Below are 114122 nucleotides of genomic sequence, written 5' to 3'. Positions count from 1 at the left end.
CTGGACGCTTCCACGACATGGCTGGCCGACGCGATCGAGGCGTACCCGGTCACGCTACCGGGCCTGGTCTCCTCCCGGCTTCTCGACGGCTGCGGCCACTGGATCCAGCAGGAACGCCCCGTCGAGGTCAACCGGATCCTGACCGACTGGCTCGCCGCACTGCCCGCCACCGCGTCCTGACGGCGCACGCGCCCCGACATCTCGGCCGGCCCGGCTCCAACGGGCCGGCCGACCGTGTTTCCGCTCGGGCCGCCACGCGGCGCCCGAAAGGGGGCCGGCCGCTTCTCAGTGATCCCATCCGCGCCAGGACGCGAGTAGCCGGTGGCGGGCGTCATCGGCGAGATCGGGGGCTCGCCCGGTTTCACCGCCGCCGAGCGCGGCTCTCTTTCGGCGGCCGACCGCGGCCATCACCGATCCCGCTCGCGCCCGGGGAAAGCCCCCTGTCGTGACAGGCCGGGGAAAGCTTCCTGTCGTGGCAGGTCGAGGGCGGGGAAGACGTAGGAGGTGAGCAAGGACGAGGACGGCAGGACGCGGCTGGACCGTCTTGCGTTGCTGGCGGACGCCGAGGCGGCGCTGGCCAGCACGCTGGACCTGCTGGACGGGCTGCGGCGGGCGTGCCGCGTGCTGACCGGGCGGCTGGGCGACTGGTGCGTGGTCGACCTGCTCGACGAGTGCGGCCGGCTGGAGCGGGCCGTCGTCGTCCACCGCACGCCCGAGGCGCTGGTTCCGGGCGGCTACGAGGGGCCGCTTCCGCCGGTGCCGGACGACGCGGGCGGGCCGCTGCCCCGGGTGCTGCGCGGGGCGGGCCCACTGCTGCTCGCCGACATCTCCCCGCCGAACCGGGCGGTGAACCCGCTGCACGCCCGGCAGCTGGAACTGTTCGAGCAGCTCGACGCGCGCAGCGCCGTCATCACCCCGCTACGGGCCCGACGGGAGGTCCTCGGCGCACTGACCGTGGCCCGCACCGACCCCCACCACCCCTTCACCGACGCCGACCTCCCACTCATCGAGGGCCTGGTCCGCGGCCTGGCCGTGCAAGTGGACAACGCACGCCTGTACCAGCAGACCCAGCGCATCGCCGAGCGGTTCCAACGTGCCCTGCTGCCCGAACTGCCCCACGTCCCGAACCTTCAGATCGCCGCCCGCTACGCCTCCGCACAGACCGTCGCACAAGTCGGTGGCGACTGGTACGACGCCTTCGTCCTGCCGCGGGGAAACACCGCCCTGGTCATCGGCGACGTCACCGGCCACGACCTGCAGGCGGCCATCGACATGAGCGCCCTGCGCAACATGCTGCGCGGAATCGCCGTCGACCGCCGAGAACCCCCCGGCGAAGTCCTGCGCCGCCTGGACATCGCCAGCCACACACTCCAGCACGACGCGACCGCCACCTGCATCTACGCCCTCGTCAAACACCCCCCGCACCACAACGGCCCCTGGCCCCTGCACCACTCCTGCGCCGGACACCTGCCACCCCTGCTCACCACCGCCGAAGGCGACACCCGCTACCTCGAAACCGGCGCGGGACTACTGATCGGCCTCGACCCCCAGCACCAGCGCCCCACCGCCATCGACCACCTGCCCCCGCACTCCACCCTGCTCCTGTACACCGACGGCCTGATCGAACGCCGCTCCGAATCCCTCGAGCGCGGATTCGCCCGACTGCGCCAGCACGCCGCCGCACTGTCCCGCGAACCCCTGGAAACCTTCTGCGACGAACTGCTCGGCGGACTGGCCGCCGACAGCACCGACGACGCCGCCCTGCTCGCCCTGCGCCCCTCCCCGGCCCCCGCCTGACCGGGACAGCGCCCAGGCCCGGACCGGAGCGGAGCGGCATCGGGTTCGAGCGAGCCGTCCAGTGACCGGGGTGGGGCATCCGGACGACCGCGGTTTCTCCGTCCAGCACCCCGGCACGCCCGGCGCGCAACAGCAGCTGGTCGACAAAGGCGACCGTCTTGTCGGCGAGCGTCGTGCGACGGCTCGTTTACGTGCGAAATGTGACAGCGTGTACGGGGTCACAGCAGATGGGCCCCACCAGCACCGGATGTCGAGGAGAAGCACGATGTCGAAGCCTCCGCTCACCCCCGATGCGATCGGCATGGTCAAAAAGGCCAATCCGGCGGTCATCACCACGCTCCGGCCGGATGGCCAGCCCGTCTCCACCGCCACCTGGTACCTGTGGGAGGACGACGGCCGCGTCCTGGTCAACATGGACGAGGGCCGCAAGCGCCTGGAGCATCTGCGCAACGATCCACGGGTCACCCTCACCGTGCTGGACGAAGCCAACTGGTACAACCACATCAGCCTTGTCGGCCGGGCCACCGAGATCCGGAACGACCCGGACCTCGCCGGTATCGACCGGCTCAGCCGGCAGTACCTCGGCAAGCCCTACGGCCAACGGGACCGGCCGCGGGTCAGCGCCTGGATCGAGGTCGAGCGCTGGCATGGCTGGGGCGCGTACAAGGACAGCAGCCAGGCAGGCTGACCGGCCTCCGGGCCGCCCTCAGATATGCGGCTTCCTGGGCGTGCCTCCGCCCGGGCTCGCGGCCGCCACGGTGTCGACGCAGCAGCTCACGAAGTCGCGCACGACCGGGTCGGCGTCGTCGGCAGGTGCCCAGACCACGCCGACCGAACTGGGGCTCACCCCCTCGGTCGGCCGGTAGACGACGGTCGGACGGGCGTAGAACCGGGCGGCGGACGCCGGGGCGAGGGCGACGCCGTAGCCGTTGGCGATGGCGCCGAGCCAGTCGTCCGGCTGATCGACGACGGCTCCGATCCGCACGGGGCGGCCTTCCCGTTCGTCCGCGGCCAGCCAGTAGTCCCGCCACGCGCCCGTCCGGGCCGGTGCGGCCACGAACGGCTCGTCCCACAGATCACGGAACGGAATGGTGGTACGGGCGGCCAAGGGATGGTTCGCGGGCAGGGCCACCCAGCGTGGTTCGCTGAAGAGCTCCACGATCCGCCAGGCCTGCTGGCCGGGGAAGGGCAGCCGCAGCAGGCCGACGTCGACGCTGCCGGCCGCCAGTCCACCGGTCGGGTCGGACCACGGCGCCTGACGCATCTCGGCCCGCCGGCCCGGCTGCCGACGCCCGAACTCCGCGACGATCCCGGGGGTGGCCTCGTTGGCGCTGCCGGCCAGGAACCCGACGTGGAGCACTCGCGCGGCGCGGTCGGCCGCGCGACGGGTGTCGCGGAGTGCGCGCTCCCAGCCCTCAAGCACATCCGGCACGTGCGCCGCCAGGGCGCGGCCCGCCTCGGTGAGGGCCATGCCGGTGCGCGACCGGGTGAACAGCCGCACCCCGAGTCCGTTCTCCAGCCTTCGCACCTGTTTGGTCAGAGCGGGCTGCGACACGTACAGCCGCCCGGCGGCGCGAGTGAGCGTCCCTTCCTCCGCCACGGCCTGAAAGTACCGCAGCAACCGGATGTCCACATCCATGCCATCAGGTTATACACACAGATATTGGACGCGCCGACCGATCCACGGCGAGGGTTGAGACATGGAAACCGCCTTCGTCGTCGTCGCTGTCGTCACCATCCTGGCCAACGCCGCCGTCGCCGTCGCGGTCCTCGCTCGGGCGGAGTTCGTCCGCGTCAACTCCGACGAGGTCGGTGTCCCACCGACCTGGATCCCGGCGCTTGCCGCGCTGAAGGCCGCGGGGGCGGGCGGACTGCTGCTGGGGCTGCTGGGAGTGCCGTTCGTCGGCGTGGCTGCCGCGGGCGGGCTCGTCCTCTTCTACGTCGGTGCCCTGGCCGCCCACGTCAGGGCGGCCGTGTACCACAACATCGTCTTTCCCGGGACCTGCCTCGCCCTCGCCGCCGCCTCACTCGTCCTGGCCCTTGCCGCCTGATAACTGCCGGCGTCGCCCGGATCGTGGCTCCGGATCCGTGTCAGCTCTCCCGTTCGATCCAGTCGCTGCCGCCCAGCGGGTAGTCGTAGCCGGGGCGACCGACGTCGGTGCTGGTGCGGAACGGTGTGCCGTTGTTGTCGATGTGCACGGTGCCGTGGCGGCTGCCGCTGGACCAGTCCAGGGTGAGGTCCCAGCGGACGTCGTGCGCCCTGGTGTGGGCGGTGACGTAGAAGACCTCCGGGTCGGACTCGCTGACCTTGTACGGGAAGTCGCGCTGGCCGGCCTTGACGGTCACCGTGGGACTGCCCTTGTCCAGGTCGATGTCGAAGGACTTGGTGTCGACGCCGCCACCGCAGCCGACGCCCATCGAGTAGTCGTTCCAGGCGAGCGGCACGCCCTTGGTGACGACGCGCAGGTGCAGCGCCTCCAGGACGACGGTGTCCTGGCCGGTGCCCTGGACGGTGAGGGCGACCCGCTGTTCGCCCGAGGAGACCGCACCGTACGCGGCGGCCCAGCGCGGGGCGTCCTGCTCGTTCGCGGGCGGGCCGACCTGCTCGGGTTCGCTGTCGACGAGGAAGTGCTGGCTGCACGGACTGTCGTAGACGTAGGGGCGGGTGCCGACGGTGAGCGGGACGGCGCGGGTGGGGCCCGTGGGCTGGGCCGCGCCTTGCTTGCCGCCGTCCTGCGAGGCGCCGGAGCCGACCCTGCCGGGCCCGGTGGCGGAGGCGGAGGACGATGCGGAGGGTGTGCGGCTCTGCCCGGTCGTGGCCGGGGAAGGGGCCTGCTCCTTCGCGTCGGCCGTGCCACCGATCGTGGAGGCGCCGGCTGCCTGCCGGTTCGGCGCGTCGCTCCTGTCTCCGTCCGATGACGCATGCACGACGAGCACCACGGCCACCGCGGCGGCGGCGGCCACCGCGGCGGAGGCGAGGAGCGCGGCACGACGCCGTGGCAGGGCGCGCCCAGGCGTCACGTCGACTACAACCGGCTCACTTGGCTCACGGGGCTCACGCGGTTCACCGTCCTCGCGCGGTTCGTACGAGGCCGCGGTGCGGGACGAGTCCGTTCCGGGGGCCGGGGCGACGGCTGAGCCCGACGGCGCTGCCGAGCCCGGCTCCGTCAGGGAAGCCGCGCTCACCCGCGCCGCCGAATCCGCCGCCGAGCCGGTGTCCACGGGGTGCGGCGAAGCGGCGGCGGGAGCGGGCCCGGCCGAATCGGCCCCCTCGGACGCATCCCCGGCCGGAGGCGAACCCGCGGTGGTGCCGCCCGCCCCCGCCCGTGTCGCCCGCTCTCGTTCCGCCACGGTCTGGTCCGCTCTGCGTCCCCGTGCCGCGTCGGCCAGGATCCAGCGCCGGTGCAGTTCCACGAGTTCCTGCGGCGTCGCCCGGCACACCCGTGCTAGGCGCTCCACCGGCGCGTACTCGTTGGGCACCGCGGTCCCGTTGCAGTAGCGGTGCAGCGTGGACGTGCTCATGTGCAGCCGTTTGGCCAGCGCCCCGTAGCTCAGTCCCGAGCGGTCCTTGAGCTCCCGCAGCAGTGTCGCGAACTCGTCCGTCCTCCCGGATCCCTCTGCCCCTGCCACCCGTTCCTCCGTCTCCCCGTGTCCCATTCGCGCGTTCCAAGGACACCGTATTCCCCCTGGTCAAAGCATGTTTCGGTGTTCCAGCGTCCCTAACTCCCCATCGTGCCTGGCGGTTGGGACGGATCACCCCACAAGCTCCAGCCATCCAAGCAGCACACCCACCCGAACAGCGAAGGGGCACACAGCCACATGTCCGCCAACCGAACCTCCCGTACCCGTCTCGCCCGCGCCGCCGCCACCGTCGTTCTCTCCGCGCTCTCCCTGACCGCGTGCAACGACGGAGCGGGCGTCAACGACGAGGGCTCGGTGGGCTCGTCCACGGCCGCGCCGCCTTCCGAAAGCGTCCCGGCGTCCGAGGCGCCCGCAGACGGTTCGCCCGCGTCGTCCTCGTCCTCCTCCGCCGCGCAGCCCGTGCCCGCCGGTTCGAAGCCGGCGGCGAACGCTCCCGCCACGAACGCCCCCGCCACGAAGGCTCCGGTCTCCTCCGGCAAGCCGGTCACCTGTGAGGGCTCCAACACCAAGACCGTCGCGGCTCCGCTGAACCGCCCCGTGAACCACATGCTGCTGACCGTCACCAACACCGGCAGCAAGCCCTGTTACCTCCACACCTACCCGGCGCTGCGTTTCGGCGAGGCCCAGGCCGTGCCGCCCGTCCTGAAGGACTCCAAGCCGCAGGCCGTCGTCACGCTCAGCCCGGGGGAGTCCGGCTACGCCGCCGTGAACCTGTCCGCCGCCGACGGCAGCGGCTCGCACGGCCGCACCGAGAAGTCGCTGACCGTCTACTTCCACGGCCCGTCCGGCAACGAGAGCGTGGGCGCCGGCGCCCACCCGTCGCTGCCCGCGACCGGCGTCTACATCGACGACTCGCTCAACGTCACGTACTGGCAGCAGTCGATGGACGATGCCCTCACCTGGTGACGCTCAGAAAACAGTCCAGCGAAGCGCCCCTGCCATCAGGGGCGCTTCGCCATGTCCTCGCAGTGGCGGCGCGGTTGGTCCCCTTCGGCGGCGTACTGGGCCACACAGGCGGCGATGGGGCGTGGGGTGATCCGGGCCGCGCAGAGGCAGCGGCCGCAGCCTGCGAGACTGGCGGTATGGAGATCGGCCGCAGGAACAATGTCACCGTCACCGGCAACCCGCAGGGGCGGACGGTGGTGGGAGATCCGCGGCGAACTCGACCATGCCAGCGCAGGCGAGCTGTGTGAACTGCTCACCACGATCGCTCTCCAACCCGGCCAGCGCCTCGTCCTGGACCTGGCCGGCATGGAATTCTGCGACTCCAGCGGCCTCACCGCCCTCATAGCCGTCCGAAACCATGCCCAGGCCGCCCACGCGGACACCGCACTCGCCGCGGTCCCGGCCAACACTCTGCGCATTCTGCGCGTCGTGGGTCTCGACCAGCTTTTCCCGCTCTGCCCCGACAGTGACTCCGCCACCCGTTCCTGACCCGGTGGGGTCTCACGCGAGGGAGGTCGGGATCGGTGCGAGACTGGGCACGGAAGGGGTGATCTCCGTGTCGGACCCACCGCACACGTCCGCCGGTACCGACACTGCCGTCGATGAGAATCGGCTGGAAGAGCTGATCATCGAGGCGCAGACGGCCCTGCCCGTCGAACTGCCCGCCCTGGCGAACCGGTGCGCCTCGGCCCTCGGCCTGGACACCGCTCTGATCCACCTCGTCGACCTGCAACAACGGCTGCTCATCCCACTCGACGAGACCTTGGAGCCGCTGCCGGTGGCCGACTCTCCGGCCGGCTGGGCGTACCGCACCGTCTCCCCGCGGGTGGCCCACGCCGACGACGGCGTGATCATCTGGATGCCTCTGGTCGACGGTGCGGAGCGGCTGGGCGTGCTGGCGGTGCGGGCGGCCACGCTCGACGGGGCGTGTATGCGCCGCAGCCGGATACTGGCCCATCTGTTCGCCATGCTGATCACCTCCAAGCGCGCCTACAGCGACTGGCTCGCCGCCCGTACCCGCACCGCGACCATGCAGTTGCCCACCGAGATGCTGCGGGCCTTGCTGCCACCCCGCACCATCGGCAGCAGCAGGTGCGTCTCCACCGCGGTCCTGGAACCGGCCTACGACGTCGCAGGCGACGCCTTCGACCACTCGGTGGTCAAGGACGTGCTGCACACCCTGATCCTCGACTCCATGGGGCACGATCTGACCTCCGGCCTGACCGCGTCGGTCGCCATTGCGGCGGCGCGGAACGCCCGCCGCGGCGGTTGCGACCTGGCCGACGTCGTCGGCTCCGTCGACGAGGCGCTCGCCCGGTGGCTTCCCGACCAGTTCTGCACCGGCGTGCTGTGCCGGCTCGACGCGCAGACCGGGGTGCTGCGCTGGGTCAATTGCGGTCATCCGCCGCCGCTGCTGATCCGTGCCGAGCGGGTGCTCGACGGGGCGCTGGACAGCTCCCCGCAGCCGCCGATCGGCCTGGCCGGGCAACTCGCCCCGGCAGCCCGGCAGGTCCACGAGACGAAACTGGAACCGGGCGACAGCGTGCTCCTCTACACCGACGGTGTCGTCGAGGCCCGCGACATGGACGGTGCGGAGTTCGGCCTCGACCGGTTCACCGACTTCATCATCCGCTCCTCCGCCGCCGGCCAGCGCCCGGCCGAGGTGCTACGGCTGCTCATCCACGCCATCCTCGACCACCAGCGCAACCGACTGCGGGACGACGCGACGATCCTGCTCTTCGAATGGCGCCCGCAGCACCGGTGACGGACCCTGTGCCGAGCCTTGCTCCACTCCATCTTCGACGGCACGCGCTCAACCCTCACTCGGCTTCCGCTTGGCGCCGGTCGGGACAGAGACGTTGCCGATGGTTGCGCATCAGGGCCACAGCATGTGCTTGGTCCACCCGTCGCGGGACGGCACGTAGATGAGCCGTGTATGACGACGCTCTTTGTCGCCCTGCCAGAACTCCACCGACTCCGGGCGCACCGAGTACAGCGTCCAGCCTGGTGCCACGAGGTCCGGCTCGCTCTCGACCCGCGTGAGCGACGCCTCCACCTGCGCATCCCGCTCGGCAAGGTCCGCGAGCGGTTGCGATTGCCGACCGAGCAGGGTTTCCGCCCGAGCCCCCGCGCCGCGGGCGAGGAAGTCCGCGGCGCACAGTTCAGGGCTCTGTCGTACGACCGGTCCGCGCACTCGGACCTGACGGGCGAGCGGCGCCCAGTAGAATGTCAGCGCCGCGTAGGGGCGGGCGGCGAGGTCGCGGCCCTTGGGGCTGCCCGTGTCCGATGCGAACTGCCAGCCTTCGGGGCTCACATCCTTGAGAATGAGTACGCGGGCGGCCGGATCACCGTTGGCATCCGCCGTTGCCAGCGTCATGGCATGCGGCTCCCGCACCCCGGCGCTCAACGCCTCGAGCAACCACTCGGTGAACAACTCGACCGGCGTGTCCGGTGCCTTCGACGGGTCGAACCCGGGAAGCTCGTTGGCGAAGACCTCGATGCCCCGCAGTGCCCTACGCAGGTCGGCCGCACCGGTCACGTTCCGCTCTTCAATCGTGATCGCTCAAGTCGAACTGAACCTATCAACCTGCGCAATTCGCACGTTGGTTGATGCCGATCACGCCAATGCGGCCCCAGGGGCGCCCGATGAGGTGGCCGCTATCGATGAGGGCGCCCGCGTGAACGAGAACGGGCGTACCTTCCCGCCCCGCGCTGCAACGCGAGCACACTCGGAGACCCTCGAAGGATCACCGGGAAGGTACGCCCTCCGCGCTTTCCTCTCGGCACCGATCCACGAGTTGGTGGTAGCAGCCGAGGCAGACCGGCAGCGGAGCGGAGGTCTCGCGAGGCGTGGAACAGGACGCACACGTGGTGTGCGTGCGGGCTCAGGCCGTGACGGGCTCCGAGGACGGCTCGGTCTCATGCCCGGCGGTGGGCCGGGAGGCTATGAGCCGGTCGAGGCCGAACGCGCCGGAACCGGTGAAGACCAGCAGCAGGAAGGACCAGCAGAACATCACCGACAGCTCCCCGCCGTTCTGGATCGGCCACAGGGCGGACGGCTGGTGCACATCGAAGTACGCGTACGCCATCGACCCGGACGCCAGGAACGCGGCACCGCGGGTGCCGAGTCCGAGCAGCACCAGGGCGCCGGCGACGAGTTCGATCAGGGCGGCGTACCAGAACGGCCAGGCACCGGTCGGGACGGTGCCGCCCTTGGTGCCGGCCGCGCCACCGAGGACGCCGAAGAGCGAGGCGGCTCCGTGGCAGGTGAAGAGCAGGCCTAAGACGATGCGGAACAGTCCGACGACGTATGGCTTGGCAAGGTTGAGGCGGGCGGTCATGTGGGGGGGCTCCTACGGTTTGGTTCCGGTCCGCGCACGGACCGTTCTAGAGGGGCGGAAACGGATGACGACACGTTAGGCCGACTTGATTAATGCTTGCAAGTTCAACATTTGGCCAACGCTTCGACTCCGCGACAGAGTCCGAATTCCGCCGCCTTCGCCGCGGAGGTAACGGGCGTCACCTCCCGTATCACACTCGAGGAGGAGATGGGAGCGGTATCGGCCTCGACGTCCGCCTGACCGGATTGTCTTCGTGCTTGACGCGCCGCCATGACCCGAATCCGCCGGGCGGCACCCGCTCGGCCCGTCGGGCGGCAGTCCTCTCCAAATGCCGCCTCCAGGGGTGCCTTCGTGCGAGGGATACAGGGAGCGGCGTCCGGGGAAACGGTGGCCGGTGTGCTGAAAATGGTCGCGATCTTCGCACTGTTCGCAGCCTCCCAGCCCGGGTCCGATCACGCGGCCGCTGATCATGGCTGTCGGCTTCAACCTCGGCCGCAGTGACCTGAAGTGGCTCTACGCCGGCCTCGATCGCGACTACCCCTTGCTCAACGAGTTGCGCCGCCACGGCCGTGACGTCATCGTGCCCGGCTTCGAGGAGCGCAGCGCCTCCCTCCTGGACACGCGAAGAGGTGTGCTTCGTGCCCTCGGTCAGTGCCGTCTCCGTCCGCGATATCGACGCGCAGAAGGATCTGTACGCGGACATCGACGCACTCGACCCGTCGGACAGCGATGTCGACGACTTCATCTGCTCCTCCGACACGACCGCTCATACGGCCGTCACGGAGGAACTCGGCAGCTGGCTGATCGACCGCCTGCCCGACTGACATCCCGTACGTCCAGCACACGCGCACTCTCGGGCGGGCCGCCGACGGCGGCCCGCCCGAGTTCATCCCGGCATCGAGGCTGGCGAGCGCCGGGTGCCGGCTTCCCTCTTTTCGGCTGATGCTCCGTCAGATACTCCCGGTCGCGGACCGCCGCCGGGTCCGTTCCAGCACGTCAGCAGGGTTCGAGGCAAGGATGCCTCCCCAGCGGCCCGGTCGAGCCGGTGTGCCGCGGCCGGAAAAGGTTTGAGACCAGGCCATTGACAACCGGTGTGTCCTGCGCCACTTTGTTCGCCTCTTCCCTCGTCGATGAGGAGTCGCGGATGTCTGCGCAAGAAGAAGTCCAGCCAGAGATAGAGCTGGACGAGGATGCTGCCCGTCTCGCGGAGATGGGCTACAAGCAGGAACTTCATCGCGGTATGTCCGCGTTTTCGAACTTCGCCGTGTCGTTCTCGATCATTTCGATCCTGGCGGGCTGCATCACGTCGTACGGGATCGCGCTGAAGTCGGGTGGTCCGTCGACCATCGTGCTCGGCTGGGCGGTGGTCGGTGTCTTCGTGACGTGTGTGGCGCTGGCCATGGCCGAGGTGTGTTCGCGCTACCCCACCGCGGGTGGTCTCTACTTCTGGGCCGGTGAGCTTGCCAGGAACAACAAGCGTGCCTGGGCCTGGTTCGTGGGCTGGTTCAACTTCATGGGCGAGGTCGCCGTGACCGCCGCGATCGACTTCGGGTGCGCCACGACCTGGATGGCGTTCATGAACCTCGTCTGGGGCACCGAGGTCACTGCCGGCGGTACTTTCCTGCTGTTCCTCGCGATCATTCTTGTGCACGCGCTTCTCAACACGTTCGGCGTGAAGCTCGTCGCGTTCCTGTCGAACGTCTCCGCCTGGTGGCACGTGGTGGGCGTCCTGGTCATCGTCGCCGTGCTGTGGGCGCTGCCCGAGCACCACCAGTCCGCCGGGTGGACGCTGACGGGCTGGCACAACGCCACCGGCTGGACCTCCGGCATCTACGTCTTCCTCATGGGCCTGCTGATGGCGCAGTACACCTACACCGGGTACGACGCTTCGGCCCATGTGGCGGAGGAGACCAGGGGAGCGGCCCGCAGCGCGCCGCGCGGGATAGTGATGAGCGTGGTGATCTCGGTCATCGGCGGTTTCATCCTGCTCTACTCCATCACCGCGTCGATCCAGGACAAGAGTTCCGCGGGGCTGGACAAGCTGGCCGCGTCGAGTACCGGCCTGCCGCCGGCGCAGGTCTTCCTGGACTCGCTGAACAGTCCGGGCACGGCGAAGTTCCTGCTGTTCATCGTGTGTGCCGCGCAGTTCTTCTGCGGGATGGCCTCGGTGACCGCCAACTCCCGGATGAGCTACGCCTTCTCGCGCGACAACGCCCTTCCCGGGTCGAGGATCTGGGCCAAGGTCAACCCGCGCACCGGGACGCCCACGAACTCGATCTGGTTCTGCGTGACACTCTCGGCGATCCTGACGGTGCCGGCGCTGTTCAACACCACGGCATACCTGGCGGTGACCTCGATCGCGGTGATCGGCCTTTACATCGCCTATGTCACGCCGGTGCTGCTGCGCCGTCTGCGCGGCAACGAGTTCGTTCCGGGACCGTGGCACCTGGGCAAGTGGAGCAGCCTGGTCGGCTGGGTCGCGATCGTGTGGGTCGTCGTCATCTGCGTGCTGTTCGTGCTGCCGCCGACCCGGCCGGTCAACGTGGACAGCTTCAACTATGCGCCGATCGCGGTGGCCGTGGTCGGTCTGTTCGCGCTGGTGTCGTGGTACGCGGGCGGCCGCAAGCACTTCATGACCAGTCGTGACAACCTGGAGAAGCTGTGAGGTCGTGACGCCCGCGGCCCCCGTTGGGCACGCGATGGGCCCCGATCTGGGAGAGACCTTGCTGCGGCCGGTGCGTTCGCATCACGCTTTCGAGTCGTGCGTGGAGCAGCCGGCGACCGCGGTCAGGCTGCGGCGGGTATCCGCGCGGTTCGGCGCTGCCGACCGCGCGGACCCCGGCCGAGCGCCGGGGAGTGTCGCACGCGGCTCTCCGGGAGATGATCGCCGCACCGGGGCCGCGGAGCGCGCGATGACCCGGTCGACCTGGTCGTGCCGGGACTGTGGGCCCGCGAACTCGCCATCCGGCAGCGTGAATCAGCCGTAGCGCACCCCGTATCCCTGGCTTTCCCATCGAATTACCAGGGAAGTGCCTCGCGCATGCCGCAGGCACGTGGGGCCGATCCACGCCGAGGGTGTAGCGCCGGCAACGGATTGGTTGCGGCCCGGGCTTCGAGGGGTCCTTGCCCCCGTACTCGGGGCAGTATGAGTGCGCATGAGCCGAGACCGCTACGTCGATTTCCTGCGCGCGTGGGCGATTGTGCTGGTGGTGTTCGGCCATTGGCTGATCACCGCCTTGGCCCGGGGGCGGGACGGAGCGGAGATCACCGCACCGGAGTTGCTGGCGGTTCTCCCCTGGACCCAGTGGCTGACCCTGTTGTTCCAGATCATGCCGCTGTTCTTCCTGGCAGGCGGCTACTCCGCGGGCGGCTCGTGGGCGCGCGCCCGTGAGGTGGGTGGTACGGCCGCAGGATGGGTGCGGCGGCGGGCCGTGCGGCTGCTGCTTCCGACCGGTGTCTACAGCGCTCTCGTGCTGACCGCCGTCGGGATCTCCTCGGCGCTCGAAGTGGCCCCCGGCACTCTCGCCCTGGTGGGGTGGGCGATGGCGATGCAGTTCTGGTTCCTCCCCGTCTACCTGCTCCTCAGCGCTCTGACGCCAGTGCTGCACACAGCACACCGACGATGGGGATTCCGCGTTCCGGCGGCCTTGAGCGCGGCCGCCCTGGTGGCCGACACGCTCATGCTGACCGCGCACGTCCCGTACGTCGGAATGCTCAACTACGTACTCGTGTGGGGAGTCGCCTACCAGCTCGGCTTCTGCTGGCGGGACGGCCTGCTGACCGGGCGTCGGCGGGTGCCCGCCGCGATGGCGGCGGGCGGCGGACTGGCCTTCGCGGGTCTGGTCGCCCTCGGACCGTTCCCGGTCAGCCTGATTCTGGTCACCGGGCAGATCCCCAGCAACACCGATCCGCCGTCGGCAGCGATGCTGGCATGGGCGGTGGCCCAGGTGGGCCTGTGCCTGCTTGTCGCACCCATGGCACGGCGGTTGGCGGCCCGCGAGGGGGTGTGGCGCGTGGTGCGCCGTGTGGGTGGTGCGAGCATGACCCTGTACCTGTGGCACATGTTGCCGGTGCTGATCGTCGCGGCGGCGTTCTACCTCACCGGGCTGGCCCCCGAGCCCGCACTCGGCTCCCTGGCCTGGTGGGCGCTGCGCGTGCCGTGGCTGCTGGCACTGGGCATCGTGCTCGCCGGCGTCGCGGTCGCGCTACGGCCGTTGCAAAGCGGATTGGCGACGCTGTACGAGCGGGCCTGTGCCGATGCCGACCTGCGGCGCCCCTGGCCGCTGTGGCTCGGTCTGCCCCTGGCCGTGGCCGCCCTGTCCCGCTTCGCCGTGCAGGGCTTCGCACCCGATGGCCGGTTTCCCACACTGCCCGCACTGGGGCTGACGCTGGGCGCGCTGCTGGTGATCTTCCCCGGACGAGACACACCGCGCCGCACGCAGGATGCCGGCCTGGACACCTTGCCAGGCATCGGAGCACCGCTGTCACGCGCGCCGCGCGTCCGCCTGGAGAGGGGCGAAGAACGCCTGCACGACAGCCGGAGTCCCCTCCACCGGCGTCGTCTGCTCGGCGATCCGCCCGGCGGCGTCGGAGCTGAAGGGCCGTAGTCCGTCGGCCGGCACAAGCCACCAACGCTGCGTCAGAAGGCTGACGGCGTCGTGAACGAAATCGGGTGAGGCGTCATGACCGATGTCCGAGACGTCCGGTGCTGGAGCAGGATTCTGTGCCTGTGGGGGCGGTGGCGGTGCGCCGAGCTCCGGTGGCTACTCTCGTCCTTCCGCCGATCCGGACCGCAGGGGAGCAGACTGTGCGCAACGCCGCCGTGACGTCCGAGGGAGACCAGATCCGCTGGGTCGAGCTGCCGGGGCAGGAACCGTCACGCGTCTACGTCCATGGTCTGGGTGCCACGTCGCCGGCCTACTTCACGGAGGTCGCGGTGCACCCCCTGCTGGCCGGCCGCCGTTCACTGCTGATCGACTTGCTCGGGCACGGCATCAGCGACCGGCCGACGGGCTTCGACTACACCCTGGAATCGCACGCCGATGCCCTCGCGGCGGCCCTGACCTCCGCGGGCGTTGCCGGCGCCGAGTTGATCGCGCACAGCATGGGCGGCTCGGTGGCCATCGTCCTGGCAGCCCGGCACCCCCAGCTGGTCTCCCGCCTGGTCCTGGTCGACGCCAACCTCGACCCGATCCCGCCCAGCCCCACCTCCGCAGGCAGCAGCGGCATCGCCGCGTATTCCGAGCGGGAGTTCCTGGCGGGCGGCTGGGAGGACGTCCGCGACCGGGCCGGTTCCCACTGGTGGTCCACGATGCGCCTGGCCGGCCGGGAGGCCCTGCATCGCAGCGCGGTCCACCTCACCCGCGGCTCCGTCCCCACCATGCGTGAGCTTCTGCTGGACCTGAAGATTCCCCGCACCTACCTGCTGCCCGAGGCCGACGGCCCGCTGCCGGGTGCCGGTGCGCTCACCGAAGCCGGGGTGGCCGTGGTCCCGGTCCCGGACTGCGGGCACAACATCATGCTGGACAACCCGGAAGGCTTCGCCCGCGCCACTGCCTCGGCGCTGGCGGACTGACACCAGCAACAGGCAGGCCACCCGCGAGGGCAGAGTGTGAGGCGACCGTGGGTGAGTACGCCCACGCCGAACCTGAGCCCTGCGCCGACTGCTGGGTACGGGTCTCTGCCCGGCCCGGCCGGGACTCGCGCCGGGCTGCTGTTGTGGCACCCATCGGGCGGGTGCGACGATGCAGGCCCCGGCGAGCGGAGGGACACCGACGTGAGGCACGAAGACCAACCGCCGGCCGCCGCCGCGCTGTTCGACGCGCTGGGCCCCGCCTACGAGAAGGCGTTCGCTCATGCACCCGCGCACCTGTCCGCGTTGGAGTGGCTGATCGAGCGGCTGCCACCCGCCGCGCGAACACTGGACGTGGGCAGCGGCACCGGGCGCCCCACTGCGGCCGCGCTCATCGCGGCAGGGCACTCGGTGCTGGGCGTCGACGTCTCTCCCGTCATGGTCGAACTCGCCGCCCGGCAGGTCCCCGAGGCCGAGTTCCGCTGCGGCGACATCCGTGAGCTCCCGATCGAGGCGGACTCGTTCGACGGCGTGTGCGTGTTCTTCTCACTGCTGCAGATGACCCGCGCCGAGCAGTCGGCTCTGACACTGCGGCTGGCCCAGGCCCTGAGGCCCGGCGGGCATCTGGTGCTGGCCACCGTGCCCGCGGACGTGGAGGACGTCGAGGTGCTCTTCATGGGCCGGCCGGTCCGCGCGACGAGCTTCGCGGAGGAGGACGTCATCGGCATGGTGGAGGCGGCCGGCCTGACGGTCCTGTCCCGGCACAGCACGGCCTTCACACCGGACCACCCCGGCGCCGGGCCCGAGCCTCACCTCTTCCTGTATTGCCGCCGCGACGAGACCGGGCGCTGACGCGCAGGCGAATTCCACCAGAACGTAATCGCCGTCGACCTGCTGGATGCGGTCCACGGCAGGCCGGGCGACCGCATCAGCCTGCCGTTTCCGCGAGGCCTGGGCGGATGACTCGCTGGATGCTGGTCCCTTGCGCGGACGCGGGCCGCGCCTCCCACCTTGCCTCCGGACCGTCGCTGACCTGCGCAAACACACCCCACTGAAGCAGACGGGGCATCACGTCTGCCCGGAACCCTCCACCCCAAACGCAATATGACGCAGATCACATCGCCGTGGCTTTCTTGCGCATGCCCGCACTTGATACAAATTGCCCCGCGTTCCTGTCCATCGACGGTCGCCCCCTCCCTTCTTCACCCCCACCTTGCCGCTTCCGTATGCCCTGGGAACGCCCGTGTCCTCCCCCGCGCCCGCGCACTCGCGTGGTTCCTCCCGGCCCCTCGTCGCTCTCTTCACGGCGGGCTATCTCGCGCCTTATCTGCTGCCCACCGTCGTCGGCCGCCTCGGCGACCGGCTCGGTCTCGGACCCGCGCAGGCAGGGCTTGTCGGCAGTGCCCTGCTGCTGAGTTCGGCCGCGGCGGGCTTCACGCTCGCGGCCCGCGTAGAGCGGTTCGGGCCGCGGCGCCTGGCCCGGACCGGGCTGCTGCTCGCGGCGCTCGGCTACGGCTGCGCGGCCCTGTCGGACAGTGTGCCGGTGGTGGTCGCCGGGGCGATGGCGGGCGGTTTCGGCTCGGGCACGGCCACCACGGTCGCCGCGTCGGGCATCGCGGCCCAGCGCGACCCGCACCGCACCTCGACCTGCGGACTGCTGAGCGTCTCAGCGCTCGCCGGCACCGTCTACCTGACAATCCCTCACCTCGGCACTGGACATGGGCTGCCGTTCGCCGCGCTCGCCCTGACCGCGCTGCTGGTGTGGCCGGCGACGGGCCGGCTCGCCGGCGCCGTGGCGCCCGGCCACACGGCGGCGCCGCGCGGCACGCTGCCCTATCGCCGCGCGGGGCTGGTCCTGGCGGGCTCGATGCTGTTCTGGTCCATGGCGCAGAACTCACTGTGGGGCGTGAGCAGCCGTATCGGCCTGCACCAGACTGGACTGAGCGAGGTCACCGTCGGCGCGGTCTTCGCCGCAGCTCTGGGCGCCGGGCTGCTGGGCGTCATCGGCGCGAGCGCGCTCGGCGCGCGGCTCGGGCGGGCAGTGCCGATCGGGGCGGGCACCGCACTGATCGCCTGCTGCATCGCGGTCAGCGCCTCGGCCGACGACCTGCCGTCGTTCGCGACCGGCGAGATCGCCTGGAACACCGTCTACCCGATCGTCCTGTCCTACCTCATCGGGCTGGCGGCCTCACTCGATGCGCGCGGCCGCTGGGCAGTGCTGGCCGGATCCGCGTCCTCGCTCGGCACCGCGTGCGGTCCGCTCGCCGGAAGCCTGCTGTCGGCGAGCGCCGGCTACCCGGCGATGGGCCTGGTCCTGGGCGCCGGACTGCTCCTGCTGGCGCTGCCCCTGACGGCCGTCGCCCTGCACGCCGGCGGCCGGCCACTCGTCCCCGGTACGGTCCGGCGCCGGGGTGGCGCCCCGGCCGCGGTGGTCGCGGCCGCCACGGGCACCGCATCCGGCACGGTGCCCCAAGTCGGCGCCCTGGAACAGCCGGTCGTCGAGATCGAGGTACCGCTCACCGGCCCCACGCTCGACCGGCAGGCATTCGACACTGCGGGCCCGCACGGACTCACCCCCACACAGGCGGCCCCGACCACCCACTGACCCCCGAACTTGCCCGGGAGCTGGTGCAGCAGCTGGTGCCCGACAAGTTGTGGGAGCTACGCCCCCGAGGAGGAGCGGACCGGATTCCGGCGGTAGCGGGCAGTCAGGACGGCTGGACTTGGTCGAAGAGGGCGAGGGCTTCGGCGGGGTCCGGGCTCACGAGGCGCTCCAGGCCGGCCGCCGTGATCTTCGCCCACCTGCCGGCCCGTGCCCACATCTGCTCCTCGAAGGCGCGGACGGCCTCGTCCAGATCTCCTGGGCCGGTGGCGATGGACTCGGCGAGTTCGGCGCCTTCCAGCATCGCCAGGTTCGCGCCCGCCCCCAACGGGGGCATCAGATGGGCGGCGTCGCCCAGTAGCGTCACCCCGGGGACGTGGTTCCAGGTGTGGGACACGGGCAGAACGTAGAGGGGGCGGTGGACGAAAGCGGTGCCGTGGCGGAGGAGGTCGAGGACGGGAGCGGCCCAGCCGTGGAACAGAGCCAGCAGACTCGATCGCACGGCCTCTACGTCAGCCAGGTCCAGGTGTGAGTGCCAGTCCAGCGGCGCGCGGAACTGGGCGTACACCTTGGCGTGGCCGCCGCTGTTGCGCTGGGCGACGAGAGTCCGGTTCACGCCGTACACAGCCACGCACCCGTCGCCGATCAGCCGGGCGAGGTCAGGGTGGCGGGTGTCGACGTCGTCGAGGGACGTCTCGACCAAGGTGACGCCGGTGTAGTGCGGGGTCACCGGCGAGACTGCCGGGCGGATCCGGGACCAGGCGCCGTCGGCGCCGACCACGAGGTCGAACGTCTCCTGTCGCCCGTCCGTGAACTGGACCAGTGCGCCGTCCGGGGTCCCCGGTACCATCTGTGTCACGCCCCGACCCCACTGGACGTCGAGAGGGCCGAGCAGCAGGTCACGCAGTTGCCCGCGGTCGATCTCGGGATTGGCTCGGTCCTCCGGACGGGGTCGCCAGTCGCGCAGGACGGTCCCGTCCGCGTCCAGGATGCGCATGGCCTGCCCCTCGGGGCGAGACAGCGCCTGGAACTCCGCCAGCAGCCCCGCCTTGTCCAGCGCGAGTTGGCCCAGCCCTTCGTGCAGGTCCAGCGTGCCGCCCGGGGGGCGGGCGTCGGGGGCGGGATCGCGTTCGAAGACGGCGACGGGGTAGCCGTGGCGGTGCAGGACACGGGCGAAGGTAAGGCCGGCAGGGCCGCTCCCGACCACGGCGATACGATGTCTCATGGCGATACACTGTATTTCTTCAATACGATGCATCGCAACGGAACGGTGTGACCATGACTGTGTGGGACCGGCCGGAGCCGCCGACTCGCCCTGTGCCGCTCGACCGGGAGCGGATCGTCGCCGCCGCCATCGCGCTGGCCGACGAGGGCGGGCTGGAAGCGGTGTCGTTGCGCAAGGTCGCCGCCCGGCTGAACGCCGGCCCGATGCGGCTGTACGGATACATCTCCACCAAGCAGGAGCTGTTCGACCTCATGGTGGACGAGGTCCAGGCCGAGATCGTCCCCGAGGAACAGCCCGGTGACTGGCGGGAGGCGCTGCGCATCCTCGCCCACCGCACCAGGCAGACAGCGCTCCGCCACGAATGGCTGGCCGACCTGCTCGGCGGCCGCCCGACCCTGGGCCCGAACGGCCTCGCCGTGACCGAGGCCACGCTGGCCGCCCTCGACGGCCACGCCGACATCGACACCGTCATGCGCGCCGTGGAGACTGTCAGCGCCTACTTCACCGGCGCGATCAGGCGCGAGATCGCGAACCTGAGGGCCGAACGCGCCACGGGCCTGTCCAAGCGTGACTGGCAGCGCGCTTCCGGCCCGCATGTGACGAGAATGTTGGCCACGGGCCGCTTCCCGGCGCTGGCAAAAGCCGTGTACGACGGCACGGACGTGGACGCCGAGACATCCTTCGCGACCGGCCTGGACTGGGTCCTCGACGCCGTGGCCGCCAAACTCACCCGCCCACCGGCGTGACGATACCCGTGATCACGCTCTGTGTCTCCACGAGCGGAAGGTATGTGCCGGGCATCAGCAAGAACTATCCCGAGGAGCCGTCGACGGTGGGGGCGAGGCTTGGGACGGCGCAGGTAGATGGGCTGGGGTGCGGAGGGTGGTGGTGCTCGGTCAGGACGGTGAGCAGGTGGGTGAGTTCATCCTGCTGGACGGGGGTGAGGGGGGCGAGGAGTTCACGCTGGGCGTCGGAGATGAGCGTGTCGAGGCGCTCGAGGCGGCGGCGGCCAGTGGGGGTGAGGGTAATGACGTTGCGGCGGCGGTCGGAGGGGTCGGGTTCGCGGCGGATGCATTCGGCGGCGGCAAGCTCGTTGAGGACGGCGACCATGTCGCTGCGGTAGATGCCGGTGCGGCGGCTGAGTCCGGCCTGGCTGGCGGCACCGGCCTCGGCGAGCGCGACCAGCACGGCGAAGTGCCACTTGCGAGCGCCCTCGGTGGCCAAGCGCTCGCTGACGAGCCGGTCGGCGACGACCGAGGCCCCGGCGAGCAGGCGGCTGGGGATGGCGCGCAGCCGGGCCGGGGTGGGTTCGGGGGTTGGGCTCACGGAGGATCCTCCACCTCTTGTGTTAGTGACACTAACAGTCTAGCTTCGTTAGTGTCACGAACGTTTGGGCTGCGAACGAATTCCCTTGGAGCGAAGACCGTGATCAAGCCGTTCCACATCGACATTCCCCAGGCCGACCTCGACGACTTGACCGACCGCCTCGCCCGCACCCGTTGGCCCAACGAGGTCGCCGACGCCGGGTGGGACTACGGCTTCCCGCTGGGGCGGCTCAAGGAGCTTGCCGAGTACTGGCGCACCGGCTACGACTGGCGTGCGCATGAGGCCAGGCTCAACGAGCTTCCGCACTTCACCACCGAGATCGACGGCCAGAACGTCCACTTCGTCCATGTCCGGTCTGCGAACCCGGACGCGCTCGCGCTGGTCCTCACGCACGGCTGGCCCGGTTCGTTTCTGGAGTTCCTCGACGTGATCGAGCCGCTGTCGCGCGACTTCCACCTGGTGATTCCGTCCATCCCGGGTTACGGCTTCTCCGGGCCGACCCACGAACGCGGTTGGGACGCCACCCGGGTCGCGCGGGCCTGGGCCGAGCTGATGCACCGTCTCGGGTACGAGCGCTACGGCGCGCAGGGCGGCGACTTCGGCGCGGGCATCTCCATGGCGCTCGGCGCGGTGGCGCCCGAGCACGTCGTCGGGGTGCACGTCAACTACCTGCCGACCCGGCCGGTTCCGGATGCCGGCATCGAACTGTCCGAAACGGATGAAGCCCGGCTGGACAAGGTCCGGCAGCTGATGGCGAATCGCCCGCCGTACCAGGCTCTGCAGGCCCTCACCCCGCAGACCATCGGCTACGCGCTGACCGACTCGCCGGTCGGCCAACTGGTGTGGATCGCCGAGCGCTTCGCACAGTGGACCGACCCCGAGACGCCGGTCAGCGACGAGCGGATGCTCACCGACATCTCGCTGTACTGGCTGACCGCCACGGCGGCCTCCTCGGCCCGGTTCCACCACGATGCCCCGCGAGGGGTCCAGCAGCCGTGCCCGGTGCCGATGGGTGTGGCGGTGTTCGCGCACGACATCACGCAGTCGGTGCGACCACTGGCAGAGCGGCTGTACGACATCAGGCACTGGTCGGAGTTCGAACGCGGCGGCCACTTCGCCGCGATGGAGGTGCCGGAGCTGCTGGCCGAGGACGTCCGGGACTTCTTCCTTGCCCGCATCAAGTACGACGACCGGGTCGCCGCCCGCTGAGAGGTACTGCGGGTCGCGAACCACCGGGCACCCTGGAGCTGCGCGGCCAACAGTCCGTTCGCCGCACCGTTGGCACCGACACATTCTCTGCGAGCCCTTAGGGCCTCTCGTCTGGATCATGCCGGGCTCGCTGATCCGGCCTGATCCAAACGAAAGACCCTAGCGGCTGCGCGTGGGCGGCTTACCGGTGGCCGGGAGTGGTCCGGCCATCTTGAGCGTGCGGAGCACAGGCGCGGTCTCCAGGGTGCGGAGCGCCTGCAGGGTGTCCAGGCGTTCGGTGAGGTATCGGTGCAGTGCCGCCGGGTCGGAGCACAGGGCATGGGCGGTGAGATGTACCGGTGCAAGCATCAACCGCGCCGTGGGGGAGGGGCGCCGGACGACCGAACCCCGACCAAACCGCTGACCGGGCACCGGTCACCTGCGACGACCCCGCTCCCGGACCCCGCCCGTCCCCGGCCCAGGCACCGTCAGTTCACCTGCTCCCATCAGCCACCGCGACCAGTACCGGACGACGCACCGGCAACACCGTGCTCATACTGCCCTGTTGACGCGTGTCAATGACGATCATAGGCTCCCACGCCGTCGGCTCCGGCGCGCACGAGGAACCCAGATTCCGCTTGCGCGCGGCCGCCCTTCGTCGACCCGTCGGCGGCGGGACCGGGGCCGCTGCCCGACCGCGCCACCTGCACCGCCCCGTAACCGACAACTCCGGGAGGAGCAAGTGAAAAGACGCCGTACGGCCCCCTGGGCCGCTTCAGCCGCCCTCACCACCCTCGCACTGACCGGCACACTCGCCACACCCGCCATCGCGGCACCCGACACGACACCCGCGTCCGCCACCGCAGCAAAAGACCGGCCGCAGGCCGCAGCCGACGACCCCGTGACCCACGAGGAGAACGACCGCGTCCCGCAGGGCGCGCTCTGGACACAGCACTACTTCCCCTCCTCGGACGGCAGCGGAGTCGAACTGCACGCCGACGTGCTGCGACCGGCAGGCCTGCCGGCGAACGCGAAGACACCGGTGATCCTGTCGGTGGGCCCGTACTTCTCCCACGCGGGAGAGACCGCCCCCGCGGGCTGGGACAAGGTCGGACCCTCGGCACGCTTCCAGGACTTCGTCGAAGGCGCCCGGCTCATGGAACGCGGATACACCTTCGTGATGGTCGACCTGCGTGGCTTCGGCGGCAGCACCGGCTGCCTGGACTTCCTCGGCCCCGGCGAGCAGGCGGACATCAAGGCAGCCGTCGAATGGGCGGCGAGCCGGCCATGGTCGACCGGCAAGGTCGGCATGTACGGCAAGTCCTACGACGCCAACACCGGCCTGGCGGCCAACACCCTCAAGCTCAAGCCACTGCGGGCGATCGTCTCCCAAGAACCGACGTGGAACAGGTACAACTACCTGTACAGCAACGGGGTTCCGCGTTCCAACGTGACCAGCACCCCGCGGAGTTACTACTCGATCGCGACGATGGCGCCGCTGGCCGACGACAGCGACCACTACAAGGCGAACGCCGGATACGAGAAGAACCACCCCGAGTGCGAGAGCGACAACCTCACCAACACCCAGAACCCCGACCCGAAGTCCTCGTTCTGGCGAGCCCGCGACTTCGCCTCCCGCGCCGCCGGATCCCAGACACCGCTGTTCGTCACCTCGGGCTTCATCGAGGACAACACCAAACCCGAGGAGATGCAGAAGTACCTGGCCAACCACCAGGGCCCGCAACGTGGTTGGCTCGGCCAGTGGGAGCACGTACGCGGCAACGAATCCAACACCAAGGGCCAGCTCAAGATGGGACGGGCAGGCTGGTTCGACGAGGTCATGCGGTTCTACGACCAGTACCTCCGTGGCATCAAGCCATCGGTGACCGACCCCGCGTTCTCCCTTGAGGACAGCCTCGGCCAGTGGCGCGCCCAGCCGACCTGGCCGATGACCAACGACGCGTACAAGGTACGGCTGGCACCCGGACAGTACGTCGACGACGGCGGCAAGACACAGAAGACCGTCCTGCCGACAACACCGCAGCAGCAGTCGCAGGGCTGGGACATCGAGTCCGGCGCGGAGGCCGGCTCACTGACAACCGACCAGCCGACCGCGTTCAGCGCTGATACACCCGCCAACAGCTACTGGACCTGGTCCACGCCCGCCGCCGAGCAGGTGCGGATCACGGGCAGCCCGCAGATCACGCTGAAGACGAGCGGCCAGGGCAACGTCTGGGCACGCCTGTGGGACGTCGCCCCGGACGGCAAGGCGACCATGTTCAACGAGAACGTCGCCCTGCTGCAAACCGGCGGATCAACGTCCTTCGCTCTGAAGGCCACGGACTGGACCTTCCAGCAAGGGCACCAACTGGGCGTCCAGCTCGGAACCATCACCTCGAACGGCTGGCAGAGCGTCCCCTCGGGCAAGACGGTCACCGTCTCCGACGCCCGGCTCTCCCTCGAGGTACAGGATCCCCGGTTCGACGCATCGACCCAGGGCGACCGCTCACCGTACCTGGACACCTACCTGAAGGCGAACACCACCACACTGACCGACATCGGAACCCCCACCTTCCCACTGAGCATCTCGAAGAACCGATGACCCGGTGTCTGCCCGGCACCCGCTCCCATGCGGGCGCCGGGCAGCACGGCATATCGCGTGACGACACACGCACACCCGGAGCAGGCTTGCGGCGGACTCAGCTGCCGGTACTCCCGCACGAGCCGCCCTCTTCACACGCGCTGTCCCTCGCCCGACAATGGCCCTCCAGTGCAACCTTGGGGGGATTCATGCCGGATCGGGGTGCTGGCTTCGTACCGCCCGCGATGCGGAACGTCGCGCGGGACTGCGAACTGGGCAGGCGTCGCGGGCTCGTGCACACCGAGCCCATACGCCTCGTCTGGGCTGTCGTGGTGCCCATGGTGCTGTTCGGTGTGATCATGCTGTCGTACGGCACCTCGCTCGCCGTCGAGGACCAGCGGACCAGCGGTGCCTGGTACAACGCGTCGGGGATCCTCGCCCTGGGAGTGGTACCGCTCGTCCTGGCCGGACGGCTCGTCGCACGGGCCTGGACCCAGCCTCAGATCTGGGTCGCCCACTACGAGCGCGGGCTCGTACGGTGGGTCACCGGGAGGGCGCCCGAGGTCTACGAGTGGGACGAGATCGCGGGCATCACGCGGCAGGAGACCAAGGTGACCAACGGGCTCACCGGCGCCACCTGGCGCACACTCACCGTGATCCCCGAGGAGGGCGCCCCGATCGTGGTGAGCGACTCCTACAAGGGTCTCGCCCGGTTCGCCGACGACCTCGACGCCGCGTTCAGCCGGGTGCGGCTGTCCCGGGACGCGGCCCGCCTGGAGGCGGGCGAGCGGATCGACTTCTTACTCGTCCATCTCGACCCCGCGGGGATCGGACACCTCGACCGGCGCCTGGACTGGCCGGAGGTGGAGCGGGTCGAGGTGAAGGAGGGCCTCCTGGCAATCCACCAACTCGGCCTCACGAAGCCCTGGTTGTCCATCCCCTCGTCCGCCGTCCGCAATGTGCGGGTCTTCCTGTCCCTCGCCGAGGCGCTGCGGCGACAGCACCGCCCGAACCCCACGAGATAGCTCGACGGCTCACGCCGGCCTGCGGGGGCCTGACCAGGCGCAGCCGCTTCCTGCCGGAGCATGATCATCCCGCTGGGTCGTGCGTGCCCTCAGGCCTCGACTGTGACCGCAGTGACGAATCCGTCGGCATCGATACGGACGGCCGGCCAATAGCCGGACGAGAAATGCCGACCGCACGAGTCGTCGAGATGCAGGACGAGGTCACCGCCCGGGTGGACCTCGACCGTCTCCAGCATGAGGTCCTCCGCCGCCTCGTCCAGCTCTGCCGGCTCCGGGGGCCCTTCGCTGAACTTCGCGACGACGGCATCGGACGCGCGGCGGCGCCAGCCGGATTCATCCGCGAAGAAAGCGGCCAGGCGGGAAACGAGGTCCACCGCTTCCGCGGGGTCCGCGGTCCGGAGCATGAGCTCCGGCTCTCCGCCCGTCGCGTACCAGTCGTGGATCAGCACCTCACCGTCGCTGAGCGTCGTGGTCGCCCGGGTGAACACGCCCCACTCCGAAGGGATCTGTGCGGGGTCCTGAGACATGGGCCGATCGTAACAACGGACCAGGGCCAAAAAGGGGCCCGGCCGGCGGGGCCCGGCTTGCGTTCCTGTCGCAGTCGGCAGACCTGGTCCTCCACTGCTGCCGGGGTCCGGTGCGGTGTCGTGCGGCCTGGGCCCCCGACGCCGTGCCGTGGCGCATCGGACCCTCGGGTCAGTCGCCTCGGTAGAGGGCGGTGAGCAGTTCGACCGCCGCCTGGGTCGCCGGATGCGGGTCGTCCCGCCACCAGGTGAGACGTACGGCGATGGGCTCGGCATCGCGGACCGGACGGTAGACGATGCCGGGCCGGGTGTACTGGCGCGCGGTGGACTCCGCCGTCATGCCGACGCCGCGGCCGCTGGAGATCACGGTCAGCCAGTCGTCGATGTCGCCGGTCTCCTCCGTGGCCGGGCGGGAGCCGGGCGGCCACAGCTCGGGGGTGGTGGTGCCGGTCCGCCGGTCGATCAGCAGCGTGCGCTCGCTGAGGTCGGCGAGGCGCAGTGACCGGTGTGCGGCCAGTGGGTCCTGGGCGGACAGGGCACACAGGCGCCGTTCCAGGCCGACGATGGCCCCGTCGAAGCGGCGGTCGTCCAGGGGATTGCGTACGACGGAGAGGTCGCAGGCGCCCTCCGCCAGGCCGGCGGTCGCGGAGTTGACGCGGATCAGCCGCAGCTCCGTGTCGGGGTGCGTCCGTGCCCAGCGACGCTGGAAGGCGGGCGTGTGGCGGCCGACCGCCGACCAGGCGTAGCCGATCCGCAGAGTGCTGTGGCCCGATGTGGCCTCCCGCACCAGGTCCTCCACCCCACCGAGTACCCGCCGGGCCCGGGCGACCACCCGCAGCCCGGCCGCGGTCGGGGCCACCTCGCGCGAGGTGCGCCGCAGCAGCCTCACCCCCAGGGCGCGTTCGAGAGAGGCCAGTGTCCTGGAGACCGCCGCCTGCGAGACACCCAGGACCACGGCGGCATCGGTGAAGGTGCCCTCCTCCACGATGGCCACGAGACAGCGCAACTGGCGCAGCTCCACATCCATGACTCAACTGTATGGATCCCGCTGCGGACGCATTTTGCGCATGCACCGCCGAGCCGCACCATCAGGTCATGCGTAACGCACCCGTCGCGGCGTCCCTGCCATCCGCTTCCTCGACCGGCCCCTCGGCCCCTGCCCCGTCCGGCGATCGGCTGGCCGGGGTGGTCACGATGGCCGGCAGCGGCCTGTCGAACCAGATCGGTGCCGCGATCGGCTCCCATGCCTTCCCCGTGATCGGCCCGGTCGGCGTCGTCGCGGTCCGTCAGTACGTCGCCGCGATCGTCCTCTTCGCCGTAGGCCGACCACGCCCGCAGGATTTCACCCGGGCGCAGTGGTGGCCGGTGCTGGGGCTGGCCGTGGTGTTCGGGACCATGAACCTGTCCCTCTACACGGCCATCGACCGCATCGGCCTCGGCCTGGCGGTCACGCTGGAGTTCGTCGGTCCGCTCACCATCGCCTTGGCCGCCGCACGCCGACGCGTCGACGCCGCGTGTGCGGTGATCGCCGCGGCGGGCGTCGTCGCCTTGATGCGCCCCCAGCCTTCGGCCGACTACGTGGGAATGGGCCTGGGGCTGCTGGCCGCGTGCTGCTGGGCGTCGTACATCCTCCTCAACCGCACCGTCGGCCGGCGCATCCCGGGCGCGCAGGGCTCCGCCACGGCGACCGGGATCTCCGCGCTGATGTTCCTGCCCGTCGGCATCGTCCTCGTCCTGCACCGTCCGCCGACCGCCACGGCTGTCGGCTGTGCCGTCGCGGCCGGCGTGCTGTCCTCGGCGGTGCCCTACCTCGCCGACCTGTTCACCCTGCGCCGCGTACCCGCCCAGGCGTTCGGGCTCTTCATGAGCGTCAACCCCCTCCTGGCCGCCCTCGTCGGCTGGATCGGGCTGGGCCAGAACCTGGGCTGGACGGAATGGACGAGCATCGGTGCCATCGTGGCCGCCAACACCCTCAGCACCCTTACACGGCGCAGCTGAACGGCATGTGGCCGGGTCGACGGCTGACCGTACCCGCGGCGCCTGCCGTCTCGGAGCCGGAGGTCAGCTGGTGAAGGTGAACCAGTTGATGTTGACGAAGTCCGAACTGCTGCCCGAGAAGACCAGGTAGACGTCGTGGACTCCGGTGGCGGAGGCGACGATGTTCGCGGGAACGGTCTGCCAGTTCTGCCAGCCGCCGTTGTTGGCGAAGTCGATCTCGGCGATCTTCGTGCCGCTGATGCTGTCGAGCCGCACCTGGATGGCACCGCTGACACCTGTGTCCGCGCCCGACGCCAGCCGGGCCTTGAACTGGTTCGGGGAGGCCGCACCGAAGTCGACGGAGGAGTACTTCAGCCAGTCGCCGTTCGAGATGTAGCCCACGTCGCTGCCGCCGCCGATGTCGGAGCAGCTCTCGGTCATGGTCCCGCTCTGCGCCGAGTAGGACTCGGCCTGGATGGTGCTGTAGGCGCTGACGCTGCCCGAGCCGCCGCCGGATCCTCCACCGGAGCCGCCGGCGCCCAGGGTGATGGTCCACGAGGTGGGCGCCCCGTCCTGGATGTGCCCGTCGACGGGAGCCGAGCCGGTGGGGCCGACGTCGTCGTAGGGGAAGGCGTAGCCGATGCCGGCGTACTTGTGGACGAGCCGCGCGTAGTGGTTGGTGATCGAGTCCTGGTAGTACTGCGAAGGTGTCACGCCGTCGGGCTGGTTGTTCCCGCCCGGGACCAGGAGCGAGCTGCGGTTGAGCGCGGCGGCGAGCCGGGCGGCGATCGCCCCGCGCGCGTCCGACCCGGAGTTGTAGAGGGGACCGGACGCGCAGCCGAAGATGTCGACGGCGCTCGGCTTGGTGAACGGCACGCCGTTGGTGTTGAGACCGGAGAAGACGATGGCGTTGCCCGAGACGGTGCCGGTGTAGGAACCGATGCCGCCCTGGCCGTTGATGGTCAGCGGGGTGGAGGCGTAGTGGCTCCAGACCCGGTTCAGGTAGTCGTCCCAGTAGTTGCCGAAGTCCACCGGCGAGTGCGAGGGCGACATGACGCGCAGCACCGCACCGGAGGAGTCGGTGACCACCAGCCTGTCCCAGGGAGCTCCGTCGGAGGCGTGCTGGGTCTTCAGGCCGGAGGCGATGGAGGCGAGGGCGCCGGAGGGCAGCGGGCTGACCGACTGGGTGCCCCCGCTGCCGGTGCTGGCCATCGAGACCGGCAGCGCGACCATGTCGACGTAGGAGATGTTGGCGTAGAGATTGGCGCTGTTGAAGGTGAACTCGCAGAACGTCCAGTTGGTGGCCCAGTTGGGGTCGGAGCTGACCAGGGCGGGCTGGACCACGCCGGGCACGGCGCCCGGGTTGACGAAGAACTGGAGTTTCTGCCCGACCGAGAACCAGACACGGCCGCCGATGATGTAGTCGGTCAGGGTGACGGTCTTGGCGGCCGAACCGGAGGCGCCCAGCGCAATGGAGTAGTCGGCGACGGGGGTCACCGGGGACGACGGGTTGGGCAGCCGGTTCAGGACGCCGTTCGCTGAGACGAAGACCGGCCAGCCGCTGCTGTCGGTGCCGGATATGTAGGCGTAGACGGTGTCGTGGCCGGAGTTGTTCGCCAGTTTCACGGGGAGCGAGACTCCCGCTGCCGCCGCGGTGGAAGTCATCGGCGAGAACGGTGAGAACGGGCTGAGCGCAGCCGCACCGGTGACGGCGCCGGCCGCGGCCAGGAAGGAACGTCGGGAAACCACAGGGGCCCTCCCGGAGGGGTGATGGTCCGTCAACAATGTGACGGGATGGGGGGTGTTGTTTCGTGTGGGGTTCTGTGCGGGGGTGACGCTATTGGACTGGACCAAGTCAGTCAAGGTTGCGGAACCGTTGTCTCCGGGCAGTGATGCCCGCGCCCCCGTCAGGGCCCCGCGCTTGAAGCCCACGCGGTCCGGGGTGACCGGCACACTCGGCCGACTACCGGCTGTTCTGGCGGCTGTCCGGGCTCAGCAGGCCCCTGACGAATGGGGAATGCTGGAGTCTCTTTGGAGGATCAGCGTGCCGCCTTCTCCCACGGTCTGACACCGAGCTTTCCGGTGGTCCCGAGGTCGAGGTGTGGGGTCACCGTCACCGGCGCGGCACCATCCTTCGCCCGGACCCGCACATAGGGCACGTTGACCGGCGTACCGAACTCGGTGGTGTTGCGCCAGACCAGGCCGGCTGTGGCCGACTCGCCGGGCTCGAGGGTGACAGGCCGGGGCTGTTCGTCGGGCCCGGCGCCGGTGGTGATCTCGCCACTGCCGTCGAGGATCTCGACGCCGTCGACGGGCTTGCGGTCGTCGTCCAGCAGTTCCAGCAGGGGATAGCCCTCGACGGAGTAGGGGCGCGTTCCGCAGTTGTCGAGGTGAAGGCCCACGACGCGCAGCCCCATGGCCGCGTCGCCCTCGTCCGCGCTGACCCGGATCCCGGAGTCGGGGCACGTGCCCGGATCGGCCGGTGCCTCGCCCGCAGGAACCTTGGTCACTTCGAGTACCTGGGCGCGCGTCACCCGCGGCGCGGTGGGCGGCAGTTCCCCGGCTCGGAGCGTGCCGCGCACGGTCTTTCCGGGGCCGACGTCGCGTACGGTCTCGGTCCGGTTGGTCACTGCCCCGCCGCCACTGCTCTCGAAGGTGAAGATGACCGTGTAGGTCAGGGGCTCGGCGCTCTCATTGGTGACCTCATAGGCGGCGGAGATGCCCGAGTCCGAGCCCGTGGTGAGCCCGTCGGCGGAGACGGAGTAGCTGCCAGTGGGCGAGGGAGTGGCTGACGGGAGGGTGAGCGACGTGATCCGTACGCCGTCCTTGCCCGGATCGTCGATCCGCATGCTGCCGCCTTGAGGCGCGGCCGCGTCGGCACCGGTGTTCCCGGCACCCGCATGCTCCGTGCCGCAGGCCGTGAGTAGCAGAGCTGCCGCAGCGAGAGCCGACAGGAAAGGGGCGGTCGTGGTGAAAGCCGGGTGCAGGGAAACGGGTTTGGGCATGCGGCCATCTCATCAAGGCACGAACCACGCGTGTGCGATGGAGCTCACAGTTCCGGTCACAGGGGTGTCACAGGTGGAGCCGGAGAAACGCGGCCCCCCGACATGTCGCAGCCGTCCGGCCCAGCGCGGCACGGCGATCGACCGGTCAGGTCGCTCGTCGTGCCGCGGCGGGGAAGGCGCCGTCCGTGGGCCGCATCACGCGGAAGCCGATGCGGCCCACGACCGCGTCAACCGGTTGTCCAGGTGCCCGTGCGCGGTGCCCCCGTTCCGAGGTCCTGGGAACGACTCGCGCACACCCAAGGACCGGGTCAGCAGTACAGGTTGGCGCCCGCCGACACGCCCAGAATCTGCGTGAACTGCTGGTACGTGGTCACACGGCTCTGCACCTGGGCGGGATTCCTGCCGTCGCACTCGAGGGAACCGTTGATGGAACGGATCGTCTGGCCGAAGCCCGCGCCGTTGACCATGGCGTTGTGCGGGGTCATGCTGCCGGGGCCGGACTGGGTGTTCCAGTACCAGAGGCCCGTCTTCCACGCCACGGAGGCGTCGGTCTGCACCAGCGACGGGTTGTTGAGCAGGTCGATGCCGAGCGCATCACCCGCGGCCTTGTAGTTGAAGTTCCAGCTGAGCTGGATGGGGCCGCGCCCGTAGTAGGCCGACTGGCCGGCCGGGCAGCCGTACGGCTGGCTCCAGTCGCAGTAGTGCGGATAGTTGGCGGTGTTCTGCTCGACGACGTGAACCAGTCCGCCCGTCTCGTGGCTGACGTTGGCGAGGAAAGCGGCTGCCTCCTGCTTCTTGGTCTCGTCGCCGCCGGTGTTGGCGAAGCCGGGGTAGGCGTTGAGTGCGGCGGTCAGGCCACTGTAGGTGTAGAAGCCGTTGCGGTTCGGGAACATCTGGTTGAACTGGGCTTCGGAGACAACGAAGTTGCCGACGGGAGTGCCGCTGCCGCTGCCGCTGCCGCTGTCGCAGTTGTACGGCGTCCAGTACCAGGTGCTGATGACCGGGTCGTAGCCCGGGTTGTCGTGTTCAGCGATGTACGCCTTGCCGTCCGTGTAGCGGACGATGTCACCGGTGACGTACGCCTTGCCGGCCACCCAGCTCGGGTAGCTCGAACAGGTGGCGGCGGACGCGCTGCTGGTCGGCACCAGCACCGGTACGGCGGCGGAGAGGGCGAGCGCGGTCACGACCGCGGAGATACGACGCCTCGACACGGAATCAACTCCTTGACGGAGAACGGTCGTACCCGGCGCGGGCAGGACGGAGCGAGCCTTGTGCGCGTGCCGTCGGAACCGGATGGGGGCGCGGGGCCGACCGTGGTGGGGGGTGTGAGGCACACTCAACCGTATTGGTCTGTACCAGTCAAGGCGCAGCCCGATCGGCGGCGAAGGTATGACGGGCGGGAGGCACCGCCAAGCTCGGCGGGACGCTGCTCCCGGGGGCGGTGCGACCGCCCTGTCAACTGGCCTGCTCACCATCCGACTTGAGGCACCGCCGCCAACTGGGACACGACACCCGCCCTCCCTCACGCATGCCCGACTTCCCGCTGGTTGAGCACGCCGGCGCGGTAGGTGCCCGGGGCGGTGCCCATGGCCTGGGTGAAGATGCCGACGAAGGCGCTGGTCGAGGCCCATCCGCAGGCGTGGGCGGTGTCGGTGACGGTGGCGCCCTCGGCGAGCAGCACCATGGCGTCGAAGAGGCGGGTGCATCGGCTGCTCTGCGACGCGGCGGAGTCGGTCGCGCAGGACCGCTTCGATGTGGCGGGTCTCGGCGCGGGTGAGTTCGGGGCTCGTGAGGGCGATGAGGAGTTCGCGTACGAGTACGTCGACGGCGATGACGGCCGGTGTCCGGGTGTCGGGCAGGGGTTTCGTGTCCTGGGCGGAGAAGCCGACGGTGTGGAAGCGGCTGTGGCCGTAGAAGCGGTGCTCGTGCCAGGTGTGTGCGGGGATCCACAGGGCCCGGTCGTTCGGTGCGATCCAGGAGCCGTGCTCGGTACGGATCGCCGGCACGCCGGAGCTGACGTAGATCAGCTGGTGGTCGTCGTGGCGGTGGCGGTCGATGACGTTGGTCCCAAACACGCATCATCGAGCCGGCGTTGGAGCCGAACAGGCAGCCGTTCGACTGTTACCAGTCCCACACGTACGTGGGGTCACCGCCGGACCGCAGCCTCAGGTCGGCCAGGCAGTACTGGTCTCTCCAACTGCCGTTGGCGGAGTACACGATGTGCAACTGGCCGTTGGGGTCCTTGATGGCTTCCGGACCCTCGTTGATGAAGGGGTTGCCGACCACCCGCTCCCAACTCTCCCGCGGCTGCGAGACGATGTACCTCGCACCGGTCGGCGTGGTCGGGTTGCTCATCCGGGCGATGTAGAGGTTCTGCTCGACATTGGTGTCGCCCGCCCATCCCGACCAGACGAACCAGCGCTGCCCCGAGAAGGTGAACATGGTCCCGTCGATCGCCCACCTGTCGTCCGGCAGGGCAAGCTGCGTCTCGGCTGTGTACCCGCTGTCCGGAGAGGCGGAGCTGATGACGAACACCCGGTGGTTCGCTCCGACCGGCCGTGAAGTAGATGTAGAAGCGGCCACCGTCTGCGACCAGTTCGGGAGCCCAGACCTCACCGCGGCCACGGGTGTCCGACCAGACCTGCCGGGCGCCCATGCGAGCGCGTCCGTCGACGTGGCCTGCCGGACGGCGATGCCTGCGCCGGTCGACTGCACGGAGATATAGGTGCTTCCGACATGGATCACACTCGGGTCCGCCGCACGCAGCGGTGTCTGGCTCGCCTGGGCCGGCCCGATGGAGGTCAGTGAGATCGCGGCCACCAGGACCGCGAACAGGAGGCGCTTCACGGTGCCGCGTTGAGCAGGTCGAGGGCGCTCTGCTGGCGTGCCGCGTCCAGTTTGTCGACCGGTCCCGACCAGCGCAGTCCGTACTGGTCGAGGGCGTTCCGGTCGCTCGTGCGGGCCCGGTCCGCCTGGCGTTGCAGATAGACGGTGTACGGATGGTCCGGCAGCGCCGCGTTGAGCTTGCCCAGGCCGCGCACATGGGCACCCTTGAAGGACGGCCCGTCGCCGCCGCAGTCCCCGCTCTCGCACGGGTCTCGCAGGATGCCGTCGGCGGTGTGCAGGGAGGAGGCCGTGGTCGAGGCGTCGGCGATCTGCCGAGCGCGGGTGAGCAGCGTCCCGTCGCCCGTCGCCCGGTTCAGCTCGGTGAGCGCACCGAGCAGCACGCCCTGGTTGTACGACCACACGGCCTGGCCGTTGTTGCGGCAGGTGGACAGGTCTATGCCGTCGTTGACCAGGTTCGAGCCGTTGACCATGCCGGTGCCCTGGAACCAGGACCAGCCGGCGCGGGCCCGGTCGAGATACGTGGTGTCACCCGGGATGCGGTTGTGCAGGGCGGCGCTGAGCTGGATGTAGAGGGAGTTGGCGATGGCGTTCTTGTACGTCCTCGCCGTACTCCACCACACTCCGCCGCCGCAGGTGCCGTCCCAGTAGGCGGCCATGTGGTCGGCGTCGGCGCGGGCGGTGTTCAGGTAGCGGCTGTCACCGGTCAGGTCGTACGCGGCGATCCACGCGAGCCCCCACCAGCCGGTGTCGTCGATGTACTCGTTGCGGAACTGCCCGTTTCGTGTGTTCACATTCAGGTCGTACGTGCGGGAGATCGCGTACGAGTAACTGCCCATCCCTGACACGCGGATGTTGTCGATGACGGCAGTCAGCGCGTTCGCGGAGTTCCACCAGCCGGTGGTGTCGAACAGGCCGGTCGAGTTGTTGTAGAAGGTCATCAGGCCGGTGGCCGCAGCGGTTCGCCGGTCGCCGGCGTTCCACGTGACGCGCGCCCACGGGGTGCAGGCGATCTCGGCGCGGTCGCCGGCCTTGCCGCAGGCGCGCAGCGCGCCGACGCCGCGATTGTTCCAGTCGTCGATGTTGTACATGAGCGTGCGCCAACCCCGTTGCCCGGAAGGAACGGTGGTGTCACCGAGCTTGCTGCCCGAACTCCAAGTGCGGCCGCCGTCGAAGGAGCGGTCGAGCCAGACCTCGTCGCCCGGGTTGCCGTTGCCGATGGACGCCCAGCCCATCGCGTCGGCGTCGTCGAAGTGGAGGGCGATGGACCGCCCGTAGACGGCCGCCGTGACCGGGACGCGGTCGCCGGGGGAGAGTGCGGGGTCACGGGCGTCGCAGTATCTGTTGCAGACGGTCGCGTTGACGGCGGTGCCGGCGGCGGACGCCGACTGCGGGGCGAGGCCTGCGAGAAGCGCGAGGGCGAACGCGGCGGCCGACTGCCCGACGGTGACAAGCCTCGTTGCCCTACGGGACCTTCGTACTGGAGTCATGGGGCCTCCCCGTCAACGCGACGCCCCCTGCCCTCGCCGTGGACCTGCCGACGTCGCTTCGCAGCAGCACAGGTGACGGAGTGGCCCGGGGCATGCCGTGGATGAATAGTGAGAGCGCTCTCGGAAGGTAGTGAAGGGAAATGGGAGCGTCAATGGGTTTGTCACGTACGGGAGGACGGCTCACGTGGCGGGTGCGCTGCCGACCGCGACGGGCGCCGTACTCCTACCGACGTGGCTGCGAGCGCGCGAGGAGACCGCACCGCCGGCAGTGGCCGAGAGGGAGTCGCTGCGTCGTGCATGGGACATCCGGCAGTATGACCCTGTGCCCTCCCTCCCAAGAACCCAGGACCGCGCCGCAGGCGCCGCCGCCCCGGTACGGATCCGCCTGGCGGCGGCCTCGGCCGCGGTGCTGACCGTCGCCGCGGGGCTGGGACTCAGGGCCGTCACGGCGGGGAGCGTCGGCAAGTACGGTGGAGACGCGCTGTACACCGTGCTGCTTCTGACCCTCGTCGTTCTGGTGGCGCCCCGGGTGACGCCCCTGACGGCCGCCGCAAGCGCGTTGGCCATCAGTTGGGGGATCGAGTTCCTGCAGCTCAGTGAGGTGCTGGCCGAGCTCTCCCGGCGCAGTACCGTCGCCCGCCTCGTACTCGGCTCCACCTTCAACCCGCCCGACCTGCTCTGGTACGTGGTCGGCGCCGCCGCGGGCTGGCTCGTCCTCACCGCGGTGAGGAGGGAGGCGTAGGGCCTGCTGGTCGCCCACCGGAGCTTGTCACCGACCCCCCCACCGTCCACGGCCTGGTCTTGGACCCCGCTGACGTAGCGGTGTGCGTTGTTGCCCGGGCTCGGTTCACGATTCGTCGCGGTGCGTGAGGTGGCCGTCGGTGAGCCGCCAGTAGTGCTGGTGATCGGTCAGCTGCCACGTCTCGTCGGCGGCGATGGCCTGCGTGATCCATTCGTGCAGTTGCGGGAGGGCATGCTCCTGTAGAACAGCGCGGGTGGCAGCACGTTCAGTGGCATCGACCGGGTGGACGTCTATGTAGACGCCGACCATGTCCGGGTGGACGCCGCGGCCGTAGTTGCGCGGGTTCGGAGCGAGCCATTGTGCTCCCAGGACGATGGTCCCGCTGCCATGCCCCGTGACGAACTGCAGGTCCTTGACGCGGCTCATGTAAGGGCCGAGACACCCGTTGATGTCGGTGGTGGTCAGGGGCCAGGCGCGGTGCCGGGGGAGTCTTCGATTTCGTGCGGACATGGCAAGCAGAATGACAGAAGGTCACTGTCGGCTCCCGCGGGTTTTTGCGGCCTGCTCCAGCAGCGCCCGTGCGGAGTCCGCGCATGGCGGCGCTGATCCAGTGGTTCGACCATCGTCGGCGGCTCGATCCTTTCAGGCAGTTGAGCCTCCGTCAGATTCAAGGTGATTCATCGCGACGGGGCGTGGAGACTCGATCCGTGATCGTTCTCATCCTGTTGACAAAATGAGGCAAAGGGTAACTGCTGTGAACCGGTTCGTACTTCCCGACGAGTCCGTGCTTCGGGCCCGGGAGAAGCTTGTCCTCGACCACTTCCGTGATGAGGTCGCACAGGACTGGGACGCCACCCTGTCCACCTTTCCGCACCCCCACTACGAACTCATGGCGTCGATGCAGGTGCACGAAGGTGATGCCGAAGTGCGTGCGTACTACGACGACACGCGCGTCGCCTTCCCTGACCAACGTCACGAGCTCATTGCCTTCCGGCATAGCGTCGACGCCGTCATCGTGGAGTTCTGGCTTCTGGGCACACATCTCGGACCTCTCGGCAAGATCCCGCCGACGGGCGCCACTCATCGCACGCGCATGAACGCGTACTTCATCTTCGACGAGAACGAGAACCTCGTGACCGAGCGGATCTACTTTGATCAGCTGAGCGTTCTCAGGCAACTGGTCGCGGGCGTGGACAGGCGCAGGCCGAGCGGCCTGCTCAAGCTCATCCGGATGGTCAGGGGCGCCCTCTCCATGGCCGCCGGCAGTCCCGACCCCCGGCTCACCGACACGACAGCGCCCGACCTCGTCCGCTGACCGCGGCCAGGGTGTCTCGCGTCCGCCTCCCGCACCACCTAGGCCCCATGACCACGGCGGCCTGACACCCCTGCCGCTGCCTTGCCTCCAGGAGGAGTTGTCGTGAGCACCTTGCTGTCCGACTTCGGGGCAGACCCTCCGCCTGCGCGGGCGGCGGGGGGGGCGTTAACCTGTTCGCCTCCAACCCCGTCCCCGTCTGGTGCTGGTGGCGCCGAACGGTTGGGGGTGTGTTGTGCGGACTTGAGGGGGATTCCTTCCCGTCTTGCCGGGGGCGGGTGAGAGGCGTGGTCAGCCCTGGGCGGTGCGGGAGACGTGCTGCCAGTCGGCCCAGGTCTGAAGGCGCTGGGCGTACAGCGGCTCGACGATCTCGATCGGCTCGGTGCCGAAGAACACGCGCAGCGGCGGTGTGTCGGCATCGACGATCTGCAGCAGAGCGGCACCGGCGTCGGCAGGGTCGGCGTACCGGGCGTCGCCGAAGCGCGCCGTGATGGCCTCGCGGACCTGGTCGTAGGCGGGGTTCGGCGTGGCGCGTGTGGCGGAGGAGCCGGCCCAGTCGGTGCTGAAGCCGCCCGGCTCGACGATGGTCACCTTGATCCCGGCGCCGGCGACTTCGTGGGCCAGGGCCTCGCTGAATCCTTCGAGCGCCCACTTGGACGCGTGATAGGCGCCGAGCGACGGGAACGCGGCGACGCCGCCGACGGACGATATCTGCACGATGTGGCCGCTGCCCTGTGCGCGCATGATCGGCAGGGCAGCCTGGGTGACCCAGAACGCGCCGAAGAGGTTGGTCTCCATCTGGTCGCGCAGCTGCTGTTCGCTGACCTCCTCGACCATGCCGAACAGCCCGTAGCCGGCGTTGTTGACCACGACGTCGAGCCGGCCGAACTTCTCATGCGCGGCGGCGACCGCGGCGGCGACGGCCGCCTTGTCGGTGACGTCCAGCGTCAGCGGCAGCACAGCGTCGTCGCCGTATGCCGCGACCAGGTCGTCCAGCGCTTCCACCTTCCGGGCGGTAGCGGCGACCTTGTCGCCCCGCTTCAGTGCGGACTCGGCGAACGCACGGCCGAACCCTCGGGACGTACCAGTGATGAACCAGACCTTGCTCATGACTTCTCCTCACGGTCAGGCCTCCGGAGCCGTCCCCGGGGGTCTGCTCTCACCGTAACCCAGAAACTTAGACTCGTCTAAAAATGCACTCATCCAGAAATCGACCCTTAGGGTGGGACGCGTGAAAGAACCCATGAATCTGCGGGAGCGCAAGAAGCTGGCGACCTGGCGCGGGATCCAGTCCGCCGCGCTGCGGCTGTTCGACGAGCAGGGTTACGAGGCCACGACCATCGAGCAGATCGCCGCCGCCGCGAACGTCTCGCGCGCCACCTTCTTCAACTACTTCGTCGGCAAGGACGCGGTGCTCCTCGACCAGGACCCCGAGGAGCGGTTCGCGTGGCAGGACCTGTTGGGCGGCCGTCCGGCGGACGAGCCGCTCTGGGACTCACTGACCGCGATCCTGACGGGGTTCTGCGAGGGCTTGCGGGAGCGGATGCCGCTGCAGCGCCGCCTGAAAGCGGAGTCGCCCGCGTTCGCCCAGTCCGCGCAGAGCTTCGGCGAGCAGTTCTTCACCGACCTGAGGGAGTGGGTGGCATCCCGCGCCGCACCGTCGGACGCTCTGAGCGCGACGCTGCAGATGAACCTCGCCGTCGCCGCGACCATGACGGCGTATCAGACCTGGCCCGCGGACGAGCCCTTCGACGGATTCCTGCGACGCCTCAGCCTCTGCCTCCGTCAGGCGCGGCCGAGCGCGAGCACCGACTGAAGCATGGGATCGCGCCGACGCACCCGCTGGGCGGCGGCATCCGCAAGGCCGCAGGCACCCAGCAGCTCGCCGCCGCGGCGCTGAAGGCCGCCGCCCGGTTCTCCCCGCTCAAGAACCGGCACGTCACCTTCCTGGGGCGCCACCTGCTCGACATCCAGGCCGGCGGCCCCGGCCTGCGCCCCTTCCATGCCCCGGACACCGCCGAGGCTACGAGGGCGAGGACTGATCGGCGGCCCTGGTGAAGGGCCCGTTCAGGCGGGTTCGGCGTTGAGGGCGCGTCCGGCGGGGCTGCGGGTGTGAACCCACGCGGGCAGGGCGGTCAACGCCCCGACTGCGAGCAGTATGACGAGTACGGCGGTCAGCAGCCACGATCCCGGGGGCGTGACCTGCGTGCCGAAGAGCCAGTACAGGCCGAGCCCCGCCGGAACACCCGCCGCCACTCCGGGCACGGCGGGCAGGAGTTGCGCGACGCAGAGCGCCGAGACGATCTGGCCGGGTGTGGCGCCGAGGGTACGGGCGATGGTCAGAGCGCGCCGAGCCTGTACGGCGGTGCTCCAGCCGAGGAGCACGGTGTTCAGCGTGGACAGCGCCACCATCGCGAGCGTGACGGCGAGCAGCACCTGGCCGGTCTGGTCGCTCCGCACTTCGATGGGGCCGAACCGCTTGAAGTCGGGGGCCGCGTCGAGTTCGGTGCGCCAGGTGAGCAGCGCGGTGACCATGATGGTGGTGGCGGCCAGGGCGGCGGATGCCAGCGCCGCGCGGCCGGGCCGGCGGGCGAGCAGCCGGATGCCGAGCAGGAACGAGGTGGGCAGGTACGCCGTCACGGCGTTCAGGCGCGGGTGGTGCGTGAGCATGTGAGCGGGGTCGGCCAGGGCGTGGACGGTGCTGGTGCGGGCGGCGCGCAGGGCGGGGCCGAGCGCACCGGTCACGGCGACCATGCTGGCGAGGAGGACCGCGGCGAAGACGGTGCCGGAGTCCGGAGGGCTGACGGTGTCGAGCAGCCCGGCACTGGGATCGACCAGGCGGGGTGCGGACAGGGTCCCGGCGGTCAGTCCGAGCGCCGTGGCCAGGAAGGTCAGCAGCAGGTACTGCGCCAGCAGTAGGGCGGTGACGGTGCCGGGGCCGGCGCCGACAGCCTTGAGCAGTGCGGCACGCCGGTTGTCGCGGACGGCACGTGCGGTGGCGAGCGCGCCGAGGGTGACGATCGCGGCGACGGCGAGCAGCCAGCCGCCGATGACCAGGGCAGGCTGGGTGCCCTCGATCATGTTCGTATTTGTTCGGAGGACGTCCTGCCAGGTGTGGGTGTTGACCCAGGAGTCGCCCGTGCGGTCGGAGGAGAACACGGTCTCGAGCCATCGGAGGGACGCGACGGGGTCGGTCAGCTTCAGATGGATCACATGGACACCGGGGGTGTCGCCGGCTGCCGCGTGGGCGTCAGCTGTGGTGAGCCAGATCCTGCCGCCGTAGTCGGACGGCCCGGGCCCCTGGGCCCAGTCACTCCACGGATACACCGGGGTGGCCGCGCTGATCGCGACCCCGACGACCGGATAGCTGCGCCCGCTGATGGTGACGCGGTCGCCGGCGTGCACGCCGAGCGACTGCGCGAAGCCGCGCTCGACCACCGCGCCCCCAGGACGCACCCAGGTACCGGAGGTCACCAGCGGACGGTCCACGGCGGACGGTGAGCTGTCGCGCCCCTCGACCGAGGAGTGCGCGGTATGGCCGTGCGCCCGGACGCTGGTGTCGAACGCGAAGACCGGGTCGGCCTGCGCGGCCACACCGGGCGCGTCTGCGAGGCTCGCGGCCAGGCCGGACGGGTCCGTGGCCGTCGTAATGGCGATGATGTCGGGGCCGGCGGTGGCCGCGCGCGTCTTCGCGTACCCGGTGGCCACGGCGTTGCTGGTCGCCAGCCCGAGGGTCAGGCTGGCGGTGGCGATGGTGACGGCGAGCAGGAACATGAGGGCCTCGCCGGGACGGCGGCGCAGGTCGTGCAGGCTCAGACGCCACATCAACAGCAGGTGTCCCACGGTCAGTCCTCCCAGCTCAGCAGGGCGCCGAGCCCTGTGCTGCAGCCGGCGCCGTCCAGGCGGGTGTCGTCGGCCAACGTCCCGTCGCGCAAGGAGACGATGCGGTCCGCCGTGGCGGCGACCCGCTCGTCGTGGGTGACCATGACCAGGGTCTGGCCGGCGGCACGCAGCTCGTCGAAGAGCCGGAGGATGTCCTGGGTGGCGGCGCTGTCGAGGTTGCCGGTGGGCTCGTCCGCGAGAACCACCAGCGGGTTGTTGACCAGGGCGCGGGCGATGGCGACCCGCTGCCGCTGCCCGCCGGAGAGCTCGGAGGGCAGATGCCGGGCGCGTTCGGAGAGTCCGACCTGGTGGAGCAGTTCGGCGGCACGGATGCGGGCGGTGCGCGGAGAGGCCCCGGCGAGCAGCGCGGGCAGCTCGACGTTCTGCGCCGCGGTCAGCTCGTGCATCAGGTGGTAGGCCTGGAAGACGAATCCCACAGCGCGGCGCCGCAGCCGGGCCAGCTCCCGTTCGCCGAGGTTGTCGATGCGCCGACCGCCGAGCCACACCTCGCCCTCGGTGGGCCGGTCAAGACCACCGAGGAGCTGCAGCAGCGTCGACTTGCCGCAGCCGCTGGGCCCCGTCACGGCAAGCGTCTGCCCGGCGGGGACATCGAGGTCGACCCCGTCGACGGCCCACACCAGACTCTCGTCCTCCCCGTACACGCGCGTCAGGCCGACCGCTCGCAGTACCGATGCGGACGCGTCGCCAGGTGCGCGGTCCCACACGTCTCTCGTCATCCGATTCCTCCGCCTTCCCCACGGAGGGCGCGGGCGGACCAGGTCCGCCCGCACGCCTCCAGCCAGTGCAGATCGGCCTGAAGCCGGAGCGCGACGCCCTCCAGAAGCAGCCCGGCCTCCGAGTCCGTGTCGTGTACGAGTGAGGCGCGCTGGGCCTCGGCGAGGCTGCGCATGAGCTCCTGCCGCCGTGCGCCCACGAGCGCGAGCGGATCGGCCAGACCCGACTCGGCGGCGGCCACCAGCTTCAGGTGGAACTCCGTCACATCCGTTTTGGGCCCGGCGCTCTCGGCCATCCACGCGGCCACCCGCCCCTGCCCGGCCGCGGTCAGCGCGTACACCTTGCGCCGTGGGCCGCGCACCGGCGTGTCCTCACGCTCCTGGACGACCAGCCCGGCCTTTTCGAGCCGGGTGAGCGTCACATAGATCTGACCCGCGTTCAGCGTCTCTCCCAGCGGTCCGAGCGCCGCAGCCAACCGCCTGCGCAGGTCGTACCCGTGCGATGGCTCCTTGACCAGCAGCGCCAGCACCACGTCCTGCACGGACCACCCTCCTCTACGACGCCTCAATAGATAGCGGTTAGCCAAATGGACGTCAAACTGGCCCCGGAACCCGGTCCGTGGCCGCGGAGGCGCATCGCCTCGGCGCCGACGGCTCACCTGCGTGAGGTGCGGACGTACTGGTGGCCTCACCCAGGCCCGTGGGTCGCGCACCGCAGCGCCTGCCCCCCCGTCGACCGGGCCCGAGGAGGCCGGGTGCCCGCCCGCAACTCCACGGCGGTCGCCGTGGTGATCGCGGCTGCCACGAACCTGCGATCAGCAGCCGCACCGAGTACCGCCTCACCTCGGGCGGCACCCTGGAGGAAGACGAGGTGTGATGGCGGCAGAGGAGGCGTGGTGCGAACCAGCGACGAGATCTATTACCGGGTCCGCTGGGACCCGCGGTTCGACCCGGCCCGGTTCGTGCTGGGGATCAGCCGGCGCGGGGACGGCGTCGAGCGCATCCCGCTGTCCTCCTTCGTGCCCGGGGGCGACATCCCGTGGCACCGGGTGGTCTTCATCGAGGCGGACGGCGAGGTGGTCTGGGACCGGGCCACGGGCGTGGACCGCGTCGACGCGTCGGGCGCCGGCCGGGTGCGTGACCCGCGAGCGGACCCGAGCCGCGACACGGAGTCCCGCAGGGGCGGGCCCGTCGGCATCCTCGACGTGTCCCCGACGGCCCGCACCGCGGTGGCCTGGATCCCGCCCGCAGAACTGTGGCCGCCGATCCAGGACATCCGCCAGGACTACGATCCGCAGATCCACCGGTGGCCGCCGCACGTCAATGTGCTCTTCGGTTTCGTGCCGGAGTCCGACTTCGAGCGGGCTGCCCCACTGCTCGCCGCGGCGACGGCCGAGACGCCCGTCTTCACCGCGCGGCTGGACGGAGTGCGCACCTTCCGGCACAGGGCGTACTTCACCGTGTGGCTCGACCCGGCGGCAGCCGGCAAGGCGCCATGGGCGGACCTGTACCACGCACTGCGGCAGCGGTTCCCGCGCTGCGGTGGGCCCGCCGAGGACTTCACCCCACATCTGTCCCTGGGCCGGACCCGCGATCCGCGGCGGGTCACCGCCGACTGCGCCATCCGGCTCGACGTCATGACGGCGACAGTCTGGGAACTCGTCCTGCTCTCACGCAGGGGGGACGGGCCGATGCGGCCACGGGCCACGGTCGCCCTGCGATCGGGCGAGGTGCGCCGGCTGCCCGCGCTCGACCCCGAAGCGCCGGGCCCGGAGGACACGGCATGGCTCTCCGCGATCAACGACAGGTGAGGCCATGCCCGGTTGGGGCAGAGCGCGGTTCTGACTCCTGCCGGGGCCGGGAAATTCCGGGCAGCGATACCGCTCACTCCATGGAGCGCTGCCTCACTCAGAGTCTGTGGAAGGACAGGTCGTACTGCTCGCCGAGCACGGCACGGCCTACGGTCGCGAGAACGTGATCGGCGTTGTCGTGGAGTTCGTACAGCGTCAGGTCGCGCAGGACCCGCTCCACGGGGCTCGGGCGGATCAGGCTGCGGGCGCCGCAGGCCTGGATGACGTGATGCACCGTTTCCTGTGCCAGATGCGCGATCGTGTGCCAGGCTCTGGCGCCGGCGATTCGGGCCTCGTCGTCCCTGCCCTCGTCCCACAGGCCGGCGACGTGGCGCAGCCAGAGGTGCCCGGTCTCGACGTTGACCGCCATGCTGCCCACTCGCTGCTGCACATAGGGGTCACCGCCCTTGCCCTGTCGTTTCAGGTACGCGAGCCCGTACTCGTACGCGGCGAGGGCGCCGCCGAGGAAGCTGGCCGCGTAATGGGGCACGAACACGGTCTGCCACTGCCCCTCGAAGTAGCTGCCGGGACCTCCGACAAGATGCTCGCGCGGTATGAAGGTGTCGTGAAAGCGCACCGCGTGGCTGACCGTCGCACGCATGCCGGCGGGGTCCCACCAGGAAGCATCCACGGTCACGGTCGGGTCGGACAGGTCGCAGGCCAGCAGCAGGAGCCTCCCGCGGGCCCCCGGGGTGGTCTGGCGGGCTCCGCCGGGTGTCTCCGGATCGACGAGCAGGATCGCCCACTGTGCTCCGGTGGCACCGGTGGCGAACGCTTTGCTGCCACGGAGGACCCAGCCGTTGCGGACAGGGACCAGTGTGGTGCCGAAGCGAAGGCTCTCGCCCGGCTTCGGGGCTTGGGGCTCGCCGCTCCAGGCGGCCCATTTCTCCCCGTGTTCCACCACGCCTGCGAACCAGCGTCGCTTCTGCTCGGGGGTGGCCAGGGCGTCGATCAGGACCAGTGCGTTGGCGTGCCCTTCCCAGCAGCGGGCCAGTGACAGATCCGCCTTGGCCAGCGTCGTGGTCATCTCCCACAGGGGCAGGGTGCGGCGCTGCTGGGGGCCGTAGCCCAGGCCCCCGTATTCCCGCGGCACGGTGGCGCCCAGGAGACCGCTGGAGAACAGGTCGTCGAAATCCTCGGCGGGGAAGACGGCCTCGCGGTCGTACTCCACAGCGCGGGGGGCGAACTTGTCCGCGGCGAGCTTGGCCGCTGTCGCGAGAACAGCCTGGTCGTCTCCGGTCGCCGGGCTGCGGACGGATCCGGCGGCGCGGGGCAGGTCGTCGGTCATGTGGAGGTAGCCTCCAAGTGCCGTGTCACGTTCGGCAGGCGGGCCGTGGGCGGTCCGGACGAGGACGTCGCACGGGTCGTCATGGTGCCTCCCGCCCCGTGCGGTGTGCCCGTGCCGGTCCGCCTGATGCGGTGAGGTCGTGGACAGCGGCCTGCTCGGCCGATCCGGAGCAGATGGACCGCAGCGGCAGCGCGTCGGGCATCGGATGGCCCGTCATCAGCCTGAACTGCTCGCGGACCTCGACGAACAGGACCTGCCAGCCGTCGATGCCGACCAGCCCGCGAGCACGGGTGGCGCGCGCGAGCGCGGTCGGCGGATCGCGGTAGGCCATCTCCAACACCACCGCGTCCCTGTCGGCCGCGGCAACCGGGAACGGCTCCCGCTCCACCAGGGGCGTGGCATGCACGAGCAGGTCGTACCCCGCCGGGGAGAACCGGGACAGCGGTATGTAGGGAAGCCCGAGCCGCGAGGAGGCTTCCAGACCGTGCGCGATCCCCCGGTTGACAAGGGTCACCCTGGCTCCGGCCTCGCGCAGGGCCCAGGCGACGGCTCGTCCGGCGCCGCCGCAACCGATGACGGCGGCCGTACGGCCGCTCGGGTCGACTCCACCCAGGGCAAGGGGGCGCAGGGCACCGACGGCGTCGGTGGTGGCCGCCCGCCAGCGCCCCTGGTCGAGCCACAGCAGATTGGCCGAACCGCATCCGAGCGCCTCCGGGTCGGCGACGTCGGCCACGTGGAGGGCGCTCTCCTTGTGCGGGGCGGTCACGGTCAGCCCGTGCAGGGGGATCCCGGCCAGCGCCCCGAAGTCGAAGCCCCACTGCCAGAACCGGGAAAACCTGTCCACCTGGAAGGGCAGGTACAGCGCGGGCAGCCGCAGTTCCCGCAACGCCGCGTTGTGCAGCCGGGGCGACAGCGACCCTCCCGGCGCACGCCCGGCAATGCCGAAAAGGCCGCTGAGCGGCGGCAACGCGGGCAGGCCGTAGTCGGCCAGGAGCCGGCCCACACTCGGCATGCCGTCCTCCCCCTGCGCACCGACCCGGCCGAAGACGACGGGCGCCCCCAGCCACGGCGCCAGCACCCGGGTCCACATGCCGACCGGACCGGACGCGAACGCCGTCACGTCGGTACGCCCGAGCCCGGTGAGCAGCAGCGGCGCGGCAAACCCGTACTGTCCTTCGCCCGCAGGTGGTGCGAGGAGGTACAGCGCCGCCGGCACGGCGGACATCGCGGCGAACCGCTCCCGGAGCCTTCCTGCTGCCTCCCGCAGCCCCGCTCGACAGCGCCCCTCGGCCCTCCCCGCATGCCCGGACGCGTGCCATGAGACACGCCGCCGCCGGGCGGGGACGGCCGCCAGCAGTTCCTGCTGCACGTCGTCCATGGCCTCGAGGTCGACCAGTTCATAGTGGTCCGCCGCGCGCAGCAGCCGGGTGCGCCGTTCCACCGGGCCGGCAACCGAGCGGCCACCCTGTCGCGCAGAGCGCAGGCAGTAGGTCAGCTGCCCTCCGAAGTGCCGACGCAGCCGGGACGGATCGGGATCGCCGACCAGATCGGCCCGGACTTCCAGTTCGTCGGCGACCCCTGCGAGGCCGCGCAGCGAACCGGGGGTGAGGTCCTCCGGTTCGGCGGCCACCGCCACCAGCCGGGCCCGCCGCCCGGGGGCGGCACCGTATCCATTCGTCGCTCGCGCCACTGGCATCCCTGCCTCACCCCTGTCCCGGAGTGGTGCCGCAAGCGCCGGAGGACTCGGCGAGTTCGCACAGGCGGCCGCGCACGGAACGCTGGATGTGCTCGGCGCACCGACGGTACGCCTCCGGAGGCTGCCCCTCCGGATCCGGGATGTCATGGTTCGGATCCAGCCGGAGGGTACGCTCCTCGGCTTCGGGCGCCATGGCGATCACCCTGTCCCGATGGGCCCGGGTCATGCAGTAGATGACGGAGCTGACCCGGCACAGTTCCAGGGTGACCGAACGAGCACGGTGACGGCGGGGATTTCCCCGGCCCGGCACACGTCGCAGGCCGAGTTCGGCAAGCGCGGACCGGGCGCCAGGAGCCATCGCCCGCGCGGGCATCGGCGTCGCCAGTCCCGCGCTGGAGAACCGGAAGGCGTGTGCGATCCCCGCCTCCGCGGCTTCGGCCCATGCGATGACCTCCGCCATGGGCGAGCGGCACGTGTTCCCACCGCAGACGAACAGCACCCGGTACGCCGCGCCGGTGCCGCGGGTGCGCCACCAGAGGACGGCCGACGGGCAGGACAGGGCCGCGGCGGCGCCGACCCCGAACACCAGCGCGATCAGCTGGCTGCTCCCGGGAGGCGGGAGCCCGGCCAGCCATGCGAGCGAGAAGGAGGCGACCAGGCCGGACATCAAGCTGGCGAACGCCCAGGCCGGCACACCCCAGGTGTATTCGCGCCGGTCGAGGTAGATCATCGAAGCGAAGACGAACAGCACCTCGTAGACCACTCCTATCCCCGCTGCCCCCAACGCGGCCGGAGTACCCAGGAACGTGGTGAAACCCGCGCCCAGTTGCGGTTGCCCGGCCAGCGCTCCCGCGCCCAGGAGCACGGCCAGCCAGACCGGTGCCGCGACATGCTCCTCCACGAAGAATCGCCGGTCCGTCGCGACAATCCCGTTCTTGGCGACGCGACCCATGATTTTGAACCGGCCCAGGTAGCCGACGAGGTAAATGAGGACACTCAGAACAGCGGTCGGCGTGAGGTGATAACTGTTCACATCACCGAGAGCCACCGAAACCGCTACCACGCTGAGGAACAGTGCCAACCAGGAATGTTTCATGACCGGACGATTGCCCGCTCTGTCGATCAAGGGGGAGAGAATGAGAACTCCGCCCCGCATCATCAACAGCATGAAGAGGATCGAGACGCCGGCGAAAGTGTAATTCATCGTGGTGGCGCCGATGATGAGCGAGGTGAAGAAGCCGGCAGCCAGCGTCTCCCGCCCCGCCGTCGGAATCCGGCGCCCGCCGATCCCGCTCCGGCGCATGTGTCGCCACCGACCCGACACGCCCAGGAAGGCCATCATCGCGGCGATCTGCCCGAGGACGGATGCGGGCAGCATCTCGTAGCCACTGATCGGCTGGGGCGACAGCGGAGTCACGCCACTGGCCAGTGCCTTCACCAGCATGGCGTAGGGAATATACGATACGAAGTATCCGAAGGTTAGCCAGCCCATGTGAGTCCCATTGCTGGTCGAACGTCAAGTTGCTAACGCCGCACGTTCGGGATTGGCACGTCTGGTCTGAAATCCGACCCGAATGAATCTGCGTGCTGTTCAGGATTTTTGAGCGTGTCGGCATTCACCGAGAGATGTTGTGCACATCAATGGCTCACGAAAAGCGCGCAGGCAATCGCGTTGACTTTTCTCAAAATCGTACCGTCCACGGCTGCCTGCAGCCAGCGCAGGAGCGAAGTGCGCAGGTGCGTGGGGGAGCACTCCATGGCGGGCGCCGCGGCGCCGCAGGGCGAACACCGCAGACCTGGTGGCCGGGGATACGGACAGCGACGGGGACGGGACTTACCTCCGTACGCGTCCCGTACGGCAAAAGTGCGCAATGTGTACGGTTATTGGGTTAGGGTGTCGGTCAGGAGGTGTTTCATGTCCGAGTTGTTCGACGCGGTCGACGCCTTGGTCGCGTCCCGTTCCCCGCTGCCGCCGCCGGAGGAGCGCAAGCGGCTGCGCCAGGCACACGGCCTGACACTGGACGAAGTGGCCGCCGCGCTGAAGGTGCGCCGGGCCACGGTGTCCGGCTGGGAGTCCAGCAAGACTCGGACCGAGCCGCGGGGCCCGGAACGTGAGGCGTACGCACGGCTGTTGAAGCACCTCGCGGAGCTCTACCCGACGGCCTCTGCGGCTGAGGAGGCGGCCGCCCCGGCGCCGGAAGCGCGACCACTGTCCGCAGCCCCGCCCTCCGAGACCGCGGGCATGCCCGGCTCCGAGAACACTCGGACTCCCGCCCCCGCTGCTCCGCAGGCCGCGCCCCGTCCGGCGCGCACCGCCGGGCCGTCGTCGACGTCGCGCCGCCCGGCCGCGAAGAAGGCCGCCCCCGCCGACACCCCGGTGGGCGGCACCGATGCGAGGTTCGAGAACGGGCCGCTCGCCGTCGTCGACGTCGAAGACGGGCAGGTGCTGGCGTACTGTGTCGGCGGTCTGGTCCTGGACGTGCCCGCCAAGAGCATCCCGGCCCTGGTGGAGTGGACGCTCAAGGAGGCGCGGCTCGGTCAGCCCAAGCTGTCCGGGCCGGGCAAGGACGCCGACCCGCTGATCGTGCTCACCGAGGCGGCGCTGAAGCGCTACGGCCTGCCGGTCACCCTCACCGATGAAGAGCGGCTCGCCGGGCGGATCCCGGAGGGACACAAGGTCGTCAAGCAGTTGGTCCGCGCGGAGTGGAAGCTGACGAAGCGCGGGTTCGGGCCGTGGGCGAGGATCTACCGCCCGGCGCAGGGATCGGAGCGGGCCTGCGTGCAGCTGTGCATCCCGTCGTGGCATGCGCTCGACTCCCGTCACTGGGGCGGGGCCGCGCAGCTGGGGCCGGCGGACCTGGTCCGGGTCCTGGGTGTGTACGCGTCCCGGGTGATGACGCCGCGCGGCTCCACCGCCGTGACCGGCCTGGAGTTGATGACCGCGCTGCACCCGCCGACTCACGCCGTCCGTGACGAGGGCACCGGCGGCTTCAGGAAGTCGGAGACCAAGACGCCGGGCTCGCTGGGCGAGCAGCCGGTCGACCCGGCGCCGTGCGAGGCCCCCGACGGGCACCCGCTGCTCAAAAACCTGCCGCGCTTCCACGTCCGCGGTCCGGGCGAGAAGCTGTTCGAGGAGGCCTTCGACTGGGCGCGCCCACTCACCGACGCCGAATGCATGCACCGCAATCTGGTCGGCATCGACGTCAACATGGCCTTCGCAGCCGGAGCCAACGGCCTGGTCGTCGGCCTGGGCGAGCCGACGCACGTGAAGGCGCCGGCGTTCGATCCGAAGCTCCCGGGTAGCTGGCTGGTCGACCTGTCCCATGTCGACCTGTCCCGGGTGAGGGTCGGCAAGGACACGTGGGTGGACCTGGACGCGAGCCTGTTGCCGAGCCCGTTCACGCCGAGGGGTGAGCGGCCCGAGGGCCCGGCCTGGTACGCGACTCCCACAGTGGCGTACGCGGTGGAGCTCGGCTACGACGTCACGCCGATCGAGGCGTGGGTGCGCTACGACAACGGCCGCTACCTGGATGCCTGGTACAACCGGCTGCGTGACGCCTTCCTCGCCACGATGGCCGACCTCGGTGTGCACGCGGACATGGCACCGGCCGACTTCCTCGCGGCGATGCATGGCTGGCGCGGCCGCGATCCGCAGCTGGCGATCGTCGTGGACGCGGTCAAGGCGACGGTCAAGGGCGGCCTGGGCAAGCTGCGCGAGCGGCCCCGGGGTGAGGGCTGGCGACCCGGTGAGCCGTGGCGGGCGCTGTCCCGGCCCACGTGGCGGCCGGACATCCGCGCGGCGGTCATCTCCCGCACCCGGATCAACTTCCATCGGAAGATCGTCAAGCATGCGGTGTTCACCGGGCAGTACCCGGTCGCCGTCCTGTCCGACTGTGTCGTGTACGCGGTCGACGGCACCGGCCCGCTGGACTTCCTGCCCTACCGGGAGGGCAAGCCGCTGCCCGGCGGCTTCAAGCTCGGCATCAACCCCGGCCTGGTCAAGCACGAGGGCACCCAGACCGTCCTGTGGGGCGAAGAGGTCCGCGAGCGGTTCAACGCCCCGGAACTCAACCTCGCCCGGTACATCAAGGACGGCACCGTCACCGACGTCGACAACGGAGAGTAGGAGTAGGCGATGACCCTGTTCGGGGACGGCCTGGACACCGCGGTGCAAAAAGCCTTTACCCGCCCGACACCCAAGAGCGCGCCCGCGCAGATGCGGTACCTGGTCAGGCAGCTCAAGACCACCAAGGCCGTCGCCCAGATGCTGCGGATCTCCCAGCGCACCGTCGAGCGGTACGTGAAGGACCAGATCAAAAAGCCCCGCGCCGACCTCGCCGCACGCCTGGAACACGAGGTGAAGAAGCGCTGGCAACCGCAGATCCGGGCCAAGGCCCGGCAGAAGGCGGCCACCACCGGCGGCATCGTCATCGACACCCGCGCCCGCCTCGGCTACACCGCGCCGATCGGGTCGACGGACCAGGACCGCATCCGGCACCTGACCGTCGCCCTGCCGCCCCGCTACGCCGCCCGCCTCTTCGCCGCCCAGGAGGCCGGCGCCACCGACCAGCAGCTGAGGGAGATCGCCGCCGAAGCGCTCAAGGAGGTGTACTTCCAGGACAACGGCCGCCGCGCCGGCCAGCTGGAGGAGGTCCGCTTCACCGACATCGAGCACCTCGAGTTCGACCTGTAACAGCCGCGCCCCTGTCGCTGCAACAGCTTGGCTGCCAGGGCATGCCCGTAGTGAACGGCGAGCTACTTGCGGCCTTCCCCGCGGTTGATCGCAGGGATCCTGCGGGCCGCGGGCCGCGGACTAGGCTCGTGGTGAATCATCGCTACCGAACAGGGGGTCCGCGGGATGAGCGGGACGGTCACAGCGGTCAGCAGCAACAACGAGTACTCGTTCACCAAGCCCAACCGGGCCAGCATCGCGTTGCTCGCCGGGCTCGGGGTGGAGGGGGACGTGCACGCCGGCGTCACGGTCAAGCACCGCTCGCGTGTCGCGCAGGATCCCACCCAGCCGAACCTGCGCCAAGTCCACCTCATTCACGAGGAGCTCTTCACCGAAGTCGGCGAAGAGGGATTCAAGGTGGCGCCCGGCGAACTCGGCGAGAACATCACCACGAGCGGCATCGACTTGCTCGGCCTGCCCGTCGGGACACTGCTGCGCATCGGCGACGAGGCGATCGTGGAGGTCACCGGCCTGCGTAATCCCTGCCTGCAGATCGACAAATTCCAGGACGGCTTGCTGAAGCAGGTCGTCGGCCGCGACGAGGCCGGGAACATCGTGCGTAAGGCCGGGATCATGAGCGTCGTCCGGGCGGGCGGCGTGGTGCGTCCCGGCGACACGATCACAGTGGAGCTCCCGGACGAGCCGCATCGGCCCCTCGACCGGGTCTGACCTCCTTGTTGAGCAGGTCGTGACGTATCGATGGCCGCGGGTCTCGGCCCCGCCCAGGAGGCCGGAGGACGTCGACAGGGGCGACCACTGCTGCGACACACCGGCCGTTGCGAGAACTACGTTGAGATCCACTGAGCCATCGCCGGCCTGGTCTCCGACCGCACCGCCTTACGGGCCTGCCGCCGCCGGCCGAGCACCGAGTCGGTACACGTCCGCGCGGCGGTCTGCCGAATCACCCGCGAGCCGAACTGTCAGGCCGGCACGACCCAACCTCGATCGCGGGTCAGCCCGTCAGAGGCCGAGTTCGGAGGTGATGTTCTTCCACAGGTGTTCGGCGGCGTTCTGGTCGATGGCCCAGGCGGCCACTCCGGTCTTGCCGGGGGCCGGGGCGGGCTGCAGTTCGGCTTCCTGGCAGTCCTCGAAGTAGCGGCCTGTGAGGCCCTCGGTGAGCGGGGAGGCCGCCAGGAGTGCTGAGGTGGCGGCCCCCTGCTGGGGAGTTTTCCAGCCCGGGGGTACCTGCAGCTTGTTGCCCTGCTCGTCGGTGGCGCCGACGAAGCGCAACTGGTCGGCGCTGAGATGGCGCTGGGGGTTGGTCATGATGCCGCCGGGGTGCAGGGCGTTGGCGTTGATGCCGTCGGCCGCCCACTTGCCGGCCAGGGCTACGGTGAACAGGATCGCTGCCGACTTCGACTGGCCGTAAGCCGTCCACGGCTCGTAGGGACGACGGGTGAAGTGGATGTCGGCGAAGTCGACCGGTGCCATCAGGTGCGCGGAGGAGGCGACGGTGACGACGCGGGCACCACCGGCCGCGCGCAGCGCGCCGTGGAGTCTGAGCGTGAGCAGGGCGTGGCCCAGTACGTTGACCGCGTACTGCTTCTCCCATCCCTGTGTGGTGCGCGTCAGTTCGGGCAGGGCCATGATGCCGGCGTTGTTGACCAGGATGTGCAGCGGGCCGTTCCAGTCGCCGGCGAACGCGCGGACACTGTTCAAGTCGTCGAGGTCGAGGTGGGCGACGTATACGTTGCCGCTGCCGGCGTCCTGGCGAATGCGTTCGGCGGCGTGCGCGCCGGCTTTGGTGTCCCGCACGGCCAGGGTGACCTCGGCGCCCGTACCGGCGAGCGCCAGGGCGGTTTCCAGGCCGATGCCCGACGAACCGCCAGTGACGACCGCGCGCCGGCCGCTCAGGTCGACGCCCGCGAGGACCTCCAGGGCTGTGGACGTGGCTCCGTAGGGGATGAGGGTGGTTTCAGACACGAGAAGGGCTCCTGATGCTGGTCCGTTGAGAGTCCCGCAGGACGTGCGGGGTGAATGCGCGGAAGGCGGCCTTCCAGCCGGCGGGGTGCAACGGTGGTGGCCGGTGCGGACGCCCATGGTCTGGGGCAAGGTGTCGTTGCCCTGGGGTGCGCCAGGGGGGCGGGTTCTGCGAAGGTGTGCGGGGTTGTGCCGGGGGCCGAAAGCTCCGCGGCGGTCTCGGCGAAGCTGTTGCCGATGGGTCAGGTGACCTCGGTGGTCGGCCGTTGGAGTCGGCTGTGATCGGCATCGTCAACCAGGGTGCCGAGGGCTCCCTGGAATCGCCTGGCCGTCATGCCGCACCGCCGAGCTGATGCAGGAAGTGCGGGACGCCGACCTCGCCCCAGTGCTCGGCGATCTTGCCGTCCCGGACGACGTCGACGGTGGTGCCAGTGAGCCTGCCGCTGCGTCCTGCGGACGGCACCCCGAAGAACTCGCCGGTCTGGCGGGCGGTGAGCGCCCACCGAGTGGCGACCTTGTCGCCTTCGGCGACCTGATCGAGGACCTCGACGTGGACGTCGGTGAAGGCCGCGAAAAGGGCCTGTTCCGCCTCGAGCCAGCTCTGGCGGGTGAACTCGAACCCGGACGAGGGGTGGATGGTCAGGTCTGCGGCGATGTACTGGTCCCAGGTGCTCTCCAGGTCGCCCTTCTCGTAGTCCGTCCAGAAGTTCCTGACGACGGTCTTGGGGTCCACGGCGTATCTCCTTGGCTCCGATTTGAATCCAACCAGTTGTTTGCAATGTAGCGCGCCTCTCTCATTAAAACAACCGGATGGTTGCTTTGGGGTGGTCGTGTGCTGCCTATCAGGCCGGAGGTGCCACGTCCGTGGCCGTACGAGGCGGTGCGCGGCTCTTGCGGCAGTGGTTCCTGGACAGGTGTCTCAGTCTGTGGCGGCCGGAAGTTGCTCGGCCATGGCGGCGGTCGCGGCGACGACGGCAGCACGGTGCCGCCGCCGTCTGGTGGTCTCGTCTGCCTGCCGCGGATTGCGAATGGCGGGAGGCGTTGCCAGCCATGCCTGTGCTGCGGACAGTGCGATCATCAAAGCGTCCATCGCGGCTTCGAGGTCCGCGCCGTAGGCGTCGGCGATGGCCTGGGCCTTGGAAAGGTGGGCCTCCAGTTCCCCGGGGGAGGCTTCGGGACGTTCAAGCGTCTTCCACTGTGTGAGCCGGATCAGGTCGGGGTCCGCGATGAAGGCGTCGAAGAGCGCGCCCGCATACGCCGGCAGGTCGCCCGGGGTGAATGGCGCCACATCGGCCAGGATCTTCAGGCGTGCATCGAGCACGGCATCGAAGAGGTCGTCCTTGGAGCCGAAGTAGGCGTAGATTGCCTGCTTGTTGGCCGGAGCTGCCTTGGCGATCCGTTCGACACGGGCACCGGCGAGCCCATGAGTGACGAACTCGCCGTGAGCGGCTTCGAGTAGGCGCGCACGCGTTGCGGAGGAGTCGTAAGCCATGGTGAGAGGATAAATCCAGACGTCTGGTTCACGTCCTCCCCGTTCCGTTCGACGATCATGCGGCCGCGCGGCAGCATGACACAGTGCAGGAACCTCCCGCACCAGCGACGATGCGGGGGAGAAACGGCCGACCGTCAGGTCGGCGGGCCCACACCCTCAGGCATCGAGCACAATTGGTCCAGCTCGCGGCCGATCGCTTCCCGCAGCACATCGTGCCGTGGGCCCAGCCTGAACTGCTCGTCACTCCACCCCTCACGCGGATACAGCCACACCGGCTTGCTCACCAGCTCGGCCGACTCCCAGTCGAACCGCGGCCAGACATGGACGTGCAAGAACGGTCCGTGTTGCCAAGGATCTCCAGGTTGACCCGGCGGAAATCGGGGTCCAGCCGCCGGCAGGCCCGCTCACCCGAGTCGGTCCATGTCGGACAGAAACCCCAGCCGCATGGCCCCCTCGACCGTCGCCGACCAGGTCGCCGCCCTGCTTGCCGAGCTCCAGCCGGACATCCCCGTGGCCATCGAGTTCGCGGCATCGGTGGATCTCCTCGCAGCACTGCGTGCCCGAGAGCTCGACCTGACCGTGGCGCACCTGCCCGTGGAGGAACCGGGCCTGCGGGTGATGCCACTGGCGCGCTACGAGTTCGGCACCGTGGTCCCTGCCGACGACGAACTCGCACAGCGCACCGACATCACCGTGGACGACTTGGCGGCCCGGCGGGTACTCATGGTCACCTCCGCCGTCCAGCCGGCGACGCTGGAGCGGATGACCCGATGGCTGACCGGAGCCGGAGCCGGGGCCGTGGTCGAGCAGCTGCCCGACCCTGACCTCGTACGCCTCGCTCAACTGGTTCACCACGGTCACGGCGTGACACTGATCGGGACGACCGGCGTGGCCGCCCAGATCTTCGCCCAGCCCGGCCTGACCGTGGTGCCCATGCGTGACACCGGGCCAGGCGTCGAACTCGGGCTCGTATGGCGGACGGAATCCGGCCCGTCCGTGCTCATCCAGGAACTCACCTGCCGGCTGGCCGAGCTCATCGACAAGGGGCCGATGTACGTCTGACCACCGGCACGAGGCAAAGGCGGGGCTTCCCGCATGCGGACGAATGCCCGGTCCTGACGCATGCGAAATGGCGGACGCAGGAATTCGGTCAAGGCGGCCACGGCGTGGATCACAGGTCGTCGACGGGAATGTCCAGTCGATCGGCGACCGTGGTGAGGGCCGCTCCCAGGGGGAGCGCGATGCGGGTGAGGGCGTGCCGGTCGCCCCGGGTCGGGTCCCGGTTGACGATCAGTACCGGCTTCCCGGCCTGGGCCGCCTGGCGGACGAACCTGAGCCCGGACATCACCGTCAGTGAGGAGCCCAGGACCAGCAGCGAAGCCGCCTCACGGACCAGCTCGCGGCAGTGCTCGACCCGCCGCGGCGGAACCGCTTCGCCGAAGAACACCACGTCCGGTTTGAGGATGCCGCCGCAGATCGTGCAGGGCACCACGCGGAAATCCCCGACCTGTTCGTCGGTGAGGTCGGCGTCACCGTCCGGGTTGATGCCGGCGGCCACCGGCTCGAAGCCCAGGTTGGCCTCCTCCAGCCGCCGGGCGAGTTCGCGGCGCGGGCTGAAGGCGCCGCAGGAAAGGCAGACAACCCGGTCCAGGCTTCCGTGGAGTTCCACGACGTCCCCGCTGCCGGCGGCCTGGTGCAGGCCGTCGACGTTCTGGGTGATCACGCCCGAGAGCAGGCCATGCCGCCCGAACGCGGCCACGGCCCGGTGCCCGGCATTGGGGCGGGCGCGGCCGAAGGTGCGCCATCCAAGGTGGCTGCGCGCCCAGTAACGGCGCCGGGCCTGGGCGCCGGCGGTGAAGTCCTGGTAGGTCATCGGGGTGTGCCGGCTCAGGCTGCCGCCCTCGCCCCGGTAGTCGGGGATGCCCGACTCCGTGGAGAGGCCCGCCCCGCTGAGTATCAGCACCCCGCCGGTGCCCAGGGCATCGACGACCGGCTCCGGATCCGTGGTGCCGGGCGGTAGGTCCTCGGCAGGGGTCCAAGTCATCGTGGGGCGCATGCGCATACCCGCCAGGGTACGGAACAGGCTGCCGGTGCCCGCTTCCGCCGTCGATGGCGTCGTCGGCTCGGGTGTGCGAGCGACCGGCGCGGAACGCCTCTGGCCGTTTCGTTGAACAGCGATACCGGCCCTGCAAACGGCTCGGGCGGCACTCGCGCGGTGAGCGCGGGTGCCGCCCGGAGCGACGTCGAGGGCGAGGAAAGCGAAAGAACTTGTTTTCAGGGAAAGTGAATGGAGAAGGAAGCCCCTTCATGGCCTCGCCACGGGCAACGCTAGCACTCAGCCCGGGATCAAGTCGCGCAGATTTTCGAGGGTGATGATTTGAGAGTCCGGGTGCAGCCCCTCGGGTCGTTCGAGACCGATGTACATCACGGGCTCGTCCGGGACCGGCTCGCCGTCCCACACGTCGACGGCCGTGGTGTCGCCGGCCATCAGGTCGATCAGGTAGCGCACTGTCAGATGCTCGCGCTCCACGACGGCGCGCACCACCTTGGACACCGACAACTGATTCTCCTCGACCCGGTTGGCCGACGAGATGCCCTTCAGATACAGATGCAGCCACTTCGCGCTCCACCGGCCGTCGTCCTCGCGTCGGAACACCAGCGGCAGCGCCACTCGACCCGCCCCGCGAAGCTCCGACTTCATACGCACCGTGCGCGGCTCGAACGGACGGCCCTTCTGCTCACCATCGCGCAGCATGAAACCGAAGAACGACTCCTCGACCTCCTCGAAGCCTTCGCCGGCGTAGATGTTGACCTGCGGAACGATGTACGCGCTGCGTACCCGGTCCAGGGACAGGTTGATGAATTCCGAGGCACCGTCGGGCGCCTCGGTGACATCGCCCGAGTGCTCGCCCCCGACACCTGTCAGGGATGTGTAGGAGAGCCAGTAGTCGGCGCTGTAGTCGGCGTGGAGAAGCAACGCTGAGAGGTCGTAGTCGGTCCTTTTCTCGGTCTCCTTCCAGTACACGAAGAAGCGCAGTTGTTCGCCGTCGACCGCCGACACCGAGCCTCGCGGCAGTACGCCGAGCCCTGCCGCGGTCGCCCTGCCGCTGAGCGGGAGCGCCACGTCGAGGACGTCGGGGTCGAGCAGCAGCCGGCCCGGTGCCGGGAGCCTGCGGCGCATCTCGGCGTCGAGGGCGGCGATCAGACGATCGCGGTCGGCGGCGGTGACCGGCGGCCGGACGTCGGGGATGACCCAGCCGCGGCCCCGGCGGTTGACGAAGACCCGCGATTTGTCGGTCTCCTGCTCCCGGTTCTGGAAGTGCTCGCGGACCGAAAGCACGACCCGGCCGGAGACCTCGGGAGCGACTCGCACCGCGGCGGCCACCACCGCGTCCCGCTCCTCCTGGTCGGCGGCGATACGCAGCAGGAGGTCCAGGGCACGGAACAGCTTGCCGGGCGCGGACTTCAGCAGCTGCACCGCACCGAGCACGTCGGACTCGTCGAGCAGTTTACCGACACGGCTGTCGAAGGACCGCGCCTCCTTCTCGCCCCGCGCCACGGCGAACACATCGGCGGCGTGCGGCCAGCGCGGGTACTCGTGCGGGTGGAGACGCTCACCGAGCCGCTTGAAAGGCTCGCGGTGCGCGTGCGCATCGGCCAGCTTCGCGGGGTTCGCCGCGACCACGGCATCGAGGCCCGCGAGCAGCGCACGGCGGACCGGCCGCGAGAAACCCCGGAACCGGGTCGGCTCCTGCAGCGTCACGTCGCCGCCCGACAGTGCGCAGGCCAGCCGCAGCACATCAATGACGGTGTCCAGCAGGAGATCCGCGCCGACAGCGAGACGGGCCTCGTTGACGACCGCCCGGTTCTCCCGGACCGGGATCGACTCCGGCTGGGGGCCGAGCGCACACCGCTCGGCGAGCATCTTGAGGTCGCGCAGGTGGTCCTCCCCCAGCGGCGTCGTGCTGCCCGCCAAGGACAGGTACAGGTCCGTGAGTTCGTCGTCCAGGTCCCGCCCGAGATGCAGGACGGTCACCCGGTCGCCCGCCGAGGCGATCAGCTCGTCCTGCGCCGCGAGCATCTCCTCGTAAGTGTGCTGGTAGCGGCCGTACGTGGGGAGGCTGAGCAGGTCCAACACCCCGTGTGCCAGCTGCGTCAGCACGTTCTCACGCGACTTGTCGTCGCCGAGCACCTTCGTCACACACCGCATCCAGAACTCTTCGGTGTCCGGCACGTTCGCCGGAAAGTCGATGAAGTACGAGTTGTGCCGCACGTGGTCGCCCACCATCTCGCTCACGGTGCTCAGCGTCCGCTTGGCGGTGTGCACGACGGCAGCCTCGGAAAGCCCCGACAGCCGCTCCAGCAGCTCCGCCGAGAGCTTGAAGCCCACCGATGTCAACGCCGCGTCGAACTGCCGTGCGACGGCGGCTCCTTCCCCGGCGGAGCCCTGAGGGGAAAGGCGGTGGGTGTGCCGGATGACCAGCGATTCGAGACGGTGCGCCATTCGGGGATAATCGCAGAAGTGGGCGAACCGACGCACAGGAGTTTTCTGTACGCGCTCCGACGCGGTGTGGGTCGGCCGCTGGGAGCATGTCCGCGCGATCGACTCACCGGCGCCACTCGGGATGCGGACCGTACTCACCGATCGGCAGATACGGCCCGGTGAACTCCCACTCCGCAGCCGTCAGTTGCCCGCGCGTCACGCAAGAAGGACTACGCTCCCAGGCCACGTCCCGAGGGCGAAGTCCGGGACTCCCGCCGTCCGTCTTCGAGCCGAACCAAGCTCAGTCGAGACCGCGATGGGCGGCCCACAATGCCCCGGCACGGCTGGCAGCGCCAGCGATCAGGGCCGCCAGTTCGGGCTTGTCGGGGACAGGAAACGAGACGTATGCGCCCCGCCCCCCAGCGACTGGTCGGCCATAGGCCTTTGCGGCGAGGCGACCGTCCGGGAGAAGCCGGACGTTGAGTGTGGTCAGCGTGAACGCTTCACCGCGTCGAGTGTCCGTCCAGCGGAGTGCCTGCGGGATCGTGACATTGATCGCCAGAGCACTCACTTCCAGGTCGCTGCTCATGGACAGATGATCCCACGCGAGTCGCTGCAGTCGGTCGCCACCGGCCCGGCCCGGATGGTAGCGGCGCATCGTGATGGCCCGCAGGGAGTGCTCGCGCCGGATGGTGCTCACCCTGGCCGGGGGCCGCACCCGACAGGCCGCACTGACGGGTGTCGCCGGCGCGACGATGCGGAACACACGGCTGAGCGGGGCACACCAGAGCCTGCCCCGCCGCACCCGCTCACATCCGCGGCGCCGCAGTCGTCAACGCCGGGACCGCCGCACGCTCAGAGTCTGTGGCTCGGTGAACTCCAGCAGGCCGGCCAACCCGCTCTCCACTCCGATTCCCGACTGCTTCCGGCCACCGAACGGGACCAGCGGATCCAGCTGCATCACCTCGTTCACCCACACCGTGCCGGCCTCCAGCCGTGCGGCCACTTCCTGCCCGGCCTCCGGATCACCGGCCCACACCGACGCGCCCAGCGCGTACTCGCCGGCGTTCGCCCGCTTCACCGCATCGTCCACGTCGCGGTACTTCAGCAGCGGCAGCACCGGGCCGAACTGCTCCTCGCGCACGATCCGCGAAGACTCGGGCGGGTTGTCCACCAGCGTCGGCGCCATGAACCAGCCCCCGTCCCCGTCTTCGGGCAGCCCGCCCGCCAGGAACCGGTAACCGTGGTCTCGGCAGTCGCGCAGCAGCGAGACCACCGTCTCGTACTGCCGCTGGTTGGACACCGGTCCGAGGTCGACCTCGCCCTCGGACGGGTTGCCGACCCGCGCGTGCTCGGCCAACCGCACCAGCTCGCGCGCCAGGTCGTCGTACACGTCCTCGTGCACGTACAGCCGCTTGGCCGCCAGGCAGATCTGCCCGCTGTTGGCGAACGCCGCCCAGAACAGCTGGGGCGCCACCTCCTTCACATCCACGTCCGGCAGTACGATCGCGGCGTCGTTCCCACCGAGTTCGAGGGTGACCCGGGCCAGGCGCTGTGCCGCGCTCGCCATCACCTTGCGGCCCGTCTGCGTCGACCCGGTGAAGCTGATCTTGTCGAAGCCCGGGTGCTCGGTCACCCATGAGCCCAGGCCCCCGCTGCCGGCCACCACGTTCACCACGCCGGCCGGCAGCAGGTCCCGCCACACCTCGCCCAGCCGCAGGTTCGCCAGCGGTGTGAACGCCGACGGCTTGAGCACCACCGTGTTGCCCGCCAGCAGCGCCGGACCGAGCTTGAACGACACCTGCCCGACCGGGTAGTTCCACGGAGTGATCGCCGCCACCACCCCCAGCGGCAGGCGCCGGGTCACCGACAGCCGCTCCGCGTCGTCCTGATTCACCGTCTCCGACAGTTCCAGCCCAGCCGTCTGCCGCAGCCACAGCGCCAGCCCGGCGACCTCCGCGACGGCGACCGGCGTGGGTTTGCCCTGCTCCAGCACGACCAGGCCCGCCAGCTCCTGCGTATGTGCATCCACTGCGTCCGCCATCGACAGCAGTTACCGCCGACGCTCCGCCACCGCCAGGGCGGCCCAGGCCGGGAACGCGGCCCGCGCCGCCGCGACCGCCTCGTCCAACTGCTCACGCGTGCAGTCGGGAGCGGCCGCCACCACCCGGCCGGTCGCCGGGTTGATGACATCGAAGGTCGATCCACCGACCGCCGAACGGCCTCCGATGGTGAGCGTGAACGCCCCAAGGGCGCCGGGGTTGTGTGACATGTGAACTCCGTATTCAGGCCTTCGCGCCCGGCCGGGCGCGAAGGAAAGAGAGAAAGTAAGCGGGTCGCGGGCCCGGCGAGTACGGGGGTCAGCTCTGCGCGGTGGGGCGGAGCACGATCTCGCTCACGTCCACCCCGGCGGGCTGCGCGACGGCGTAGCCCACCGCCTCTGCGACCGCTGACGCCGACAGCCCGATCTGCTCGGTGACAGCACGCGCGGCACCCTGGGCGTCAGCGGCCCCACCGCGCTCAGCCAACATGGCGAGCCGGTCCGTGCGACGGGCCTCGACGACCATGTGATGACCGGCAGCCGCCGGATGACGGGCGGTGGCCTCACCGATACCGCTGGATGCTCCGGTGTTCAGTGCGATCTTGCTTGGTCGGCGGCGATGAGAGATGCGCTCATGGAACCATCCCCAGGATGATCAGACTTGCCGAAGGTTGTCGACGAGCCGAGTCTTCGCCCTCGGGAATCAGGCAAGAAGACCGCGCGAACATGGGTGCACCACGCCCCCTCTCCTGCGGGCGCCCCACGATCTTGTGACTGCGGACCCGCGGGAGCCGATCGCGCGGCCACAGCCAACCGTCCCCGCGCTGGTGATCGCCCCGCCCACCGGGGTGGGCGGGGCGGCCCCGCCCGCAGCCGGTCGACTACCCGCCTGGCCGTCGGTCTGGTCACAGTGCACGTGGTTGGTCCTGGCCGCCGCTCAACCGGTAACGCGCCGAAAGTGAGCCATATGCCCAGCGCGCTTGTCCCGTACGCCGCCAGAGCCACCCGAACCGCCGCCCCAGCCGGTGCCTGCTTCGCGCGCCGGCGCCCTTCCTCCCAGCACAACCAATCCGCTAGAAGAATCATCAATCGAGCACCATCGCCGCTGCTCAAACAACCACGAGACCATATCCCCACAACCAGCAGTTGTGGATATACGGTGTCGGCATGGACCTCACCGCCGTCCGGACCTTTGTCGCCGCCGCCGACTCGGGGCAGTTCCAGGTAGCCGCCGCCGAGCTGGCCGTCACCCAGCAGGCCGTCTCCAAGCGCATCGCCGTGCTGGAGCGCGACCTCGGTGTGCGGCTGTTCACCCGCACCGCGCGCGGCGCCCAGCTCACCATCGACGGACAGGCATTCCTGCCGCACGCGCGCGAGCTGCTGCGCGTGGCCGAGCGCGCGGTCGACTCCGTGCACGCCGGGCGCCGACCGCTGCGCGTCGACGTGATCGCTTCGCGCAGCGCGCAGTCAGCGCTGATGCGCGGCTTCCACCGCGCGCACCCCGAGATCGACCTCGACGTGGTGATGCTCTTCGACATCGACAAGGCCGTCGCCGCCATCCGCTCCGGTGCGATCGACGCGTCCTTCCGCGCCGTCGCCGCGCCCGGGCATCCCCTTCCCGAGGACGTCAAGTCTGTCCGGGTGCTCGACGAGAACCTCCAACTCCTTACCGGCCCCGCTCACGCGCTGGCGGGCGCCCGCTCGGTGACCGTCGCTCAGCTCACCGGGCACCGGATCTGGATGCCCGGGATCGTCCCCGGCACCGAGTGGACCGCCTACTACGACGACCTCGTCGCCGAGTTCGGCCTGACCATCGAGGCGACCGGCCCCAACTTCGGCTCCGACGCGCTCCTCGACACCATCGCCGACACCCCGGCCCTGGCCACCTTCATGGGCGCGGACTCCCGCCTCGTCTGGCCCGCCGGCCACGGCCTGCGCCGCATCCCGGTGACCGACCCGACGCCCGTCTACCCGCACTCGCTCCTCTGGCACCGCGACAACCCCCACCCAGCGCTGGCCACCCTCCGCACCCACCTCGCCGCCACAGCGGCCGTCCGCAACGTTGCCGGGACCTGGGTGCCGGGCTGGGCGATCCCGCGCTGAACGCCACCGTGGCATACGCGCGGTACGCCGTGCGTCCGGCCGGGGTGGAGCCGTCGCCGGCGAGGGCAGCGCGCTGCCCCAGCACGGCCCGGTGGAGTGCGAGCGGAGCAGTGACACGCCCCAAGTAGCCCTGGCCGCGACGAATGGTCGTGCCGCCGTGCAATGTCCGAACGGTGATCAAACTTGAACCCGCAACCGTGGGCCGGTGTATCGCCGAGCTGACCAGCCTTCTTGCCCCTGGCGATGGCCGACGATGAAGCATATTTTCGTGGTTCGCCGGAAGGGGCCGCCCGCTGTCAATTCGCCTCCGGCCCGAACCGGCGCTTGTATGCGGACGGCGTGATGCCGATCTCGCGGCGCATCAGCGTGCGCAGATTGGCGGCGGTGCCAAGCCCGCTGCGCCGCGCGACCGCCTCGAAATGGGACTCGCCTCGCTCGATCAACCGGCACGCCAGGGCAAGCCGTTCCCCCGTGAGCCACGTCAACGGCGTCGTGCCCAGTTGCGCTTGGAAGCGGCGATGCAGTGTTGCCGGACTGACCGCCGCACGCGCCGCAAGGTCGGACACACTGAGCGGTGAGTCCAACCGTTCCTGGGCCCAGGCCAGGACGGGTGCCAGGGACTGGTCCGGCAGGTCGGGCATGGGACGCTCCACGAACTGCCGCTGCCCACCGTCCCGGTGCGCCGCGAAGACCAGTCGCCGGCTCACAGCGTTGGCGACCTCCGCGCCGTAGTCGCGGCGGACCACATGCAACCCAAGATCGAGCGCGGCAGCACTCCCTGCGGCGGTGAGGATGTCACCGTCATCCACGAACAGCACGTCTGATTCGAGCCGAACAGAGGGGAAACGGAACCGGAAGGAATCCGCCCACTGCCAGTGAGCTGTGGCCCGTCGCCCGTCGAGGACTCCGGCCTCGGCGAGTGTGAAGGCGCCGCTGCAGAAGCCGACCAGGCGCGCACCGCGTGCGTGCGCCCGGCGGACGGCATCGAGCACGGCGGGACGGTGGGGCAGCTCGATGTCCGGGCGATTTGGGACGATCAAGGTGTCCGCCGCGTCGGCTGCTTCCAGATCGGCGACTCCTGTGAGCGTGAAGAATCCGTCTCGCATCGGGGTGCGGGGCTCGGGGGAGCAGAGCCTGAAGTCGTAGAGATCACGGCCGACCTCCGGTCTGCGTAGACCGAAGATTTCGGTCGCACAGCCGAGCTCGAAGGGGTTCGAGTTCTCGTCCACGATCACGACGACCCGGTGTGCGCCCGCCGTGTGAGCTGCGTGCGAGGATGCTTTCGCCATGTGCAATTCCTAGCACTCACGGCTGTCGTGCGAGACGGCTCAGGATGAGCCCATGAGTAGCGAACCCATCCTCCTCCGCAAGGCTCTGGCCTCATTCGAGGCACTGTGGAGCCCCCGCATCGTCACGCGCGTCAATGACTACGACGTCCGCATCGCCAAGGTCGAGGGCGAACATATTTGGCACGTCCACGACGACACCGACGAGTTCTTCCTGGTACTCGACGGCGAGCTGCACATCTCCTTGCGCGAGCCCGACGGGGAGCGCACGGTCCTGCTCCCACAGGGGGCGGTCTTCACCGTCCCCCGAGGGACAGAGCACAAGCCGTACGCTCCGTCCGGCGCCGCAATCCTCATGTTCGAGCCCACCGGGACACCGACCGTGGGCGATCGCCACGACGAGATCCCGGACCACGTGGACTCAACGACCGGGCACGCACTCGGTACCTGAGCCGGCAGACCTCGGGCTACCCACGCCAACAGCCCGTCACCGGGTCGGGCACGTCGGGGAGCTGAAAGGAATACCGGCCCAGCATGTTGACGTGATGCCGGACAAACAGCGAGAGGCGGGCCACGTCCTCGTCACACAGGTCGATCCGTCGGCCCGTAACTGGGTGACAAGGACCTCAAGAATGAGATCACCGAACTGCGGCGGGCGGTCTGGGCCTTCTTCGCCCGGCGGTCGGTCCCGCTCCCCCCAGCTCGGCGGACGCCCGCCAATTGATGCCAGCCGACCAGGCATTGGCCCACCTCAACACGGTTGCCGCCCGTGAAACGGTCGTCCCGTAGATGGACTGGCCGCCGGACGGCGTCCCCACAGCCCGTCTGCTGTCTGCGGAGAGAGATCCAGAGGTTCAACTTGTGGCGGCCTTGGCCCGCGTCGCCATCGACTTCCTGAGCGGCCCGCAGCGCGCCCAACTGCGGGCCTGCTCCGCGCCACGCTGCGTGCGCTACTTCGTCAAGAGCCATGGGCGGCAGGAATGGTGCGAACCTTCATGTGGAAACCGTGCCCGAGCAGCGCGCCACTACCGACGTCAACGCATGGCCGCCGATGGCGGTCCCACCCCGTCCTGACCGCCGCCCCTGATGCCCGCGCCGCAGATCATTCAGCTTGGAATAGCTGCGAAGGCGTTCGCCGAGCCGTTGTACGCCCTCGATGACTTCGGGGTCGCCCATGGTGGAGCTCGGTGGAGGAACACCCGTGCCTCCTGGTGGCGACCGCCGGTGGCCGGGGGAGTGGACATCGTCGGGTTCGGCCCGCAGGGAGTCGTCGTCTCATGCGGGCGCGGTGACGGCACGTTCGAGCCGTCCCAGCTCGTCCTGAACGACTTCGGGCTCGCGCAGAGGTGGACGGGCAGGAAGCACCTCCGCTTCCTCGCCGACGTCACGGTCGACGACACCCCGGACGTCGTTGGCTTCGGCGACGAGGGGGTCTGGACGTCGCACAACCGCGGCGACGGCCGGCTCGAGCAAGCCCAGCTGGTGTGCCGCGGGTTCGGGTGGAACGATGACGCCGGCGCCTGGTGGGTCGACCGCCACCCCCGCTTCCTCGCCGACGTCACTGGTGACGGGTGCGTCGACATCGTTGGCTTCGGAGGCCCGGACGTGTAAGTGGCCCGCAACCTCCGCGTCGTCGTGTGACGAGGCGCCGCACGTCATGGCGTTGAACGGGACGTAGCCGGATCGGCAGCGGCCGGCAACCTTCGGAAATTCTCCGCCGCCGCTCGGCGCAGCGGTCTTCACCACAGACTCCCCGCTCCCGCTGGCGAACCGTTCCGCAGACGGTGCGGGAGCGCCTGGTGGCCTCCCCTTGCACCGCTGACGGGCACGGCGTGAACACCGGTGGGTTTGAGCCCACTTGCCTTGTTACCGAATGCGGACAGAACGGAGTGAACTACGCCCGACCCGGCGTCATCTCATGGGGTGCAGCGAAACAGCCGATGCGGTCGGTCGCCCTGCGGGAGCAGGGGGAGATGCCGCGTCCCGACAGACAATGGGGGAGCTCATCATGACCACGCACCATGCCCGCCGTACCGCCCGTTCCGCCACCCTGGCCGCCGTTACCGCCGCGCTGGCACTGGGCCTGACCGCCTGCGGCGGCGCCGACGACGGTTCGAAGGCGGCGGGCGGCGACCACGCCGCTGGTACCGCGCAGAGCCGGTCCGCGTCCAACGGGGACGGCAAGGGCAGCGCGGAGCAGGCCAACAGCGGTGGTGACACCAAGGAGGGGACGCGCTCGGCGACTGCCTCGGGCGAGATGGACGAGGTCGCGAGCAAGGGCACAACGTCCGGCGCCCAGCCGTGCCGCGGAGACGAGATGCTGGTCACCGCGGTGCACCGGTTCGCCGGTCAGCAGGGCGACCACCTGCTGGTCACCGCGTCGAACGAGGGCGCCAAGCCATGCTGGGTCACCTCGTACCCGGCCGTGAAGCTCGGCGACGACATCGACGGCGCCGCACTGCCGCACTCGAAGAAGGACAACCCGGGCGGCGACAAGCACATCACGCTCCGGCCCGGAGGCAAGGCATACAGCGCGGTGAACCTCTTTGACTACGGCTCGAAGAACCACACGGCGCACTCGTTCGCCATCGCGCTGCGCGGCGCGGACGGTCACAACGGCCCCTTCTACTCCGTCGACACCAAGGGCCAGAAGCCGCAGTTCAGCTGGAACGAAGCCGACGTGCTGAACTGGAGCACCAAGAAGCCGTACGACTTCTGACGGCCCGTCGGCCGGTGACGCCTCACCGCTTCCAGCACGTCGAGCTCGCCGAAACGCCCCGTCGACGATTACGGTCGCCAGCAAGGCCGTGGCAGCGGCCGGTCTCGCCTCTGAGATCGGCGCAGCTGTAACGGCAGGCCGAGCGACAGTTCCCCGGAGTCTTCGACCGTCTGGACCAGACGCGCGCCGCCGCCGGTGATACCGACCCGGTCTGGTGCTGCCTGCCTGTGGCCCACGTCCAGCAGGTACTTGCCGACCACAACCCCCACCGCACCACCTGAGCTCGCGGCGCGACCGGCATGGAACTCGCCGCCATAGCGTGCCGTCGCGTCCTCCGCCTCGCGATGCACCGTCCCTGTCGAAACCCGGCCAAAGGCCTGTGTACCGGCTCAGCGAGCGCCCGACCCCGAGTACCACCCGATCCGCTCGGCGCCGCGGCACACGAGTTGGAAAGGTCCGCGGAATGGCGCGTCGCACGGCGGTGACGCCGACGGCCAGGACTTCGTCCTGAAGGGGAGAACGACGACGGCCTCGGGCCTCGCTGCCGGGGCGCCTGGGCGGGACTTCTGATGGACCGCATGCCACGGCCAGGCTTCCACCGACAGGAGATACAGCTCGGACACGCAGCAGGCCCGGCACATGGGTTTCTGCGGCTGATCCGGCAGATGCTCAAGGCCGGGTATTTGGAGAACTGGCGGTGGAACGCCACGCGCAGCGGTGCATCGCATGGTGGCGTGGACTCCCCGACCCTGTCGAACATCTACCTGGATCGGCTCGATCGCTCTGTTGAACAGCACCTGCTGCCGGACAGACCGACTACCTGGCCCGCCGCGCCCCACTGCTTCCTGGCGGACCGCCCCAGCCGTGCCGTCCTCAGCTGACCTCCCGCACTCTCGTAGCGGTCCGCTCGGCGAGCTCGCGGATGCCGTTCGCGGCGTTCTCCGAGAGCTCGCCGAGTATGGCGTCGGCGGCCGTGAGGAGGGCACGGGTCTCCTCGGGGCGGCCCGCGTCAGCCAGGGCGAGGGTGAGCCGGTAGTGCTCTTCGGCGATGTAGCGACCGAGGTTGACCTGCTGCCAGTAGCGCAGTGATTCGTCGCCCGGGGTGGCCAGGGCATCGCGCACGGCGGCCAGGCTGTCCGCTGCCTGCGGCAGCCGGCCCGCCTCTCGCTCCAGGCGGGCCAGGGTGTGCCGGGCCGAGGCCCGGTCCCATGCCGTCTCCTGAACGGCGGCGTACAGGCGCTGGGCGCGCAGCGCCTGGGGAAGGTCGCCGAGTTCCTCGAAGTCTCGGGCGAGCCCGCTCAGCGGAGCCGTGGCCAGGGTGCTGGGCGCCTCGGGGCGACGGAGTCTGCTCTGGTCCATGAAGATGGTGTCGAGTTCGCGGATCAGCGTCACCCGCGCGAGGTCCGTCATTCCCTGGTCCCGCGCCAGGCGGGTCCATGTGCAGACCGGCTCGTCCGACGGGTCCGTCCCGAACATCGACTCGTCGAGCGCCCGCGCCCACTGTTGCAACTCGTCCGCGCTCGCTCCCGGTTCCGGCATATCGCCCAGGCCGCACGCCGTGTCGAAGTCCGTTTCCCGGACCTCAAGCAGCAGCGGCAGATCTCCGGTCTCTCCGCGCAGCCCCACCAGCACGGCCGCGAGCCGCAGTTCGTCCGTCATCGATGACCGTGTCTCGTGCCGCAGCAGATGCCGCAGCAGCTCCAGATCGCCCTCGGCGCGGTCGAACTGCGCGGCCCGCAGGGTGATCCGGCGCCGCATCGGGTCCTCGGCGACTTCACGCCATGCCGTGCGGTCGCCCTCCCGCAGCCAGGCGAGATCGGCGCGGCCCGCCGCGAGCACTGACTCCCACAGCGGGGGACCGGCCGGGCCTATCCGGTCGTACGCGCACCCCTCATCCGCGTTGAGCAGTACGAACTCCGGCTCGGTGCGCAGCAGCGCGGCACGCAGCCTGCCCATCAGCTCGACCGGGGAGCGTTTCGGGAAGCCCAGCGCCGCACGGAGCTCGGCCCGCTCCTCGTCGATTCCGTGGTACTCACGGATCTCGTCCTCGGTCTCCGCGACGCACGCCAGGATCTTCTCCTCGCCATCGTCTGGCGACAGACGTGTGTAGCCGCGCCAGCCGGGCAGGCCGATCACGAGCTCCAGGGTCTCGTCGACACTGGAGCCGATGATCCCCGCGGCGCCCTCCGAGTCGGCGTAGAGCACCGAGCCGTCCGCGCACACGAAGTACGTACCCCCGGTATCGTCCCCGGCTACCGTCTCCAGCGGTCCGCCCGAGGCGAGGCGAACCTCCTCGACATGGCCGTGGGTGGCACGGTCAAGGTCGAAGTCGAAGGGGAAGGCGGCCAGTTCGGCCAGGCGGCGGTCCTGCCGCAGCAGCCGTAGCGCGTGATCGGTCATGTCACAGAAAGTAACACCGTCCACTGACAGCGGACTCGCGGCCTCTGTAGGAGGCCGTTCGGACAGGGGTGCGGTCATGGTCGGCGCTTCGTGCGTTCGCCCCAGCGGTGGGTCGTCCATGCCTGCCGAATCAGACTACGCACGGTGATGCGCCAGGCCCCTGGCGTACCGCTGATCTCCATTCCGGCAACATCCCGAAACGCCCCCCAACGGCATAGGAACGCGGCCAGGTGGCCGGGACAGCCGCCGGCAGCGCGATCTCGTTCAGCCGCAGCCACCGCTCCCGGTCCGCCGGATCAGGCAGACATGGGTCCGGATGGCGGCAAGCACGGCGGCGAGGTGGTCTTCACCGGCGCCCCGTGAGATCTGCTGAAGTCCGAGACCTCCGACCGGCGAGTACCTGCGCTGCTACTGCCGCGCCTGACCGGCGGGGCTTGCGCGGGATACGGCCCGCGAAGGCCCCGTCACCCGTCACCCGTCACGGCATCGTGGGACCGTGGAGAGAAACCGGCATCCGGACCTCTGGAAGGAGCACCGGCCATGGCCACCCACCAGGCCCACCCCGCCGCCCGTTCGATCAGGACCACCCCCGAAGGACTCCAGTGGGAGCCCAGCGAGCGCTGGGTGCGCGGCCGCAAGGGTGACGTCACCGTCGTCGACAGCCGGCACCCGGTGCTCGTCTGGGAACCCCACCTGCCCGTGCCGCAGTACGCCTTCCCGCGCGAGGACGTCCGCACGGACCTCCTCCGGCCGGCAAAGAACCCGCCCACCGGCAAGCACACCGGCTCCCGGGTCTTCTACGACCTCGACGCCGACGGCGAGGTGCGCGACAACGCGGCCTGGACGTTCCCCGCCGAGGACCTGGCCGGCCACATCGCCTTCGAGTGGTTCCAGCGCAGCGACACGGGCCTCGACCACTGGTACGAGGAGGACGAGGAGATCTTCATCCACCCCCGCGACCCGCACAAACGCGTGGACGCGCTGCCCAGCAGCCGGCACGTGCGGGTCGAGATCGACGGGCAGACCGTCGCTGACACCCGAGCCCCCGTCCTGCTCTTCGAGACGGCCCTGCCCACCCGCTACTACCTCCCCCTCGAGGACGTCCGCCTCGACCTGTTCGACGCCACCGACCACCACACCGGCTGCCCCTACAAGGGCACCGCCGAGTACTGGTCCTGGCGCGGCGGGGGCGAGGTGCCGCCCAACATCCTTTGGAGCTACCCCGAGCCGTTGCCCGCGGTGGCGGTGATCCAGGGGCGGCTGGCCTTCTTCAACGAGGCCGTCGACATCACTCTCGACGGCGAGCGCCTGGAGCGCCCGGCCACGCCGTTCAGCCGGATGCTGAAGGGGAGCCGCGACTGAAGCTGTCGACGTGAACGGTTCGGCCGGCTCCACCGCCGATCGCTCTGCGATCCGCCTGCCGAAGTCATCCGCCGAGCTGATCCCGCACCCGCCGGCACCAGGCCGGACCCCGGCGGCTCAGAGCTCGGTGAACTGGCGCTGTGGGAGACCGTACTGCTGCGCTATGGGGTTCCACAGGGCGGCGGCCTTCTTCTTGGCGAGGGTTGCCTGCTCGCTGGCCGCGTTGCCCTGGTCGGGGTCGTTCGCCGCGTGGCCGTCATGGCAGCCGTCGGCGCCGGCCGTCTGGTCGGCCCAGTCGGCGTAGTGGTTGTCGGCGTTGGCGGACGCCTTCCAGGCCGCGGTGAGCTGGGCCACCAGGTCGCCGTGGTTGGGTAGTTTGTCGAAGGTGAGCTCGGAGAGCTTGGTGACCAGGTCGTCGCGCTGGCTTGCGGCGGTGCGCAGGGTGGTCGCCGAACCAGCGAGGTTGCTGCACTGCTTGATGGCGGCGACGGCGTCGATAACCGACGTGCGGCTGCTGTTGCTCGACTGCAGCAGCGCGTCGAGCGACTTCGCTTGGGCCTCCGCGGTGTCCGTCCCGTACTGGCCGTTGCCCGATGCGTCGGCGGCAGGCTGCTGGTCGTTGCCGTCGAGGCTGAGCGCGGTGGTCACGACAATGCCGATCAGAGCGAGGCCGGCCACGCCGATGCCGATGAGCGCGCCCCGCGACACACGCCGGCCTCCGGCGGGGGCCGGATCGGCGTACCCGGCGTCGAAGCCGGCGCTGCCCGGGCGGCCGCCGTCGCCGCTGTAGGCAGACTGTTGCGGAGGCTGCTGCAGCGTCGGCAGGGCGGTGGTCGCTGCGCTGTCCGTGTGGCCGCCGTACCCGTATCCGACGGCGCCGAGCGCGGCCGTTGCGGCCACCGGCCGGCCGTCGAGATACGCCTCGATGTCCGCGCGCATCTCGTCGGCGGACTGGTAGCGGTAGCCAGGTTCCTTGGCCAGCGCCTTCAGGACGATCGCGTCCACCTCGGGATGGAGCTCAGGGCGAAAGACGCTCGGCGGTTGCGGAGCCTCGCGTACGTGCTGGTAGGCGACGGCGATCGGGGAGTCGCCGATGAAGGGCGGCCGAACGGTGAACAGTTCGTAGAGCAGGCAGCCGGTGGAGTACAGGTCTGAGCGGGCGTCGACGGTCTCGCCCTTCGCCTGTTCCGGCGAGAGGTACTGCGCGGTGCCGATCACCGCGGCTGTCTGTGTCATCGTCATGCCGGAGTCCCCCATCGCGCGCGCGATGCCGAAGTCCATCACCTTCACCTGGCCGGTGCGGGTGAGCATCACGTTGGCGGGCTTGATGTCCCGGTGGACGATGCCGTTGCGGTGCGAATACTCCAGCGCCTGGAGGATGCCGACGGTCATCTCCATGGCGCGCTCGGGCAGCAACTGGCGACTGCTGTGCAGCAGATCGCGCAGGGTCGAGCCTTCCACGTGTTCCATGACGATGTACGGGATCAAGACGCCGTCGACGAAGTCCTCGCCGGTGTCGTAGACCCCGCAGATCGAGGGATGATTGAGCGAGGCGGCTGACTGGGCCTCTCTGCGGAACCGGGCCTGGAACGACGGATCGAGGGCGAGGTCCGCCCGCAGCGTCTTCACCGCGACGGAGCGGTTCAGGCGGATGTCATGGGCGAAATGGACCTCGGCCATGCCACCACGACCCAGTATCGCGCCCAGTTCGTACCGCCCGCCTTGGCGACGCGGCTCTTCCATGGTCAGTCCCCTTGCCTCTCCCCGTTTCGGAGCCTCCCGGAGCCCGAACCTTCACTACTGGGTTCGGGGAGGCGATGAAGCCCTCGCCAGCCGCTCGACGTGCGGTGCTCGCAATGGCGACTGCGTGATCTTAGCCCCGGATCCACCGTTCGGCTCGCCCCGATGATCAAGCTGGTCTCCGGCGCAGGGCATGGGCAAGGCGGGTCACCCCAGAAGCAGTTGGCTTTCCGGCCCGGTGCCGCGCTGTGCCGCATCCCGTACACCTCCGTGTGATCGACTCGGGGAGCAAGCGTACGAAGGATCCGCCGATCGCGTTCGGGCGTGTGGATAACGAGAGTGGGGGCGAGAGGGTGCCTGCGTCGTGCGGCCGGTCCTACCGCCGGCGCAGCGCCGGATCGGCGAAGCCTCCAGGGCCCGACTGGTCCCGGATGCCTGTCTCTTGCTCGGCAGCTCCGTTCCACGAACCGGGCCGGCGGCGTCACACCGCGGTGGTTGGCTTCGCCAGCGCCGTGAGCGGAGGAGCGCCGGCTTTTGCGGACCGCGCGTCAGCCCAGGGACAGTTCGCTTGTCTCAGCCGTCCTCCTGCCTCACTGGCACGCAGGTGGAAGGGCCTGAACGATCTGTTGCGACCCACGCGGCGACTGAGCCTTTTCCCGTCCGCTGACGAGGGCGGAGTTCTCGCACGCTGGGCAGGGGGTTGGCAGATACGGCGACCAGCCGCTGGCACCGCCACAGCCGACTCACCGGCGCTCACAGCCGCCTTCTCCTTGTCGGGCAAGCGCTCTGTCCCCTTGGCGAACGTCTCCTGCGCCCGCGAATCCTCGCATCGAAGCGCAGCGTTGTCTCAGATGTCGCGTCCGCCACGGGATTACTGCCCGTCTTGTACCAGCGCCCCCCAGAAGGTTTCGGACTCTTCGGCAATGCCGTCGGTGGAGAATTGATGTAGGTGATGCCTCATGCTGCGAGCTCCCTGTGCTCATCGGACGGATGCCTGTCTCCATCTCAGTGATCAACCACGTAATGGGCACGTTAAGTTGACACACCTTGAGGCTGCAGGGAAATGATCAACGCCTGCAGGCTAGGCGGCACCACCTGATTCGGGAATGCGACGGGGAATCCGCCGGTGCGAATGTCTGGACAGGCGGCGACTGTTACGGCCCATCGGAAGTACCACAGCGGATATGCTCTGGGCCGGAGCGCGGGACACCCGAGTGAAGGGTGAGGGATGCAGATCAAGCCACGCCGGCATCTGCTTGATATATGGCAGGCGGTGTCACGCCATTCGATTGAGAGCGGTGAATGGGGCTGGGGTGAATGGGGAGGCCTCAGCAGTGCTGCCGGCGCCGAGCGGCTGTTGTGCCTGATGGTTCCGGCCACGGAGATTGCCGCATTCTGGCTGGACGACCCGGACATCATAGGAAGCGACGTGCGGACCGCGCTGAAGGATGTTGGCGGCCGGACGGAGATCCCGGCGAAGCCGGTGCTCATCCTCGCCGTGTTCATGGGCACCTACACCGCCGAGGACGAGAGGCCCAGCTTCGCGGGCGGACATTCCATCCAGGACCTGTTCTCCGAACGCCCCCTCACCTTCGACCTGCTGACTCGTGAGCAGCAACGGCTCGCTGAGGTGTTACGCCTGCGGTGGGAGATCACTCAGCGGAACTGGTCCGGCATCGTCCGGTTCGGCGACGTCGGGCCGCTGGAAGACAGCCTCTGGCGCACGACCGGACAGAGCATGGAGTCCGTGTACTTCTCGCTGCCGGCCGTTTCCATCCCGTTTCACGACCTGCTCCGCCGCCGCGCCACCGACGAGGACCTCACCCGTACCGTCGCGGTGAAGGAACGGCTCGCCGAGCGCAGCCGGATCAGCAGCCGGATGACGGAAGACGACACGGCGATCGTCCTGCATGCCCCGGGCGTGCGACTGGTGCTCCAGGACGCCGGCCGGTGGGACGACGTCCAGGCCGTCTATCCGAACGCGCCAGCCACGGAGCGGCCGCCGTCCTGGAGTTTCACCGAACGTGTCGTCGAATGCATGGTGGCCGACCCGCGGCTCTGCGGCCGGCCGCCGCTCCACAGCATCGAACTGGTCGGCAGTGTCTCCTCGCTGCCCAGCGACGCGACCCACCTCCTCGGCAAGGAACTCCTCGAACCCACCTCGGGCCCGGACACCTCCCTCAGCCTCGCGCCCCTGTCCGTCGAGGCCGGACTTGCCCGGGCACGCGAGGTCCTCAACCGGCAGCCCGGCACCACGATGGAACTCATCCTCAGAGTCCTGGCCGAGCTCGACAGCCTGGTGCGGGCCAGGCGCGACGCCTCCCGGGGAGAGTGAACGGTGCTCGTCTTCGCCGCTTCGGACAAGGGCGGCACCGGCCGCTCGGTCACCAGCGCCAACATCGCCTTCCGGCGTGCTCTGGCCGGGGACGACGTCTGCTACCTGGACTTCGACTTCGGGTCGCCCACTGCCGCGGCGGTCTTCGACGTACCGAGCGCCATGGATGGCGTCGGCCGGGGTGGCCTCCACTCCTACCTTCAGGGGCAGGCGCACGAGCCGGTCCGGCTCGACGTCTGGGCACACACCGAGCACCGGGCGCTGCGCCACCGCCCCGCCGGCTCCGGCAATTTCGTGCTCTTCCCCGGCGACCGCAGCGGCGGCGAGTTCGCCGTCGGCAACGACTCCATGATCCGCTGCACCGACCTCTTCCTGAGGCTCCACAGCGAGTTCGACATGGTGCTGGTTGACCTCAGCGCCGGCCGCAGCTACGCCGTCGACCTGGCGCTCGAGGTCACCGCGCGGCCCGAGCTGCACGGCGTCGGCGCCCGGTGGCTGATCCATCACCGCTGGACCCGGCAGCACGTGATCGCCGCCTCCGGGTTCGCCTTCGGCCCACGCGGCATCGTCAGCGGCGGCATCGCCCGCGGTCACGACGCCGAGGAACTACGCGGCAGCATGCGCTTCGTACGGGCCGCCGTGCCCGACCCCGGGACGCCGCCGTGGCCCTCAGCACCGTCTGCCCAGTCCGCATGGATGCGCACGTGCGACCAGGACCTCCATCGGCTCGCCGCCGACCGCGGCGTCGGCCACAGCGCGATGCTCGGCTCCGTACCGCTCGAACCTGTGCTGCAGTGGCGCGAACAGCTCATCACCGAAGAGGACGTGCTCTCCAGCAGGGTCGCCGGACCGGAGACCTTGAAAGCGTTCCAGGACCTGGCCGGGAAGCTCACCGACGACGATGCCTGGGGGATGCCGTGACCGAAACCGGAACCAGCGCCTTCTTCAGGGAGACGACCGCCGAGCCGCGCACCCAGGCGGTGCCGCTCGCCCATGTGTCACTCGAACTCGGCCACCCCTCCACGGAGGACTTCGAGGCCGGTCCGGAACGGCTGCGCGAGCACTTCGCCCGGGTCCGGCCCTGGGCCGACACGGCACGCACGGTCGCCGCCGCCGGCGGGCGCAGGCCCCGGGTGAGCACCTGTTTCCTGGTGGACGAATACTGCACCACCTCCGCCACCCCCGCCGCACTCCTTCCCGTACTGCTCGCCGAGGCCGAACGGGCCGGCCTTGTCATCGACTACCTGGCCCGCGAGTCCGGCTGCGCCCTCGCGGACGGCGTCACCGTCGCCGAAGGGGTCGAGGCACGCCTCGTCGAGTCACCGCCCCCTGGCAGTGACGGCTCGCGGCCCCCGGTCGGCGAGACCGGCTGGCTCGCCAACGGTCGCCGTTCCCCGGGTCCACGGACCGCGGCGGCGATGGCCGACGCCGTCGACTGGCAGCCGCCGGCCGAGACCACCGCCCGAAGGCACTCGGTCTTCCTCGACGCCGAGCTCTGGGACGAGCCCGGCGGCCGGCGTGTCTGGTCGTGCTCGTTCCTGGCTGCAGTCTGGCAGTTGGCCAGGCTCGGTCTGCTGCGGCATTTCGGCGAACCCGTTCTCCAGCCCGTGCCATGGACGGCCGGCGAGGACTTCCCGGACCACTGGGACGCGCTGCCGCCCGTGATCCGGCTCAACCCCTCCGCCGCGCCCTTCTCCGCCTACCGCACCTGCTCCGTTCTGCCGTCCCGCCTCCTGCCGGTCGAACATGCGGTGCGGGTCGTCCTCGACCAGGTGCACGTCGAGCCGCATGCTCTCGCCCAAGTCTCCGAGCGCGCCCTCGGCGAGGGCCTGCCGGTACCCGAGGAGATCCCCGACCGCATCTCCTACGTCTTCCACGAGGGCCCCTGACATGGCCCGGCCCGCCGACACCGGCGTGCGTACCGAGCAGAGCCCGGAGCCGGTGCTGGTCTTCGGCGAGGTGCACACATGCCTGCTGCAGCACCGCCAGGCACTGACCGGGAGCGGCGCCGCTGACCTGTTGCGGCTGAGGGCAGGCGAGCGGGTCCGGCTCTCCGAGCGACCCAACCTGTACGTCCGCTCGCCCGACGTGCCGACCGGCGTGGACTGCCATCTGCCCTCCGCCTCCGGCGCCAAGGTCCGCGCCGTCGGCACCGTCATCGCCGGCGCAACACTCACCGAGGGCCGCCTGCTCCAGGCCGGCGCCCACTGCACGGTCACCGCCGTCGGCCCCGGCCGGCGCCGCCACTGGGGCCACTACCTGGCCCGCCCCGGCGTGGTCGAGGCATTCGGCACGCTTCCCGAGCGGGACGTCGCCGACGGCTGTCTCGGCCACGGCCGCCGCCCCGGTGACCTCGACCTGGGAGCGATCGCCGACCGTACGCTCACCCGGGTGCTGCGGGACCGCGCACTCGACAAGCAACCGCCTTTCAAGTCCCAGGTCTCCCGGCTGCGTTGGGTGGCGCTACGGACCGCCGACGGCGAAGGGCCCTCCTTGGAGCAGTTCACCCTCGCCGGGAACGGACTGCGTACGGCGGAGCTACGGCTACCCGCGGGCATCCCTGCAGCCGCCGCCGCGGGGTTCTGCCATGACCTCGCTCTGCATGACTGGCTGCTCACGACCCTCATCAGGATGGTCGAGCGCAGCCGGCTCGGCTCGACCGACGGGCGGGACGCGCTGACGGCGCTGCGCCCCGCCGTCGACCACCTGATGCATTTGTGGATGCCGGCAGCGCGCGTGGACCTGTCCCTCCGGCCTCTGTGGGAGGCGTTGGAGGGCGAACCCGGATTCACCAGGCAATGGCAGATCCTGGTGCAAAGGATCAGGGACCAACTGGCCCTGCAGGCCGCCGCCCGCCTGCATCCCTGACTGCCCACCGACGGGAGCGGGCCCTGATTTCAGATGCGGACGAACGCCGCCCCCCGGACGAGAACACGACGCATGGCTGAACGGTCGAACACGCCTGGTGGCGCTGCACTTTCCGCACCGCCCGCAGATTCTGCTCAGGACGCTGAACTCCGCGATGGTCGGGCAGTCGGCCATCTGCTCACCAACCTCACCGAACAGCCGAAAGCCTGGAAACTGACCGCCTCGATCCTTGTGGGCGGCGCGGCGGTCACCCGCAGTGCGACGACCGCTGGGGACGGCCGCCCCGGCGATCGTACGGGACTTCGTCCGCGTGGAGGTCCTCCGGCTCACCGCACTGATGGAGAACCCCGGCCCAGAGATCGTCGACGGGGAGGGAGAGGTCCACGACTCGATCGCGGCGCTCACCCGTTGCGTCGCCCTGACCATCGGCGCCACCAACATCTGGGCGGACCGGGCCCGTTGGGGGAGCGAACTCGGCGCTCGGTACCTGCGCGCACAGCGCGAAGCGATCGGAACGTGGTGTGCGAATCCGGTGAGATCGGCTCCGACTCGCGCGGAATCGCCGCCAGGACCGTCACCGACCTGAGCTCCCATCGGATCGAACAGTTCAGGACGCTCTGGAAGGCTTGCCAGTAGCGTCGGCAGCGGCGCCGGCGGCCGTCCAGCCCGCAGCGCGAGGACTCAGTCCGGTCCCCCCGGCTGTGAAGGACGGTGGCCCGGCACCGAGCCCGGTGCACACTGGGGGACATGCATCACGGACAGGTGCGGCATGCGGCCGAGGGGGACCTGGCGGCTATCGCGGCTCTGGAGGCGCGCGCGTTCCCCGGCCTCAGCTATCCGTACTTCGCACTGCGCCAACTGTTCGACGTCCATGGCCACCACATGCTGGTCAGCGGCGACGGCGGCGGGGGGCTTCACGGCTACGTGCTCCTGGCCGGCGACGGCAACGGCCGGTCGTGGCTCCTCGCGCTCGCGGTCGATCGCACCCATCGGCAGCAGGGTCACGGGCGCCGCCTGCTCGACGCAGTGCTCGGTCTCGCGGACGACAGGGAACTCGGCGCGGTCTGGCTGAGCGTGGCGCCGGACAACCACCCCGCTCTGCGGCTGTACCGGACGGCGGGCTTCTGCCTCGCCGAGCGGCGCCGCGACTACCTCGGGCCGGGCCAGGACCGCCTGGTGATGGTCCGTGAGGTACCCCGCCGGACCCCTTAGCCCGTGCCTGCCGTCACCCGGCAGGCAACCGGGCCGTCACAGCCGAGCACAACGCCCTCGCCCGGGCGTCGGTGTAGTCCTGCAGTATGCCGACCGCCTCACGCCGATGCGATGCGGCGGCGGACGGATCGCCGGTCCTGTCCAGGGCAGCTGCCAGGTTCTCCAGCGCGCCTGCGACCCGCCAGTCGTCGCCGAGCTCCCGGAACTCCGTCACGGCGAAGCGGTGGAACTGCACGGCTTCCTGCGCCCGGCCCAGTGCCTGGTAGGCCAGCCCGGTCATGTCGAGCGCAGCCCCCTCCATCGCCTGGTCACCCAGGAGCCGGCCGATCGACGCGGCTCGCTGAAGCGCGGCCAGTCCGTCCTCGGCCCGGCCTGCCGCGAGGCAGATCCGCCCGAGTTCGGTCTCGCACTGGCCTTGATAGATGACGTTGCGGGTCTCGTACGCCAAGTGCAGAGCCTGGCCGATGTGCCGGTCCGCCTCGGCCAGAAGACCCGTTTCCCGGTCGATCGTCGCCTCGACCCAGAGGCATTCCGAGCGGGCTCCGGGGCTCTCACCCTCGTGCAGTTCCCGGAGCGTGGCCGCCACGCACTCGCGGGCCTCGCTGTGGGCACCCGCGTCGAGCAGCGCCTCTGCCCGCCCGATGAGTCCCCATACGATCCAAAGACGCAGACGCAGCCGTCGGGCGATGTCCAGCGCTTCCTGGTACGACCGCAGGGCTTCGTCGAGTCGCCGCCCCAGCCGCAGCGCGTGCCCCAGCATGACCAGCGCGGCGATCGTCTGCCACGCGTCGTCGACCTGACGGGCGGCTGCCAGCGCGGCGCGGCTGTGCTGGACGGCCTCCGTGACACGGTGCGCCTGCCGGTGCGCGATGCTCATGCCGACGAGAGTGACGGCCTGGCCGAGCAGGTCCTCGGACCGCCTGGCGGCCAGAAGCGCTTGGCTGGCCATCGGCAGCCAGCCCTGCACGGGATACCGGTCCAGAAAGGGCGTACGCAACAGGGCCGGCAGCTTCCACGCCACCTCATGGAGGCTGGCCTCGGCTGCCGTCCTGCTGACCGCCACCAGGTTGTCGGTCTCCACGGTGAACCAGGCCATGGCCCGTTCGTAGTCCGAGACGTCCGGAAGCCCCGGTAGGCCGGCCCGCGCAGGATGCACATGCCAGTCGTCGGCGTACTGCGCGTCGTGTACCTCGGCAGCCGCCGCCATTGCCTCCAGGTACCACTCGCACAGCCGCCGCACCGCGGCTTCGCGGCCTTCCGGCGTCTCGTCGTTCACCGCCTGCTCGAAGGCGAAGGCCCTGAGCAGGTCGTGGAATTGGAAGCGGTCGTAGGCGGACGCGGAGATCAGATGCGTGCCGGCCAGGGAGTCGAGCAGCCGCCGCGCGGTGACGGTGGAGACGCCTGCCAGGGCCGCCGCGGCATGCACCGAGAAGTCCGGCCCGGGGTGCAGGCCCAGCAGCCGGAACATGCGGGCGGCCTCGCCGCCCAAGGCCCGGTAGGACCAGGCGAACACGGTGTGCACCGCGTCGCCGTCGCCTTCCTCGTCCGCCGACAGCGCTGTCCAGAGGAAGGACTCGTCCTGCAGATCGCTGATCAGCTCGCTGAGCGGCATGTGCGGCCTGGCCGCCGCCCGCTCGGCCGCGATGCGCAGTGCCAGGGGAAGACGCGCGCACAGACGGGCGAGCTGGATCAGTTCCGGCTCAGGGTCGGGGCCGCGGTGTCCCCAGGTGCTGTCCCGTAACAACCGCACGGCCTCGTCCTCGGGGAGGACGTCGAGGTCCAGCCGGTGCGCACCGTCCCTGGCCACCAGCCCGGACAGCCGGTCACGACTGGTCACCAGCACCATGCAGGAAGCGGTCCCGGGAAGCAGCAGGCGCACTTGGCGTACGGCCGCGGCGTTGTCCAGCACGATGAGCATGCGCCGCCCGGCCAGCAGGGACCGGTAGAGCGCAGCCTTGTCCTCGGGGTCGTCAGGGATCGCACCCGGAGCGACCCCCAGCGCACGCAGGAATCGCTCAAGCGCCTGATCCGCGGTGACAGGTGGTCCCGCGTCGTAGCCCCGGAGATTGATGTGGAGCTGGCCGTCGGGGAATCGGTCCTTGACCCGGTGCGCCCAGTGCGTCGCGAGGGAGGTCTTGCCGACGCCGGCGCTGCCCGCGATCGCCGAGATCACGACGGTCTGCGATCCCTCTGCGCTGCGGGCCAGGATGTCGTCGAGGCTGTCGAGCGCAGCCTGCCTGCCGACGAATCCCCTCACGTCCGCGGGGAGTTGCCGTGGGCTCGGCCCCAGCGCGCGGTCCGCGTGGTGGAAGTGGATCCCGCCGGTGACATCGCGTGCCTGGACCACGTCCCACGCGTTCCCGGACATCTCGGAGCGCGTCGTCCCGGACCGGTCGGGACTGCGCTCGTCCCGCTCTTCGGCGCCCCCCATCGGCACGGCCTCCCGGTCGCCGGCAACTGACTACCGCCCATTCGGCGTCCTCCTCAGTCAACCAGCTGAAGCGTCCATCAGCTGACTTATGCAGAATATTTGACGGGTCGTCGATCTGGCTGCGATCCGGGCGAATCCTTAACCTGGAGCGGTGGCTGTCTCAGCGGATCCTGAGGTCGTCGTTGTCGGGCACGGAGTGGCGGGGCTGACCACCGCACTGGTGCTGTCGGAGGCGGGAAGGGCGGTGACTGTTGTTTCCGACCGGGCGTCTCAGCGTACGACCTCGGCGGTGGCCGGGGCTCTGTGGGGGCCGTACGTCTTCGATGATCCCCGGGTGCTGGACTGGAGCCTGCACAGCCTGCCGGACCTGACGGTGATCGCGGCCGATCCGCGGTCCGGTGTCCGCATCGTCCAGGGGATCGAGGCCTCGCACGAGCCGGCTGTGCCACCCGTCTGGCTGCGTTCGGTGAGCGGATTCGCCATCTGCGATCCGTCCGAACTGCCGTCCGGGTTCGGCTGGGGGTGGACCTACCGGGCGCCGGTCTTCGACATGCCCGTCTACCTTGAATACTTGATGCGCCGTCTGATCGCGTCCGGGGCCACCGTCCGACTGCTGGACGGCCCGCTGCGTGACCTGGACCAGGCGCTGGGCATCGCTCCGGTGGTGGTCAACTGCACCGGACTGGGGGCCAGGGAGCTGGTGGACGACCGCGAACTGGTCTCGAGCTGGGGCCAGTTGGCGATCACGGACAATCCCGGGATCGACGGCTTCTTCTCCGACTTCCCCGAGAGCGAGGACCCCACCTACTGGATCGCGCACCCCGACCACGTCGTCCTGGGTGGGATGGTCAGGCACGGCAGAGACGACCTGCGGCCGGACCCGGAGGCCGCCGAGCGGATCGTGGCGCGCTGTGCCGCTGTCCTGCCCGCACTCGGCCGTGTCCGGGTCAGGGAACTCCGGGTCGGACTAAGGCCGGTGCGGCCGCGTGTACGGCTGGAGCGCAGCACCCACCACGGCGCTACCGTGGTGCACAACTACGGTCACGGGGGCTCGGGCGTCACGTTGTCGTGGGGTTGCGCGCGGCAGGTTCAGTCCCTGATCGGTTGAGGAGAGGAATGCCGTGTCCCTGTCCCTGCCGTTGGACGCCGAGCGCTACCACCCGGACCCGCGAGAACCCGTGGACCGCTGGTTCCAGACGGCGAGCGCCTCCAACGTCCGCACGACGATGGCGGTCGTCGCGGACCTCGTGGGCCCGTCGTGCAGTGCCGTCGTCGATCCCTTCGCCGGCGGGGGCAGCTCGGCGACGGCGGCCCGGCTGATGAACCTGCCGTTCTTCGGGATCGAGACCGATCCTGTCCTCGCTTGCGTCAGCCTGACGAAGAGCCGGGCCACCGTCCGCCATGCCCGGATGCTCCGGCGACTGCCGCCGATCCACGACGTCAAGGACCTGCTGTCGGTGTTGGCGATGCTCCCCGCGTGCGGCAGCGCCGAAGAGGTGGCCGTCGCGTCCTGCCTGGCCGTCGTGCTGGCGCTGCGGGCCTCGCGCGGTACTCCGCTCGGGTACGAGGAGATCACCGGCGATCTCGCGCGCCACAGGCCCCCCGCTGCCACCGGTCGGCTGGTGTGCGCGGACGCGACAGCCCCGGCCGGCTGGCGCGACCTGCCGGTTCCGAAGGAGGGCGCCGTGCTGTACACCTCGCCGCAGTTCGGACGGCGGTCGCCGTTGCTGGGCGCCCCGCCGCGGTTGACCGCATCGGCTCGCGACGTTCTCGCCGCCGCCGAGGCCGCACACGGGCGGGAGGCGGCCCCGGAGGATTCGGGCTTCGCGGGAACCACCGTGGCCATGCTGCGTCAGGCGGCCTCGATGATGCGGCGTGCGACGGTGGTCGTCGAGCACGAGCCCGACGACGACGGACACGACGCGACGGAGGAGACCCTGGAACGGGCCGCCGCGGCTCTGCCAGGACGGGTTTACGACGCACGGGTCATCGCCTGCGGACAGTTCACCTGGCGCGGGCCGCTGTCCCTGATCGTCTTCGATCTGCGGTGAGGATGCGATGACGTCCTCGACAGTGAGCGGTTCGACCCGCTCCCGGCCGTGGCGATGAGGGCGGCCAAGGGGCCTTATGCCACAGGAGGGCATATGAACAAGCAGCTCATCGTCCTGGTGACCGGAACGGCCGTGGTGCCACCAGAGGCTCGCAACCTGATCACCGACCGTGGGTTTGCACTGCGGGAGGTCACAGACGACCACGTGGGCGCCGAAGACCTGCATGCGGCGCTCGATGGCGTCTCCGGGTACCTGATCGGCGGATATGAGGAGCCGGAGCCCACCCATTTCGAACGAGCCGTGACCCTGGAAGCCGTCGCGTTCGTCGGCACCGACTTCCGGAGCTACGTGCCAGGCTGGCACACGGCGTACGACCTGGGGATAGCTTTCGCGAACACACCGGGCGAGAACGCGGCCTCGGTCGCGGAGTTCACCGTCCTGCTCGCGCTCGCCCTGGCCCGCCCGTTCACCGCCGCCATTGTGAGAACCCCGCATTCCCCGGCCGACCCGATCTCCACGGCATCGCCTCCCGAGGGCCGCGAGCTGGGCGGTCGTACCCTGGGAGTGGTCGGAGCAGGCAGGATCGGGGCACGCGTCGCCACGATCGCCCAGGGACTGGGCATGAGCGTGCTGTACACGTCCCCGAGGCGCAACCAGGCGCTCGAGGCTGCCACGGGCATCGCGTACACCGACCTCGACGGCCTTCTCTCCCGGTCCGACGTGATCAGCCTGCACCGCCCGGGGCCCACTGCGGACGAACCGCCGATACTCGGCAGACGCGAGCTGGCGATCTGCAAGGACGGCGCCCTGCTGGTGAACACGGGCCATCACGATCTCATCGATCCTGTGGCGCTCGCCTGGGCCGTCGAGCACAGGAGCCTCCGGGCCGCAGTGGACGGCCTTGGACCCGGTGACGCCTGGGCCGCGCTCACCGCGCTCGGCCCGGAACGTTTCCTGTCCGTCCCCCAGATGGGCTTCCTCACCCGGGACGCGGGGCTACGCGCCGGCCTGCGCGCCGCCCGCGCAGTGTGCGACGTGCTGTCAGGGACCGGTTCGCCCGACGTCACCAACCCCGACTTCCGCGAACGGCGGGCAGCCGTGCGGCACGGCGGCGGCGAATGACGCCGGGGAGCCGAGGCGGGCGGAGCTGCCGGGCTCAGCACGGCGCGAACGGCTTGGTCTGGTAGGGGAGGGCGTCTTTCGCGCCAGCGGGACCCCGGGGAGACCTGGCGTACGTCCTGTGCAGCCACCGGTCGTGGCCGTCCCAGCGTGGCGTGAACGCGGTGCGACCGTGGACGACGCGAGCGTTGTCCAGGATCAGCAGGTCACCGGGGCGCATCCGCACCGTGTCGGTGACCTCGTCCAGCGCCTCGGACAGCGCCCGCAGGGCTCGACGGGCCGATGGGTCGCCGGGCTGCAGCAGGTCGCGGTCGAAGGCGAGCCGAGGATCACCTGGAACATTGTCGACGACCAACACGTGAGCCTGCGGGCTCGATCCGTCCGTATGACGGAAGGCCAGGTCAGTGCCGCACGTCATACGGTGCTCGCGCAGGACCTCCAGCTCGGCGGCCGCAAGCAGCGGCAGCGCGGCCCGGGCGGTCGCCACGGTTGTCCCGGCAGCGCCGTCGTGGTCCGCGCGTGAGCACGCGAGCAGCAGGAAATCCGGCCGCCACCGGTGGTAAAGCATTTCCGAGTGCAGGGACAGCGGAGTGGTCGAGCTCTGTGCCGACAGCGGATGGGCATTCGGTGACGGACAGATGTCCTGAAGCAGACTGCCCGAGTGCAGCTCGCGGTAAGCGGTGGGCACACCCATTGCCGTGCATATCGCCAAGAGCCAGCCTTCCATGGCAAGCAGCGGGCGCTCGACCGGGGCGCGCCTGTTGTCAGGCGTACTCGGCAGCGCGCCGGGTGCGCAGGGAAGATCCGTCACGTGAAGATAGCCATGGCCGTCCTGTCCCGTTCTCAGCGCCTCCAGGCGCTCCAGAAGCGGGCCTGGCAGTATGGCGGCCACCTTGGCTGCGGCGCGGACGAACGCCGCGACATCGTGACGCGGCACCACGGGCAACGCCATGGACAGGTCGTAGAATTCGTCGTGCCATTCCCCGCACGACATGTGTACGGAACGCCCTATGACCATGGCCCGTCACTCGGCTCCCCACGGCGCCAGGGAGTCGTAGAACCGGCAGCGTGCGTCGAGCGCCGCGCTGACGCCGTACTCGATGTCCGCCCTGTTCGAGGGGACTGCCGCGGCGGCGTCGATCAGCGACTCGAGGAGCTCGGTGTGCCGTGTGTCGGCTTTCATGTTCTCGGTGAAGTACGAGAGGTCGGCCGTCGGGAAACGGGACCGGACGGCGGCTTCCAGCGGGCGGAATTCGGTGAGCGACAGATACTCGTTCGCGTAACAGAAGGCTCCCACGCCTCGCCAGGCGCTCGACGTCGTGAGTTCGCGCTGCGTCTTGAGGAACGCAAGCGTTCCGTCGGTCGGAGGGCAGTCGAGTCGGTCCCTGTCAACTCCCATTGACTTGAGTAGGTTGTCGAGCAGCACGGCGTGGGCCTGGTCGGGATTCCCCTCACCGAACTCCTCCCACAGGTTCTCGGCGAGCACCGTCCTCATGCGGAAGTCATCGGCGCACGAGATCAATAAACCGATGGACCGGGGAAAAGCATACGACACGTGGCGTTCCTGAAGCCCCCAGGCGACGAGATGCTCGGGACTGGCCCTGCCGGAGGCCACCAACGCAAGGAACGGGTGGCAAAGCACTCGGTGCTGATCCACGAAGCTCCGCAGATGTTGCGATGTTGCGTACGTGGCGTCCACCTCCGCACTGTCCAATCGGCTCAGTCTTGCGCTGACGGCGTCTCCGCCCCGGGGGCGGGTGGCGGGGGAGGCGGAGCGGGGGTGTTGAAGGTCAAACCGGAGAAGTCCCGCCCTTGAACCACGTGCCCGTACTGGGTGCCGCCGCTGACCGTGTTGTGGGCGTCGCCGCCGCCGGTCCGCATAACTTTCGCCTGTTCATGCCACTGCCGCAGGCCGGCGGAGAACTCCGGATCCACCGCGGCGCGCGTCGTCAGTGCGGTGCTCAACGCCCGTGCACGCGCCGTATCCCCGGGCTCCTCCTGTAGCCGGATCAGCTCCGCCTCTCCGGTGCTGACAGCCGGAACCTGCGCGGACGCGTTTTGGCCGTGCCCGAACGGGCGGCGTACCAGCGAGGTGAGCCCCACCCACGCCTGGTGGCCGAGCGCACCGGCGGCGCCTCCTGCCAGTTCCGCGAGCAACGCCGCCGACACCGGATCCATGCCCCCACCGCCCTCGGTGCGCCCTGCCCGACCAGGAATGGACACGTTACCGGTCCGGCGATGCCTCGCGGGAGGTAAGTGCGGAATTGGCGCATAATGTGGCCGCTCACCATCCGCACCTCGTGTGGGGGCTGACGCTGGGTCTGGTGGTGCCCACCATCCACGGGACGACGGGCCGCGGGGCGCTTGAGAAAGGACCGGCAAACGCAGTGGGGGCCGTCCCGGCGGACGGCCCCCACGGATGGAACACAGGTCAGCTGACCGTCAGGGCGGTGTCATCGACGACGAAGCTCGTGTAAAGGATGGAGTCCTCCACACCCGTGAACTTCAGGGTGACCGTGGAGCCCGCGAACGAGGACAGGTCGAAGGACCTCAGCTGGTAACCGGCGGCGGCGTTGAGGTTCGAATACGTCGCCAGCGTGGTCGACCCGGCAGTCACCGTCAGCTTGTCGTACGCGGAGCCGGTGGTGGACTCCGCGGTGTCGATGTGCAGATAGAAGCTGAAGGTCGCCTTGCAGCCGGCCGGGATCGTCACCGACTGGGACAGCGTGTCGGTGTGCGTGGTCCCGTACCCGGCGAGCCAGGCCTTCCACGAACCGCTGCGCGCCGGCTGGTTCTGGTTGTTGTCGATCACGCCGCTGGTCGTGGTCCAGACGGTGTTGCCCGACTCGAAGCCCGGGTTGCCCAGCAGCTGGGCCGAGGTGCACGAGCCGCCGCCGGAGGTGCTGACCGTCCAGGTGAAGGAGGCCGAGTCGGACGAACCCTTGCTGTCGGTCGCCGTCACCTTGGTGCTGTATGCGGTCGCCGTGGTCGGGGTGCCGGAGATGACACCGGTCGAGCTGTCGATCGACAGACCGGCCGGCAGACCCGTCGCGCTGTAGGTGAGCGCTCCGCCGTTGGTGGTGGAAGCCGAGATCTGCAGGCTCACCGCCTTGCCCACGGTGGCGGACTGGTCACCGGGGTTGGTGATGGTCACGCCCGAGGACGGCGGCGTGATGTGGCTGCCGACGTTGATCCCGGCGAACGCGTTGCCCACACCGGCGTACTGGGTGGAGTTGGTGCCGTACAGCGCCGCGGCAGCGTTCAGGGCGGCGGTGCGGGCACCGGCGTAGTTGGTGCTGGACGTCATGTACGTGGTCAGCGCCTTGTACCAGATCTGCAAGGCCGCAGCCTGGCCGATGCCCGTGACGGCGACGCCGTCCGAGGTCGGGCTGTCGTAGCTGACGCCGTTGATGGTCTTGGCGCCGCTGCCCTCGGCCAGCAGGTAGAACATGTGGTTCGCCGGACCGGACGAGTAGTGCACGTCCTTGCTGCCCACTGTGGAGGACCAGTAGTCGGCGGAGGCGCCGTCCTTGCTGGGCTTGTCCATGTAGCGCAGCGGGGTGCCGTTGCCGTTGATGTTGATCTTCTCGCCGATGAGGTAGTCACCGGGGTCCGAGGGGTTGTTGGCGTAGAACTCCACGCCGGTGCCGAAGATGTCGGAGGTGGCCTCGTTCAGGCCGCCGGACTCACCCGAGTAGTTCAGCTTGGCGGTGTTGGCGGTGACGCCGTGGCTCATCTCGTGGCCGGCGACGTCCAGCGAGGTCAGCGCGTGCGTGTTTCCGGAGCCGTCGCCGTAGGTCATGCAGAAGCAGCTGTCGTCCCAGAAGGCGTTGACGTAGTTGCTGCTGTAGTGGACCCGGGAGTAGGCCGCGACACCGTTGTTCTTGATGCCGTTGCGGCCGAAGGTGTCCTTGTAGAAGTCCCACGTCGTCTGGGCGCCGTAGGCGGCGTCCGCGGCCGCGGTCGCCGTGTTGGACCCGGATCCGTTGCCCCAGACGTCGTCGGAGCTGGTCATCAGGGTGCCGGTGCCCGAGGTGCCGCCGTTGAGGGTGTACGTCTTGTGGCCGCCGCGGGTGGTGTCGTACAGCTGGTACGTCGAGCCGGACAGCGTGGTGTTCAGCGTCACCGTGCCGCTGTACTGGGTGTTGCCGGTGCCGGTCATGACGGACTCGAAGCGGTTCAGCTCGTCGCCGGTGGTCGCGTCGGTGATGACATGCAGCTTGCTGGGCGTGCCGTCGTCCTGGAAACCGCTGACCACCGTCTCCCAGGCGAGCTTCGGGCTACCGTCGCCGGCCCAGATCACCTTGCGGGCGCTGTCCGTAGCGGGCTTCTCGGCGTCGAGGGCCCTGGCCGTCTTCAGCGCCTTGGTCTCGGCGGCCGACTTGGTGATCGCCGCGGTGGTGGTGGACACCTTGAGGGAGCGCTTGTTGTTGAAGGTGGTGCTCACCGTGCCGGACGCCTCGGAGGCCGGCGGGGTGTGCACGACCAGGTCGCCGCCGAGGACGGGCAGACCGTCGTAGGTGCGCTCATAGCGGGTGTGCAGCGTACCGTCGTTGTCCTTGACGACGTCCTTGACGACCAGCTTCTCCTTCGAGCCCAGGCCGAGGGAGCGCGCCGTCTGCGCCGAGCTGTCCTCCGCGCTCTTGAACAGCGCGGTGCGCTGGGCGCCGGTGAGCTTCGCCTGCAGCGCGCCCGTTCGCAGGGAACCGTCGTGGGGGGCGGGTTTGGCGGTCGCGGGGACGGCCTGAGTGCCGAGGACGAGCAGGGCGGTGGACGTCACCAGAGCGCCTGCTGCCATCGCCCGACGGGGATTGTGTCTCACTCGTACTCCTCCTGCTGCGGCCGCGAGTCCTGCGGCCGTTGAGAGACCGGGCAGACGGGACGTGCTGTCCGGAACGAGCTGAACGGTGCGTGGGGAACCGTCACACCGCGACGGTCCGGTCGTGGCTGGAGGAAGAGTGGCAGCATTGATCGGTTCATGTCACTCGGCAAACGCCGATTCGAGGGTTATCCCTCACCGCCCCTGGTGCCGTCCAGCGGCACCCCGGGCAAGACCGGCACGCGCGAGTGCGCTCGGCCGCGCCTCACCTTCGGGGGGCGTCGCCGGCCCACACGTGGACGTAGTCGCGATCCGACGGGTCGCGCTCCTGGAAAGCGGTGTGGACGCCCGCCCGGCACCGTGGCGGCGACCGCCGGGCTCCTTCGAGGTGGCGCATGTGTCCCTTATGGTGATTTTTGATGCAAGGTCTCCGCGGGCAGGATGGAGTTGGGGCCGTGACGTTCGCGGAGTCGGCCGGTGGCGGTCGGTCCACGCCCTCCCCCGAGTCGGCCCCGAAGTCCCGGCCACGGTCCTGGGCACCGCTGCTGGCGGTGTGCACCGGGTATTTCATGGTGATCCTGGATGTGACGGTGATCAACGTCGCCGTGCCGGTGATCGGCCGGGAACTGTCGGCCTCGCTCACCGGCATCCAGTGGATCACCGATGGGTACACCCTGGTCTTCGCCGGCCTCCTGCTGACCGGTGGCGCGCTGGGCGACCGGCTGGGCAACCGCCGCGTCTTCTGCTCGGGCGTGGCGGTGTTCACCCTGTCCTCGGCCGCGTGCGCGCTGGCGCCGAACGCCCCCTTCCTGGTGGTGGCGCGGCTGGTGGAGGGGCTCGGCGCGGCGCTGATCGTGCCAGGGTCCCTGGCCCTGCTCCAGCAGGCCTACCCTGCGCCGGCCGCACGCTCGCGCGCCTTCGGGCTGTGGGGTTCGATGGCGGGCATCGCGGCCTCCGCCGGGCCGCTGCTGGGCGGGCTGCTCGCCTCCACGGTGGGCTGGCGCTGGGTGTTCCTCATCAACCTGCCCGTCGGTATGGCCTGCCTGGTGCTGACGCTGCGGCATGTGGGGCGCTCGCCCCGGCACGCCGCGCGACGCCTGGACTGGCCGGCGCAGTGCGCGGTCGTGGCGGCAGTGGCGCTGCTGACCGCGGCGCTCAACGAGGCCGGACGGCGGGGGTGGTCCGCTCCGGCCGTTCTCGCCGGGCTGGGGCTGGCCGGGCTGGCCGCCGCGGCGTTCGCGGTGCGTGAGCGGCTGGCCCGGTCTCCTGCCCTTCCGCCAACCCTGCTGCGGTCTCGTACGATGATCGGCGGAGCCGTCATCGGCCTGCTGTTCAACTTCGGCTTCTACGGCATGGTGTTCACTGCCAGCCTGGAGTTCCAGCACCAGCGCGGCTTCAGCGCCCTCGGCACCGGACTGGCCCTGTTCCCGGCGGTGGCGATGACCATGTTCGCCTCCGTCCTGTCCGGGCGGCTGACCCGCCTCACCGGCGATCGTCCGCTGGTGATCTCCGGCATGCTCGTGGCCGCTCTGGGCCTGGCCGGCTGGGCCTCATCGGGAGCCGACCCCGCCTACGCGGTGCTGGTGGCCCCGATGATGGCCGCGGGGTTCGGTACCTCCTTCGCCCTCACCGGTTCAACCGCGACCGTGATGGGCGCCGCGCCCCCGGCGTATGCAGGGGCTGCCTCCGCCCTGTTCAACACGACTCGCCAGGTCGGCAGCGCGACCGGCGTGGCGCTCGGCGGCAGCCTGCTCGCCACGGCCACCCACTACAACACCGGGCTGCGCACCAGCATGGCCATTGGTGCCCTCGCCTACCTGACCGCCGCAGGCCTGGCGTGGCTGTGCGTGCCGGCGAAGCCCAAAGGAACGTAGCGCGTCTTGAGGCCGTCGGGCAGGCGTTCTCCGACAGGCACGCGCACACGCTGAACACACCAGGCGATTCCGCGGGTGAGCTTGCTCCGCTGGAGAATCTGCTCTCTTACGCGCCCCAGAGCGTGACGTGCACCGGGGGCCGGAAGCGGGAGGGCGGGACGCCCGCGCCGGGCGCGCGCATGATGCGGGTCGCTGCGGGCGTGTGCAGGAAGTGCAGGAACGCGTCGGTGGCCGGGGAACGATGCTCGGCCCGCAGGACGGTGGCGTGCCATGTGGCGTCCGATGGCGTGGCCGGGGTCTCCAGCACGCGCAGCTCGTCACGCCGGATGCGGGGCGACACCAGATGGGCCAACGCCGGTGCCACCCCAGCGCCCTCGGCGGCGGCCGCCCAGGTCGCGGCCTGGTTGGGGAACACCCACACGTGTCCTTCGGCCACTTTGAGCCGACGCAGCAGCCGCCCGGAGTCCGCGTCCGGATCGGTCCCGGAGGAATCGACGAGCCACGACCACTGCGGCGGCGGACCGGGCGGCCGCGGCGACCTGGCGCCGATCACCACGACCAGCTGGGTGCGGAACAGTGGCTCGCTGACCAGTTCGCCTCCATGGTCGGCGCCGAGATACGGCCCGAGCGCGACGTCGGCCAGCCGGTTCTCGACCAGCACACGTATCTCGTGGCCGGCGGCCACCCCGAAGGAGGTCTCGGCCCTGTGCCCTGAGCGGTCGGCGAAAGCCTCCACGAGCGAGGGGAGCACGAACTCGGCCAGCGTGCTCGTGGCGACGACCCGCAGCTCGTCGGGCGCACCCCGTGCCGTCCGTACCGCCGCCTCGGCATCCGCGCTCAGCGCGACCATCTGCGACGCGACCGGCAGCAGCCGCGCGCCCGCGGGCGTCAGACGCATCCCGCCGCCGCCGGTGCGCCGGATGAGCGGATCGCTGTAGTGGGTGCGCAGCGCGGTCAGCGCCTGCGATACGGCGGACTCGCTCACCCCCAGGGCTCGCGCCGCGGCGCCGACCGAACCGAGCCGGGCGACCAGCACGAAGGTGCTGAGCTGTGTGACGGTCACTACCTGATTTTCCTGCATTTGCACGGATAAGTGAATGCTTATCGACCCATTGCATGTCCGGTGTGGAAGAGCGCAGCCTGAAGAGCACAGCGTTTCAGGAGGGCCCGATGCAGGTTCCAGCTGCCTTCCAGTACGAGACGGCCACCAGCATTGAGCACGCGATCGAGCTGCTCACACGCTACGGCCCCGAGGCCCGCGTGGTGGCGGGCGGACACAGCCTGCTGCCGATGATGAAGCTGCGGCTGGCTCAGCCCGAAGCCCTGATCGACATCAACGGCCTCGGCGAGCTGGCATTGATCCGGGTGGACGGGCACGACCTGGCCGTCGGAGCGATGGTCCGCCACGCGGAGCTGCTCGCCTCGCCGGTCGTCGGCGAGCACTTCCCCATCCTGCGGGACGCGGAACGGGTCATCGCAGATCCGCTCGTACGCAACCGCGGCACCGTGGGCGGCTCGCTGTGCCAGGCCGATCCGTCGGAGGACCTGTCCGCCGCGTTCTCGGCACTGCGGGCGACTCTCGTCGTACAGGGCCCCGGCGGCAGGCGCACCATCGGGATCAGGGAGTTCTTCCTCGGTCCGTACGAGACCGCGCTGAACGAAGCGGAGCTTCTGGTGGAGATCCGCGTGCCCATCCGTTCGCACGCCAGCGCCTACCGCAAGGTCGAGCGCCGGGTCGGCGACTGGGCGGTCGTCGCCGCGGGAGCGGTGCTGGAGATCTCCGACGGTGTCATCACCGAGGCCGGGATCGGGCTGACCGCGGTGGGCGCCCCACGGTTCGTGTCCGAGCAGGCCGAGAACTTCCTGCGCGGCGGACGGCCGGACGACGAGGGCTTCGCGGAGGCGGGCCGGATCGCCGCGCAGGAGTGCAGGCCGACGGCCGACCAGCGCGGCCCGGTCGACTACAAGCGGCATCTGGCCGGGGAGCTCACCACGCGGGCGCTGCGCGTCGCCGCCGCACGTGCCCAGGGGCAGGAGGCGTGACATGCGGATCACCGTGACCGTGAACGGCGAGCAGCACACGAGGGACGTGGAGCCCAGGCTGCTGCTCGTGCACTTCCTGCGCGACGAACTCGGACTCACCGGCACCCACTGGGGCTGTGACACCTCCAACTGCGGGGTGTGCGCCGTCTGGCTGGACGGGACGCCGGTCAAGTCCTGCACCGTGCTCGCGGTGATGGCCGACGGCCATGAGGTGCGGACCGTCGAGGGACTGGCGCACGGGACCGAACTCGACCCGGTGCAAAAGGGATTCATCGCCTGCCACGGGCTGCAGTGCGGCTTCTGCACACCGGGGATGATGATGACCGCCCGCTGGCTGCTCGACCACAACGCGGATCCGTCCGAGGAGGACATCCGCGAGGCCATCTCCGGACAGATGTGCCGCTGCACCGGTTACGAGAACATCGTGCGCTCCATCCGCTGGGCCGCCGAGCACGGCGGCGGGCAGGGGACCGCCGACGCGGGCACCGAGTCGGCGCCCGGCCGCGAGGAGGTGCGGGCATGACGACCACCGAGGAGCGGCCGGTCGGCTTCGGGCGCATGCCCCGCAAGGAGGACGCCCGGTTCGTCCGCGGCCACGGAACCTACGTCGACGACGTACGGCTGCCCGGAATGCTGCACGGCGCGATCCTGCGCAGCCCGCTGGCCCACGCCCGGATCGTGTCCGTCGACACCAGCGCAGCCGAGGCGCACCCGAAGGTCAAGGCCGTGATCACCGGGGAGACCCTGACCGGTCTCGGGCTGGCCTGGATGCCCACGCTCTCGTACGACACACAGGCGGTGCTCGCCACCGACAAGGTGCGCTTCCAGGGCCAGGAGGTCGCCTTCGTCGTCGCCGAGGACCGCTACGCAGCCCGGGACGCCCTCGAGTTGATCGACGTGGAGTACGACCCGTTGCCGCCGGTCGTCGATGCCCGACGAGCGCTCGAGCCGGACGCGCCGGTGATCCGCGACGACAAGGAACACCAGACTGACAACCACATCTTCGACTGGTCGGCGGGTGACAAGGAGCGAACCGACGAGGTCTTCGCGGCCGCCGACGTCGTGGTCGAGCAGGACATGCTCTACCCCCGGGTGCACCCGGCCCCGCTGGAGACCTGTGGCACGGTGGCGGACATGGACGCCATCACCGGCAAGCTGACGGTGTGGTCCACCACCCAGGCCCCGCACGCCCACCGCACGATCTACGCGATGGTGGCCGGCATCCCGGAGCACAAGATCCGGATCATCTCCCCGGACATCGGGGGCGGCTTCGGCAACAAGGTCGGCATCTACCCCGGCTACGTGTGCGCGGTCGTCGGCTCGATCGTCACCGGCAAGCCGGTGAAGTGGGTGGAGGACCGCTCGGAGAACCTGATGAGCACCTCCTTCGCCCGCGACTACCACATGCACGGCGAGATCGCGGCGACGAAGGACGGGAAGATCCTGGGCCTGCGCGTCCGTGTCATCGCCGACCACGGCGCGTTCAACGCCACCGCACAGCCGACGCAGTTCCCGGCCGGCTTCTTCGGCGTCTTCACCGGCTCGTACGACCTGGCCGCCGCGCACTGCACCGTGACCGGCGTCTACACCGACAAGGCACCCGGCGGTGTCGCCTACGCGTGCTCGTTCCGCGTCACCGAGGCCGTGTATCTGGTCGAGCGGATGGTCGACGTGCTCGCGGACAAGCTCGGCACGGACCCGGCCGAGCTGCGGATGCGCAACCTGCTGCGGCCCGGGCAGTTCCCGTACAGGACGCAGACCGGGTGGGAGTACGACTCCGGCGACTACCCTCGCGCCCTGCGGCTGGCCATGGACATCGCGCACTACGAGGACCTGCGCCGAGAGCAGGCCGGGAAGCGCGAGCGTGGCGAGCTCATGGGGATCGGAGTCAGCTTCTTCACCGAGGCCGTCGGCGCGGGCCCGCGCAGGCACATGGACATCCTCGGACTGGGCATGGCCGACGGTGCCGAGCTGCGGGTCCACCCGACCGGCAAGGCCGTCCTGCGGATCTCCGTACAGACCCAGGGGCAGGGCCACGAGACGACGTTCGCGCAGATCGTCGCCGAGGAACTGGGCATCCCGCCCGAGGACGTCGAGGTGGTGCACGGCGACACCGACCAGACCCCGTTCGGGCTCGGCACCTACGGCTCCCGCTCGACGCCGGTGTCCGGAGCGGCGGCCGCGATGGTCGCCCGCAAGGTACGCGAACGCGCGAAGATCGTCGCCTCCGCGATGCTCGAAGTGAGCCCGGACGACCTGGAATGGGAGAAGGGCCGCTGGTACGTCACGGGCGACCCCGACCAGGGACGGACCATGGCCGAGATCGCGCTCGCCGCACACTCCAACCTGGAGCTGCCCGAGGGCGTCGAGGGCCACCTGGACGCGACCTGCGTCTACAACCCGCCGAACCTCACCTTCCCCTTCGGCGCGTACATCTGCGTCGCCGACGTGGACGCCGACACCGGCCAGGTGAAGATCCGCCGGTTCATCGCCGTGGACGACTGCGGCAACCGGATCAACCCCACGATCGTCGAGGGGCAGGTGCACGGCGGACTCGCCGACGGCCTGGGCATGGCGCTCATGCAGGTGATCGCCTTCGACGAGGACGGCAACTGCCTCGGCGGGTCGTTCATGGACTATCTCCTGCCCACCTCGGTCGAGTGCCCGTCCTGGGAACTCGGCGAGACCGTCACCCCCTCCCCGCACCACCCCATCGGCGCCAAGGGCGTCGGCGAGTCCGCCACGGTGGGGTCGCCCGCCGCCGTGGTCAACGCCGTGGTCGACGCCCTGAAGCCGCTTGGCATACGCCATGTCGACATGCCGCTGACGCCGGCCGTGGTGTGGCGGGCCGCGCAGGGCCGGCCCCTGCGCACCGACATGGCGATCACCTGAGGCACCCACGATGACGAACACCGAACTGCTGACCCGCGCGGATGTGCTCCGGCAAGGCCGTACGCCGTTCGTCCTGGCCACCGTCGTCCACGCGGAGCGGCCCACGAGCGCCAAGCCCGGGGACAGCGCGCTGGTGCTGCCCGACGGCACCGTCGAGGGCTTCGTGGGCGGCAGCTGCGCCGAGACGACGGTGCAACTGCAGGGCCTGCGCGTGCTGGCGACCGGCGAGTCGCTGCTGCTGAGGATCACGCCCGGCGCGGGCACCCGCACCGAAGGCGCGCAGGAGCCCGGAGAAGGCCTGGTCACGGTGGCCAATCCCTGCCTGTCCGGCGGGACGCTCGACATCTTCCTGGAGGCCAACCTCCCCCCGGCGCTGGCGTACGTCTACGGACACGCCCCCATCGCCCGCGCCCTGCTCGACGTCGGTCGCGTGGTCGGCCTCGACGCCCGGCCGGCCTCGCCCGGGGAGCCGCTGCCGCCCGATCTGGACGTCGTCGTCATCGCCACACACGGCCGCGAGGAGGAGACCGTACTCATCGAGGCCGCACGCGCCGGGATCCCGTACATCGGCCTGGTGGCCAGTCCGAAGCGCGGCGCCGCGGTGCTCGCCGGGCTGGACTTCACCGAGGAACAGCGCGCGCGTGTCCACACGCCGGCCGGTCTGGACATCGGCGCGCGGACCCCGGGGGAGATAGCGCTGTCGGTGTACGCCGAGATCATCGCGCTGCGGCCGAAGGCGGCGCGAGTCGTGCGCCCCGGAGCCGACACCGCCGCGCCGCAGAGCGTGGCCGAGGACGTGGATCCGGTGTGCGGCATGACCGTGGCGATCACGCCCGACACCCTCTCACTGGACCGGGCCGGCAACAGGGTGTTCTTCTGCGGGCCGGGGTGCCGGCACGCCTTCGCCGACGACCCCTCCCGTTACGCGCATGCCTGACCTCGACCCCGTACCCGATGTCCCCGACCTGCGCTCGCGTCTCGACACAGTCGGCTACCTGGCCGACGACGCCCTGGCCACGGCGCTGCTGCTGGCCGTGCGCATGCGGCAGCCGATCCTGCTGGAGGGCGAGCCCGGCGTCGGCAAGACCGAGGCGGCCCGCGCGCTCGCCGCCGTGCTCGACACCCCACTGATCCGGCTGCAGTGCTACGAGGGACTCTCCTCGGCCGAGACACTCTACGAGTGGAACTACCCCCGGCAACTACTGGCCATCCGACTGGCGGAGTCCCGCGGAGAGCCCCTGCGGGACGCCGACCTGTTCACCGAGGACTACCTGCTGCCACGGCCGCTGCTCGCCGCGATCTGCCACCCGGGACCGCGGCCGGCGGTGCTGCTCATCGACGAGGTGGACCGCGCCGACGACGAGTTCGAGGCGTTCCTGCTGGAACTGCTCGCGGACGCCGCGGTCACCATCCCCGAACTCGGCACCCGGACGGCCGCGGTGCCGCCGGTGGCCGTACTGACCTCCAACCGCACCCGGGATCTGCACGACGCGCTCAAACGCCGCTGCCTCTACCACTGGATCGACTACCCGGAGACCGCACGAGTCGCCGAGATCATCCGCAGACGGGTACCGGAGTCGGCCGAGTGGCTGGCCGAGCGCGTGGCCCGCGGGGTGGCACGCCTGCGTGCCCGCCAGGAACTCACCAAGCCGCCCGGCGTCGCCGAGGCGATCGACTGGGCGGGCGCGCTGCACACGCTGGGCTTCTCCGTTCTCGACGCCTACGCCGCCGACCGCACCCTCGGGGCCGTACTCAAGTACGCCGAGGACCTGGAGGCCGTGCGCCGGACCGGACTGGCGGAACTGGTCGACGCGGAAGCCCGCTCCGATGCCTGATCTGCCTGCACTGGCCGCCTCGTTCACCGCCACCCTGCAAGAGGCGGGGATCGCGGTGGGCCCCGACCGTACCCGCAGCTTCGCTCGGGCGCTCACCCTGCTGGCACCCTCGACGAAGCGCGAACTGCGACACTGCGCGCTCGCCACCCTGGTGTCCGACCCCGAGCAGATCGAGCTGTTCGACGAGGTCTTCCGCGAGGTCTTCGGCGGCCCGGCCGGCCGCGGAGCACAGCGCGGGCAACCCGGCGACCCGCCCCGATCGCTCCCGAACACCGTTCCCGGCCGCCTCCCCGCCACCTGGAAGTACACCGCGGACGGACGAGGCCGGGATGCCGACGCACAGCCGCGGGAGGCTCCCGTACCCCTCGCCGCCAGTCCGCTCGATCGTCTCGCGGGCCGCGACTTCGCTGACCTGACCGCAGAGGAACTGGCGCAGCTCTCCGAGGTGATGCGCGCCCTCGTGCTGCGCACCCCGACCCGGCCGTCCCGCCGACGCCGCACAGCGCACCACGGTGCACGCGTCGACGTGCGCCGCACCCTTTCCGACAGCCGGCGCACCGGCGGATACCCGCTGCGGCTACGCCGCTTCGCGCCCCGCGCCCGCCCCCGCGACCTCATCGTGCTCTGCGACATCTCCGGATCGATGGAGCCCTATGCCCGCGCGATGCTGCAACTGCTCTACTGCGCCGCCCGCGCCACCCGCGCCGAGGTCTTCACCTTCGCCACCCGGCTCACACGCCTCACGCCCGTCCTCCGGCGAGGCGGGCCGGACGACGCCCTGGCACGGGCCGGACGGGCGGCTCCGGACTGGTCCGGGGGCACCCGGATAGCGGACTGCCTGGCGGAGTTCAACGAGCGGTTTGGCCGGCGCGGCATGGCGCACGGCGCCGTGGTCACCATCGTCTCCGACGGCTGGGACACCGGCGCGCCCGCCGACCTCGCCACCCACATGGCGCGGCTGTCCCGGGTCGCCTACCGCGTCATATGGGTCAACCCGCGCACGGCAAGCCCGCGCTACCGTCCGCTCGTGGCCGGCATGGCTGCGGCACTGCCCTACTGCGACGCCGTCGTCAGCGCCCACAACCTCGCGGCCCTGGACGACTTCACCGCCGCTCTGTACGCCCGGCGCCGCCGATGACCCTCGATCGTCAGGGTCGCGAGCTTGTCGCCGGCGAGGACGAACTGGTAGCGGAGGACGAGGTGGCCGCCCGGGAAGTTGCCCTTGAGGTGGTTGACGATAGCGGGGTGGCCCGCGCGGTTGCTGTCAGGGCTGCAGCAGCCGGAAGTCGACAGCGTCGAACTGGTGGCCGTTGACCTGGAGTTGCACCTGGTGGGCGCCTGGGTAGTAGACGCGGGTACTGATCGGCCGGAACGAGTGCTCGCGTGTGAGCTCGATCGACTGGCCGGGGTTCAGGGAGCGTTTGGCGAGCTTGAAGACTTTCGGGGCGGTCTTGCCGTTCGCCTTCATGTGATGGATGACGTAGTCGATGGAGAGAGTCACCGGCTGCTGGGAGATGTTCGTGATCCGGGCGGTGAAGGTGAGGGCGCCGCCGAACGGGATGTCGGTCTCTTCGGGCAACGGTCCGACAACCGTGAGGTCGTCGCGGCTGCCGTGGAAGCCGACCAGGTGCAGGGCGTTCGGCTCAATGCGTGCCGACTGCTTGCGGGTAGTGGAAGAAGCCGGTTGGGTCATACTTCCGCTTCACGTGGACCAGGCGGGGGTAGTTCGTGCCGTAGTAGGCCTGCCGCCAGTTCTTCAGTGTCGGGTCGGGAAAGTTTTGGTACGCCTGTTCGGGTGACTTGTCCGGGAAGATGTCGTCGTAGAACTGCTTGAGCCAGTGGAGATTGGCTTCGGCGACGCCGGGGAGGTCGGAGTCTGCCCACGTGGTCTCGGCGGCGAAGACGAAGAGGTCGTTTCGGTGTACGAACGCGGTCGCGTTCGGTGGTACCCGGTTGATCTCACCGCCGAGGGCGAACATTGCGAACCCGGCTCCGTCCTCGTTGCCGCTGCCAGGCCAGTCCAGCAGGTGCTTGGCTGCCGCGCTGACCTGCTGATCGGTCAGGAGTGTGCGGGAGTTCAGGATCGCCGATTTTGTGGCGAAGCGTTCGATTGGTGTGGTGGCGCTCAGCAGTACGCTCGCCTCACCGGGGGTGACCTGACGGACGGACGCGCTGTTGCGGGCGCGTTCCTCAGCCGTGCCGATCTCGAGTAGCGGGGCGAGGATGGCACGCAGTTCCTGGACAGTGCCGTAGTACTGGCCGATGGCGTTGACGTTGGCGTTCGCATGGATCTGTGTCCTGGTCATCCCGTGGGTCCCGATACCCAGACGCAGATGGAACCGCTTGTCGTTCACGGTGTCCTGGGCGATGTGCTGCACGGCGGCGATCACCGGCAGTACGGAGTCCAGACTCCAGCGAAGCTGGTAGAACCCCACGGTGCCCTCGAACTGCTCGTACCGGAAGGTGAACGAGGTGTTGACACCGAAGTTGTTGCCGGCTCCGCCGCGGCAGGCCCAGAACAGGTCGGGGTGCGAGTCCTTGCTGGCCTTGACCGCGCGTCCGTCGGCGAGCACGACGGTCGTGGCAACGAGCCGGTCGCAGGTCAGGCCGAACATCTTGTCGCTGAAGCCGATACCGCCGCCCAGCACCAGCCCCGCGACCCCGACGCTGGGGCAACGACCGGTCGGCACGAACATGCCGTGGTCCTCCAACAACGGATGCAGGTCGCCATTGGTGACCCCGGCCCCTACGGTGACGGTACCGGCGTCGTGCACGACCTTCATCGGCCCGTAGACCCGAGGGCGGGCACCGCCCGGCATCGGGGTGGAGACGATGCTCCTCATGCGGGCCATATTCAGCAGCAGGCCCGTGGTGGTCGAATACCCGGCGTAGTTGTGTCCCAGCCCGGAGCGCGGTACGGCGGGCAGCCCCGCCGCGCGAGCCCAGCGGATCGCCGCACACACGTCCCCGGTAGTCGCACAGACAACGATGCCGGCAGGCCGAATTCCGGCGTACCTGTGGTTGAACGGCAAGGCCAGCGACGGGTATACAGAGCCACCCGGCCGGTAGAGGGTGGCCCCAGGGGACAGAGCATCAGCCAACCGCTCCCAGTCCCGTCGGCCAACTCGCTCTGCTGCCTCAGCCACCGCAGCCGCACTCTCCGGTGCTTGAAGCCCCAGCGCCCCACCAACGGTGCCCAACACGCCTGCCCGCAGCACGTCCCGCCTGTCGATCACAGTGACCTACTCTCATGCAGCGGTCGCAGGCGCACCTGCGAACCCATCGACCAGTTCGTTGATCGTCGACCGGTGCCATCCCCGCCGGCTCCCCACCCGCCAAGCCCACCACACGAAAGGACGAGAGACGCACCGCCAAACAGCTCAGACACACGCCCAGAGGGCCGCCGTCCGGCCATCAGGGCCGACAAGACCGACGGTGCGCGCGCCGAGTACCTGGACGGCCCGTCCATCGCCGGCCTCGCCCGCGAGCGCGGCCATCCACAGATGCGCCAACTTCCCTTGGTCGAGCGGGCCATGGGTCGCCGGACGCTCGCCCTGCTGGGCACTCTCCACCATGTTCAGACCCGCACCGCCATACGCGGCCGTGGGGTCGGCCGTGCCCTCATGCATGAAGTGCGCAGGGTCGCCAAGGAAGAGATGGGCCTGGAACAACTGCACCTCGCCGCTCGCAGCGAGGTTGGCCTGGAGGACTTCTACGGGCGGATCGGCTGGAAGGAAGTCGGCCGGTGGCCGGGCGCCCTCCGACTCGCCGCAGGCGACGACCGCGACGAAATCCTCATCTGATCTCCTTTGGCAGTACTCGTCCCTCGCGGGCGGCCCGGAGGCGGACCTCCTTGCCGGGCCGCATCAGCGACAGCCGGGAGCCGCACACGTGGCCTGAGCCGACTGCCGGTCCGGGGCCGCCACCCTCCCGTCCGCCTCGCCAAGACCGGCTACCCCACCCCTCCGACAGCCGCACCGACTCACCCGGCATCCGCCGCAACGTCATCCAACGCGCCGACCACACTGAAGAGCGCTCCAATGGCTCCGACCCCACCGGCGGCTTTGATGCCGCCGAGTTCGCCCGGCGGCATCGACGCGGCGACGTGACCGCAGCCGTACGCCAGTGGCTCGTGGAAACCGGACGCATCCGTGCAGACGCACAGATCATCCACCTCGAAGTCCGCACCTGGCGCGCACCCTGACCTACCCGGCAGAGGCGCGCGGACGGTAGCAGGCGAGCTTGCCGCGCCCAGGACCAGCCCTGACAGAGAGGGTTGGACACATTGCGTCCTGCGTACGTCCCTGGCAAGCATGCGGCCAAAGCCGAGGCCGGATCAGCGAACCTGCTCAGTGAGTCGGCCCACGCGGCTCTGTGCTCACGGCTGGTCAGGTGCGAGATCATGCCCGGCGAGCGGCTCAGCGAGACGGAACTGCGCAGCAGTCTTGGGCTCGGCGCCTCGCCGGTACGGGAGGTGATCCGGCGACTGGAGTTCGAGCAACTCGTCGTGATCTTCCCGCGCAGCGGAACGTTCGCCACCGACATCGCGCTGAAGGACTCCCGCTCCGTCATGGAACTGAGGCTGCAGCTCGAGGGCCTGGCCGCCACCCTGGCCTGCACCCGCGGTTCCAAGGCGGAGAAGGACGACCTGGTCGCCCTCGCCGAGCGGCAGTTCGGCACCACCGACCTCCAGGAATGCATCGACCTGGAGGCGGCGTTCCACCGCAGCCTCTACCGGATGACGCGGAACGACTACCTGATCACCACCGCCGAGATCCACTTCAACCTCGCCCTGCGCCAGTGGTACTTCTGCTCCAAGGTGGTGCAGACCTCCGACTGGACCGGCGTCGACCACCGCCCGCTCGCCGCGGCCATCGCCGACGGCGACGCCGCCACCGCCGACGCGCACATCCGCGAGCACGTGCTGCACGACTCCCAGCAGGTCGTCACCATCCTTACCGACTACGGACTCTAGTGCCGCGGCAGGCAACGTTTGCCCGTGAAGGAGCGGCGTCCGGTGCGTGCTCTGGGGGTCCCCCCTGCTCGAAGAGCTTGGGGGAGTGCCAGCCGGAAGTCCTCGTACTGGATGTGCTTGGGCTTTCGGCCGGTGCGGCGAGTGGGGTCCCCCCTGCTCGAAGAGCTTGGGGGAGTGCCGGGCGTCGCGACGGGGCGAACGTTGCCTGTCGCGGCCCTAGGAAGGGACCCGCCCATGCGGGGCAGCGACGCCACCGTGCACTCCCTCTTCTCCCTCACTCGCCGGACCGCCCTGGTCACCGGCGCGGCCGGCGGCCTGGGCCTGGCCCAGGCCCTGGCACTCGGCAGGGCCGGAGCCCGGCTCATCGCCTCGGACGTCAGTCACGAGGCCGCCACCACCGCCTGCGAGAGCACGGCCTGGACTGCATCCCCCTCGCACTCGACGTCACCTCCAAGGCGAGCATCGACGCCGCCTTCGACACCCTGGAGGCCGACGGCGACAGCCCGGACATCCTCGTCAACAACGCGGGCGTCTCACTGCGCAACAGCGCCCTGGAGGCCACCCCGGAGGAGTTCGACACCACCCTCTCGCTCAAGCTCCGCGGCACCTACTTCACCGCGCAGCGCGCCGCCCGGGCCATGCGCCGGCGTGGACACGGCTGCATCATCAGCCTCGCCTCCATTGGCGGCCTGGTGGTGGACGGTGAACGTTCCTCGGTGTACGACGCCTCCAAGGCAGCCGTGGTCCACGTCACCAGGAACATGGCCTACGAGTGGGGCCCGCACGGCATCCGCGTCAACTCCATCGCCCCCGACTACATGCCCACCAACATGACCTCCGACCTGCTCCCCACCCCCGAGGCGGAGGAGCGGATCGTACGCGACCACATCCCCCTGAGCAGAGTCGGCGAGCCGAGCGACCCCAGCGGCGCGGTCGTCTTCCTGGCCGCCCAGGCGTCCTCCTACATCACCGGCCACACCCTGACCGTCGATGGCGGCTGGACCGCGGCGCTGTAGCAATCACCCCCACCCGCGACCGCCCCCAAGACCCGCCACACCCTCGGCCCGTGCAGCCGAACAACCCCCCAAGGCCGCCACAGGGCGGGGCGGGATCGCGTCGGTCACGCCCGGTGCATCGTCCTGGAGCCGGGTGGCGGCCTCGGTCAGGGCGAGGGCCACCCGCTCGCCGCACGGCAACTCGATCACCACACTCGCGTCACCAACCGCGGCATCCGCGAGCCGTCGCGTACCGGCCGTGCACCCGGCCAGATGCACTACCGCAATGCGGACAGTCCGCATCCGCCGAGCGGGCCCGCGCATGCATCGTGACCACCCCGGCCGCAGCTCGCTCCACCAAGTCGACGGGTTCCGCAGTCAGTTGGTGATCACCGAGTCCACGAGTGTCGACCAGAAATGACGGCGTTGCCGTGGGCGCGGCGAGAAATAGGAAGGCGGGTACCAGCGGGTCGCTGGCAGGATGTCCATGCTCAACACTCGACAAGGAAGGACCCGACGACCGTGGCTCGTGCCATCACTCTGATCCGCTCCGCCTCCCTGTCCGACGTCGCCGAGTACGCCTACGCGGCTACGGCGCCCGCCGACTCCCGCCTGATCTTCCTCGCCGGGGCGTGCCCCCTGAACGACGACGGCTCGACGGCGGCGATCGGGGACTACGCGGGTCAGGCGCTGAAAGCCGTCGAGAACATGCGAGCTGCTCTCGCTGCCGCTGGCGCGTCACTCCAGGACGTCATCAGTACAAGGGTTCTCGTCGCATCGGCCCGGCGGGAGGACCTGGTGTCTGCCTGGGAGGTAGTCCGGGACTCGTTCGCTGACCATGACGTCCCCAGCACCTTGATGGGCGTCACTGTCCTCGGCTATAAGGACCAACTCGTCGAGATTGAGGCCGTCGCCGCCGTGCTCGACTCTTGATGTCGCCTGCCGGTGGATCTCGCGCGCTCGCCACGAGCTGGTGGCGGTGCAGGAAGTCGGCGTGTCCCGTTTAGGGCAGGCTCAGCCGGGACCTGCGGTGGTCCGGGAAGCGATCGGCGTCTGGGTCGAGGAAGTCGATCAAGTCCATGAGCGCGACCTGAAGCCGCACGAGCCTGGGGTGCGGCCGTGTCCAGGAAGCCAGTTCGCGGATGCCGTCCGACAGCGGCTCGAACCACGAGGCGAAGTCAGCGTCGGTGTCCAGGCGCCGGCAGAACTCCGCGTAGCCTAGGCGCCGGTCGTTGCTGTTGCTGGTCACCAGCTCTCCGAGGGCCCGCTGGTTGCTCCGGAATACCCGGAAGTGGGGGTCGTCGTAGCCGTCGCTGTTGAGAACGTTACTGATGGCCGTCAGGTGTCGGACGACAGTCCGGGAGCTCTCACGGTTGCCCAGGTCCAGGAAGTGGATCTTGCGCCGCAGTAGCTCCACCTCACCGAAGTAGTCGGCCGCGACGTGCAGGGTGCTCCTGAGAGCGTAGGCGCGATCGCGCTCGTGGCCGTGTGCGTAGTAGAAGTTCAGGAACTCCCTGTCCACGATGTTGAAGAGTCGTGATTGGAAGTCATAAGCCGCCCACAGCAGTGGATCCCGGCGCTGACTCATCAGGTCCTGGTGCTCGGCGAGCTTCAGCTGCTCCGCGCCCTGTCGTTCCAGCTGCGCTGCGAGCAGCGTCTGTTTCCGGCTGAACCGGGAGCTGAGCAGGACGCTTGAAAGCGCGACCGCTCCGGAGAACGAGGCCACCACCAGCTCGGTGTTCATGGCGTGTGGACCTATCGCGTGCCGCGACTGGTTGGACAGGGCACGGCCAGGAGCGCCTCCGCTCGGGCTCCGTGGCCCGCGCGGCCGCTACGAGCGCACCGACGAGCAAGGCCTGGGCCTGCTGTTATGCGGATCGCCGCACCAGCCAAGATCAAGGCGCAGAACCTGCTGGGCCGTCAAGATCATTTGGCAAACGGTCAGGACGGCTGGGAGAAGAACGCCCTGGTGAAGGTGCTGTAGGGCGAGACGCGACGGGCCTCGGACAGAGAACCGTCCAGGGCCAACGTCCATACGTGTTCGCAGACTTGAGCGTGGGCCCGCCGCAGTACGGTCAGCGACGGCATTCCGCCCGCGTGTCCTACGGCCGCCCCGCGCACGACCATGGCAAGCCGGCGCGCCGACTCCGGTGCAGCGGCACGCCGCCCTCCACGTCCACTAGTAGCCGGCGATGCCAAGCGGCGTTGCTGATCCGCTCCATCGATGGCGGCCCAGCGATCCCGCCCGGGGCATCGGTGCTTTCTCCGGTGAGGCTGTCCGGGGCAAGGGAGGACAAGTGTGCAGGAACCCAACGCCGCGCAGCTCAGCCCCCGTCCACGACATAGCGCATGCGGACGCCGGGGCCGCAAGGCCATGTGCCAACTGCGGTCCGTCGCTGGGCGCGTAGGTGGTGAGGTTGCCGCTGACCAGCCAGGCGCCAGTGTCGGGATGGACGGGCACAATGCGGGCGGCTACGAACATCCCTTTGCTCAGTTTGCCAAGGGCACGCCGCCCCAGGTTGGAGTGGACCCGGTAGACGAGGTCATCGAGCAGGTTGTGCAGGACGGCGGCGCCTGCATCGGAGGCCTGTACCTCGAAGACTGCCTCCACCACATCGCGCCAGCCGAGCAGCATCGCCCGCTCGTCCTCCTGCAGCGGCGGCCTCCGCTGGGCCACAAACCGCTCGACAACGGTCGAGTCGTCCGCCAGCCGGTGCTGCAGAGCGAAGTGGTCGATGGTCTCGATGGCAGTCGTCTCGTCCAGGAAGCCGAACCGGTCCGCTGCCTCCTCGAGCCGGGCATCCAACCGCCGGGCAAAGCGCGGACTGTGCACGAAGGCCACCAGCTCGCTCTTGAGGTCCCCGCTGCGTGCCACCAGCTTGGCGACCTGGGGCACCAACGTGGGGGAATCGCTGTGTTCCACTACTTTTTCCTGCCTGCTCTTCCCGTGTGTTCCGCTCGCAAGCCGCCACCCTAGGGCAGCGCGCTCCGTGCCAGGACATACGTCAGAAGCCGGCCGGCCGCGGCCGCCCGTCGACGGTCCGGGCCTTCCTGGCCTGCGTCGCCGCCTTCGCCCGCGCGGTGCTGTTCTTCCACACCATCATCGCCACCTGAACAACCCACCGCGGCGCCTCACCAGGCGCCGCGGTCCCGGCGCGCCTCGCACAGCAGGCGGCTCCAGGTGCCTGGATGCACCGACGACCATGAGCAGCACGACGAGACATCGACGGGTCTGGCTATGCCCGACGTCGATCTCGGTCGGCGGCCACCAGAGTTCGCACTCCGCCCAGCAGCGACGGTAGATCGGGCCGCCCCCGGATCGTCGGGACCGGCCACAACCGCCGCGACATGCGGTGACGCCGATCCGCCACCACGGACGTTCCGCGTCACGCACTCGATGCGGTCGACGGGTCGGCCGGGAGGCACTCGACGGCTCGCGCATGCTCGGCTTCCGCGGGTGTGCTCGGCGGTGCGCTGTCGTCCAGGCACCTTTGCCCCAGCGAGGCCAAGGCCACCGCCCGGCACACGGCCACCTACACCCACAACGGCGCCCGGGCGTATGCCCTGTGCGATGGGATCGGCTCCAGCGACGAGGTACGCGTCTGGACCCGCACCGCCGCCCGCCGTATCGCGCGCGCCGCCGCACTCCTCGTCGATGCCGAGGCCGGCCTGCGGGCCGTCTACACCGCCTACGCCGACGAGCCGGGCGCCCTCGCGCCGACCTGGCCGGCCGCCATCGCCGAGACGGCACCAGAAGCGGCCGACCACCGCCGCCCCTCCGCAGCCATGCCCCTCGCACTCCCCGATCCCGTCGTCCTCCGCCATCAGCAGCCCTCCCCTCGCACCGTCGTGCGTCTACGAAGCGGTGCCCGTCCAAGTGACCGATGGGGAAGCGAGAATCTGACCGGCGTGCTCGAAGCAACAGTGCGTGGCCCCACTACGACCCCGGCCCCCAGACTGACCTGCGGACTCAACGCCCCAAGAGAACAACGGAGTCGGCCAGGCGGGCGCGCCTCCATGCCTTCACGCCCACAAGGCGTCCCCACCCAGGGTCGGAATGACAGCGCAGGCACGGGCGGTGGCCTCGCCCGTGCGGGTGACATGCCGTGCCGCCTCCACGCGCGGCGTGCCACCTCACCCGAACGCGTCCGCGCTTCGCACTTAGGGTGACGCCAGGAGGTGGCGGATGCGAGTGGGGTTGCACGCGCTCGGCATCGGTGACGGTGCCCGTCCGGAGGTCATCCGGGCGGTGGCCACAGCCGCGGAGACGCACGGCTTCGCCAGGCTCTGGTGCGGCGAGCACGTGGTGCTCGTGGATGCGCCAGTCTCCCGTTACCCCTACTCCGCGGACGGCCGGATCGCCGTGCCCGCGGACGCGGACTGGCTGGACCCGCTGCTCGCCCTGAGCTTCGCGGCGGCGGTCACCAGCCGGATCGGGCTCGCCAGCGGCGTGCTCCTGCTGCCTGAGCACAACCCGGTCGTGGTCGCCAAACAGGCCGCCACACTCGACGTGCTCTCAGCCGGGCGGTTCACCCTCGGTGTCGGGGTCGGCTGGTCGGCCGAGGAGTTCGCAGCGCTCGGAGTCCCCTTCGCCAGGCGAGGGCGGCGCACCGAGGAGTACCTCGCCGCGATGCGCACCCTCTGGACCGAGGACCCGGCCTCCTTCGCGGGGGAGTTCACCCGCTTCGACGCGATCCGCGTCAACCCGAAGCCGCTGCGCGGCGGTCGGCTCCCGGTCGTGGTCGGCGGCAACAGCGACGCCGCCCTGCGCCGCGCGGTCACGCTCGCCGACGGCTGGTACGGCTTCAACATTCCGGCGGCCGACGTCCGCTCGCGTGTCGCCATCCTCGCCGACGAGTGCGCCCGCCACGGTCGCGCCTTCGACGAACTCACGGTTGCCGTCGCGTTGAGCGACGGCGCACCGGAGTACCTGCCCGCCCTCGCTGCAGCGGGCGTCACAGAACTCGTGGTCGTCGGCGCACCCCCGCCCGCCCCCAACACGGCGACCACCTGGGTCGCGGAACTCGCCCGAACGTGGATTCACCGGAAGGACTGACCGGGGTCGGTCGGGGCACCTGCCCACATGTTTTCACGCCCGCAAGGCCTCCTCATGGCCAGGATGACTGACCTGCGCAACCGCCGCTCTGCGGCCGCACAGATGGTGGAGGCGAAAGCGGCGCCGGGTGGGTCCGCGCGCGCTGGTCTCATCTGCGGGGCGTGCGCAGCCGTGGCGTCGGGCGCTGCCTTGGCGGTGTGGAACTGACTGTGCCCGGGGTGCCCGGCGGGGTTCGGGCGCAGGATGCCGACGGCGTAGAACTCCAGAGTGCCGTTCACTCCTGCCGAGTGCGGGCGAATGCGGCTGGCATGGGGATCACGGAGTCGGGCGTGGCGGATGCTTCGACCTGTACCTACTCCTTGGAGGTGCCGACGGCTGCGCCTACGCTGTCGACCTGGGCAGGGCCGCGGATGCCCTGGCCGCAAAGGAACCCGGACGGGCCTGGCAGAAGCTGTCGGCAGGGGCCGGCGCCAAGGGGCACCGCTTCTGCGGCCACCTGGCCCTTGACGTTGCCCAGCTTCGTCGAGCCGGCCACCGAAAACCGGGGCGTTGTTCTTCGACCGCCTTCAGGACGGCGAAGGCGTCGGCCTTCCGGCAGGCTGCGGACTGGAAGAGTCGTCGGGGTGGAGTTTACCCTTGAACATGTCCAGAACGGTCAACTCGCCCCCATCCAGTGGTCGAGAGTGTCCTGCAGCAGGGCCTCGGCGTCGTCCGCGCTCAGCTCGCCCACGGCACGCAACGCGGCCTCGGCGCCCGCGGTGAACGCCCTGTGGTGGGCCTACACGGCCCACGCCCGGGTGGCGGGCGAGACACACGGCGAGTGCTGGACGGTGGCCCCCGGCAGGGTCAGGTAGCAGGCACCGGCAAGTCCGGCGAGGGTTGCCCGGCTGTTGGCGACGACCAGCTTCGACAGCGAGTCCTGGCAGGGACGGCAACCGGTCCAGCGGGCGCCGACCAACCGTGTCGCCAGATCGGCGTCGCTCTCCCAGCCGACCACGTACGGCATCATGCCGTCGATCAAATCCGTGTCAGTCATGGAATGATCGTGCAGGGTGCCGCTGGCCACCGACGCGTGGGACGCTTCCGTGCGCGCTGCTTCTTGCCGTGCTTGCTGACCACGAGTTCTCCTCGATGGCGTGCAGCGGTACCCATGACCCGTGCATGCGAGAACTTGATCAACGCGGGCGCTCGGGAGTTCATCGTCAACGACGTGCCCGTTGTCGCTTTTCACACTGATGCGCTGGGACGTACAGTCCTGGCACCTTCGCCTTAAAGTGTTCCCAGTCATGGGCTGAGGCCAGCTTCGGCCGGTGCGCGGCCGTTCACCAGCACCATAGCGGATAGCGGCAGCCGGGTGGACCTCAAGCACGGCGTGGGCGCGGGGGCGGCAGCGGAAAACGGCGGTCTGCGGTATGCCGTGTGGTGCAAACTTCACCCAGCCGTATTGTTGAGCCCGGGCGGACTCCATCGGCCAGGCCGGGCACCACGACGGGTCGATGTCCTCCAACACCGAGCCTGCCGAAGTCCATCCTCCTCTCATGGCGGGCGTCTGTCTGGGAGTGGGCAGGACACCCGGCTCACGAGTGCTTCGGCGACATCCGGGGGAGGTGGGTGTCGGCCTCAAAGCCTCCGCTCGAACATGGCCGACTGTGCGGGCAGTTGGAGTGTCTGTAGTACCGCGTCGACGGCTTCTCGCTGGTGGTCGTGGATGCGCGCCGGTTTCCTGTCGGTTGGGGCGGAGGGTGGGGTGCTCAGGTGGCGTTGTAGGCGAGCTCGGCGAGTCGGAGAGCTTCGTCCAGGCTCCTGTTGTCCTTGAGGTCGACGCTGACGCGGTACTCCCGGTGTTCGGTGGCGAGTGTACGAGCCGTGCTGATGTTCACGTCGCTGAGCTGCTCGTCGGTGTAGTTGAGCCTGAGGTTGATGGTGCTGAACTCGGGATAGACGTAGGCGAAGCCGCCGAAGGGGGATCCCTGCTTGCGCAGCCTGAGGTAGCGGCTGTAGTCCAGCGGAGTCCCGGGCTGGGCGTTCTTGCGCTTGATGCCGTGGACGGCGACGTTGTCCCGCTTGGTCGTCACCGCCAGGAAGCGGAGGAACAGCTGGCGGGTGGAGTTGTGCTGCAGCAGTGTCCGGACGGTGTCCTGGCCCTCGTCGGGCACTCCCGGGATGCGCGACGGAAGGCCTTCGCGGGCGGGGTCCATCCCTGCTGTGCGCACCACGGTGATGCTGCCGTTGGGGGACTGGGTCAGCTCGCGCAGTGCCTGGGAGGCGTCCAACTCCTCGGGTGCGCCTTCGAACTGGAATACGGTCAGCTTCATCGGATCTCACTCACTCTAGCTGTTCTTCAGAGATGCCAGCTCCTTCGTGAAAGTCTGTCAGCTATACGTAGCTATTAGTACTCCAGCTGTAGATCGTGATCTTGCTGGTCGGGTGGACGCGGAGACGGGTGCGGCCACCGTTGATCATCGTGAGTTGTGTGGACAAACGACAAGACGGTGGCCGCAGGCCACAGCATAGATCCCGTTCGCTGGCGGGAGGCGTTCGAGGAAGCCATGGGCCGGATCGCGGGCAGGTTCACCCGGTTCGAGCCCCGGTTGCGGGCTGGGCGGTTGGTGCTGGGCCTGCTGTCGGACCTGCCGCGCAAGAACTGCTGGACGATCGCGGAGTGGGCCGGGGAGAAGACCCCGCACGGCATGCAGCACCTGCTGTGCCGGGCCTCCTGGGACGCGGATGCGGTCCGTGATGACGTACGCGAATACGTCGTCGAGCACCTCCATGACGAGGCCGCGGTGCTGGTTGTCGACGAGACCGGTGACCTGAAGAAGGGCACCCGCACTGTCGGGGTCCAGCGTCAGTACACCGGTACTGCCGGTCGGATCGAGAATGCCCAGGTCGCCGTGTACCTCGTCTATGCAGGCGCCCGTGGCCACGCGGCGGTGGACCGGGAGCTGTACGTCCCGCGCTCCTGGACGTGCGACCCGGATCGCTGTCGGGCCGCGGGGCTGAGCGAGGACACCGTCTTCGCGACCAAGCCGGAACTGGCCCGCGTAATGATCGAACGTGCCTGGATGCCGGACACCGGGTCGACTGGGTGACCGGCGACGAGGTCTACGGCGGCAACCCGAAGCTGAGGTCCGCCCTGGAGGAACGCGGCCTGGGTTATGTGCTCGCGGTGGCCTGCTCGGCCGAAGTGACCACAGGCGCAGGCATGGCCCGCGCCGATGCCCTGGCCAAGAAGGTGCCCAAGCGCGCCTGGCAGAAGCTCTCGGCCGGACGCGGTGCGAAAGGACAGAGGTTCTACGACTGGGCGGTCGCCGACCTGTCCGACCCCCCCGGGTAGGCGCCAACTGCTGATCCGACGCAACCGCACCACCGGCGAACTCGCCTACTACCGCTGCTACTCACCCGAGCCAGTGCCGCTGGCCATCTTGGTGAAGGTCGCCGGATCCAGATGGCGGGTGGAGGAAACCTTCCAGTGCAAGAAAGGACTGGCCGGCCTCGATGAGCATCAGGTCCGCCACTACCCCACCTGGAGTCGCTGGGTCACCCTCGCCATGCTGGCCCACGCCTTTCTGGCCGTGGTCCGCGCCGAAGAACACGCCCGTCGGCCCACCCCCGACGGCCTGGTCCCGCTGTCCTGCAACGAGATCCAGCGCCTGTTCGTCACCCTTGTCTTCCAGCCTCTCCATGCCGCGGCCCACCGGCTCGGCTGGTCCGACTGGCGCCGCCGTCATCAGGAGCGATCACGCACCAGCCATTACCGGCGACAAGCCGCTGTCCTTTGAAAGGTGCTCCTGATCCTTTGCCAGGCGACTTTGGCCGACTGGAGCCTGGGGCGGATGGCTGCTGTCGTGTCTGTGATGATCGCTCTGAACTTTAAGGAGGACGCGGTGGACAGGCAGACAGATGGCTCCGAGGCAGACCGGCAGGGTGCGGACAGCGGCGGCATCCGGTTCCGGCCGGATGATGTGCTGCAGCTGGAGTGTCCGTTCACCGAGACCACGGTCACCGAGGTCTCTCGCTTCTACGTCTCTGTACGGTGGCCGTGGTTGGAAGTGGACTCACACGCGAAAAACATCAGGTGGAACGGCCAGAGGGCGCTTCCAACACCTGAGGCTCACGAGTGGGAGATCTTCCGAACTGAACCGGTGGAGGCCGCACTGAAGTCGCGCGACACCTGTCGGGTCGGAATCCCCCCGACCGTGGTGCACGTCCTGGCAGTCCATCACTTCGATCCGCCTCTGGTGACCGGGATGCTGCCGCGGCCTGCGTCCTACCTGGAAGTCCTGCGACAGGGCGAAACCCATGACCCCGAATCTGAGGACCAGGGCTACGCGCTCGACCCGGCGGGCGGTGAACCAATCCGCATTGAACTGCTCTTCCGCCCCTACGCCTTCCTCGAACCAGGCGATGAGGTCGCCGACCAGGACGGGCGCGTCTGGCGGTTCGACGCGGCCTGGGACTGGCACCCCTTCGACGAAGCGCAGCCCAGCGCCCCGGCCTGGCCACTTGCTCTGCTCTCCCGCAATGGCGAGCCCACACCCGAGGAGGCCGCCGCGGTCACCCGGGCGACCGCTGTCGGCAGCCACGCCGACGAACTGGAGCGGTGGACCGAACTCACTCTCGCGAGGCCAGCCACCCGTCAGCAGTGACCTTGCCGAGACCGAACACGATCAGGTGGCAAGGGGCCTCTAGCCTCGCGCTTTCATGAAGCGGGCTGTCCGGCAGGTGGTCACACAAACAGAAAGGGCCTC

General features: G+C 69.9%; 100 protein-coding genes and 7 pseudogenes (1 of these 107 running past the window's edge). 56 read left to right on the top strand and 51 right to left on the bottom strand.

Annotated elements, in window-relative coordinates; translation table 11 throughout:
- The 3 genes from CG719_RS12680 to CG719_RS12670 form a co-directional block, all read left to right on the top strand.
- Positions 1 to 180: the 3' portion of an alpha/beta fold hydrolase gene (locus CG719_RS12680; RefSeq protein WP_100568689.1), read on the top strand. The gene continues 810 nt to the left of window position 1, outside the view; the window shows 180 of its 990 coding nt (coding positions 811–990); its start codon lies beyond the left edge, outside the window; it ends in the stop codon at positions 178 to 180.
- A 324-nt stretch (positions 181 to 504) separates the two neighbouring features.
- Complete coding sequence (locus CG719_RS12675; RefSeq protein ID WP_100568688.1) at positions 505 to 1797, top strand: PP2C family protein-serine/threonine phosphatase; 1293 nt, start codon at positions 505 to 507, stop codon at positions 1795 to 1797.
- 265 nt (positions 1798 to 2062) lie between these two features.
- Positions 2063 to 2485 carry a PPOX class F420-dependent oxidoreductase gene (locus tag CG719_RS12670; protein WP_100568687.1) on the top strand — a complete coding sequence of 141 codons (423 nt, stop codon included), beginning with the start codon at positions 2063 to 2065 and terminating at the stop codon, positions 2483 to 2485.
- Positions 2486 to 2503: 18 nt separating this feature from the next.
- Here the strand turns inward: CG719_RS12670 and CG719_RS12665 are convergent, their stop codons facing one another.
- The gene (locus CG719_RS12665; RefSeq protein ID WP_100568686.1) at positions 2504 to 3436 is read right to left on the bottom strand and encodes a LysR family transcriptional regulator; all 933 of its coding nucleotides are present in this window, start codon (positions 3434 to 3436) and stop codon (positions 2504 to 2506) included.
- A 61-nt stretch (positions 3437 to 3497) separates the two neighbouring features.
- On the opposite strand from CG719_RS12665, the gene CG719_RS12660 reads away from it, so the two are divergent.
- Positions 3498 to 3848 (top strand): DoxX family protein, encoded by a 351-nt coding sequence (locus CG719_RS12660; protein WP_100568685.1) that lies wholly within the window; start codon positions 3498 to 3500, stop codon positions 3846 to 3848.
- A gap of 40 nt (positions 3849 to 3888) precedes the next feature.
- Here the strand turns inward: CG719_RS12660 and CG719_RS12655 are convergent, their stop codons facing one another.
- Positions 3889 to 5427 carry a transcriptional regulator gene (locus tag CG719_RS12655; protein WP_234375544.1) on the bottom strand — a complete coding sequence of 513 codons (1539 nt, stop codon included), beginning with the start codon at positions 5425 to 5427 and terminating at the stop codon, positions 3889 to 3891.
- 189 nt (positions 5428 to 5616) lie between these two features.
- Here CG719_RS12655 and CG719_RS12650 point away from each other — a divergent pair, with 189 nt between their 5' ends.
- From CG719_RS12650 to CG719_RS12640, 3 genes are all read left to right on the top strand, one after another.
- Entirely contained in the window at positions 5617 to 6345 is a 729-nt protein-coding gene (locus CG719_RS12650) for a DUF4232 domain-containing protein (protein ID WP_100568683.1), read from the top strand.
- Positions 6346 to 6543: 198 nt separating this feature from the next.
- On the top strand, positions 6544 to 6873 hold the full coding sequence (locus tag CG719_RS12645; protein WP_100568682.1) for an STAS domain-containing protein: 330 nt from the start codon (positions 6544 to 6546) through the stop codon (positions 6871 to 6873).
- A gap of 58 nt (positions 6874 to 6931) precedes the next feature.
- Positions 6932 to 8149, top strand: a complete 1218-nt coding sequence (locus tag CG719_RS12640; RefSeq protein WP_199836618.1) for a PP2C family protein-serine/threonine phosphatase — start codon at positions 6932 to 6934, stop codon at positions 8147 to 8149.
- 111 nt (positions 8150 to 8260) lie between these two features.
- Here CG719_RS12640 and CG719_RS12635 read toward each other — a convergent pair whose 3' ends face one another.
- Complete coding sequence (locus tag CG719_RS12635) at positions 8261 to 8923, bottom strand: pyridoxine/pyridoxamine 5'-phosphate oxidase (protein WP_100568681.1); 663 nt, start codon at positions 8921 to 8923, stop codon at positions 8261 to 8263.
- A gap of 346 nt (positions 8924 to 9269) precedes the next feature.
- Positions 9270 to 9725 carry a DoxX family protein gene (locus CG719_RS12630; RefSeq protein WP_100568680.1) on the bottom strand — a complete coding sequence of 152 codons (456 nt, stop codon included), beginning with the start codon at positions 9723 to 9725 and terminating at the stop codon, positions 9270 to 9272.
- Between the two features lie 638 nt (positions 9726 to 10363).
- Here CG719_RS12630 and CG719_RS12625 point away from each other — a divergent pair.
- From CG719_RS12625 to CG719_RS12600, 6 genes are all read left to right on the top strand, one after another.
- Entirely contained in the window at positions 10364 to 10549 is a 186-nt protein-coding gene (locus CG719_RS12625) for a hypothetical protein (protein ID WP_376494432.1), read from the top strand.
- A 320-nt stretch (positions 10550 to 10869) separates the two neighbouring features.
- On the top strand, positions 10870 to 12390 hold the full coding sequence (locus tag CG719_RS12620) for an amino acid permease (RefSeq protein WP_100568679.1): 1521 nt from the start codon (positions 10870 to 10872) through the stop codon (positions 12388 to 12390).
- A gap of 490 nt (positions 12391 to 12880) precedes the next feature.
- Positions 12881 to 14332, top strand: a complete 1452-nt coding sequence (locus tag CG719_RS12615) for an acyltransferase family protein (protein ID WP_234375542.1) — start codon at positions 12881 to 12883, stop codon at positions 14330 to 14332.
- Between the two features lie 200 nt (positions 14333 to 14532).
- The gene (locus CG719_RS12610) at positions 14533 to 15300 is read left to right on the top strand and encodes an alpha/beta fold hydrolase (protein WP_100568678.1); all 768 of its coding nucleotides are present in this window, start codon (positions 14533 to 14535) and stop codon (positions 15298 to 15300) included.
- Positions 15301 to 15501: 201 nt separating this feature from the next.
- On the top strand, positions 15502 to 16149 hold the full coding sequence (locus tag CG719_RS12605) for a class I SAM-dependent methyltransferase (protein WP_100568677.1): 648 nt from the start codon (positions 15502 to 15504) through the stop codon (positions 16147 to 16149).
- 391 nt (positions 16150 to 16540) lie between these two features.
- Positions 16541 to 17902 carry an MFS transporter gene (locus CG719_RS12600; RefSeq protein WP_100568676.1) on the top strand — a complete coding sequence of 454 codons (1362 nt, stop codon included), beginning with the start codon at positions 16541 to 16543 and terminating at the stop codon, positions 17900 to 17902.
- Between the two features lie 103 nt (positions 17903 to 18005).
- Here CG719_RS12600 and CG719_RS12595 read toward each other — a convergent pair whose 3' ends face one another.
- On the bottom strand, positions 18006 to 19124 hold the full coding sequence (locus CG719_RS12595) for an FAD-dependent oxidoreductase (RefSeq protein ID WP_100568675.1): 1119 nt from the start codon (positions 19122 to 19124) through the stop codon (positions 18006 to 18008).
- A gap of 53 nt (positions 19125 to 19177) precedes the next feature.
- Here CG719_RS12595 and CG719_RS12590 point away from each other — a divergent pair, with 53 nt between their 5' ends.
- On the top strand, positions 19178 to 19870 hold the full coding sequence (locus CG719_RS12590; protein WP_100568674.1) for a TetR/AcrR family transcriptional regulator: 693 nt from the start codon (positions 19178 to 19180) through the stop codon (positions 19868 to 19870).
- A gap of 64 nt (positions 19871 to 19934) precedes the next feature.
- On the opposite strand, the gene CG719_RS12585 is transcribed toward CG719_RS12590, so the two are convergent.
- Positions 19935 to 20450 carry a MarR family winged helix-turn-helix transcriptional regulator gene (locus CG719_RS12585; protein WP_100568673.1) on the bottom strand — a complete coding sequence of 172 codons (516 nt, stop codon included), beginning with the start codon at positions 20448 to 20450 and terminating at the stop codon, positions 19935 to 19937.
- A 99-nt stretch (positions 20451 to 20549) separates the two neighbouring features.
- Here CG719_RS12585 and CG719_RS12580 point away from each other — a divergent pair, with 99 nt between their 5' ends.
- A complete protein-coding gene (locus CG719_RS12580; RefSeq protein WP_100568672.1) occupies positions 20550 to 21659 on the top strand; it encodes an epoxide hydrolase family protein in 1110 nt (369 codons plus the stop codon).
- Positions 21660 to 21818: 159 nt separating this feature from the next.
- Here the strand turns inward: CG719_RS12580 and CG719_RS12575 are convergent, their stop codons facing one another.
- A complete protein-coding gene (locus tag CG719_RS12575) occupies positions 21819 to 22007 on the bottom strand; it encodes a hypothetical protein (protein WP_199836617.1) in 189 nt (62 codons plus the stop codon).
- A 373-nt stretch (positions 22008 to 22380) separates the two neighbouring features.
- Between CG719_RS12575 and CG719_RS12570 the strand changes: the two genes are divergently transcribed.
- Both CG719_RS12570 and CG719_RS12565 read left to right on the top strand, forming a co-directional pair.
- Complete coding sequence (locus CG719_RS12570) at positions 22381 to 24240, top strand: CocE/NonD family hydrolase (protein ID WP_100568671.1); 1860 nt, start codon at positions 22381 to 22383, stop codon at positions 24238 to 24240.
- A gap of 224 nt (positions 24241 to 24464) precedes the next feature.
- On the top strand, positions 24465 to 25244 hold the full coding sequence (locus tag CG719_RS12565) for a DUF6585 family protein (protein WP_100568670.1): 780 nt from the start codon (positions 24465 to 24467) through the stop codon (positions 25242 to 25244).
- Positions 25245 to 25333: 89 nt separating this feature from the next.
- Here the strand turns inward: CG719_RS12565 and CG719_RS12560 are convergent, their stop codons facing one another.
- Both CG719_RS12560 and CG719_RS12555 read right to left on the bottom strand, forming a co-directional pair.
- Entirely contained in the window at positions 25334 to 25732 is a 399-nt protein-coding gene (locus CG719_RS12560) for a hypothetical protein (protein ID WP_199836616.1), read from the bottom strand.
- Between the two features lie 208 nt (positions 25733 to 25940).
- A complete protein-coding gene (locus CG719_RS12555; RefSeq protein WP_100568668.1) occupies positions 25941 to 26795 on the bottom strand; it encodes a LysR family transcriptional regulator in 855 nt (284 codons plus the stop codon).
- Positions 26796 to 26863: 68 nt separating this feature from the next.
- Here CG719_RS12555 and CG719_RS12550 point away from each other — a divergent pair, with 68 nt between their 5' ends.
- Entirely contained in the window at positions 26864 to 27766 is a 903-nt protein-coding gene (locus CG719_RS12550) for an EamA family transporter (RefSeq protein ID WP_100568667.1), read from the top strand.
- A gap of 63 nt (positions 27767 to 27829) precedes the next feature.
- Here CG719_RS12550 and CG719_RS12545 read toward each other — a convergent pair whose 3' ends face one another.
- From CG719_RS12545 to CG719_RS35365, 7 genes and pseudogenes are all read right to left on the bottom strand, one after another.
- On the bottom strand, positions 27830 to 29494 hold the full coding sequence (locus tag CG719_RS12545; protein ID WP_100568666.1) for a beta-1,3-glucanase family protein: 1665 nt from the start codon (positions 29492 to 29494) through the stop codon (positions 27830 to 27832).
- 290 nt (positions 29495 to 29784) lie between these two features.
- Positions 29785 to 30750, bottom strand: a complete 966-nt coding sequence (locus CG719_RS12540) for a DUF4232 domain-containing protein (RefSeq protein ID WP_100568665.1) — start codon at positions 30748 to 30750, stop codon at positions 29785 to 29787.
- A gap of 308 nt (positions 30751 to 31058) precedes the next feature.
- Positions 31059 to 31961, bottom strand: coding sequence for a glycoside hydrolase family 19 protein (locus CG719_RS12535; RefSeq protein ID WP_100568664.1), 903 nt, complete (start codon positions 31959 to 31961; stop codon positions 31059 to 31061).
- Between the two features lie 311 nt (positions 31962 to 32272).
- Positions 32273 to 32434 carry a hypothetical protein gene (locus CG719_RS36340; RefSeq protein ID WP_234375566.1) on the bottom strand — a complete coding sequence of 54 codons (162 nt, stop codon included), beginning with the start codon at positions 32432 to 32434 and terminating at the stop codon, positions 32273 to 32275.
- 247 nt (positions 32435 to 32681) lie between these two features.
- Positions 32682 to 32756: pseudogene (locus tag CG719_RS36335) on the bottom strand (hypothetical protein); the annotation flags it as partial.
- A gap of 115 nt (positions 32757 to 32871) precedes the next feature.
- The gene (locus CG719_RS35370; protein WP_159024861.1) at positions 32872 to 33597 is read right to left on the bottom strand and encodes a family 43 glycosylhydrolase; all 726 of its coding nucleotides are present in this window, start codon (positions 33595 to 33597) and stop codon (positions 32872 to 32874) included.
- Positions 33594 to 35084 (bottom strand): glycoside hydrolase family 76 protein, encoded by a 1491-nt coding sequence (locus tag CG719_RS35365; RefSeq protein WP_159024860.1) that lies wholly within the window; start codon positions 35082 to 35084, stop codon positions 33594 to 33596. The genes CG719_RS35370 and CG719_RS35365 overlap by 4 nt, the downstream gene beginning before the upstream one ends.
- 322 nt (positions 35085 to 35406) lie before the next feature.
- Between CG719_RS35365 and CG719_RS12520 the strand changes: the two genes are divergently transcribed.
- Complete coding sequence (locus CG719_RS12520) at positions 35407 to 35826, top strand: ribosomal maturation YjgA family protein (protein ID WP_234375540.1); 420 nt, start codon at positions 35407 to 35409, stop codon at positions 35824 to 35826.
- Between the two features lie 105 nt (positions 35827 to 35931).
- On the opposite strand, the gene CG719_RS12515 is transcribed toward CG719_RS12520, so the two are convergent.
- A complete protein-coding gene (locus tag CG719_RS12515) occupies positions 35932 to 36336 on the bottom strand; it encodes a hypothetical protein (protein WP_100568663.1) in 405 nt (134 codons plus the stop codon).
- A 244-nt stretch (positions 36337 to 36580) separates the two neighbouring features.
- Between CG719_RS12515 and CG719_RS12510 the strand changes: the two genes are divergently transcribed.
- On the top strand, positions 36581 to 37141 hold the full coding sequence (locus CG719_RS12510) for an ester cyclase (RefSeq protein ID WP_100568662.1): 561 nt from the start codon (positions 36581 to 36583) through the stop codon (positions 37139 to 37141).
- Between the two features lie 288 nt (positions 37142 to 37429).
- On the opposite strand, the gene CG719_RS12505 is transcribed toward CG719_RS12510, so the two are convergent.
- Positions 37430 to 38248, bottom strand: coding sequence for an SDR family oxidoreductase (locus CG719_RS12505; RefSeq protein ID WP_100568661.1), 819 nt, complete (start codon positions 38246 to 38248; stop codon positions 37430 to 37432).
- A 121-nt stretch (positions 38249 to 38369) separates the two neighbouring features.
- Between CG719_RS12505 and CG719_RS12500 the strand changes: the two genes are divergently transcribed.
- Complete coding sequence (locus tag CG719_RS12500; protein ID WP_234375539.1) at positions 38370 to 38954, top strand: TetR/AcrR family transcriptional regulator; 585 nt, start codon at positions 38370 to 38372, stop codon at positions 38952 to 38954.
- On the opposite strand, the gene CG719_RS12495 is transcribed toward CG719_RS12500, so the two are convergent.
- From CG719_RS12495 to CG719_RS12480, 4 genes are all read right to left on the bottom strand, one after another.
- Complete coding sequence (locus CG719_RS12495; RefSeq protein WP_100568659.1) at positions 38924 to 39142, bottom strand: hypothetical protein; 219 nt, start codon at positions 39140 to 39142, stop codon at positions 38924 to 38926. The two genes, CG719_RS12500 and CG719_RS12495, sit on opposite strands and share 31 nt — an antisense overlap.
- 63 nt (positions 39143 to 39205) lie before the next feature.
- The gene (locus CG719_RS12490) at positions 39206 to 40981 is read right to left on the bottom strand and encodes an ABC transporter permease (protein WP_100568658.1); all 1776 of its coding nucleotides are present in this window, start codon (positions 40979 to 40981) and stop codon (positions 39206 to 39208) included.
- Positions 40982 to 40983: 2 nt separating this feature from the next.
- Positions 40984 to 41757, bottom strand: coding sequence for an ABC transporter ATP-binding protein (locus tag CG719_RS12485; protein WP_100568657.1), 774 nt, complete (start codon positions 41755 to 41757; stop codon positions 40984 to 40986).
- On the bottom strand, positions 41754 to 42296 hold the full coding sequence (locus CG719_RS12480) for a PadR family transcriptional regulator (RefSeq protein WP_100568656.1): 543 nt from the start codon (positions 42294 to 42296) through the stop codon (positions 41754 to 41756). The genes CG719_RS12485 and CG719_RS12480 overlap by 4 nt, the downstream gene beginning before the upstream one ends.
- Before the next feature lie 351 nt (positions 42297 to 42647).
- On the opposite strand from CG719_RS12480, the gene CG719_RS12475 reads away from it, so the two are divergent.
- Positions 42648 to 43565 (top strand): RNA repair domain-containing protein, encoded by a 918-nt coding sequence (locus CG719_RS12475; protein WP_234375538.1) that lies wholly within the window; start codon positions 42648 to 42650, stop codon positions 43563 to 43565.
- A gap of 97 nt (positions 43566 to 43662) precedes the next feature.
- On the opposite strand, the gene CG719_RS12470 is transcribed toward CG719_RS12475, so the two are convergent.
- The 3 genes from CG719_RS12470 to CG719_RS12460 form a co-directional block, all read right to left on the bottom strand.
- Positions 43663 to 44892, bottom strand: coding sequence for an acyl-CoA dehydrogenase family protein (locus CG719_RS12470; RefSeq protein ID WP_100568654.1), 1230 nt, complete (start codon positions 44890 to 44892; stop codon positions 43663 to 43665).
- A gap of 79 nt (positions 44893 to 44971) precedes the next feature.
- A complete protein-coding gene (locus tag CG719_RS12465; RefSeq protein ID WP_159024859.1) occupies positions 44972 to 46582 on the bottom strand; it encodes a type I 3-dehydroquinate dehydratase in 1611 nt (536 codons plus the stop codon).
- A 13-nt stretch (positions 46583 to 46595) separates the two neighbouring features.
- Positions 46596 to 48032, bottom strand: a complete 1437-nt coding sequence (locus CG719_RS12460) for an arsenate reductase/protein-tyrosine-phosphatase family protein (protein WP_159024858.1) — start codon at positions 48030 to 48032, stop codon at positions 46596 to 46598.
- A gap of 471 nt (positions 48033 to 48503) precedes the next feature.
- On the opposite strand from CG719_RS12460, the gene tap reads away from it, so the two are divergent.
- From tap to CG719_RS12445, 3 genes are all read left to right on the top strand, one after another.
- A complete protein-coding gene (tap, locus tag CG719_RS12455; RefSeq protein ID WP_100568651.1) occupies positions 48504 to 50714 on the top strand; it encodes a telomere-associated protein Tap in 2211 nt (736 codons plus the stop codon).
- Between the two features lie 9 nt (positions 50715 to 50723).
- Complete coding sequence (gene tpg, locus CG719_RS12450; RefSeq protein ID WP_100568650.1) at positions 50724 to 51281, top strand: telomere-protecting terminal protein Tpg; 558 nt, start codon at positions 50724 to 50726, stop codon at positions 51279 to 51281.
- A 165-nt stretch (positions 51282 to 51446) separates the two neighbouring features.
- On the top strand, positions 51447 to 51989 hold the full coding sequence (locus tag CG719_RS12445) for an MOSC domain-containing protein (protein WP_100568649.1): 543 nt from the start codon (positions 51447 to 51449) through the stop codon (positions 51987 to 51989).
- 291 nt (positions 51990 to 52280) lie between these two features.
- Here the strand turns inward: CG719_RS12445 and CG719_RS12440 are convergent, their stop codons facing one another.
- The 4 genes and pseudogenes from CG719_RS12440 to CG719_RS12425 form a co-directional block, all read right to left on the bottom strand.
- Positions 52281 to 53243 carry an SDR family NAD(P)-dependent oxidoreductase gene (locus CG719_RS12440; RefSeq protein WP_234375537.1) on the bottom strand — a complete coding sequence of 321 codons (963 nt, stop codon included), beginning with the start codon at positions 53241 to 53243 and terminating at the stop codon, positions 52281 to 52283.
- A 328-nt stretch (positions 53244 to 53571) separates the two neighbouring features.
- Positions 53572 to 53973, bottom strand: a complete 402-nt coding sequence (locus CG719_RS12435) for an ester cyclase (RefSeq protein ID WP_159024857.1) — start codon at positions 53971 to 53973, stop codon at positions 53572 to 53574.
- Positions 53974 to 54159: 186 nt separating this feature from the next.
- Positions 54160 to 54732: a TetR/AcrR family transcriptional regulator gene (locus CG719_RS12430; RefSeq protein ID WP_100568646.1), complete on the bottom strand. Its 573-nt coding sequence runs from the start codon at positions 54730 to 54732 to the stop codon at positions 54160 to 54162.
- A gap of 134 nt (positions 54733 to 54866) precedes the next feature.
- Positions 54867 to 55181, bottom strand: a pseudogene (locus tag CG719_RS12425) (diadenosine tetraphosphate hydrolase); the annotation flags it as partial.
- On the opposite strand from CG719_RS12425, the gene CG719_RS12420 reads away from it, so the two are divergent.
- Positions 55153 to 55794 carry a LysR substrate-binding domain-containing protein gene (locus tag CG719_RS12420; protein ID WP_100568645.1) on the top strand — a complete coding sequence of 214 codons (642 nt, stop codon included), beginning with the start codon at positions 55153 to 55155 and terminating at the stop codon, positions 55792 to 55794. The pseudogene CG719_RS12425 and the gene CG719_RS12420 overlap by 29 nt on opposite strands.
- A 109-nt stretch (positions 55795 to 55903) precedes the next feature.
- Here CG719_RS12420 and CG719_RS12415 read toward each other — a convergent pair whose 3' ends face one another.
- The 5 genes and pseudogenes from CG719_RS12415 to CG719_RS12395 form a co-directional block, all read right to left on the bottom strand.
- Positions 55904 to 56794, bottom strand: coding sequence for an NAD-dependent protein deacetylase (locus CG719_RS12415; protein ID WP_100568644.1), 891 nt, complete (start codon positions 56792 to 56794; stop codon positions 55904 to 55906).
- A gap of 273 nt (positions 56795 to 57067) precedes the next feature.
- A complete protein-coding gene (locus CG719_RS12410) occupies positions 57068 to 59236 on the bottom strand; it encodes a TerD family protein (RefSeq protein ID WP_100568643.1) in 2169 nt (722 codons plus the stop codon).
- Positions 59237 to 59516: 280 nt separating this feature from the next.
- A complete protein-coding gene (locus CG719_RS12405; protein WP_100568863.1) occupies positions 59517 to 59804 on the bottom strand; it encodes a hypothetical protein in 288 nt (95 codons plus the stop codon).
- A gap of 243 nt (positions 59805 to 60047) precedes the next feature.
- Positions 60048 to 61487: pseudogene (locus tag CG719_RS12400) on the bottom strand (aldehyde dehydrogenase family protein).
- A gap of 88 nt (positions 61488 to 61575) precedes the next feature.
- Entirely contained in the window at positions 61576 to 61851 is a 276-nt protein-coding gene (locus CG719_RS12395) for an SDR family NAD(P)-dependent oxidoreductase (RefSeq protein WP_442802724.1), read from the bottom strand.
- A gap of 572 nt (positions 61852 to 62423) precedes the next feature.
- On the opposite strand from CG719_RS12395, the gene CG719_RS12390 reads away from it, so the two are divergent.
- Positions 62424 to 63359, top strand: coding sequence for a LysR family transcriptional regulator (locus CG719_RS12390; protein ID WP_100568641.1), 936 nt, complete (start codon positions 62424 to 62426; stop codon positions 63357 to 63359).
- Between the two features lie 296 nt (positions 63360 to 63655).
- Here the strand turns inward: CG719_RS12390 and CG719_RS12385 are convergent, their stop codons facing one another.
- Complete coding sequence (locus CG719_RS12385; RefSeq protein WP_100568640.1) at positions 63656 to 64648, bottom strand: GlxA family transcriptional regulator; 993 nt, start codon at positions 64646 to 64648, stop codon at positions 63656 to 63658.
- 52 nt (positions 64649 to 64700) lie between these two features.
- Between CG719_RS12385 and CG719_RS12380 the strand changes: the two genes are divergently transcribed.
- The 4 genes and pseudogenes from CG719_RS12380 (at position 64701) to CG719_RS12365 (ending at position 67364) form a co-directional block, all read left to right on the top strand.
- Entirely contained in the window at positions 64701 to 65096 is a 396-nt protein-coding gene (locus CG719_RS12380; RefSeq protein WP_100568639.1) for a cupin domain-containing protein, read from the top strand.
- Between the two features lie 183 nt (positions 65097 to 65279).
- Positions 65280 to 65719: pseudogene (locus tag CG719_RS12375) on the top strand (CGNR zinc finger domain-containing protein); the annotation flags it as partial.
- A gap of 54 nt (positions 65720 to 65773) precedes the next feature.
- A pseudogene (locus tag CG719_RS12370) lies at positions 65774 to 66256 on the top strand (hypothetical protein); the annotation flags it as partial.
- A gap of 397 nt (positions 66257 to 66653) precedes the next feature.
- Complete coding sequence (locus CG719_RS12365; RefSeq protein WP_100568862.1) at positions 66654 to 67364, top strand: DUF4232 domain-containing protein; 711 nt, start codon at positions 66654 to 66656, stop codon at positions 67362 to 67364.
- A gap of 873 nt (positions 67365 to 68237) precedes the next feature.
- On the opposite strand, the gene CG719_RS12355 is transcribed toward CG719_RS12365, so the two are convergent.
- Positions 68238 to 69764: a hypothetical protein gene (locus CG719_RS12355; protein ID WP_100568637.1), complete on the bottom strand. Its 1527-nt coding sequence runs from the start codon at positions 69762 to 69764 to the stop codon at positions 68238 to 68240.
- Positions 69765 to 70304: 540 nt separating this feature from the next.
- Here CG719_RS12355 and CG719_RS12350 point away from each other — a divergent pair.
- Positions 70305 to 71126, top strand: coding sequence for a DUF427 domain-containing protein (locus tag CG719_RS12350; RefSeq protein WP_100568636.1), 822 nt, complete (start codon positions 70305 to 70307; stop codon positions 71124 to 71126).
- Positions 71127 to 71243: 117 nt separating this feature from the next.
- Here CG719_RS12350 and pknB read toward each other — a convergent pair whose 3' ends face one another.
- Positions 71244 to 72869 carry a Stk1 family PASTA domain-containing Ser/Thr kinase gene (gene pknB / locus CG719_RS12345; protein ID WP_324838200.1) on the bottom strand — a complete coding sequence of 542 codons (1626 nt, stop codon included), beginning with the start codon at positions 72867 to 72869 and terminating at the stop codon, positions 71244 to 71246.
- Between the two features lie 1225 nt (positions 72870 to 74094).
- Between pknB and CG719_RS12340 the strand changes: the two genes are divergently transcribed.
- The 6 genes from CG719_RS12340 to CG719_RS12320 all read left to right on the top strand — a co-directional run bounded on the left by CG719_RS12340 (position 74095) and on the right by CG719_RS12320 (position 79281).
- Positions 74095 to 75201, top strand: a complete 1107-nt coding sequence (locus CG719_RS12340) for a hypothetical protein (protein WP_100568635.1) — start codon at positions 74095 to 74097, stop codon at positions 75199 to 75201.
- A 3-nt stretch (positions 75202 to 75204) separates the two neighbouring features.
- Positions 75205 to 76122, top strand: a complete 918-nt coding sequence (locus CG719_RS12335; RefSeq protein ID WP_100568634.1) for an SCO2523 family variant P-loop protein — start codon at positions 75205 to 75207, stop codon at positions 76120 to 76122.
- On the top strand, positions 76119 to 77090 hold the full coding sequence (locus CG719_RS12330) for an SCO2522 family protein (protein ID WP_100568633.1): 972 nt from the start codon (positions 76119 to 76121) through the stop codon (positions 77088 to 77090). The genes CG719_RS12335 and CG719_RS12330 overlap by 4 nt, the downstream gene beginning before the upstream one ends.
- Position 77091: 1 nt before the next feature.
- Complete coding sequence (locus CG719_RS12325; protein ID WP_100568632.1) at positions 77092 to 78069, top strand: SCO2521 family protein; 978 nt, start codon at positions 77092 to 77094, stop codon at positions 78067 to 78069.
- A gap of 256 nt (positions 78070 to 78325) precedes the next feature.
- Positions 78326 to 78655, top strand: coding sequence for a hypothetical protein (locus tag CG719_RS35360; RefSeq protein ID WP_159024855.1), 330 nt, complete (start codon positions 78326 to 78328; stop codon positions 78653 to 78655).
- Positions 78656 to 78816: 161 nt separating this feature from the next.
- The gene (locus CG719_RS12320; protein ID WP_100568631.1) at positions 78817 to 79281 is read left to right on the top strand and encodes a GNAT family N-acetyltransferase; all 465 of its coding nucleotides are present in this window, start codon (positions 78817 to 78819) and stop codon (positions 79279 to 79281) included.
- A gap of 13 nt (positions 79282 to 79294) precedes the next feature.
- Here the strand turns inward: CG719_RS12320 and CG719_RS12315 are convergent, their stop codons facing one another.
- Entirely contained in the window at positions 79295 to 81712 is a 2418-nt protein-coding gene (locus CG719_RS12315; RefSeq protein WP_100568630.1) for an ATP-binding protein, read from the bottom strand.
- 151 nt (positions 81713 to 81863) lie between these two features.
- Here CG719_RS12315 and CG719_RS12310 point away from each other — a divergent pair, with 151 nt between their 5' ends.
- The 3 genes from CG719_RS12310 to CG719_RS12300 all read left to right on the top strand — a co-directional run bounded on the left by CG719_RS12310 (position 81864) and on the right by CG719_RS12300 (position 84885).
- Positions 81864 to 82820 (top strand): FAD-dependent oxidoreductase, encoded by a 957-nt coding sequence (locus CG719_RS12310; protein ID WP_100568629.1) that lies wholly within the window; start codon positions 81864 to 81866, stop codon positions 82818 to 82820.
- A gap of 13 nt (positions 82821 to 82833) precedes the next feature.
- Complete coding sequence (locus tag CG719_RS12305; protein ID WP_100568628.1) at positions 82834 to 83763, top strand: hypothetical protein; 930 nt, start codon at positions 82834 to 82836, stop codon at positions 83761 to 83763.
- Positions 83764 to 83856: 93 nt separating this feature from the next.
- A complete protein-coding gene (locus CG719_RS12300; protein ID WP_159024854.1) occupies positions 83857 to 84885 on the top strand; it encodes an NAD(P)-dependent oxidoreductase in 1029 nt (342 codons plus the stop codon).
- Between the two features lie 34 nt (positions 84886 to 84919).
- On the opposite strand, the gene CG719_RS12295 is transcribed toward CG719_RS12300, so the two are convergent.
- From CG719_RS12295 to CG719_RS12280, 4 genes are all read right to left on the bottom strand, one after another.
- Positions 84920 to 85834 carry a TauD/TfdA family dioxygenase gene (locus tag CG719_RS12295; protein WP_159024853.1) on the bottom strand — a complete coding sequence of 305 codons (915 nt, stop codon included), beginning with the start codon at positions 85832 to 85834 and terminating at the stop codon, positions 84920 to 84922.
- Between the two features lie 72 nt (positions 85835 to 85906).
- The gene (locus tag CG719_RS12290) at positions 85907 to 86581 is read right to left on the bottom strand and encodes a TenA family transcriptional regulator (RefSeq protein WP_159024852.1); all 675 of its coding nucleotides are present in this window, start codon (positions 86579 to 86581) and stop codon (positions 85907 to 85909) included.
- Positions 86582 to 86601: 20 nt separating this feature from the next.
- Positions 86602 to 87060, bottom strand: coding sequence for a hypothetical protein (locus tag CG719_RS12285; RefSeq protein WP_100568624.1), 459 nt, complete (start codon positions 87058 to 87060; stop codon positions 86602 to 86604).
- A 253-nt stretch (positions 87061 to 87313) separates the two neighbouring features.
- Entirely contained in the window at positions 87314 to 89680 is a 2367-nt protein-coding gene (locus CG719_RS12280) for a M4 family metallopeptidase (protein ID WP_100568623.1), read from the bottom strand.
- A gap of 476 nt (positions 89681 to 90156) precedes the next feature.
- Here CG719_RS12280 and CG719_RS12275 point away from each other — a divergent pair, with 476 nt between their 5' ends.
- Positions 90157 to 91575 carry an MFS transporter gene (locus CG719_RS12275; RefSeq protein ID WP_234375535.1) on the top strand — a complete coding sequence of 473 codons (1419 nt, stop codon included), beginning with the start codon at positions 90157 to 90159 and terminating at the stop codon, positions 91573 to 91575.
- A gap of 106 nt (positions 91576 to 91681) precedes the next feature.
- Here the strand turns inward: CG719_RS12275 and CG719_RS12270 are convergent, their stop codons facing one another.
- Positions 91682 to 92638 carry a LysR family transcriptional regulator gene (locus CG719_RS12270; protein WP_100568621.1) on the bottom strand — a complete coding sequence of 319 codons (957 nt, stop codon included), beginning with the start codon at positions 92636 to 92638 and terminating at the stop codon, positions 91682 to 91684.
- A 107-nt stretch (positions 92639 to 92745) separates the two neighbouring features.
- On the opposite strand from CG719_RS12270, the gene CG719_RS12265 reads away from it, so the two are divergent.
- The 6 genes from CG719_RS12265 to CG719_RS12240 are packed head-to-tail and all read left to right on the top strand — an operon-like array spanning position 92746 to position 99483.
- On the top strand, positions 92746 to 93618 hold the full coding sequence (locus tag CG719_RS12265) for an FAD binding domain-containing protein (RefSeq protein ID WP_100568620.1): 873 nt from the start codon (positions 92746 to 92748) through the stop codon (positions 93616 to 93618).
- A 1-nt stretch (position 93619) separates the two neighbouring features.
- Positions 93620 to 94141, top strand: coding sequence for a (2Fe-2S)-binding protein (locus tag CG719_RS12260; RefSeq protein ID WP_100568619.1), 522 nt, complete (start codon positions 93620 to 93622; stop codon positions 94139 to 94141).
- Positions 94138 to 96510 (top strand): aerobic carbon-monoxide dehydrogenase large subunit, encoded by a 2373-nt coding sequence (locus CG719_RS12255; protein ID WP_100568618.1) that lies wholly within the window; start codon positions 94138 to 94140, stop codon positions 96508 to 96510. The genes CG719_RS12260 and CG719_RS12255 overlap by 4 nt, the downstream gene beginning before the upstream one ends.
- A 10-nt stretch (positions 96511 to 96520) precedes the next feature.
- Positions 96521 to 97447 carry an XdhC family protein gene (locus tag CG719_RS12250; protein ID WP_100568617.1) on the top strand — a complete coding sequence of 309 codons (927 nt, stop codon included), beginning with the start codon at positions 96521 to 96523 and terminating at the stop codon, positions 97445 to 97447.
- The gene (locus CG719_RS12245; protein ID WP_100568616.1) at positions 97440 to 98345 is read left to right on the top strand and encodes an AAA family ATPase; all 906 of its coding nucleotides are present in this window, start codon (positions 97440 to 97442) and stop codon (positions 98343 to 98345) included. The genes CG719_RS12250 and CG719_RS12245 overlap by 8 nt, the downstream gene beginning before the upstream one ends.
- Positions 98338 to 99483, top strand: coding sequence for a vWA domain-containing protein (locus CG719_RS12240; protein WP_100568615.1), 1146 nt, complete (start codon positions 98338 to 98340; stop codon positions 99481 to 99483). Before CG719_RS12245 ends, CG719_RS12240 begins: the two co-directional genes overlap by 8 nt.
- 126 nt (positions 99484 to 99609) lie before the next feature.
- Here CG719_RS12240 and CG719_RS12235 read toward each other — a convergent pair whose 3' ends face one another.
- From CG719_RS12235 to CG719_RS35795, 3 genes are all read right to left on the bottom strand, one after another.
- Entirely contained in the window at positions 99610 to 99924 is a 315-nt protein-coding gene (locus tag CG719_RS12235) for a hypothetical protein (RefSeq protein WP_100568614.1), read from the bottom strand.
- 64 nt (positions 99925 to 99988) lie between these two features.
- Complete coding sequence (locus CG719_RS12230) at positions 99989 to 101581, bottom strand: FAD-binding oxidoreductase (RefSeq protein WP_100568613.1); 1593 nt, start codon at positions 101579 to 101581, stop codon at positions 99989 to 99991.
- 144 nt (positions 101582 to 101725) lie between these two features.
- Complete coding sequence (locus tag CG719_RS35795; RefSeq protein ID WP_199836633.1) at positions 101726 to 101974, bottom strand: hypothetical protein; 249 nt, start codon at positions 101972 to 101974, stop codon at positions 101726 to 101728.
- On the opposite strand from CG719_RS35795, the pseudogene CG719_RS12225 reads away from it, so the two are divergent.
- Positions 101897 to 102148 (top strand): annotated as a pseudogene (locus CG719_RS12225) (GNAT family N-acetyltransferase); the annotation flags it as partial. The gene CG719_RS35795 and the pseudogene CG719_RS12225 sit on opposite strands and share 78 nt — an antisense overlap.
- A 179-nt stretch (positions 102149 to 102327) precedes the next feature.
- Here CG719_RS12225 and CG719_RS35355 read toward each other — a convergent pair.
- Positions 102328 to 102519: a hypothetical protein gene (locus CG719_RS35355; RefSeq protein ID WP_159024851.1), complete on the bottom strand. Its 192-nt coding sequence runs from the start codon at positions 102517 to 102519 to the stop codon at positions 102328 to 102330.
- Positions 102520 to 102621: 102 nt separating this feature from the next.
- Between CG719_RS35355 and CG719_RS12215 the strand changes: the two genes are divergently transcribed.
- The 3 genes from CG719_RS12215 to CG719_RS12200 all read left to right on the top strand — a co-directional run bounded on the left by CG719_RS12215 (position 102622) and on the right by CG719_RS12200 (position 105248).
- Positions 102622 to 103320: a GntR family transcriptional regulator gene (locus tag CG719_RS12215; RefSeq protein WP_100568612.1), complete on the top strand. Its 699-nt coding sequence runs from the start codon at positions 102622 to 102624 to the stop codon at positions 103318 to 103320.
- Complete coding sequence (locus CG719_RS12210) at positions 103320 to 104336, top strand: SDR family NAD(P)-dependent oxidoreductase (protein ID WP_234375533.1); 1017 nt, start codon at positions 103320 to 103322, stop codon at positions 104334 to 104336. The genes CG719_RS12215 and CG719_RS12210 overlap by 1 nt, the downstream gene beginning before the upstream one ends.
- 501 nt (positions 104337 to 104837) lie before the next feature.
- Positions 104838 to 105248, top strand: a complete 411-nt coding sequence (locus CG719_RS12200; protein ID WP_100568610.1) for a RidA family protein — start codon at positions 104838 to 104840, stop codon at positions 105246 to 105248.
- Positions 105249 to 105318: 70 nt separating this feature from the next.
- Here the strand turns inward: CG719_RS12200 and CG719_RS12195 are convergent, their stop codons facing one another.
- Both CG719_RS12195 and CG719_RS12190 read right to left on the bottom strand, forming a co-directional pair.
- Positions 105319 to 106059 carry a hypothetical protein gene (locus CG719_RS12195; RefSeq protein ID WP_100568609.1) on the bottom strand — a complete coding sequence of 247 codons (741 nt, stop codon included), beginning with the start codon at positions 106057 to 106059 and terminating at the stop codon, positions 105319 to 105321.
- 435 nt (positions 106060 to 106494) lie between these two features.
- Positions 106495 to 107238, bottom strand: a complete 744-nt coding sequence (locus CG719_RS12190; protein ID WP_199836614.1) for a hypothetical protein — start codon at positions 107236 to 107238, stop codon at positions 106495 to 106497.
- Positions 107239 to 107264: 26 nt separating this feature from the next.
- Between CG719_RS12190 and CG719_RS35350 the strand changes: the two genes are divergently transcribed.
- Together CG719_RS35350 and CG719_RS12180 are read left to right on the top strand one after the other, a co-directional pair.
- Positions 107265 to 107429 (top strand): hypothetical protein, encoded by a 165-nt coding sequence (locus tag CG719_RS35350; protein ID WP_159024848.1) that lies wholly within the window; start codon positions 107265 to 107267, stop codon positions 107427 to 107429.
- A gap of 1072 nt (positions 107430 to 108501) precedes the next feature.
- Positions 108502 to 109371 carry an LLM class F420-dependent oxidoreductase gene (locus CG719_RS12180; protein ID WP_100568608.1) on the top strand — a complete coding sequence of 290 codons (870 nt, stop codon included), beginning with the start codon at positions 108502 to 108504 and terminating at the stop codon, positions 109369 to 109371.
- A 778-nt stretch (positions 109372 to 110149) separates the two neighbouring features.
- Here the strand turns inward: CG719_RS12180 and CG719_RS12170 are convergent.
- Together CG719_RS12170 and CG719_RS12165 are read right to left on the bottom strand one after the other, a co-directional pair.
- Positions 110150 to 110407 (bottom strand): hypothetical protein, encoded by a 258-nt coding sequence (locus CG719_RS12170; RefSeq protein ID WP_159024847.1) that lies wholly within the window; start codon positions 110405 to 110407, stop codon positions 110150 to 110152.
- Positions 110408 to 111122: 715 nt separating this feature from the next.
- Positions 111123 to 111686, bottom strand: coding sequence for a hypothetical protein (locus tag CG719_RS12165; protein WP_100568605.1), 564 nt, complete (start codon positions 111684 to 111686; stop codon positions 111123 to 111125).
- Between the two features lie 234 nt (positions 111687 to 111920).
- On the opposite strand from CG719_RS12165, the pseudogene CG719_RS12160 reads away from it, so the two are divergent.
- Positions 111921 to 113153: pseudogene (locus CG719_RS12160) on the top strand (IS701 family transposase).
- 3 nt (positions 113154 to 113156) lie between these two features.
- Complete coding sequence (locus CG719_RS12155) at positions 113157 to 114020, top strand: hypothetical protein (protein ID WP_234375532.1); 864 nt, start codon at positions 113157 to 113159, stop codon at positions 114018 to 114020.
- The last annotated feature ends 102 nt before the right edge of the window (positions 114021 to 114122 follow it).

It is taken from the genome of Streptomyces sp. CB01373, from assembly GCF_002803075.1.
GTDB lineage: Bacteria > Actinomycetota > Actinomycetes > Streptomycetales > Streptomycetaceae > Streptomyces.
Note: the sequence above shows the minus strand (reverse complement) of the source record. Positions and strands in the feature narration are given on the sequence as shown.

Excerpts from the sequence above, each read along its gene's own strand:
- CG719_RS12245 (WP_100568616.1), top strand. The coding sequence starts at position 97,440 with ATGCCTGACCTCGACCCCGTACCCGATGTCCCCGACCTGCGCTCGCGT.
- CG719_RS12670 (WP_100568687.1), top strand. The coding sequence starts at position 2,063 with ATGTCGAAGCCTCCGCTCACCCCCGATGCGATCGGCATGGTCAAAAAG.
- CG719_RS12595 (WP_100568675.1), bottom strand. The coding sequence starts at position 19,124 with ATGAGACATCGTATCGCCGTGGTCGGGAGCGGCCCTGCCGGCCTTACC.
- CG719_RS12650 (WP_100568683.1), top strand. The coding sequence starts at position 5,617 with ATGTCCGCCAACCGAACCTCCCGTACCCGTCTCGCCCGCGCCGCCGCC.
- CG719_RS12590 (WP_100568674.1), top strand. The coding sequence starts at position 19,178 with ATGACTGTGTGGGACCGGCCGGAGCCGCCGACTCGCCCTGTGCCGCTC.
- CG719_RS12295 (WP_159024853.1), bottom strand. The coding sequence starts at position 85,834 with ATGGCGTTGCCCGTGGTGCCGCGTCACGATGTCGCGGCGTTCGTCCGC.
- CG719_RS12355 (WP_100568637.1), bottom strand. The coding sequence starts at position 69,764 with ATGACCGATCACGCGCTACGGCTGCTGCGGCAGGACCGCCGCCTGGCC.
- CG719_RS35365 (WP_159024860.1), bottom strand. The coding sequence starts at position 35,084 with ATGACTCCAGTACGAAGGTCCCGTAGGGCAACGAGGCTTGTCACCGTC.
- CG719_RS12385 (WP_100568640.1), bottom strand. The coding sequence starts at position 64,648 with ATGGCGAAAGCATCCTCGCACGCAGCTCACACGGCGGGCGCACACCGG.
- CG719_RS12615 (WP_234375542.1), top strand. The coding sequence starts at position 12,881 with ATGAGCCGAGACCGCTACGTCGATTTCCTGCGCGCGTGGGCGATTGTG.
- CG719_RS12505 (WP_100568661.1), bottom strand. The coding sequence starts at position 38,248 with ATGAGCAAGGTCTGGTTCATCACTGGTACGTCCCGAGGGTTCGGCCGT.
- CG719_RS12660 (WP_100568685.1), top strand. The coding sequence starts at position 3,498 with ATGGAAACCGCCTTCGTCGTCGTCGCTGTCGTCACCATCCTGGCCAAC.
- CG719_RS12325 (WP_100568632.1), top strand. The coding sequence starts at position 77,092 with ATGGCCCGGCCCGCCGACACCGGCGTGCGTACCGAGCAGAGCCCGGAG.
- CG719_RS12390 (WP_100568641.1), top strand. The coding sequence starts at position 62,424 with ATGGACCTCACCGCCGTCCGGACCTTTGTCGCCGCCGCCGACTCGGGG.
- CG719_RS12315 (WP_100568630.1), bottom strand. The coding sequence starts at position 81,712 with ATGGGGGGCGCCGAAGAGCGGGACGAGCGCAGTCCCGACCGGTCCGGG.
- CG719_RS12420 (WP_100568645.1), top strand. The coding sequence starts at position 55,153 with ATGTCGGACAGAAACCCCAGCCGCATGGCCCCCTCGACCGTCGCCGAC.
- CG719_RS35795 (WP_199836633.1), bottom strand. The coding sequence starts at position 101,974 with ATGCATGAGGGCACGGCCGACCCCACGGCCGCGTATGGCGGTGCGGGT.
- pknB (WP_324838200.1), bottom strand. The coding sequence starts at position 72,869 with ATGGAAGAGCCGCGTCGCCAAGGCGGGCGGTACGAACTGGGCGCGATA.
- CG719_RS12240 (WP_100568615.1), top strand. The coding sequence starts at position 98,338 with ATGCCTGATCTGCCTGCACTGGCCGCCTCGTTCACCGCCACCCTGCAA.
- CG719_RS12165 (WP_100568605.1), bottom strand. The coding sequence starts at position 111,686 with ATGAAGCTGACCGTATTCCAGTTCGAAGGCGCACCCGAGGAGTTGGAC.
- CG719_RS12380 (WP_100568639.1), top strand. The coding sequence starts at position 64,701 with ATGAGTAGCGAACCCATCCTCCTCCGCAAGGCTCTGGCCTCATTCGAG.
- CG719_RS12195 (WP_100568609.1), bottom strand. The coding sequence starts at position 106,059 with ATGAACACCGAGCTGGTGGTGGCCTCGTTCTCCGGAGCGGTCGCGCTT.
- CG719_RS12300 (WP_159024854.1), top strand. The coding sequence starts at position 83,857 with ATGAACAAGCAGCTCATCGTCCTGGTGACCGGAACGGCCGTGGTGCCA.
- CG719_RS12265 (WP_100568620.1), top strand. The coding sequence starts at position 92,746 with ATGCAGGTTCCAGCTGCCTTCCAGTACGAGACGGCCACCAGCATTGAG.
- CG719_RS12540 (WP_100568665.1), bottom strand. The coding sequence starts at position 30,750 with ATGCCCAAACCCGTTTCCCTGCACCCGGCTTTCACCACGACCGCCCCT.
- CG719_RS12285 (WP_100568624.1), bottom strand. The coding sequence starts at position 87,060 with ATGGATCCGGTGTCGGCGGCGTTGCTCGCGGAACTGGCAGGAGGCGCC.
- CG719_RS12250 (WP_100568617.1), top strand. The coding sequence starts at position 96,521 with ATGACGAACACCGAACTGCTGACCCGCGCGGATGTGCTCCGGCAAGGC.
- CG719_RS12515 (WP_100568663.1), bottom strand. The coding sequence starts at position 36,336 with ATGTCCGCACGAAATCGAAGACTCCCCCGGCACCGCGCCTGGCCCCTG.
- CG719_RS12460 (WP_159024858.1), bottom strand. The coding sequence starts at position 48,032 with ATGCTGGTGAAGGCACTGGCCAGTGGCGTGACTCCGCTGTCGCCCCAG.
- CG719_RS12350 (WP_100568636.1), top strand. The coding sequence starts at position 70,305 with ATGGCCACCCACCAGGCCCACCCCGCCGCCCGTTCGATCAGGACCACC.
- CG719_RS12630 (WP_100568680.1), bottom strand. The coding sequence starts at position 9,725 with ATGACCGCCCGCCTCAACCTTGCCAAGCCATACGTCGTCGGACTGTTC.
- CG719_RS12495 (WP_100568659.1), bottom strand. The coding sequence starts at position 39,142 with ATGGAAGGGGCGCAGGCCGGGGCCGCCGGCCTGGATGTCGAGCAGGTG.
- CG719_RS12665 (WP_100568686.1), bottom strand. The coding sequence starts at position 3,436 with ATGGATGTGGACATCCGGTTGCTGCGGTACTTTCAGGCCGTGGCGGAG.
- CG719_RS12280 (WP_100568623.1), bottom strand. The coding sequence starts at position 89,680 with ATGGCAGCAGGCGCTCTGGTGACGTCCACCGCCCTGCTCGTCCTCGGC.
- CG719_RS12485 (WP_100568657.1), bottom strand. The coding sequence starts at position 41,757 with ATGACGAGAGACGTGTGGGACCGCGCACCTGGCGACGCGTCCGCATCG.
- CG719_RS12645 (WP_100568682.1), top strand. The coding sequence starts at position 6,544 with ATGTCACCGTCACCGGCAACCCGCAGGGGCGGACGGTGGTGGGAGATC.
- CG719_RS12555 (WP_100568668.1), bottom strand. The coding sequence starts at position 26,795 with ATGGATGTGGAGCTGCGCCAGTTGCGCTGTCTCGTGGCCATCGTGGAG.
- CG719_RS12320 (WP_100568631.1), top strand. The coding sequence starts at position 78,817 with ATGCATCACGGACAGGTGCGGCATGCGGCCGAGGGGGACCTGGCGGCT.
- CG719_RS12170 (WP_159024847.1), bottom strand. The coding sequence starts at position 110,407 with ATGACTGACACGGATTTGATCGACGGCATGATGCCGTACGTGGTCGGC.
- CG719_RS12255 (WP_100568618.1), top strand. The coding sequence starts at position 94,138 with ATGACGACCACCGAGGAGCGGCCGGTCGGCTTCGGGCGCATGCCCCGC.
- CG719_RS12405 (WP_100568863.1), bottom strand. The coding sequence starts at position 59,804 with ATGAGCAGCGACCTGGAAGTGAGTGCTCTGGCGATCAATGTCACGATC.
- CG719_RS12365 (WP_100568862.1), top strand. The coding sequence starts at position 66,654 with ATGACCACGCACCATGCCCGCCGTACCGCCCGTTCCGCCACCCTGGCC.
- CG719_RS12620 (WP_100568679.1), top strand. The coding sequence starts at position 10,870 with ATGTCTGCGCAAGAAGAAGTCCAGCCAGAGATAGAGCTGGACGAGGAT.
- CG719_RS12430 (WP_100568646.1), bottom strand. The coding sequence starts at position 54,732 with ATGGCTTACGACTCCTCCGCAACGCGTGCGCGCCTACTCGAAGCCGCT.
- CG719_RS12575 (WP_199836617.1), bottom strand. The coding sequence starts at position 22,007 with ATGCTTGCACCGGTACATCTCACCGCCCATGCCCTGTGCTCCGACCCG.
- CG719_RS12410 (WP_100568643.1), bottom strand. The coding sequence starts at position 59,236 with ATGGCGCACCGTCTCGAATCGCTGGTCATCCGGCACACCCACCGCCTT.
- CG719_RS36340 (WP_234375566.1), bottom strand. The coding sequence starts at position 32,434 with ATGGTGCTGCTCGCCGAGGGCGCCACCGTCACCGACACCGCCCACGCC.
- CG719_RS12470 (WP_100568654.1), bottom strand. The coding sequence starts at position 44,892 with ATGACCGACGACCTGCCCCGCGCCGCCGGATCCGTCCGCAGCCCGGCG.
- CG719_RS12415 (WP_100568644.1), bottom strand. The coding sequence starts at position 56,794 with ATGCGCATGCGCCCCACGATGACTTGGACCCCTGCCGAGGACCTACCG.
- CG719_RS12445 (WP_100568649.1), top strand. The coding sequence starts at position 51,447 with ATGAGCGGGACGGTCACAGCGGTCAGCAGCAACAACGAGTACTCGTTC.
- tpg (WP_100568650.1), top strand. The coding sequence starts at position 50,724 with ATGACCCTGTTCGGGGACGGCCTGGACACCGCGGTGCAAAAAGCCTTT.
- CG719_RS12260 (WP_100568619.1), top strand. The coding sequence starts at position 93,620 with ATGCGGATCACCGTGACCGTGAACGGCGAGCAGCACACGAGGGACGTG.
- tap (WP_100568651.1), top strand. The coding sequence starts at position 48,504 with ATGTCCGAGTTGTTCGACGCGGTCGACGCCTTGGTCGCGTCCCGTTCC.
- CG719_RS12340 (WP_100568635.1), top strand. The coding sequence starts at position 74,095 with ATGCAGATCAAGCCACGCCGGCATCTGCTTGATATATGGCAGGCGGTG.
- CG719_RS12550 (WP_100568667.1), top strand. The coding sequence starts at position 26,864 with ATGCGTAACGCACCCGTCGCGGCGTCCCTGCCATCCGCTTCCTCGACC.
- CG719_RS12180 (WP_100568608.1), top strand. The coding sequence starts at position 108,502 with ATGCGAGTGGGGTTGCACGCGCTCGGCATCGGTGACGGTGCCCGTCCG.
- CG719_RS12565 (WP_100568670.1), top strand. The coding sequence starts at position 24,465 with ATGCGGAACGTCGCGCGGGACTGCGAACTGGGCAGGCGTCGCGGGCTC.